Here is a 112,245-nt window from a genome sequence, read left to right as displayed (position 1 = left end):
CCCGCTGCTGGCCGAGCTGCGCCAGGAGTCGCTGCTGCGGCTGCGCGCGCTGCGCGAACGCCCGGCGCCGGGCACCGTGCCCTCGCAGTTCCTGGCCCTGTCGCCGCGCAACAAGCACGCGATCGCCGTCGACGCCTCCAGGTCGCGCCTGTACCTGTTTGAAAACACCGCCACCGGCATCAAGCTGGTGGCCGACTACTACATCTCGGTCGGCAAGTCCGGCATCGAAAAATCCGTCGAAGGCGACCTGCGCACGCCGGTCGGGGTGTACTTCATCACCAGCAACCTGAACCCGAAATCGCTGCGCGACTTCTACGGCTCGGGCGCGCTGCCCATCAACTACCCCAACCAGCTCGACGTCAAGCGCGGGAAAACCGGCGGCGGCATCTGGCTGCACGGCACGCCGCCGGCGCAATTTTCGCGGGCGCCGCTGTCCACCGACGGCTGCGTGGTGCTGGCCAACCCCGACCTGGAGCGCATCATCCGCACCGTCGAGGTGCGCAGCACGCCCGTCGTCATCGCGCACAACCTCAAATGGGTGGCGCCGCAATCGCTCACGGCCGACAGCAAGTCCTTTGAAAGCGTGCTGCAGGGCTGGCACAGCGCCAAGTCCAGCGGCGACATCGCCAGGCTCACCGCCTGGTACACCCCCGACTTCACGAGCTACGGCAAGACCCTGGCCGAATGGACACCGGCCCTGCAGACCGAGATCAAGCAACTGGGCGGGCGCGACATCCAGCTCAAGGACGTGTCTTACCTGCGCTGGACCGACAGCACCGACACGATGGTGGTAACCTTTGGCGAGCTGGTCAAAGGCGCCAAGACAGGCCGCACCAAACGCCAGTACTGGGTCCGCCAGGGCAGCCAGTGGAAAATATTCTTTGAAGGAACCATTTGATGGCAGTTCACCCCGCCTTTTTGCCCCTGCGCCGCGCCTTGCTGGCCGCAACCGCGGCAGGCCTGGCCTTCGCGGCCGGCCCGGCGCTCGCGCAAAATGCGCCCAAGGTCAAGTTCGTCACCAGCGAAGGCGATTTCGTGGTCGAGGTCTACCCCGACAAAGCCCCCAAGACCGTGGAAAATTTCCTGCAATACGTCAAGGACAAGCACTACGACGGCACGATTTTTCACCGCGTGATCAGCAACTTCATGGTGCAGGGTGGCGGCTACGACGACACCTATGCCGAGAAGAAAACCCGCCCGCCGGTACCGCATGAGGGCCGCGAGGCGCTCGCCAAAGGCGGCCCCAAAAACGTCGTCGGCACCCTGGCCATGGCGCGCACCAACGACCCCAATTCGGCCTCGTCGCAGTTCTTCATCAACGTGAAGGACAACGACTTCCTGAACCCCACCGTCATCCCGCCCGGCGACCCGGTGCCCAAATTCGAGTACCAGGGCCGCGTCTACGAAAACACGCCGCGCGCGCAACTCATCAACGCGCCCCAGCTCTACGGCTACACCGTGTTCGGCAAGGTCGTCAGCGGCATGGACGTCGTCAACAAAATCAAGTCGGTGCCGACCGGCGCGGGCGGCCCCTTCCCGACCGACGTTCCCAAAACGCCGGTCCTCATCAAATCAGCAACCCTCGTCAATTAATTCATTCATTGACATTCCCCTACAGGACACCATCATGAGCAAACCCAGAGTCGAACTGCACATCGCCGAATACGGCGTCATCACACTGGAACTGGACGATGCCAAGGCGCCCAAGACCGTCGCCAACTTCCTGAACTACGTCAACAAGGGCCACTACGCCAACACCGTGTTCCACCGCGTGATCCCCGGTTTCATGGTGCAGGGCGGCGGTTTCGAGCCCGGCATGAAACAAAAGCCCACCGACGGCGAAATCGAGAACGAAGCCAACAACGGCCTGAAGAACGACAACTACACCGTCGCCATGGCTCGCACCAATGCGCCGCACTCGGCCAGTTCACAGTTCTTCATCAACGTCGCCGACAACGGCTTCCTGAACCACACCGCACCCAGCGCTTCGGGCTGGGGCTATGCCGTGTTCGGCAAGGTGATTGCCGGCACCGACGTGGTCGACAAGATCAAGGCCGTCAAGACCGGCCGCAAAGGCTTCCATGACGACGTCCCGATGGAAGACGTGATCATCCAGAGAGCCATCTCGCTGGACTGAGTGTCCCAGCCGCCGGTGAACACCCCCCAGGCCGTCCCCCAGGTCGCGGAGCTTTTGGCGCCGCCGTCCTGGCGCACGGTCGACTTCATTTCCGACCTGCACCTGCAGGCCGGCGATGCCGCCACCTTCGAAGCCTGGCGGCACTACCTCGAAAGCACGCCCGCCGACGCGGTCTTCATCCTGGGCGACCTGTTTGAAGTCTGGGTCGGTGACGATGCCGTCGGCGAAGACCTGGCCTCTCCCGCCGCCGCTTTTGATGCGCGCTGCGTGCACGCCATGGGCGAAGCCGCCGGCCGGCTGGCGCTGTTCTTCATGCACGGCAACCGCGACTTCCTGGTCGGCCAGGCCCTGATGGACCTGTGCAACACCACCTTGCTGCACGATCCGACCGTGCTTGAGTTTCCCGCGGGCTCGGGCCGGCGCTGGCTGCTCTCGCACGGTGATGCCCTGTGCCTGGACGACACCGACTACATGGAATTCCGCCGGCAGGTGCGCAGCCCCGAGTGGCAGCGCGCCTTCCTGGCCAAGCCGCTGGCCGAGCGCCAGGACATCGCGCGCGCGCTGCGCCGGCAAAGCGAGGCGCGCAAGCAATCAGGCGCGTCCTATGCCGACGTCGATGCCGCGGCTGCCCGCCAGTGGTTGCGCGCGGCAAAGGCCCCCACGCTGATCCACGGACACACCCACAAGCCGGCCCTGCACGACCTTGGCGAGGGCCTCTCGCGCGTGGTGCTCAGCGACTGGGACCTGGCCGCCCCCATGCCACGCGCCGACGTGCTGCGCCTGGGCGCCGGCGGCTTGCAGCGCATTGCCTTGTGCTGACTTCTTTTCATTTTTTGTTTTTCGCCTTGCCCCTGACCAAGACACCCACCCCATGCTGAACTGGTTACGAACGCTGGGGCGCCAGAGCGCCCCCACCAAGACCATTCCCGACACCCTGTGGATGGACACCTTGCTGCAGTTCCCCTTCCTGGCCCGCCGCCCGGTGACCGAACTGCAGCAGCTGCACGAAATGGCCGGGAAATTCCTCAAACAAAAGGAGTTCACCGGCGCCCACGGCCTGCAGGTCACCGACGAAATGGCCGTGGCGATCGCCGCGCAGGCCTGCCTGCCGGTTCTGCACCTGGGCCTGCGCTGGTATGACGACTTCAAGGGCATCGTGGTGCACCCCGGCGCCATGCTGGCGCGCCGCGAAGTCACCGACCAGGCCGGCGTGGTGCACCGCTACAGCGAAACCCTGCTGGGCGAAGCCATGGACGGCGGCCCCGTCACCTTGAGCTGGCAGGAGGTCGCCGCCGCGGGTGGCGCGGCCGAGCACGGGCACAACGTCGTGATCCACGAATTCATCCACAAGATCGACATGCGCGACGGCGCGGCCGACGGCTGCCCGCCTCTCCCCACCCGCAGCGCCCTGAGCGCATGGCACTCGGTGATGCAGCCGGCCTTTGACGAGTTTTGCGAAAAAGTCGCCATGGCCAAGCGTTTCGGCGCCGCGCCGCCGTGGCTGGACGACTACGGCGCGGGCTCCCCGGCCGAGTTTTTCGCCGTGGCCTGCGAGGCCTACTTCGTCAACCGCGAACGTTTCACCCAGGATTTCGCGCCGATGACGGTGTTGTTCGATAAATTCTTCATTCCCGCCAAATAACGAGAGGAAACGGCACCGAAGCCCCGTTTCCGGGGTTTTCCAAGCGGCTCTTGACACCTTCCCAGCCCTCCTTAACCCCTTTCCCCCGCCTGCTTCGTTTCATGGGGCTCCACCACCTTCCGGAGCCCCCATGAAACCCCATCTCCTCCCCGCTTCCATCCTGCTGGCCTTGTCCGCCTGGGCCCTGCCGGCGCAGGCCGTCGGACGCCTGGCCGACATCACCGTGGTAGACCGCAACACCGGCGCCACGCTGCCGCTGTACTACCACCGCGGCGATTACTGGGTGGCCGGCCAGTACGGTGCCAAATATGCGATCGCCGTGCGCAACAAGCTCGGCGAGCGGGTGCTGGCCGTGACCGCCGTCGACGGCGTCAACGTGTTGAGCGGCGAAACCGCCGCCTGGGACCAGACCGGTTATGTGTTTTCACCTTGGCAGCAATACCAGGTGACGGGCTGGCGCAAAAGCAGCAGCGAAGTCGCGGCCTTCGAGTTTTCCGCGCTCGGGGATTCTTACGCCGGCCGCACCGGCAGGCCGGCCAACGTCGGCGTGATCGGCGTGGCGCTCTTTCGCGAACGGCTGCCCGAACCGGTGGCCCAGGCGCCGGCCTATTCCAGCCGCGACCGCAGCGAACGCGAGGCACCCGCCAGCCTGCGCGGCGCCCCTGCCCCGGCGGCCCCCGCAGCGGAATCACTGGCCGATCGCATCATGGGCGGCGCGGACGCATCCGCCTCTGCCGAGGGCTCGCTCAGGAAGCAGCAGGCTGCCCCGATGCCGGCGCCCAAGCTGGGAACCGGCCACGGCGCCCGCGAAAGCTCGGTGGTGTCGCACACCAGCTTCGCGCGCCTGCAGGCCCAGCCCAACGAGGTGATCCGCATCCGTTACGACAGCCGCGAGAACCTGGTTGCCGCCGGTGTGATCCGTGAATCAGTACCGACGATTCCCAGCCCCAATCCTTTCCCGGAATCCCGCAGCTTCTCGTATGTTCCAGATCCCCATTGACGGCGCAACAAGCCGTACACAGTGGGCGACCGTGAGGGCTGATAAAGTGGCGCATGCCCAGTGCGCCCCCGTCCGAAGACGCAGCCGAAGACAGCGACGAATCGCTGATGCTGCGCTATGCGGCCGGCGACATCGCGGCTTTCGATGCGCTTTATGCGCGCCACGAGCTCGGTGTGTGGCGTTATGTGTTTCGCAGCGTGCGGGTGCAGGCGGTGGCCGACGACCTGCTGCAGGACGTGTGGTTTGCCGTGGCCCGCAGCGCGCCCACCTACAAGGTGTCGGCGCGCTTCAAGACCTGGCTGTTCACCATGGCGCACAACCGGTTGATTGATTACTTTCGCACCGCGCGGCACCATGTGAGCATCGACGGCAACGGCGGTGACGACGGTGAGGGCGGCGAGAGCCCCGGCCTGGGCGACACGCTGGCCGCCGATTCGGGCTTCGGCCCCTTGCGCCGGCTGGAGTCCAGCGAGCAGGCGGCGGCCTTGATTGCCGCGGTCGAGCGCCTGCCCCGCGAACAGCGCGAGGCCTTCCTGCTGCAGGCCGAAGCCGGCCTCAGCGTGGACGAGATCGCCGCCGCCACCGGCGTGAATTTCGAGACCGCCAAAAGCCGCCTGCGCTATGCACGAAACAGCCTGCGCCAGCAGCTACAGGAGTTTGCATGACAGAGCCTGACCGCAGCCCGCCCGGCGATGAGCTGATGCAGCGCTACCGCGAAGCCAGCGCGCGGGATGCACGGCGGCCCGGCGCGCACGTGCGGGATGCGGTGCGCGCCCATGCGCAGATGGTGATCGAGGCCGGCAGGCAAACCCCGGCCGCCGGCAGTGGTGCACCCACGCCCCCCGCCGCCAACCAGTCGCGCTGGAAAATCTCCGCCCTGGCCAGCCTGGCGCTGGCCGGCCTGACCGGCCTGCTGGTGCTGCAATTCGACCGCGGCACGGATGAGGAAAAAGACCTGGCCTTCGGCCAGCCCAGCGCGAGCGCACCACCGGCCGCGGCTACCGCTCCATCCACCCCGGCGGCCCCGGCGGCCGCGGACGCTACAGCGCCGCAAGCACCCGCCCCCCAGGCCGACAACCGTAGCGGCAAAGCCAGGCAGGCTGAGAGCCCTCCAGCAGCACCGAAAGCGCCCCCCGCACCCGTCGCACCCGCGGCGAAAAAATCCACAACCCAGCCGTCCCTCAGCGGCTCGACGGCACCCAAGGCGGAAGCCGAAGCTGCGCGGCCGCCCCCGCCAAGCCCGGCGCCTTCACCGGCGGCCCCGCCGCCACCTGCGCCTGAAATCGCCGCGGCACAGGAAAATCGACAGCTCGAGCGGTCTGCACGCCAGGCCGACTCCGCAGTGGGAGGGCTCACCGCCTCCCCGGCACCTGTACCGCAGGCCGCCCCGGCCCCACCTGCCGTCGCAGCAATTCAGCCCCCTGCTCCCGTGGCTGCACCGGCACCCGCTGCGCCTGCGGCGGCTGCACCCGCCGCAGCCGCGCGTGCCGCTGCGGCGCCGCAAGAGAAACGGGAAAGGCAAGGCCCGCCAGAGGCCCTCTTCCTGAAGGAAGCGCCCGGCATACCCAAACTGGCGGGCGCACTGCAGAAGGCGGCGCGCGCGGGCAATCTGCCGCAAGTGGAGCGCTTGCTCCAACAAGGCGCCGCACTCAATGCAGCCGACTCGGCGGGCCGCACGCCCCTGATACTGGCCGCCATGCAGGGACACACGGCCGTGGTCCAGCGCCTGCTGGCGGCGGGCGCGAACCCAGCGCTGATCGACAACGACGGATTGAATGCGCAGCAGCACGCGCGGCGCCTGGGATTTGACGGGATCGCCCATTTGATCGAAGCGGCGCGCTGACCTCGCGGCCAGGCCTGGCCGGGCGCCGGCGGGCGCGGGGTACCATTGCAGCCCGCTTGCCCGCTAATTCTTTTTCACGAACAGGTTCATCCATGGATATAGATCCCCTTGAAGTTGCCAAGGGCGACGACGCCGACGATGCATCTTTCGCGCAGTACCGCAAGCTCAACCAGTTCGTGGCCATCACGATTGCCCTGCTGGCCACCTTCATGGGCATCTGCAAGGTCAAGGACGACAACATCGTCCAGGCGATGCAGCAGGCGCAGGCCAACAAGCTGGACCACTGGAACTTCTACCAGGCGCGCAATATCCGCGAGGAAGTCGCCAAAGGCACGCTGCTGCAACTGCGGCTGGCCGCCCCGTCACAGCCCGCTTCGGAGCAAGCCAATTACCAGAAGGCGATTGCGCAGTACGAACAGCTGGCTGCCGAGCAAGCCCGAAAAAAAGACGAGCTGAAAACACAAGCCGAGCAGGACCAGAAAGACTATGACGCCGCCAATTTTCGTGATGACCAATTCGACCTGGCCGACGCCCTGCTGGCCATCGCCATTTCGCTGCTGGCCGTCACGGCGCTGACCCATTTCTGGTGGCTCTATTTTCTGGCCCTGGTGCCCACAGGCTTTGGCGTAATGATGGGCCTGGCGGGCCTGGCAGGCTGGGGCATTCACCCCGATACGCTGATCCGGCTGCTGTCCTAGCAGCTCAGGACGGCCTTCAATCCCGGGTAAGGCCAGGCTAGGACGCGTAATACAGCACGGCCACGCAGTGGCAGGCCGTGCCGGCCGCCACGAACAGGTGCCAGATGAAGTGCCCGTAGCGCAGCCTGGAATCGGTGGCGAAGAAACCCACGCCCAGGGTATAGAACAGGCCGCCGGCCACCAGCCAGAACAAGCCCCAGCCCGGGATAAGTTCCAGCATCGGCTTGACGGCGATCACGGCAATCCATCCCATCGCGAGGTAGAGCGCCGTGGACACGCGCGGGTAGCGTATGCCCGCGACGGCCTTCACCGCCACGCCGGCCAGCGCCATGGCCCAGACCAGGCCGAACAGCGTCCAGCCCCAGGGCCCGCGCAGCACGCCCAGCGTGAACGGCGTGTAGGTGCCGGCAATCAGCAGGTAGATCGCGCCATGGTCCAGGACCTGGAACACGCTCTTGGCGCGCGCGGCGCGAACCGTCGGCAGCGCGTGGTACAGCATGGAGGTGAAGTACAGCAGCACCATGGTGGCGGCGAACACCGAGGCGCCCGCAATATCGATGGCATCACCCTGCCGCGCGCTGGCCAGCACCAGGAAAGGCGCGGCCGCCAGCGCGGCGAGCAGCGCCACGCCGTGGCTGACGCTGTTGGCGATTTCCTCGCCCAAGCTCTGCTGTCGCTCCTCCGGCAGCGCCACGGCAGCGGCAACACCGCTCATCGTTTAAGCAGCGCCTTCAGCACGTTCTGCACGCGCCTGGCATTGCCGGCGTCGAAGTCGGCCGCCAGCACCTGGGCCGTGTCTTCGCCCCAGGTCTCGGTCGGCGCGGGCGCGTTGCGTTTGGTCAGCAACTGCAGTTGCAGCATGCGGCGCGCGCTGATGTGCTCGGCCGGCGTGGGCAGGTCGGCGGCGATCTCCAGGCGCAGCAACGCTTCGGAAGCGTCCTTGCCCGAAGGCGTGCTGACGGCCTGCACCCAGCGGCTGCGCACCGCCGGCGGCACGGCCTTGCCGAGTTCCTGCGCGCTGGGCAGTTGTTCCGGGTCGCGTTTTTCCCAGGCGCTGAGCAGGTGCGTCAGCACCTCGCCGTGCGCCTGCATGGCGAGCTTTTTCAGGGCCTGGTTGGCCGCTTCAAAGGCTTCGCGCTGGGCGCGGAAGGCGGCATCGCCCAGGCGCGGGCCGCGCTCTTCAAAGGCCGGCCGGTCGCTGCCACGCGGGCCGCGGTCATCACGGCCCAGGCGGGCGTCGCGGCTGTCGCGGTCGGGGCGGTAGGGTTCGAATTTGTTGTCGGTGCTTTGGCGCGGGCCAGCGGGTTTGCCGCCCGGGCGCGTATCCTTGCGGTCGCCGAACTTGCCGCCGCGCCCCGCAGCCGCGGGCTCGGCCTTTTTCATGCCGGGGCGGTCGTCGCCGCGCCGTGCCACAACAGGCTTGGGCGCGGGCTTGGGTGCGGGTGGCGGCTCGGCGGGCGCGCTGGCCGGTTCGCCGGCTTCGGCGAACTCGGCGGCGGCAGCCGCTTCCGCCTCGGCCGCGGGCTCAGCCAGCGCCTCGGGTGCGGCTTCAGCGGCCTCGCCGGCTGGCGCGACAGGTGCGCTCTCGGATGCGGCCAGCGTGGCCTCCACGGAAGGCGTCGATTCGGCGGGCGCAGCAACAGGCGCCGCAGCCACGGGCACCTGGCCGCGCACGATGGCTTCGAGCGCCTTGGCGGCGGCGTGGATCTTCTGCGCATCGCCGCTGGCGGTGGCGGCTTCCACGGCCTTGGAGGCTTCGAGCACCATGCGGTCGTATTCGCCCAGGGCCGCAGCGGCTTTTTCGCGCTCGGCGGTCTTGCGCTGGAAGGCGTCGTCTATGGGCTTGCGGAACGCATCCCACATCTTCTGTTCCTGCTTGCGCTCGATCGGCACGGCCTGCGCCTCGTGCTGCCAGCGCTGCTGCAGCGACTTGACGGCATCTATGCGCAGCTGCGGCTCGGCGCCCAGCACAGCGGCCTCTTCAATCATGGCCTTGCGGCGCGCGATGCTCTCGGCGCGCGCGGCGGTGAGGCCCGCGTCGGCCTGCTCCATGGCAGCCTTCCACACGGGCTGGATTTCGGCAAAAGCCTTTTCGCCCAGGTGGCCGGCCTCGCGCCATTTCTCGACAAAGCCGTTGAGGCTGCGGATGTGGTGCTTCCAGTCGGTGTTGCCCTTGTTGGCTTCGGCCCAGGCCAGCACTTCGTCGATCAGCAGCTTGCGCTCGGCCTTGACGGCCTCGCTTTGCTCTTTCACTTTCTCGAGCCAGGCCTCGACGACTTTGTGGGCTTCGTTGCAGGCGTCGTCGAAACGCTTCCACAGCGCGTGGTTGGGCGTGCCGCCCTGGTCGCTGGTCTTCCACTGCTCGCGCATGGCGCGCAGGGCTTCCTGCTGTTTGCGCCCGCCCAGCGGCTTGGCCACCAGCGCCTCGGCCTTGACGACCAGTTCCTCGCGGATCTGGTCGGCGCGCCAGCGCTGCCAGCCTTCGAGCTCGCCGGCGGCTGTGAGCGCAGCGTGCGCGGCGGACTCGAGCTTGCTGTCGATGTTGCGGATGTTTTCCTTCAGCGCCTGGCGCAGTTCGGCCGCCACCTTGGGCGTGGACTTGCCGTGGCCTTCGGTGACTTCATGCTCAAGCTTGGCCAGCGCGGCCTGCACGACGGCCGAGGATTTTTCGCGCATCTCCTTGAGCACGGCCGGATCGATCTTGGCCTTGGGCGCGCGCGCGGGAGCCTCGCCTTCGGCGGGAGCCTGGCCGCGGGCGGCGCGCAATTCGTCGGCCCACACGGGCACGGCGGGCAAAGGCGCGGCGGTGTCTTCAGCAGCCTTCTGGGCCTGCGCGAGCGCGCCCTGGAAAGCGTCCCACACGGCGAGCAACTGCGCCCGCGATGCGTCAAGCAGCGGCGGGAATTTGGCGTCCACGCTAGCCCAATTGGCGTCTTGCGTGATTTCACCGGCCTGCGACTGCCAATGCGTGACATCGCCGCGCAAGGATTCGAGGGCGGCTTCGGCATCGCGCCATGGTTTGAGCGACAGCACTTCGGTGCGCTGGGCCAGCAGCACGGCGGCTTCGCGCTGCACCTGGGTGCGGTGCTGCAGGTCTTCAATGGTCTTGACGCGCTCGGCCAGCTGCGCCTTGAGGCCGGCCAGCGGCTCCTTGGACAGGGGCGCGCCGGCCTTGGCGGCATCGCGCTGCCAGGCCAGGGCGTCGGCCAGGTTGAGCTTGGGCGCGGCCAGCAGCGCCTGGGCCTTCTCGGCCCATTCGGCGGCGACCGCTTCCTGGCCCTTGCTGCGCTTGATCTCGTCGAGCTTTTCCTTCAGCGGCTTGGCCGCGCCCTTGTCGCGGTTGGCCAGGTCCTTGTAGACCTCGGCCATCTGCTCGGCCGTGGGCTCGGTCGCCAGCCACGTGCGGATGCGCGCGGCGCGATCGCCGGAGGTGGGCGCGGAAAACGCGCCGCCGGTCAAGCCGTCCAGCGGATGGGCTTCGGCCTGCTTGGTGGTGGGCGTTTTCACGGCGGGGGCTTCGGGTTTGGAGGATTTAAACATGGGAGCGCAAGGTCAAAAAAATAGGTGCCGCCGACCACAAGGCGCCCTTGGTGAACGGGAGCTTCGCGGAGCGGCAGCGGGTGTTGGAGTGGATGGAAGGCCGTGCCGCGCAACCTGTGTTGCACATACCAGCCCGGCCCCATAAAAGCTTTATCAATAAAGCACTGGCGCTATTTTCGCCTTTTTTAGGGCATCGCCAAATTCAGCTCCGCGCGGGGCGTCCATTTGGCCTCCGGCGGGATGGTTTTAGCGGCGCCCAGGAACAGCCTTTCAGGCGGCAGGTCGCGCGAGGCGAGGTAGTCTTTGACCGCCACGCCGCGCTGCACGGCCAGCTCGCGCATGGCGTCGTCATTGACCTTGATGTCGGCCAGCAGCAGTTTTTCCATCTCGGGCACGGACAAATCCTTGGCCAGGCCGATCAGGTTGCGCGGCTTGGGCATGTCGGCGCGTTTGTAGACTTCCTTGAGCAAAGCCGGGTATTCGGCCGGGCTGATGCTGACGGCGGCCGAGGTCGTGCCGCCCTCCTTTACGGTGATACGGCGCTTTTCGGCGCGCACCAGGGCATCCAGCCGTTCGCGCTTGAAGCCCTCGCGCTCGGCCTCGACGCTGCTGGTGCCCACCACGGTGAGCCTGAGCGAGGGCCTGTCGGCCAGCGCCTTGGCAACCTTGTCCAGCCCGGCCTTGGCCTCGGGGCCCAGTTCGGCGCTGCCGGCGGCAAAGCCCACGGTGCTGAGCTCGTCCCCGCCGCCGCCGAAGGCGTTGGCCAGCAGGCTGAACGGCGCGGTGATGGCTTTCACGATCACGTTGACGATGACCTTGACGATCACGGGGCCGAGGCTGAACTGCGGGTCGTTGAGCGAACCGCTGATGGGCAGGTCGATGTCGATCACGCCGTTGCGGTCGGCCAGCAGCGCGACGGCCAGCTTGACCGGCAGGCTGGCGGTGGAGCCCGGCACTTTCTCGCCGAAGCTCAGCTGGTTCAGGATGACCTTGTTGGTGGCGGTAAGTTTGCCGTCGGGCTGCACCAGGTAGCTCACGTCGACGCTGAGCTTGCCGCGCTCTATGCCGTAACCCGAGTACTTGACGGAGTACGGCGACAGCGGCGGCAGCTCCAGGTCGCGCACCTTGCCCTTGATGTCCAGCGCCAGCGGCTTGGCCAGCGGGTTGAGCTTGCCGAGGATTTCGAGCGAAGCCGTGCCTTCGGCGCGCCCGCGCAATTCAAGGTCGGCCATGGCGGGCGCCGCTGCCGGCCCAGCGCCGGCCGGGGCCGCGGGTGGCTGCGACGAAAAAGCGCTGAGCTTGCCGGTCAAATCGCTGAGGTCGGCCGAATAATTGGGTTTGACGAAGCGGTCGGAAAACAGCACCTTGCCGTTGATCAGGCTGATGGGGCCGAAGCTCACGGCGGGCGGCAAAGCCGCCGCGGCCTGCGCGCCTTTTGCATCGGCGGCAACTGTTTTCGCTGAGGCAACAGGGGCGGATGCCGGCGCGGTGGCTGCACTCGCCGTGCCGCCTGCCACCGCCGCCTCCTTCGATTTGACCAGGTCCTGCAAGTTGATCCGGCCGTCGGGCATGACGATCACGCGCGCGAAAAAGTCGCTGAGCACCGTTTCCTTGACCTCCACCCGCGTCGCCTTGGCCGGGTCCAGCGCCACATGGAAGCCGCGCAGGTTCAGTGCTTTCCAGGCCAGCAGGTCTTCGCTGGGGGCCAGCGTGTTGGCGCGAAACTCCTCCAGCGACACGTCGCCCGTCACCTGGGCCTGCGGCCCGGCCGGCAGCTGGCGGTAAGCCACCTTGCCCTTGAAGCTGGCATCGGCGCGCAGCAGCTCGATATTGAGGGTATCGGCGAAATAAGGCTCAAAGGCCTGCACCGGCAGCCGGTCGACCAGCAGGCGCCCCTGGGCCTGCAGAGGGGCCAGCCCCAGGCTGCCGTTGAAATCGACCTTGCCGGGCTCGAAGCGGCCGGCCGCCAGGCGCAGCGAGGCGGTCAGGGGCATGGGTTTCGCTGCCTGTGCCCGGGACGCGGGCCTGTCGTCCAGTATCAGCCCGCCCAGCTGGGCCTTGGCGGCCGTGACCTCGAAGGCCACCGGCCTGGCGCCGGCCTTGTCGGAAAACGACATGGCGCCGCCTTCAAGCTGCACATCGCTGATGGCCACGGCCCAGGAGGGCGCGGAGGCGCGGGTGGCCGCATCGGTGGGCGGCGGGGGCGATGGCGGCAAAGCGGCCTTGCCGGGGCCGACCATCCAGCGCTCGTACATCCAGCGCTTGTCGCTGTCGCGGTCGACCAGGGCTTTGGGCTGGGTCAGCTGCAGCCTGCCGGCCTTGAAGCTCTGGCCGGTCACGTCGATGTCCACCTGTGCCAGGTCCACACGCTTGATCGACACCAGCGAGACCTTGCCCTGGGCCAGTTGCACCTCGCTGACCGCGACCTGCGGCGCCGTGAGCCGCAGCAGCTGGGGCTTGTCGCCGCTCGCCCCCTGCCAGTGAATGCCCAGCTCGGCGTCTAGCTGGCCGTTCAGCGCCGGCAGCAGGAACTGGCCCACGTATTTGGCCGCCATGCCCAGCGGCCAGGCCGTCACCTGGGCGGTGAGTTCGGCGGCCTGGTCGGTGGCGCTGCCCTTGAAAGTCAGCAGCGCCGGGACGGCCGGAGCCTGCGGCGCGGCGGGCCTGGCGCCGGCTTTGGAGGGCGCGGGCACAGGGGCGGCAGGCGGCTCAAGCCCCACCGAGCCGTCGAATTGCAGCGGTGCGCCGGCCGAAAAAGGCATGGCGATGGCCGTGGCGTTGAGCACCAGGCCGCCCATGCGGATGTCGGCCGGCGAGGCCAGGGTTTCGTCCAGCCAGTTCACGCTGCCCGCGCGCACGGCCACACGGGCTACCTGCACCTTCCAGGGGGCGCTTGCCGGCGCTTTGGCCGAAGCGCCCGGATTTGCCGGCTTGCTGGCGTTGCCTGCGGGAACCTTTACGAAACCTTGAGTGTCTGCTTCACTTTTTGTAGCAGTCGTGGCGGCGGGCGGTAACAGGTTGAGCCGCCCCGCCCGGTCGCGGATGACGGACAGCACGGGCGCACTCAATTCGACCGCTTCAAGCTTGACGAATTGCTCCAGCGGGCGCACGTCGGCCATCGTCACCTGCAACCGCTCAAACGCGAGCAGGTCGGGCCGGGACGCCGGTGGAACATCGCCGCCATCACGTTTGCCCGCCGATTTGCGGCCGGGGGCCGGGGCGGGAACAGCGGCCGGCGCCTGCCCCGCCACCTGCAGGCGCACCTTTTCCGCCGTCACCGTGCCGGAGATGCGCACCACCGTGGCCGGCGTCTGCTCGAACGCCACTTTGGCGTCGGCATGCAGCACGGCACTCTGCAATTTGAAGGGCAGGCTCGCCGGCCAGTAGGCCAGGTAGGGGTTCAGGTCAAAGCCGCGCAGAGTCAAGGTGGCGTCGGTTTTATGGGTCTGGGCAAAGGGCGTGCCCTCGGCGGCGGTGTCAAAACTGCTGCCGTTGAGCTTGAAGGCCAGGTGCGGCGAGGTCTTGATCTCGCGCTGGGACTTGAGGTTGCTCAGGAAGGGCACGGAGAGGTTCAGCTCGCGCAGCGCATGGGTCTTGCCGACGGACTGGTCGCTAAAGTCCAGGCGCCCGCCGCTCAGCACGATGTTGTAGACCGCAAAGCGTGGCGGATCCCCGGCCGGCTGGTCCGCCGGCGTCTTCAGGCGCTCCAGGATGTCGTCGATGTCATAGCGGCCCTCGCCTTTGTGGGTCAGAAAAGCCACGGGTTCGTCGACCTGCACGGCGTCGGCCACCGGCGCCAGGCGCAGCAGGGACTCCAGTTCGGCGTCTATATATATGCGCTTGATGGAAAGCTGGGGATTTTCCTGGGGAACTCCGGCAGCGCCGGCCTTGGCGATGGCCAGGTCGCGCAGGGTGAGTTCGAGCGACCAGGGCTTGAAATCGACCGCGCCCACGGTGACCTGCCGGCCCAGTTTTTCAGAGGCGATCTTCTCGAGCTGCGACTTCAGAAGGGTGGGCACGGCCGCATAGGCCAGCGCCCAGAGCAGCAGCAGCGCGCCAAGCGCCCAGGCGGCACGTCGCCGCCACAGGGGCGAGCGGGCCAGGCCGGCAGCCCGTGCCGGCAGGGTTTTTGCGGTGTTCCGCCATTCGATTTCGCGCCATTTATTCTTCAAGTCAGGGATTGCCATAGGCGACGAGTTTTTAACGCCGGCGCCAATCGGTCAATGACTTATTTGAAAAAGACGGTCACCCGAAAGGGCATAGCCCCCCCAAAAGAAAAACCCCGGGCAGTGAGACCGACCGGGGTTGACGGCGGGCGTTTATGCTCATGCCGTCGGGTTTCCGCAAAAGAGAGATGAATCGTCTCCAGTGCGATGAAAGCAAGTGATTGCTTCCAGATTTTCCGGGGTTGGTTACCCGGTTGGATGCGTGAATGAACACGCAATTGCAGGTTAAACCTCCAGCGCCGGGCAGGCAAGACCATCTTTTCAATCACAGGGACCGGAGTGATTGGCGCTGCCTTTGTCCGGCCCGAAAGACGCCTGAATCACCCCAACAGTCCCACATGGACCATCGAAAACCGCCTACAGCCGGACCCGCGATCCGCTGATCCGGTATTTTTCACGCCGAATTTAACTTAGAGCTTGGTCTCAAAAAGAGGCCGTAACTACCTTGATTCAGGCGGATTCTGCCGAGAATCAAGGTTTTTATTTGCTTAATTGATATAAGAAATTAATCTCTTATTATTGACAGGTTATTTAACGACCCCATAGAATCCCGCCAGTCCCACAGAAACCTAGGGACAACCCGAATCTCCGCTGCCCCATTCATCAAAGAAGCCGGCAACGTCAAACAGGGGTCAACACCCACAAGGCATGCCTTGGTTTGATGGCGACCCAATCAAAGCCTGCTTGGCCTCTCAAGGGCCTGCAAGCGTAGAAAGGAGTGCTATGACAGCGCTAGGACAATTCGGCCTTGAGGCGCACTTGAAAAGTGTACAGAGCGGTATTTCAACCATCGCCGATGACATCGCCCAGGGCTTTTTCGAGATCACCCACAACAGCTTCGCCCTCCTGGGCCTGGCGGTCGTGTTCGCGGTGATCACACTGACGGCCCGGCCCGACTTGCGTCAGGCCGGTGAATTCAAGCTCATGACCTGGCTGCAGCAACGCCAGGAAGCGGCCATCGGTTTTACCGAGCCCGCCGCCATTGAGCGTGCCACGGCATCCAATCCCAAAGACCTGCCGGCCCAGCAGGCGGCGGTGGCCTACTGGCTGAGCAAGAAATACGGCGTGGCGCCCGAGCCTTTGAGCGTGCTGGTGGCCGAGGCCTTCGAGATCGGCCAGAAGGCCAAGCTCGACCCCACCCTGATCCTGGCCATCATGGCGATCGAGTCCGGCTTCAACCCGTTCGCGCAAAGCCCCGTGGGCGCCCAGGGCTTGATGCAGGTCATGACCAAGGTGCACCACGACAAATACGACAACTTCGGCGGCAAGCTGGCGGCCTTCGACCCGGTGACCAACCTGCGCGTCGGCGTCAAGGTGCTGCAGGAATGCATCGCCCGCGCCGGATCCGTGGAAGGCGGCCTCAAATACTATGTGGGCGCCGCCAATATGGAAGACGACGGCGGCTACGCCGGCAAGGTGATGGGGGAGCACGCCCGCCTGCTGGCCGTGGTGGCCTCCGCGTCCAAGCGCGGCAAGCCCTCGCCTTTCTTTGCCGAGCCCGGCACTTCGCGCCCGGTCCCGGCCTCCCTGCCCGGCAAGTCCGAGACGCCGGCCTCCGAGGGCAAGACGCCCGAGAAAGTGGCGCTGTTGAGCCAGTCCTGATCCCCGCCGGCGCGGCCTCCAGGCCCGCCGCTTGCACCGCAAAGCCGGGCCGCCGCCAGCGCCCGGCTTTTTGCTTTCCGGGCCACGGGTATGGGACGGGCTGCCACGGATTTCAGGCGCTCTCAGTTACACTAGCCGGGTGCGCAACTGGCGATAGGCTCAAGGTTTTCGCAACCATTGGAGCTGACGTGGGACACCACTGGGAAGCGCACCGCTGACAGCCGTTGGGCCTCAGCGTTCAGCCGTTCGCCTGGGCAGCCCTTGTTTCATTTAGAGCCGCGGCTCATATGAATAGCAGGGACCACGTCTTTAAGGACTGCCATGTACCACCGCAATATCCTGGTCGAACAGACCGATCCCGAAATCTTTGCCGCCATCCAGGCCGAAAACGCCCGGCAAGAGCAGCATATCGAGCTGATCGCCAGCGAAAACTACGCCTCGCCCGCCGTCATGGCCGCGCAGGGATCGCAGCTCACCAACAAATACGCCGAAGGTTATCCCGGCCGCCGCTACTACGGCGGCTGCGAACATGTGGACGTGGCCGAGCAACTGGCCATCGACCGTGTCAAGGCCATCTTCGGCGCCGAAGCCGCCAACGTGCAGGCGCATTGCGGCGCATCGGCCAACGAGGCCGTGTTCCTGGCCTTCCTCAAGCCCGGCGACACCATCATGGGCATGAGCCTAGCCGAAGGCGGCCACCTGACGCACGGCATGGCCCTGAACATGAGCGGCAAGTGGTTCAACGTCGTGTCCTACGGCCTGAACGACAAGGAAGAAATCGACTACGACGCCATGGAGCGCAAGGCCCTTGAGACCAAACCCAAGCTGATCATCGCGGGCGCCTCGGCTTACAGCCTGCGCATCGACTTCGAGCGCTTCGCCAAGGTGGCCAAAGCCGTCGGAGCGATCTTCATGGTCGACATCGCCCATTACGCCGGCCTGGTGGCCGCGGGCGTGTACCCCAACCCGGTGCCGCATGCCGACATCGTCACCTCGACCACGCACAAAAGCCTGCGCGGCCCGCGCGGCGGCATCATCCTGATGAAGGCCGAGCACGAAAAAGCCATCAACAGCGCGATCTTCCCCGGCCTGCAGGGCGGCCCGCTGATGCACGTGATCGCGGCCAAGGCCGTGGCTTTCAAGGAGGCCATGACGCCTGAGTTCAAGGCTTACCAGCAGCAGGTCGTGAAAAACGCGCAGATCGTCGCCGACACCCTGACGCAGCGCGGCCTGCGCATCGTCAGCGGGCGCACCGAAAGCCACGTCATGCTGGTCGACCTGCGCGCCAAGGGCATTACCGGCAAGGAAGCCGAAGCAGTGCTGGGCAGCGCCCACATGACGATCAACAAGAACGCCATCCCGAACGACCCGGAAAAGCCCATGGTCACCAGCGGCGTGCGCATTGGCACCCCGGCCATGACGACCCGCGGCTTCAAGGACGAGGAAGCCCGCGCCACGGCCCACCTGATCGCCGACGTGCTCGACAACCCGCGCGACGCGGCCACCCTGGAAGCAGTCCGCGCCAAGGTTCACGCCCTGACCAGCCGCTTCCCTGTGTACCGTTAACCATGGCGGACGGCGCGGGCACCATGGTTTTCATCGCTGCCCCTTCCGTCCTCAATGGGCCAAAGACCAATCGATGCTTTTAAGTTCAGGTCAACACCCATGAAATGCCCTTTCTGCGGCCACCTCGAAACCCAGGTTGTCGAAACCCGGGTGGCGGAAGACGCCGACTTCATACGCCGGCGCCGCCAGTGCGGCGCATGCGAAAAGCGCTTCACCACCTACGAGCGGCCCGACGTCACCTTCCCGTCCATCGTCAAGAAGGACGGCCGGCGCATCGAGTACAAGCGCAGCAAGATCCTGGGCTCCATGAACCTGGCGCTGCGCAAGCGCCCCGTCAGTACCGAGCAGATCGACTCGGCCATCGAACGCATCGAGGAAAAACTGCTGAGCCTGGGGGTGCGCGAGGTGGCCTCCAACCGCCTGGGCGAGCTGGTCATGCGCGAACTCAAGAAACTCGACAAAGTGGCTTATGTCCGCTTTGCCAGCGTCTACCGCAGCTTTGAGGATATTGACGAGTTCAAGACCCTGGTGGATGAGGTCAGGCGCTAAAGCGCCGGACGCGCTGACCGTTCGTCACGCAGACCTGACCGGGCGTCGAATACAGGAGGCGGGACCGGCGAGGCATGCTCACAATTGCGCATGTTCGAAAATCTATCGATCGCCGGCCCTGCCACCTTCCGCCCCCAACCGCCCTGGCGTGTCATGCGGCGAATCCAGCATGGATTCACCCTGATTGAGGTGCTGGTGGTGATAGCCATCATCGGAATCCTGACGGTCCTCGCAACGCCCTCCTTCATGGGCCTGCTTGCCAACGCCAATATCACCCGCGCCACCAACGGGTTTATCTCGGATACCCGCTACGCCCGCGGTGAAGCCATGCGGCGCGGGAAAAGCGTGACGATCTGCAGGACCGCCAACTACACCGCGGCAAGCCCGACATGCTCCACCGGTAACGGCGCGACCGTCGGCGGCTGGATGCAGGGATGGGTGGTGTTCGTTGACAGCAATGGCAACGGCAGCTTCGATGCCGCGACCGACATCGTGCTACGCGCCCAGGAGCCCATGGCCGGCGTCAGCGATTTTTTCGCGGTCGGCGTCTCCACTCCGACGGCTGTCGCCACGGGCAACGGCATCATCTATGACGGCACCGGCCGCGCCATAGGCCAGTCGGGCCGATGGCTGGTGCATGCCTCGGGCTCGTTCGCCACCAACGCTTACTACACCCGTACCCTGTGCATGAACGCAGTGGGCAGGGTCAAAGTCCAGACGGGGGACGTCGCATGCTAGGCCTCACCAGAAAAGCACCTCCTTCACGCAAGGGGCAGCGAGGCTCCTCGCTGCTGGAGGTCCTGATTTCCATATTGCTCATGTCCTTTGGCATGCTGGCACTCGCCGGCATGCAGGCCTATTCGGTCGCGGCGCAGAAAAACGCGGCCAACCGCGCCATCGCCAGCGCCCTGGCCACGGAACTGGCGGAAGTCATCAGGCTCAACCCGACCGGACTTTCAGGCGGCAACTATGACGTGGCGCTGATGACCACCAGCAGTCCTCCCGCCCTCGCGCCCTGCGCCTTTCCCAACTGCACAACCCCTGCGACACTGGCTGCCGCGGACCTGACGGCCTTCCAGAGCCGGGTTCGTGCGTTGCTGCCCCAGGGCGGCGTCGAGCTGGCCCGGCCCGGTGCCAGCGCAACCCAGGCCAACATCTGGATTCTCTGGGAAGAAGCCGGCGTGCTGGACAACTCCCGCAAGGTCGCCGGCGTCGACCAGTCCGCCGAATCGACGTCCGACAACTGCTCGGCCACCGCCAAAGCCCTGCCAACACTGCCACGCTGCTTTTACATGAAGGTGCAGTTATGACTTCGCCCGCAAAAAGCTGCCCGCGGCAGCGTCCTCGCATGCCCGCGGCAAAGTCCGCAGCAAGGCAGCAGTCAGGCTTCACCCTGATCGAACTGCTGATCTCCATGACACTGGGCATGGTGATCATCGGCGCGCTGGTGGTCATGTATCTCTCCGGCAGCACGGCCACGCGCAACGCGCAGGCCCAGGGCCAGATGAACGAGGACGCCCAGATGGCCCTCGGCGTCTTTACGCAGGAACTGCGCCAGGCGGGGTACAACCCCACGCGCACCGGCGGCGTCAAGAACGACCTGGGCCTGGGCGGCTGGAACCTGTACGCCTGCAACACGGGCTTCACGGATCCCACCGTTGCCGCCATGAGCGCCTTGAGCTGCGCAGGATCCGGTGGTTTTTCCCTGGCCGTGGCCTACGAGGCAGACCTCAACAGCGGGAAAAACACCTCCGGCGGCCTGCCGATGGACTGTATCGGCAACGGCGTGGGCGCCGCGGGCGCTCCTTTCTACATCATGCAGTCGCGCATCGCCATCACGAACAACACGCTGACCTGCCGCGGAAGCGGCAACCTGGCGCAATCGCAGGTGCTGGCCGAAAACATTGAAAGCGCGACGGTGAATTTCGCGGTGGCCGAGCCCGCCGTCCCCAACAGCCAGAATGTGCGCGGTTACCTGAGCGCCTCCGGCATCACCACCCCCACGGATGTGGGCCTGGCGGCCCTGCCCCTGCTGGACCGCTGGAACAAGGTGGTTGCGGCGCAAGTCTGCGTGGTGGTCAAGAGCGAAGACCGCGTGCTGGGGGACCTGGGTACTTCGAGCACAAAGCCCAGCTATCAAAATTGCGCCGGCACCGACGTCGACATCACCGACGGCAAGCTGCGCCGCGCCTATCGCACCACGGTGCTGTTGCGCAACCATGGAGTGGGTTATGTCAATCCCTGAACCACGCCAAACCGCGAAGACGAAGATGCACGGGCAGCAGGGCGTCGTGCTGATTGTGGCCCTCATCATGCTGATGATTCTTTCGGTCCTGGCCAGCATCTCGATTCGCGGCGCCTCGTCGACCGAGCAAGTGGCCAACCAGAGCCGCCAGCAGGCGCTGGCCCGGCAGACCGCCGAAACAGCCCTGCGCTTCTGCGAACAGCAGGTGCAGCTCTACGCCGCCAACCCCGCCACCGGCTTTGCGCCCGAGGCGGCCCCCGTCGGCGCCGGGACGCCCTACTCCTGGGCCACCATGGCCAACTGGGACGCCGCGACACCGGTGGCCAGCCTCAAGACAGTCACGGTCACCTCGTCCGGCGACGCGGGAACCAAGCTGTATTTCACCCGCCAGCCCGAGTGCATGTCGCAGTACCTGACCCCTGCCGACACCAAAGTTTTTGTCACGACGGCCAGAGGCTTCGGCCCTGAAGTCGCCGCGAAAGATGGAAGCACACCCCAAGGCACCGAGGTGTGGCTCCAATCCGTAATCACCATGAAATGATGCTCGACCCGAGCATGAAAGGCCTGGCCATGAAATTTTCCATTTTGCGCGGCGTTGCGTTTTACGCGGCCGCGTTGATCACGGCGGACAGTGCGTTCGCGGTCGTCGCGCAGGAGCCGCTGCTGTCCAGAACCGTGAACGTCCGGCCTAACATCGCGTTGGTGCTCGATACCTCGGGCTCCATGGACTGGGAATGCGTCTATGCCAAACATGTCAGCGCCGCGATGCTGGCTGAGTCCCCGGGCTCCACCAGCATCCCGGGCTTCCACGCGGATTGCATTAGCAGCGCCGACCCCCGTCAAAGCTCCCCTGTCAACAACCTGCTGTTTTACAACCCCAAAAAGGTCTATGGACCAGGTTATGTCGGAGGTGTTCTCCAGGCCAATGCGGCCGTGGGCAACTCCTCGGTCGTGACCATGTTCCTGCCTAAAGCAGGCAAGGATCCCACGACCTACACCACGTCCAATGCCATCAAGAACACGGCGGACTACGACAGCTATGAAGTGACGACCAGCAAGTTCAAGCTGAATGGGTCCAACACCTCCGGCAGCGGCAGCACCAACCCGTTTGGTCCGCACGGCGGCACCCGCACGGACTGCGCTGGTGCAACCTGCACGTTCAACGAGGAACGCCAGAACATCGCGAACTGGCGTGCCTACCACATAGATCGCCTCAGTTCGGCAAAAACAGGGTTGTCCGGGGCATTCGCAAGCCAAGCCGACAATTTTCGACTGGCCTACACAGACATAGACCCCCTAAACAACCTCAGTTCCATGAAGGACTTTGGCCTGGCCAAAAGTGCATTTTATTCGTGGCTTGATGCGCGCGTAGCCACCGGGGGCACGCCGCTGCGCGGCGCGCTTGACAAGGCCGGGAAGTACTACCAGAACAATGCCAACAATGGGCCCTGGGGATCCAAGCCCTGGGCCCCCCCCGCTGGCGAAACCGCAACCAGCCATTTATCCTGCCGTCGTTCATTCACCCTGTTGATCACCGATGGTTTTTACACGGATGCCGCCCCTGCAGGCATAGGTAATGTCGACGCGACCGTGGGACCAGCATATACCCATGCTCTGGATAACAGCAAAACATACCAGTACAAACCGACCGAAAAAACCGACGCACGAACCAAAGGCAAACCAGACAGAGTCAGTGGGACGGGTGGCGTTGCCGACACGCTGGCGGATATTGCCCTGAAGTACTGGGTCACCGATCTCCGTCCCGATTTGCCGAACGACCTTGGGAAAGGCACTTCCTCCGACCCCCCATTCTGGCAAAACATGACCAGCTATATGGTCAGCTTTGGCGCCCCGGGCAAAATGACGGATGCGGAGGTAACCAGTGCCAAGGCCGGCACCCTTGCCTGGGCCGACCCTGTACTCAATACCGTCACGACGATCGACGACATGCGCCACGCGGCCCACAACGGCGGTGGCGATTTCCTCACGGTAACCGACGCGGCCCAATTCACAACGGACCTGGGTAATGTCATTGGCAGTATCGCCAGCCAGCAGTTTTCACAAGCCGGTGTGGCGGCATCCGCCACGGATCTGGTCGCGGGCACCAAGAAATTTATCCCTTACTATACTAGCGGCACATGGTGGGGCAACCTGCAAATGAAAGATTTGACCAGCGGCTCCGTAGTTTGGCAGGTCGTCGCCACCGACGGCAACGGCCAGCCAACAGGCGTTACCACGCTGCCCGTACCAGCATCCCGGAAGATTTTCGTCTGGACCGACGCAACCAAGCAAGGCCTCGACTTCACCTATGCCAACATCACCACGGCGGCCAACAGCCTGAAGGGCACCAATACCAACATGCAGATGAGCAATGCGGTGACCTCCGACATGATCGACTACCTGCGTGGCGTGCGGACCAAGGAAGGTGCCGGCATGAGAAAACGTCCAACGGTTCTCGGTGACCTCGTCAATTCGACACCCGCTTACATCAGGAACAACACCAATCCCCAGTTTGAGCTGCTTCCAGTATCTACCCCAGGCTTGACCACCTATGCCGCCTACATGGCCAGCAAGGCGGCCCGCACCGAAGGTGTGGTGTTTGTGGGGGCCAATGACGGCATGGTGCATGCATTTGGAGAAGGCTACGGCTCAAGCATCGGCGGCCGGGAGGTCTTTGGCTATATTCCACGGTCTGCACTTGGAAAGCTCGAAGCCCTGACCGATAGCGGCTATCCCTATGCCCACACTTACATGGTGGACGGCCCGATGATGGAGGTCGACGCCTATTTAACAACCCCCAATCTGACCGGCGGAGGCACGTCCACAGGATGGCGCAACCTGGTCGTGGGTACCGCTGGCGCTGGCGCCAAGTCGGTCTTCGCGCTGAATGCCACCGACGCTCTCAATATGAATGGCAAGGCGATCTTGTGGGAGGTCAATGCGGACCCAGCATTTCCTGTGATGCCGGGAAACTCCACGACTTCGTTCGCAGAACTGGGCAATGTCCTGACTAAAGCCCAGAGTGGCATCACGGTTAGCGGCGACTGGGTGACCATCTTCGGCAACGGCTACGACAGTAAATCCGGGAAAGCCAGCCTCTTCGTCGTTGAGACCGGCACCGGCAAACTGCTCAAGGAAATCCAGACCGACAACACGACCGGCAACGGGCTGGGAGGTGTGCGCGTGGTTTACAACGACAAACGGCAGATTATCGGCGTCTATGCGGGCGACCTGAAAGGCCGGTTGTGGAAATTCGACCTGAGCGGTGCTACCTCCTCCGCTTGGGGCGTTGGCAACGGCGGTGTTGCGCTGTTCACCGCGCTCAGCGGTGTAACACCTTTGCCCATTACAGCCGCACCGGCTGTCGTTGAGCGGACTGACCAACCTAGTTTCAAGCCCAGCTATATAGTGATCGTGGGTACCGGCAAGTTGTTTGAGGCGGGTGACACTTCCATAACAACGCCGATTCAGCAAGTCTATGGCCTGTGGGACCGGAAGCCATTCGGCTCCACGGGTACCGATTCCATTACTGACTCGCAACTCGAAGGTATTAAACAGACCGACGCTACAGGGGGTACCGATCCAAGCACCGGCGAGACAATCAATGGCGGCGGCGCTACTTCCGTCGGCGGGATCAGTTTTGTCAATCCGGCAGTCACCACCCTTGACTGGTCCACTCGTCGGGGCTGGAAGCTGGCTCAAGATACATTGACCGGTGAACGCGCCATCTCAGAGATCAACATAGTAGACGAAATAGTCAAAATCGATACGGTTGCCCCCCAAAGCAGCGCATCGAGCTGCCTGGCCTCAACAAGCAAAGGAGAGACCTACGCGATCAATCCATTCACTGCGACTTGCCGTGTGGGCGGCACGCTGGACACAAATGGCGATAAACAGATTGACGGGAAGGACGCGAACGTCTGCGTCTTCAGCACACCTGCTGATGGCGTCGACGTTGTCCTCATTATCCGGAACTCGCTGGGCGAAGACACCGGCCTCCGAAGCATTCAGACTGCAAGCGGCTCTATCACGATTCGCACCAAGGGCGCGCCCCCGCCCCAGGACTGCACCAACCCGGCCTATGCGGTAGCCCATGTTGCTGAATGCGGCAGCTGCGCCGACGCGGCTTATGCTGCGGCCCATACAAGCGAATGCACGACGGCCAACTGCAGCAGCGCCGCCTACCGGGCGGCCCACCCCGGCGAATGCCCAGGCGCTGTCCTGAACCGCTCATGGCGCCAGCTCTTCCCGCGCGCCAACTGAAATCAGGCTTGAAAATCGCTGCTTTTACCAAGAGAATCACTCATGATGTCCAAATCGAAAAAAAACGACGGCTCGGCGGGCTTTACGCTGATTGAGCTGATGGTCGTGGTGGCGATCATCGGCGTGCTGGCCGCGATCGCCATACCGTCCTACCAGAGCTATATCGCGCGCGGCAACCGCGCCGCGGCGCGAGCGGCGCTTTCGCAGGCCGCCCAGTACATGCAGCGTTTCTACGCGGCCAACGACCGCTACGACGCCGACCGCACCGGTTCCCAGACCATCTGGGCCACCCTGCCGCCTTCCTTCATGAAGGCGCCCGCCGACGGCACCCAGCTCTATGAAATTTCCAACACCGGCGGCAATTCCAGCAGCGCCACCGCGAGCACGTTCACGCTTATCATGCGTCCTTTGACCACAGCCAGCATGGCGAATGACAAATGCGGCGGATTCACCCTGACGCAGGCGGGTGTCAAAGGCGTCACGGTCGCAGGCGCGACCACCGCTTTGATCGCGGAATGCTGGCGTTAAAACCATAGGCCCGTCCCTGATGTGGCCGCAGCGGGAAACCATGCAGCAGCCCATCCAGACAGCCTCTACCCTCGAATTCATCCAGGCTGCCCTGCAGGCCGCGGCCAACGCGCCCCTCAGCGCAGCGCCCAACCCACGCATTGGCTGTGTCCTGGTCTCCGCCGCCGGGCAAACCATAGGCCTTGGCCACACGCAGCAGGCCGGCGGCCCCCACGCGGAAATCATGGCCCTGCGCGATGCCGCGGCCCGGGGCCAATCCACCGAAGGCGCCGCCGCCTATGTCACGCTGGAGCCCTGTTCCCACCACGGGCGCACAGGCCCCTGCTGCGACGCCCTGATTGCCGCGGGTATCAAAAAAGTCGTCGCCTCTATGGCGGACCCCAATCCCCGGGTTTCCGGCCAGGGCTTTGAGCGCCTGCGCGCGGCCGGCATAGCGGTCGACGTGGGCGCCGGCGCCGCGCAGGCCAAAGAACTCAACATCGGCTTTTTCAGCCGCATGGTCCGCAAGACCCCCTGGGTCCGCATGAAGATCGCCGCATCGCTGGACGGCGCCACCGCCCTGGACAACGGCCGGAGCCAATGGATCACCTCGCCCGAAGCGCGGGCCGACGGCCATGCCTGGCGCGCGCGGGCCGGCGCCGTGCTGACGGGCATAGGCACCGTGCTCCAGGACAACCCCAGGCTGGACGTCAGGCTGGTGGAAACACTTCGGCAACCCTTTCGGGTGATCGTCGACAGCCTGCTCCAGACGCCGGTGGATGCGAAAATTTTCGAGGCCGGCGGCCCGGTGTGGATTTACACCGCCGTCCAGGGCGCCCCTCAGGAGGCCGCCCTGCTCGCCAGAGGCGCCACGGTCACCTGCCTGCCCGGCGCCCGTGGCAAGGTGGATCTGGCGGCCATGCTGAAAGACCTGGCGCTGCGCGAGATCAACGAACTGCATGTCGAAGCTGGCAGCAAGCTCAACGGCTCCCTGGTCCGCGAAGGGCTGGTCGACGAGTTCCTGGTCTACCTCGCGCCCAAGCTGCTCGGCGCCGGCCTGGGCATGGCGTCCTTTGGGCCCCTGGAGCAACTTTCCGACGCGGTGCCCCTGCAATTCCAGTCCGTCGAGAGGATAGGCCCCGACCTGCGCGTGCTGGCCCGCGGCGTTGGCCGGGACCAGTTCTAGACGGTTTTTTACCTGCGCCGGGCCTGGCCTGGGCCGCATTTACAGGGCAATAGTGGCCTTTCCCCACGTCCGGGCCGGATTCCCTGCGAAAATAGCGCATGTTTACCGGAATCATTACCGGCTTGGGGCGCATCGTCGCCATCCAAAGCCTGGGCAGCTCTTCAGACCACGGCAAGCGCCTCACCATCGAGACGCCTGCGGGTTACCTTGACGACGTGGGCCTGGGCGACAGCATCGCCCTCAACGGCGCCTGCATGACGGCCACCTCGCTGGACCTCGCCCTCAACCGCTTCACCATCGACATCTCCGCCGAATCCCTGGCCAAAACCACAGGCCTCGCCGAAACCGGCCCCATCAACCTCGAAAAAGCCCTGCGCGCCCACGATCGCCTGGGCGGCCACATCGTTTCGGGCCACGTCGACGGCATAGGCCGCGTCACGCATTTCGCCGAGGTCGGCGAAAGCTGGGAACTGCGCATACTGGCCCCGCGCGAACTCGGAAAATACCTGGCCTACAAGGGCTCCATCACCGTCAACGGCGTGAGCCTGACCGTCAACCGGGTCACCGACCTGGCGGGCGATGAGGGAGGCACGGAGCTCAGCATCAACCTGATCCCGCACACCGTGCAGAACACCGCCCTGGGCCAACTGGCCGCCGGCTCCCGCGTCAACCTCGAAATCGACCTGATCGCGCGCTACGTCGAGCGCATGCTGGGCGACACCCACAACAACATCCTAAAAAAGCCCTGAACCATGAGCACTGCCATTTCCCCCGTTGCAGACATCGTCGCCGACATGCGCGCCGGCCGCATGGTCATTCTGATCGACGAGGAAGACCGCGAAAACGAGGGCGACCTGGTGCTCGCGGCCGACCACGTCACGCCCGAGGCCATCAACTTCATGGCGCGCTTCGGCCGCGGCCTGATCTGCCTGACCCTGACCCGCGAGCGCTGCGAACTGCTGCAACTGCCGCCCATGGCGACCCGCAACGGCACCAAGCATTCCACGGCCTTCACCGTCTCAATCGAGGCCGCCGAAGGCGTGACCACCGGCATTTCCGCGGCCGACCGCGCCCGCACCGTGCAAGCCGCCGTCGCCAAAGACGCCACCGTCAGCGACCTGGTGCAGCCCGGCCACATCTTTCCGCTGCAGGCGGTGGACGGCGGCGTGCTGATGCGCGCCGGCCATACCGAAGCCGGCTGCGACCTGGCCGGCATGGCCGGCTGCTCGCCGGCCGCCGTGATCTGCGAAATCATGAAGGACGACGGCACCATGGCCCGCCTGCCCGACCTGCTGCTGTTCGCGGCCGAGCACGGCCTGAAGATAGGCACCATCGCCGACCTGATCGAGCACCGCAGCCGCAACGACTCCCTGGTCGAAAAAATCGGCTGCCGCACGCTGAAAACCGCTTTCGGCGAGTTCACCGCCCACGCCTTTCGCGACAAGCCCAGCCAGGGCTTGCACCTGGCCCTCGTCAAAGGCGAATGGTCCGCCGATGACGTTGTGGCCGCGCGTGTCCACGAGCCGCTGTCGGTGCTGGACGTGCTGGAAACCGGCCGCCCCATGCATTCCTGGAGCCTGGACCAGAGCCTCAAGCACATCGCCGACGAAGGCCGCGGCGTGGCCGTGCTGCTCAACTGCGGTGAAAGCGCCGCGCAGTTGCTGGCCCAGTTTGAAGGCACGGCGCGCGCCAGCCAGGCCCCCGAGCGCGGCCGCATGGACCTGCGCACCTACGGCGTGGGCGCGCAGATCCTGCGCGAATGCGGCGTGCACCGCATGAACCTCATGGGCAACCCGCGCCGCATGCCCAGCATGACGGGCTACGGCCTGGAGATCGTCGGCTACATCACCCGGGACTGACGTTTGCGTCACCTCGCCTGAAATTCATAAATCAATCAAAAGGGAATCACCGTGTTTGGAGCAGAAAAAGGGACGGCCGACAAGCTGGACGGCAGAAAACTTTCCATCGGCATCGTGCAGGCGCGCTTCAATGAAAGCATCACCAACGCCCTGGCCGAGGCCTGCAAGCACGAGCTCGCCGCCCTGGGCGTGCTCGAAGACAACATCCGGCACGTCCTGGTGCCCGGCGCGCTCGAGGTGCCCTGCGCCTTGCAGGCGCTGGCCGAAAGCGACAAGTACGACGCGCTGATCGCGCTGGGCTGCATCATCCGCGGCGAAACCTACCACTTCGAGCTGGTGGCCAACGAAAGCGGCTCCGCCGTCACGCGCCTGGCGCTGGACTACCAGCTGCCCATCGCCAACGCCATCCTGACGACCGAGAACCTCGCCCAGGCCCAGGCCCGGCAGGTCGAAAAAGGCCGCGATGCCGCCCGCGTCGCCGTCGAAATGGCCAACCTGATCAATGAAATTGCCTGAGCGCCTGCTCCCACCTTTAACCCTGACTGGCATTTTTCATGGCTGATCCCATCATCAAACCCAAACGCCCGCCGCAGACCCGTACCGGCCTGACCGACACCGGCGTCAAAAAAGCCGCCGACAAATCGGCGCGCACCCGCGCGCGCGAATTCGCCCTGCAGGCCCTTTATCAGCACCTGGTCGGCCGCAACGAGGCCGACTCCATCGATGCCTTCACCCGCGACCTGGTGGGCTTTCACAAAGCCGATTCGGCCCACTACGACGCCCTGCTGCACGGCTGCATCGCGGACGCGAAATCGCTGGACGCCGGCATCACCCCGCTGCTGGACCGGCCCATGGCCGAGATCTCGCCGATCGAGCATGCGGTGCTCTGGATAGGCGCCTACGAGTTCACCCACTGCCTCGATGTGCCCTGGCGCGTCGTCATCAATGAGTGCATCGAACTGGCCAAGGCCTTCGGCGGCACCGACGGCCACAAATACGTCAACGGCGTGCTCAACAAGATGGCGCCCTCCCTTCGCGCCGCGGAAGTCGCCGCCGACAAAGCCAAACAATCCCCCCGGTGAAAGCGCCCGACGTGAGAATCGCCCGGCGGGCTCAACGCATCGAGCCGTTTTATGTCATGGAGGTTGCCAAGGCAGCCTCGGCGCTGGCGCAGGAGTTCGCCCACAGCGACCGGCCCATGATCTTCCTGAACATCGGCGAGCCGGACTTCACCGCGCCGCCCTTGGTGCAGGAGGCCGCGGCCCGCGCGATCTGGCAGGGCAACACACAGTACACCCAGGCCACCGGCCTGCCGGCGCTACGCGAACGCATCAGCGCCTGGTACGCCTCGCGCTTCGGCGCCGACGTTGCGCCCGGCCGCATCATCATCACGGCGGGCGCCTCGGCCGCGCTGCAGCTGGCCTGCCTGGCGCTCATCGAGGCCGGCGATGAAATCCTGATGCCCGACCCCAGCTACCCCTGCAACCGGCATTTCGTCAGCGCCGCCGAAGGCAATGCGGTGCTGGTGCCGACCACCGCGGCCGAACGCTTCCAGCTGACCCGCGAGAAGGTCGAAGCGGCCTGGCAGCCGCAGACGCGCGGCGTGCTGCTGGCCTCGCCTTCCAACCCGACCGGCACCTCGATCGCGCCCGAAGAACTGCAGCGCATCCACGAATTCGTGCACGGCCGCGGCGGCATCACGCTGATCGACGAGATCTACCTGGGCCTGAGCTACGAAGAGCACTTCGGCCACTCCGCCCTGGCCATGCCCGGCGAACTGGGCCAAAGCGTGATCAGCATCAACAGCTTCAGCAAATACTTCAACATGACCGGCTGGCGCCTGGGCTGGCTGGTGGTGCCCGAGGCGCTGGCGCCCGTGATCGAACGCATCGCGCAAAACCTGTTCATCTGCCCCAGCACCGTGGCCCAGCATGCGGCGCTGGCCTGCTTCGAAGCCGAGAGCCTGCAAGAGTACGAGCGCCGACGCGCCGAATTCAAGGCGCGCCGCGACTACTTCATCCCCGAACTGAATCGCCTGGGCCTCACGGTGCCGGTGATGCCCGACGGCGCCTTCTATGCCTATGCCGACTGCACCCAGGCCGCCGCGCGTCTGGGCGTCAGCGGCAGCTGGGACTTCGCTTTCGAACTCATGAAGCGCGCCCATCTGGCCGTCACGCCGGGCCGCGATTTCGGCCATGCCGCGCCCGAGCAGTTCGTGCGCTTTTCCACCGCCAATTCCATGGCGCAATTGCACGAGGCCGTGGCCCGGCTCAAGGCGGTGCTGGCATGAAGCCGGCCGCGCGGGTTTTCAGTTGGCCCCTCAGGGTCTATTGGGAAGACACCGATGCGGGCGGCATTGTTTTTTACGCGAACTACCTGAAATTTTTTGAACGTTCGCGCACCGAATGGCTCAGATCTTTGGGTATTGAACAGCAGCGCCTGCGGGAAAATACCGGCGGCATTTTCGTGGTGGCGGAAACCAGCGTCCGTTACCATCGTTCCGCCCGCCTGGACGATGAACTGATTGTTACGGCAAGCCTGGTCGAAGCCGGCCGCGCGTCCATGATAATCAGCCAGCAGGTGCTATTAAAAACAGAGCAGACGCCGGCACAACCGGCGCCTTTACTTTGCGAAGGCAGCATACGCATTGGGTGGGTTGACGCCGCCAGCCTGCAGCCACGGCGCATTCCGGCTTCCATTCTTGACAGCTTAAAACACGATACGGCCACAACATGAACCAAGACTTGTCCATCGTCAGCCTCATCCTCAATGCCAGCTGGGTCGTTCAGGCCGTCGTGGCGCTGCTGGTCGGCGTGTCCATCGCCAGTTGGGCCGCGATCTTCCGCAAGGTCATCGCGCTCAACAAAGTGCAGACGCTCAACGACGAGTTCGACCGCGAGTTCTGGTCGGGCACCAGCCTGAACGACCTGTTTTCCGGCGCCGCGCAAAACGCCAAGCACTCAGGCCCCATGGAACGGATTTTCGCCAGCGGCATGCGTGAATACCAGAAGCTCCGCGAACGCCACATCACCGACCCCGGCACCCTGCTGGACGGCGCGCGCCGCGCCATGCGCGCCAGTTACCAGCGTGAGCTCGACGCCATCGAGGCCAACCTGTCCTTCCTGGCCACCGTCGGTTCGGTCTCGCCTTACGTCGGCCTGTTCGGCACCGTCTGGGGCATCATGCACGCCTTCACCGGCCTGGCGGCCCTGGAGCAGGTCACGCTGGCCACGGTGGCGCCCGGCATCGCCGAGGCGCTGGTCGCCACCGCCATCGGCCTGTTCGCGGCCATCCCGGCCGTCGTCGCCTATAACCGCTTCTCGCACGACATAGACCGCGTCGCCAACCGGCTGGAAACCTTCATCGAAGAGTTCTCCAACATCCTGCAGCGCAACCTCGGCGCCCAATCACCCTCAGGTCATTGACTGGTAAGGAGACCGCCATGCCAGCAGTCAATTCCCGCCGCGGCCGCAACCGGCGCACCATCAGCGAGATCAACATGGTGCCCTTCATCGACGTCATGCTGGTGCTGCTCATCATCTTCATGGTGACGGCGCCGCTGATCACGCCCAGCATGATCGCGCTGCCCAAGGTCGGCAGGGCACCCAGCCAGCCGCAGAACCCAGTGCAAATCCTGATCAGCAAGGACGAAACCGTGCAGATCAAGATCAAGACCGACAGCGTGCCCAGCAATGTGCGCAATGTCGCGGCCGACATCGCGAAGCTGGAGCCGGCCGTGAAGGCCGAGGGCGCGCAGGCCGTGCCCGTGGTCATCAGCGCCGACAAATCCATCAAGTACGAAACCGTGGTCCAGGTCATGGACAACCTGCAAAAAGCCGGCGTGTCGCGCGTGGGCCTGTCGGTGCAGACCGGCAACAAGTAGCCGCCCGCCCAGCCCCATGCCCAGCGCCGCAGACCGCCTCGACTTTCTTCCGCCCCGGGACGAGGGGTCGGGCCACGCGTTCGCGCTGGCGTTGCTGGTGCACGTCCTGCTGATCGCCGCCCTGACCTGGGGCGTCAACTGGAAGCGCAGTACCCCGGACGTCGCTTTCCAGGCCGAGCTGTGGACCAATATGCCGGCGCAGCAGGCCGCGCCCAAACCAGTTGAAGTGCCGACACCGCCACCGCCTCCCCCGCCGTCACCCACCCCGGAAGTCAGGACGCCCACGCCGCCGCCCGCCCCCAAGGTGGACATCGCGCTGGAGCAGGAGAAGAAGCGCAAGCTGGTGCAGGAACAGAAGGAAGCGGAAGCCCTGAAAGAAAAGCAGAAGGCTGAACTGCAAGCCAAAAAAGACAAAGACGCGGAAAAACAAAAAGCCGCCGAGAAGAAAGCCAAGGAAGACCTGGCCAAACGCAAGGCGGCGGAAGACGCCAAAAAGCTGGAAGCCCAGAAGGACAACAAGGACGCCGCGCAACAGAAAGCCGCCCAGGCCGCCGCGGAGAAAGTGCGCCAGGAAAACCTGCGCCGCATCACCGGCATGGCCGGCGCCACCGGCGATGCGGACTCCAAGGGTACAGCGCAAAAATCCAGCGGCGGGTCCACGACTTACGGCGCGATCGTCAGGGCGGCCATCAAGCCCAACGTGGTGTTCACCGAGGACTTCACCGGCAATCCGATGGCGAAGGTGGAGGTCCGCCTGACGCTGGACGGCACCGTCATCAGCCAGCGGCTGGTTCAATCGAGCGGAAACAAAGCCTGGGATGATGCCGCCATCAACGCCATCATCCGCACCCGCGTCATGCCGCGGGACGTCGACGGGCGCATACCCGACACCACCTTGATCCTGGAAATGCGGCCGCGCAACTAGCGCCGGCCGTCAATTCAAGCCTTGCCCGCGCCCCTGTGAAGCGGCGCCCGGCTCACTCGTAAACGATCTGCACCAGCCCCCTGTCGGCCTGCGCCATCCAGCTGGCCAGCGCCGCATCGGTCGGGAAGAATTTGGCCGCTTCGCCCAGGTGCAGTTCGGCGGTCGCACCGCCCTCGGTGTTTTGCCGCCTGAGGCTCAGGCGCACCGGCAGGCCGCGGCTGATTTCGCCCTGGTCGGACATTTCGCGGCGCGGCGGGAAATCCCGCACCAGCCGTGAGATGTCGGGCGCGCTGCCGTTGACGGCCACGCGCAGGTACTTGCCGAACTTGCAGCGCGCGGTTTCCAGGTCCCACACCTGCGTGACCTTGAAGCGGCGGCCGAAGCGCTCCGAAGCGCCCTGCAGCGTGCCCTGCACGATCACCAGTTCGTCGTCCTTGAGCAGGTTGCGGTTGGTGTTGAAGGTCGCTTCGTCCACCGAGGCCTCGAGCACGTCGGTCTTGTCGTCGAGCTTGAAGATGATCAGCTTGCCGCGGTTGCCGTTGATGATGCGCAGGTCGCTCAAAATCGCGGCCAGCAGCTGCGGCTCGCGCGAATCGATCAGGTCCTCGATCTTGCGTTTGGCGAACTGGCGCACCTCGGTTTCCACCTCGTCGAACAAATGGCCCGAGAGGTAAAAGCCGATCGCGGTTTTTTCCTGCACCAGCCGGGCCTTCACGCCGAAGGGCATGGCCTCGACCAGCGGCGGCTCCTGGGTGCTGGCGGCGTGCGAGTCGCTCATGTCGAACAGCCCGCCCTGGTTGGCATTGGCTTCGGTCGCGGCGGCGAATTCAAAAGCCCGGTCCACCGAGGCCAGCAGCGAGGCGCGGTTGAGCTGCAGGTTGTCGAAGGCGCCGCCCTTGATCAGGGCCTCCACCGTGCGTTTGTTGAGCCGGCTGCGGTCCACGCGCACGCAAAAATCGTAAATCGAGGTGAAGGGGCCGCCTTCCTTGCGCGCCGCGACGATCGCGGCAATCGCCTGCTGGCCCGTTCCCTTGATGGCACCCAGGCCGTAGCGCACCGAAGTCGCGCTGATGGGCTCGAAGCGGTATTCGCCGCGGTTGATGTCGGGTGACTCGAACTGGAGGCCCATCTTCTGCGCGTCGCCGAACAGGATCTTGAGCTTGTCGGTGTCGTCCATTTCCACCGTCATGTTGGCGGCGAAGAATTCGGCGGTGTAGTGCACCTTGAGCCAGGCCGTGTGGTAGGCCAGCAGCGCATAGGCGGCGGAGTGCGACTTGTTGAAGCCGTAGCCCGCGAACTTTTCCATCAGGTCGAAAACCTCGTCGGCTTTCTCTTCGCTGAGGCCGCCCTCGCCCGCGCCCTTGCGGAAGATCTCGCGCTGGGCGTCCATCTCCTCTTTTTTCTTCTTGCCCATGGCGCGGCGCAGCAAGTCGGCGCCGCCCAGCGAGTAGCCACCCAGGATCTGCGCGGTCTGCATCACCTGCTCCTGGTAGACCATGATGCCGTAGGTCTCTTCGAGGATGGCCTTGACGCGCGGGTCCGGATATTCGGGAACTTCCTTGCCCTGCTTGCGCGCGATATAGGTCGGGATCAGCTCCATCGGCCCCGGGCGATACAAGGCGTTCATCGCGATCAGGTCTTCCAGGCGGTCCGGCTTGGCGTCTTTCAGCATGCGCTGCATGCCGATACTTTCAAACTGGAACACGGCTTCGGTCTGCCCCCGGCCGAAGAGCTCATAGACCTTGCGGTCGTTGAGCGGCAAGTCCTCGAACTTGAAGTCCTTTTGCGCCGGGTGGCGCGCAATGATGAATTCCCGGGCGATCTCCAGGATGGTCAGCGTGGCCAGGCCCAAAAAGTCGAACTTGACCAGGCCTATGGCCTCCACGTCGTCCTTGTCGAACTGGCTCACGGCGGAGTCGCTGCCGGGCTGGGCATACAGCGGGCAGAAATCGGTCAGCTTGCTGGGCGCGATCAGCACGCCCCCGGCGTGCATGCCGACGTTGCGCGTCAGTCCTTCGAGCTTTTGCGCGAGCTCCAGCAGCGTGTGCACGTCCTCTTCCTTGCGTTCGCGCTCCGCCAGGACGGGCTCCTGCTCCTTCGCCTGTTCAATCGTGATGTGCTGGCCCGGCTTGTTGGGAATCAGCTTGGAGATGCCGTCGCAAAAGCCGTAGGGAAAGTCCAGCACGCGGCCCACGTCGCGGATGGCGGCGCGCGCCGCCATGGTGCCGAAGGTCACGATCTGGCTCACGGCCTCTTTACCGTATTTGTCCTTCACGTAGTCGATCACGCGGTCGCGGTTGCTCTGGCAGAAGTCGATGTCGAAGTCGGGCATGGACACCCGCTCCGGGTTCAGGAAGCGCTCGAACAGCAGGTTGTACTGCAGCGGGTCCAGGTCGGTGATCTTCAGCGAATAGGCCACCAGCGAGCCCGCGCCCGAACCCCGGCCAGGCCCGACCGGGCAGCCGTTGTTCTTGGCCCAGTTGATGAAGTCGCCGACGATCAGGAAGTAGCCGGGAAAACCCATCTTGAGGATGGTGTTGATCTCGAACTCCAGGCGCTCCACGTAAGACGGCCGCTTCTGGTCGCGCACTGCCGCATCGCGGTACAGGTGGGCCAGGCGCTCTTCCAGGCCTTCAAACGAGGCGTGGCGGAAGTAGGCGTCAATCGGCATGCGCACGCCGTCGACTTCAGGCGTCGGGTAGTCGGGCAGCATGGGCTTGCCGAGTTCCAGCGTCAGGTTGCAGCGCTTGGCAATCTCCAGCGTGTTGGCCAGGGCCGTGGGCACGTCGGCGAACAGCGCCTGCATCTGCTCGGCCGACTTGAAGTACTGCTCGCGCGTGAACTTGCGCACGCGCCGCGTGTTGCCCAGGATCTCGCCTTCCGAGATGCAGACGCGCGCTTCATGCGCCTCGTAGTCGTCGTAGGTCAGGAACTGCACCGGATGCGTGGCCACCACCGGCAGCTTGAGCCGCGCCGCGAGCTGCACCGCCGCCGCCACATGGCGTTCGTCGTCGGGCCGCTGGGCGCGCTGCAGTTCCAGGTAAAAACGATGGGGGAACAGGCCCGCGAAATACAGCGCGCATTCCACGGCGCGGGCGCTGTCGCCCTGCAGCAGGGCCTGGCCCACGGAGCCGCCCTGCGCGCCCGACAGCGCGATCAGTCCTTCATTGAGTTCCTGCAGCCATTCGAGCTTGACCACCGCCTGGTCGCGCACCACGTTTTTAGTCCAGGCCCGCGTGAGGATTTCGGAAAGGTTGAGGTAGCCCTGGCGGTTCTGCACCAGCAGCAGCAGGCGCGCGGCCGGCGTGGCGGCGTCCTTGCCCGGCACCTGCACCCAGATGTCGGCGCCAATCAGGGGCTTGACGCCCGCGCCGCGCCCTTCCTTGTAGAACTTGACGGTGCCGAACAGGTTGCTCAGGTCGGTGATGGCCAGCGCTGGTTGCCGGTCGGCGGCCGCTGCGGCCACGATTTCATCGATGCGGTTGGTGCCGTCGACGACGGAAAATTCGGTGTGAAGGCGCAAATGGACAAACATGAAGGCCATTTTAGGGCCGAGGCTGTCCGCTCAGGGGCCCCAGCCAGGTGCAAGGGCTTGCATGCCTGCCTACAATCAAACGCATCATGCAAATCCTGAACATTGCAGCCTACAAGTTCGTCGCGCTGGCCCAGCCCGCGGCGCTGCAAGCCAGCCTGGCTGACCGGCTGCGGGGCCATGCCATCAGGGGCACGGTGCTGCTGGCCGAAGAAGGCATCAACCTCTTCCTGGCCGGCCCGGCCGGCGATATTCATGATTTTTTGGCATGGTTGAAACAGGATGTGCGTTTTTCCGACCTGCAGGCCAAGGAAAGCTGGTCGGGCGCCCAGCCCTTTCGCAAGCTGCTGGTCAAGGTCAAGCCGGAAATCATCCGCATGAACCACCCGGCCGTGCAGCCCGCCGCGGGCCGCGCGCCGGCGGTGGACGCCGCCACCCTCGAGCACTGGCTGGACACCGGCCATGACGACACGGGCCGCCCCGTGGTGACGCTGGACACCCGCAATGACTTCGAGGCCGACGTCGGCACCTTCCGCCATGCCATCGACTGGCGCATCCGCAAGTTCACCGAATTTCCCGAAGCGCTGCTGGCGCACAAAGAAGAACTGGCCGGCAAGACCGTGGTGAGTTTTTGCACCGGCGGCATCCGCTGCGAGAAAGCCGCCATCCTGATGCGCGAAGCCGGAGTGGAGAACGTCTGGCAGCTCGACGGCGGCATCCTCAAATACTTCGAAGAGAGCGGGCGCGCACATTTCGACGGTGAATGTTTTGTTTTTGACGAACGCCGTGCCGTAGACCCGGAACTCAAACCCCAGGTCAACCCGTCCCCCAAAGCCTTGCAGCCGCCCCCTGCCGCCCGCAGCACCGAAAATTTCGGGCTTTTGTCTGACAGCTGAGCCCCAAGCCCCGTGCGAAGCTTTTGAATCGTTCACATCCCACGTCCGCCCGCCGTCCCCTTTTTAACGGTAGCCACCATGCCCACAGACGCTTCCCCCGCGCGCCACCAGGCCGCCCATGCATTGCCCTCCTCGCTCGCCAGGCGCTTCAGCGCCGTGCGCCAGCAAACCGAGGCGCTGATCCAGCCCCTGAGCCCCGAAGACTGCCAGCTGCAGTCCATGCCGGACGCCAGCCCCGCCAAATGGCACCTGGCCCACCTGACCTGGTTCTTCGAGACCTTCGTCCTCGAACGCTTTGAGCCCGGCTTCACGCCTTTCGACCCGGGCTTTCGGGTGCTGTTCAACAGCTATTACAACGGCGTGGGCGATAAATACCCCAGGCCCAAGCGCGGCCTGATCAGCCGGCCCTCGCTTGACGAGGTGCTGGCCTACCGCGCGCAGGTCAACCAGCGCATGCTGGCGGTGATCGCCGCCGTGGAAGCCGGCACCGACGGCGCGCAAGGTCGGGATCTCACCGAACTGGTAACCCTGGGCCTGCACCACGAACAGCAGCACCAGGAACTGCTGCTGACCGACATCAAACACGCGCTGTCCTTCAACCCCGAACGCCCGGCCTACGCGAGCCGCTGGCCGCTGGCCGGCATACACCCGCAACCGGTGGATTGGCTACGCCATGAGGCCGGCCTGGTGGAACACGGTTATGACGCGGCGCGCGACGGCGAATTCGCCTTCGACAATGAAACGCCGCGCCACAAGGTCTATGTGGCGGCTTTCGAGCTGGCCAGCCGGCCGGTGACCAACGGCGAAATCATGGCCTTCATCGCCGACAAGGGCTACCAGCGCCCCGAGCTGTGGCTCTCCATGGGCTGGGACTGGGTCACCGAGAACAAGGTCAGCCTGCCCTTCTACTGGCAAGGCGATGAAGGCAGCTACCAGCACTTCACGCTGCAAGGCCTCATCGATGTAGACCCGAATACACCGGCCTGCCATCTCAGCTATTTTGAAGCCGACGCCTTTGCGCGCTGGGCCGGCGCGCGATTGCCCACCGAATTTGAATGGGAGCTGGCCGCGCGCAAGGTGCCGGCCGGGCCCGCGCCGCAAGGCAACTTTGTGGAGACATCCGCCTTCCACCCATTGCCGCAGCAAGAGGGCAGCCACGGTCTGCCCGCGCAGATGTTCGGCGACGTGTGGGAGTGGACGCAGTCCAACTACAACCCCTACCCCGGCTACAAGCCCTGGGAGGGCTTGGTGGGCGAGTACAACGGCAAATTCATGTGCAATCAGTTTGTGCTGCGCGGCGGCTCCTGCGCCACGCCGCAAAGCCATATGCGCGCAAGCTACCGCAACTTCTTCCCGCCCGATGCCCGCTGGCAGTTCAGCGGCCTGCGCCTGGCGCGTGACCTGGCGCTTGGCTAGGGCCTCCTAGAGCCTGTCAGCACTGAACGCGAACGCGGTCTCCAGCGATGGCAAGATTTGTCCTGGTACCGGGTGGCTGGCACGGAGGCTGGGCATTTGACGCCGTCAGCCAGGCGCTGGCAAAAGAAGGCCACGAAGTCCAGGCGCTCACACTCTCGGGGCTGGATGACGAGCCCGCGAATGGGACCAATCTCGAGCACCACATCAACGAGGTAGTTCAAGCGCTTCGCGGGCGCGATGCGCCTGCCATCCTTGTCGGTCATTCGTATGGCGGAATGGTCACCACCGGCGCGGCGGACAGGGCGCCATCGCGCATCAAGGCCATCGTTTATGTCGACGCCTATGTGCCGGACAACGGTGCCTCGGTCTGGTCGCTCACCACCCCGAGCTATCGGGAGCGCTTCATCGCCGGCGCGGCCGCCGATGGTCTGGCTTGCGCGCCGGCGGCCCATCTCGACATGCGCTGCCGTCCCCATCCCATGGCCACCTTCCTGCAGGCGATCAACCTGACCGGCGACTGGCGCAAGGTCAGCGGCAAAGCCTACATCGCGGCATTCGGTTGGGAAGGAAGCCCGTTTATCGCGCTGTACGAACGCCTGCGGCTGGACCCCGAATGGGCCACGCATCGCCTGGACTGCGCGCACGATGTGCCCCGGCTGGCTCCCGAAGCGCTCGCGAAAATTCTCTTGACCTGCGTGTAAGCAAGCCGGGCGCGGCAGCCTGGGGCCCCGGCTTCAGCCCGCCGTGAATTTCCGCTCCGGCAGCGGAATGAATTCAGTCTCGCCGGGCACTTGTCCCATGGCCTGCGCCTCCCAGTCCTCGCCGGCCTGCACGATACGCTCCTTGCGGCTGGAGACAAAGTTCCACCACATGAAGCGGTGCGCATCGAGCGCGTCGCCGCCTATCACCACCAAACGAGTCGCCGCACCCGCGCTGAGCTGCACAGCCGCACCGGGCGCGAGCGTCGCCAGGGTGTGCATGGCCAGCGGCTCGCCGTCGACCTGCAGGTCGCCGTCCACCGAATACAGCGCCATCTGCTCGGCCAGCGGCGGCAGCGTGAAAGGCGTGCCGGCGGCCAGGGCCACGTCGAGGTAAAGCGTCCTGGAAAAAGTCTTGACGGGCGAAGTTTCCCCGAAGGCCTCACCGACCAGGACGCGCACCCGGGCGCCGTCCACCGTGGTGGAAGGAATCGTTTCCGCCGGCGTGTGGGAAAACACGGGCGCCGTTTCCTCAAACTCCTTGGGCAATGCCGCCCACAGCTGCAGGCCGTGGTTCACATAGGCGGTGCCGCGCAGGTCTTCGGGCGCGCGCTCGGAATGCACGATGCCGCGGCCGGCGGTCATCCAGTTGATGGCGCCGGGCTCTATGCGCTGGGCCGAGCCCAGGCTGTCGCGGTGCATCATGGCGCCCTCGAACAGGTAGGTGACCGTCGCCAGGCCGATGTGCGGGTGCGGCCGCACGTCATGGTTGGTGCCGGGCAGCTCGGTCACGGGGCCGAAATGGTCAAAAAAGATGAAGGGGCCGACGGACTGCTGCAGCGCCGAAGGCAGCAGCCGGCGCACCATGAAGCCGCCGCCCAGGTCTTTGTGGTGGCCCGTGAGTTTGAGTGCAACGCTCATGGCAGGCGCTCCAGTTCGGTGGTGATTTCGGTCGTGACCGTGGTCATGAGTTTGTGCACGGGACACTTCTGCGCTACGGCATGCAGCTCCTGCAACTGGGCGTCGCTCAGGTCACCCATGATCTGGAGTTTGGCAGCGAGCTTGTACACACCGCTGCGCTCCTGTGAATCATCGCGTTCAATGCGCGTGTGGATGTCCTTGACCGGGATGCCTTTTTTGCGGGCGTACCACATCACGGTCAGGGCCTTGCAGGCGCCCAGCGCCGCATCGTAGAGGTCGTGTGGGCTGGGACCGGTGTCGGCGCCGCCTTCGGCCTCGCTGACGTCGGCGGTAAAGCTGTGGTTGCGGATCTGCACCTGCTGCGCCATCGCAGCGGTGAGATCGCGTTGGAGTTCAATGGTCATGGGGTTCCTGTGCGCTAGGGAAAAAGCCGGGTCACGGCGCGAACTTCGCCGCGACGGTGGCGACACGCGCGCCGAAGCTGCGCGCCGTTTCCAGGTCGCCGGCGGACATCTCGCCGGCGCCGGCATCGGACGGCGACTGCGCGATGGCACCGCTGTAGGAGCCCAGGTAGTTGGCATCGTTGCGCAGCGCGGCCTTGCTGTTGCTGGGCAGCATGCCCTGGCTGACCCAGATGCCGCCATGCTGCATGGCCAGCGTGAACAAGTAATTCAGCGTGGAGAGTTTGTCGCCGTTCATCGCGGCGCTGTTGGTGAAGCCGGCGAAGAGCTTGTCTTTCCAGGCCTGGCTGTACCAGGGCTTGGACGAGGCATCGGCAAATTTCTTGAACTGCCAGCTGACGTTGCCCATGTAGGTGGGCGAGCCCATGATGATGGCGTCGGCGGCATTCAGGGTTTCCCAGCCGCCTTCGGGCAGGTTGCCGTCGGCGTCTATGGCCAGCAGCTCGGCGCCCGCGCCTTCGGCCACCGACTGCGCCATGCGCTGGGTGTGGCCGTAGCCGGAGTGGTAAATCACGACAACTTTGGGCATTCGAATCTTTCGCGGGGAATGGATAAGAGGATAAAAGAAACGAGGCAAACAAAAGGAAAAGGGCTGCAGCCCGGGTGCGAACGCCCTCGCTGCAGCCCTCGTTTTTTCGGATCAGCCTTTGCGCTGGCCGTCCACGCTCCAGGCGCCGCCGCCGAAAGCCGCGATGCTGAACAGGCCGCCGACGATGGCCATATTCTTGAAGAACATCATTTGTTGCGTGGGGTCGGTCCAGAAGGCATGGAAGATGCAGGTGATGACGACCGTGAAAACGCCGATGGCCAGCGCGGCCCAGCGCGTCTGGAAGCCTACGGCCAGAAGGATGCCCAGGCCGAGTTCCACCACGATGGCGATGGCGGCTGCGGCTCCAGGCAGCGGCACGCCTTTGGAGGCAATGTAGCCGACCGTTCCGGTAAAACCTGCGATCTTGCTGAAGCCGGCAGGCACAAACAGCAGGGCCAGCAGCAGGCGGCCGATCAGGGAGAGAGGGTTTTGCAGGGAATTGAGCATGGTGAGTCCTTATTAATGAAGTAAACGGGGGAAATGATGGAGGAAAAAAACACTCTGGGCAAGCGCTATGCGCCGATGCGCATTCAACGCTTGCCCCGGGTGATGGGTTACAGGGTGTTATCGGGCCCTGCAGTCTATGGCGCCAGGTCGAACACCAGCACTTCGGCGTCCCGGCCATGGGCCAGTTGCAGCGTGGCTTCCGATTGCAGCGCCGCGGCGTCGCCCGCCTTCAGCAGCTGGCCGTTGACTTCAAGCTGCCCGCGGACCAGGTGCACATAGGTCTTGCGTGCTGCGCTCAAGGCCAGCGTGGCGCTTTCCGTGCCGTCAAACAGGCCGGCATACAGCCGGGCATCGGCATGGATCAGCACGGAGCCCTTGGCGCCGTCGGGTGAAGCCACCAGGCGCAGGGCGCCGCGCTTTTCGGCATCGGCAAAGGTCTTTTGCTCATAGCTCGGGGGAATGCCGGTCACATTGGGCTCGATCCAGATCTGCAGGAAGTGTGTGGTCTGGCCGTCGGCGTGGTTGAACTCGCTGTGCTGCACGCCGGTGCCGGCGCTCATGCGCTGCACGTCGCCGGGCGGGATGCCCTTGATGTTGCCGATGCTGTCCTTGTGCGCGAGCTCACCGCTCAGCACATAGCTGATGATTTCCATGTTCTGGTGGCCATGGGTGCCGAAGCCGCGGCCGGCCGCGATGCGGTCCTCATTGATGACGCGCAGGTTGCCGAAGCCCATGTGGGCCGGGTCGTAGTAGCCGGCGAACGAAAAGGAGTGGAAGGATTTGAGCCAGCCGTGGTCGGCGTAACCGCGTTCGCTGGAAGTTCTTAAAGTCATCATGAGGTGCTCCTTTCAAGGTGCGTTGAGCTGCGTTGTGATTCGTTTGCGATGACTCCAATGTAGGCGCGGGGGCCCCGCTTTCCATTGCCGCGCTTTGATGGCATCATTCAAATTATTTGAATCATTCTTATGGCAACGATCAACAACCGCGTGCGTGATGCCCTGACGCCGGAAACCCTGGGACTGATAGGCGCCATTCACAGCGCCGGCAGCATGGCGGCGGCGGCGCGCGAGCTGGGCCTGGTCCCCAGCGCCCTGACCTACCGCATCCGCCAGGTCGAAGACGCGCTGGACGTGCTGCTGTTCGACCGCTCTTCACGCCAGGCAAAACTGACCGAAGCCGGCAAGGAACTGCTGCGCGAAGGCAACCGCCTGCTGGCCGAACTCGACGCCGTGGCCAACCGCGTCAAGCGCGTGGCCACGGGCTGGGAACCGCAGCTCACACTGGCGGTCGACAGCGTGATCTCGCGCACCACGGTGATGGAGCTGTGCGAGGCATTTTTCGCGCTGAACCCGCCCACCCGCCTGCGCCTGCGCGAGGAAGCGCTGTCGGGCACGCTGGAGGCCCTCACCTCGGGCCAGGCCGACCTGGCCATAGGCGTGGCCATCGAGCCGGCGGTGAATACCTCGGTGCAGCACAAAACACTGGGCAGCATCCATTTCATTTATGCGGTGGCGCCGCACCACCCGCTGGCGCAGGCCACAGAGCCCGTAACCGACGCCATGCTGATGCCGCACCGCGCCGTGGCGGTCGCCGATTCGGTGCAGCGCGGCAGCGGCATCACGGTGGGCCTGCTGGGCGGGCAGGACATCTTCACCGTGCCCGGCATGCAGGAAAAACTCCAGGCGCAGCTGCGCGGGCTGGGCGGCGGTTTCCTGCCGGAATATTTGGCGCGCCCCCACGTCATCACCGGCCGGCTGGTGGAAAAACGCATGCAGCGTGCCCCGCGCCAGGTGCCCATGAGTTATGCCTGGCTGCGTGCGCCCGACGGCAAGGAGGGCCGCGCGTTGCAGTGGTGGCTCAAGCAATTGGAGAGCACGGCCACGCGAAAAGCGCTGCTGGAGCGGGACCAGTCCCTGTGAAAACCCGTAGTCGGTTCGCAATCTGAGCGCAGGAGCCCGGCCTGCGTGTAGAGTGTGCCTATGGTTTTCGTTTATGGTTGAGATGTGATGACCAACGCCGGGGGGCCGTGAATTGCATGCGAGAGCAGCAAGGCGCCTTATTCGTCAACCCCAAAGAAACATAAAGACCTCAGACATGAAAAAAAATTCTGCCCTCCCCCTTCCTGAATCCGCGGCCCGGCGCCGCATCGCCGTCATCGGTGCCGGCATCGCCGGTATTGCCTGCGCGCGCACGCTGGCGCAGGCCGGGCATGATGTCACGGTGTTCGAGAAAAGCCGTGAAGCCGGTGGACGCATGGCCACCCGCGACAGCGAATTCGGCGGCTTCGACCACGGCACGCAATATTTCACCGCACGTGACCCGCGTTTCGAAAAAGCCCTGGCCACGGCGTCCGGGCTGGTGCGGCCCTGGAGCGCCAACACCGTGCGCATCCTGGACGAGCTGGGCCGCGTCGTCGCCTCGGCGCTGCCGCCCAAGGAGGCGCATTGGGTTGCCACGCCGGGCATGAACGCACTGGTGCGCCAATGGGCGCAGCCCCTGGCGGCCGCCGGCCGCCTGCAACTTGAAACCGAAGTGATCAGGCTGGAGCGCGACAAGCTGCACCCCGAGCAATGGCAGTTGCAGACCGAAGGCCCGGGCGCCGGCAGCCTGGTGCACTCGGGTTTTGACGCCGTGGTACTGGCCCTGCCCTCACCGCAGGCGCATGCCCTGCTGCTGAGCTCGCAACAGGGCAAGCCGCTGATGTCCGAATTGTCCAAAGTCAGCGTGGCGCCTTGCTGGACGCTGATGCTGGCCTTTCCCCAGGCCATGCAGCCCACGATGGTCCACCTGGGCCCGCACTGGAACGCCGCGCGCAGCACCCATCACCGCATCGCCTGGCTGGCGCGCGAGTCGTCCAAGCCCGGGCGCAGCCCCATCGAGCGCTGGACCGTGCAGGCCAGCCCCGACTGGTCGCAGCGCCACCTCGAAGACGACGCCGAGCGCGTCAAGGCCAAGCTGCTCAAAGCCTTCACCGAAGTCACCGGCATACGCGCGGCGCCGCCCCATGCCGTGGTGCATCGCTGGCGCCATGCCCAGACCCTGCAGCCCCTGGGCAAAACCCATGCTTGGGACGCCAAATCGGGCATAGGCGCCTGCGGCGACTGGTGCCTGGGGCATCGCGTGGAAGACGGTTTTGTCTCGGGCCTTGAAATGGCTCTAGAGCTGGCCTGAACGCCAAAGGCGAAATCGGCGTGGGCGCCGAATACCGGGGCCGCTTCGCCCCCTCTCCAACCGGCCCGCTGCACGCCGGCTCACTCGTAGCCGCCCTGGCCAGCTGGCTGGATGCGCGCGCGCACCAGGGCCGCTGGCTGGTGCGCATCGAGGACGTTGACACGCCGCGCTGCGTGCTGGGCGCCGACCTCATCATTCTTGAACAACTGGCTCAATGCGGGCTAGTGCCTGACGAGCCGCCCGTGTACCAGTCAAAGCGCGGCGACTTGTACCAGCAGGCGCTGGATTCATTGATCGCCCGCGGGCTGGCCTACCCCTGTGCCTGCACGCGCCAGGACATCGCCCGCGCGCTGGCGGCTTCAGGGCAGGCACGCGAACGCCACGGCGAACTGGTTTATCCCGGCACCTGCCGCGGCGGCCTGCACGGACGCCCCGCACGCGCCTGGCGGCTGGACACGCAGGCGCATGCACCTGTCAGCTGGCAGGACCGCCTGCTGGGCCCGCAATCGCAGCACGTGGCCCATGAAGTCGGCGACTTCGTGCTCAAGCGCGCCGACGGCCTGTGGGCCTACCAGCTGGCCGTGGTGGTCGACGACGCGGCCCAGGGCATCACGGACATCGTGCGCGGCGAGGACCTGGCCGACAACACGGCGCGGCAAATCCTGCTGCAGCGCGCGCTGGGCCTGCCGCTGCCGCGTTACCTGCACACGCCGCTGGTGCTGGGTGCCAACGGCGAAAAGCTCTCCAAACAGAACGGCGCGCGGGCCCTGGACACCCGCGAGCCGCTCGCCTTGCTGCGGCAGGCGGGTGCCGATCTCGGCCTGCCGTTGCTAGCCAGCGCCGCCTCGCCGCAGGACTGGCTGGGGCAGGCCGTGCCGCCGTGGGCGGAGCGACTTAAAATCAAGCGGTGACAGATACCAACTCCCCCACCCCGCCCGCCACCCTCCCCGACCAGCCCTCCGAGGGCGCGGCCGCCGAACCGGGCGCTCCCCGCAACATCCGCAGCTTTGTGCGGCGCACCGGCCGCACCACCATCGGCCAGGCCAAGGCCTTCGCCGACGTGGGCCCTCAGTTCCTGCTGCCCTACAAAGCTGAACCGGCGGACTTCGAGGCCGTCTTCCAGCGTTCGGCCCCCACCATCCTCGAGATTGGCTTCGGCATGGGCGAAGCGACGGCCCACATCGCCGCCCTGATGCCCGAGAAAAACTTCCTGTGCTGCGAGGTGCACACCCCGGGGGTAGGCGCACTGCTCAAACGCATCAGCGAACAGGGGCTGGCCAACATCCGCATCCTGCAGCACGACGCCGTCGAAGTGATAGACAACATGCTTCCGCCGGCCAGCCTGGACGGCGTGCATATTTTCTTTCCCGACCCCTGGCACAAAAAACGCCACAACAAGCGCCGCCTGATCCAGGCGCCGCTGGTCGCCAAGCTGGCGGCCCGCCTCAAGCCCGGCGGCTACCTGCACTGCGCCACCGACTGGCAACCCTATGCCGAGCAGATCCTCGAGGTGCTGGCTGCCGAGCCGCTGCTGCGCAACACGGCCGACGCTTCCCAAGGTGGTTATGCGCCCAAGCCGGTTTACCGGCCCCTGACCAAATTCGAGAACCGCGGCATCAAGCTGGGGCACGGTGTCTGGGACGTGGTGTTCACCCGTGTGTGATCTCCCGGCTGTGCGGGTGTGAGCAAGACACCCAAGCTCGGGCTGCATGGTTTGGCCACGCGGGCCGGCATCAGCCCCAGTTGCGTCGGCCTGCCGGCTGGCAGCTGGCCCAGCATCACTGACTTCCTGGTGGAGCGCTTCCCGGCCATCTCGCGCGAGGTATGGCTGCAGCGCATGCAGGATGGCCTGGTGGTCGATGAATTCGGCGAAGCCGTTACCGCCGAACGCCCCTACCGCGGCCATATGCGCGTGTACTACTACCGCGCACTGGACGAAGAACCCCGCATCCCGTTTGAAGAGACCGTGCTGTTCCAGGACGAACACCTGGTGGTGGCCGATAAACCGCATTTTTTGCCAGTGACGCCCTCGGGCCACTACCTGCAAGAGACCCTGCTGGTACGCCTGAAAAACCGGCTCGGCATCGACGGCCTGGTACCTATCCACCGCATTGACCGCGAAACTGCGGGCCTGGTGCTATTCTCGGTCAACCCGGCTGAGCGCGACGCCTACCAGTCACTGTTCCGCCGTCATGAAGTCACCAAGCATTACGAAGCGGTGGCGCCATGGCGCGGCGATATGGGCTTTCCCCTCACGCGCGAAAGCCGCATCGTCGAAGACGAGCCTTTTTTCCGGCAACGTGAGGTGCCCGGCGAAGCCAACAGCAAAACGCAGATCGATGTGATCGAAGTGCGCGGCGACCATGCGTTGTATGCCCTGAGCCCCGTGACGGGCAAAAAGCACCAGTTGCGCGTGCACATGAATGCGCTCGGCCTGCCGCTGCGCAATGACCGCATGTACCCGCCGGTGGAGCACACGCCGGACGACGATTACCGCTTTCCGCTGCAGCTGCTGGCCAAATCCATTTCGTTCATGGACCCGGTGACAGGCGAGCAGCGACGCTTTGAAAGCCGGTTGGCGCTGCGGGACCTGCAGCCTTGATCAGGCCTTGGTATATATCGCCCTAAGCCAACCCGAGTCCGGTCATGGCCGGCGGCATCTGCTCAAACCCAGTCGCAGATAGAAGCCTTCTGCGGGGATTAAGGGCTGACATCAGAGGCTCAACCAAATATCTCTCAGCCAATAAAGTCAGCGACGAAAGTACCGGAAAAATATAGAACGAACATCAGGACTGTGAAGCCAGTGAATCCGCGCAAAGACTTTCGGCGCGCGTTCTCGTCACGGTACTTCTGCAAGTAAATCGGGACACCGACTATCGGGAACAAAAACGAGAGCACTAGAAGCCATCTTTCCGGCGAATGCTTCTTCTCAACTGCATCGAGGTGGACCCAAGCAAGACTCAATGCGCAAATAAGAATCACGCCCAGAGTTGGCAACATGGGCAAAATCTTCCCCTTCTGGGCGAGCCAGAAGATCACACCATGAATTAGCGAATAGACGAGCAGTGAGATTTTGAGGGCTTGTGAAGTGGTCATTGATGGTGGCGCCTAACGATTGAAGGGTTAGGCCTCACAGGGGGAGTGAGGGCAACGCAAAAGGCTGAGATCCATTGACACCGCGACTATGAAATTTCTTGCTCGACCAAGCGTTTTATCTTCACCGCTTTTTCGAAGTGATCCAATTGGTGCGTTTGGATCCACCATTTCGCGGCTTCCATCAAGAGTTCCGGATTGTCATTCTTGTTATGGAAGAACGCATAGAAGGACAAGCCGACGCTAGCCCCTTTCTCACTGATCTTGCTTTCGCAGACAGCAACAATTTTTTGCCTCAGAGTTGTCCGCATTTCACTCAACTACTGAAGTTTGGTGGAGCTGCACGCAATGAGGATGCTTAGGCCTTGATCTCTTTTGCAGTAATCTGGTACTTGAAATCATCCGGCGCGTAGGAATCAAAGCGCCCCGCCGCGTTCTCGCCAATGGGATACATAAAGAAGCCCAGCTTCTCGCCGGCCGCCTTCGGCAGGGCCAGGTCGTGCGCCGTGTTGTAGGCCATCCAGTTGCCTTCCCAGCCGCCGAACAGCGCCTTGTTGACGGGCGCGACCACTGGGTTGGTGGTGGTCTTGATCCAGTCTGCCGTTTCCAGGCGCATGACCTTGGCGACGTCGGCCGGGTCCATCGCCACCCAGCCGTGGCCCTTGAGGTAGACCTCGGAGCGGCAATGCTGCGCGCCCTTGAGGCTGGCCGGGTTGCCCGAGAGTTCCTTGTAGCCGAAGGCCGAAGGCACCAGGCGTATGCCGTAGACGTCGCGGGCCGGCAGGCCGACCGAGCGGCACAGGCCGACGAACAGCGCATTCAGGTCGGCGCACTTGCCGCCCAGGTTGCCGGTTTCCAGCATGGTCTTGATGTCGCCTTCGCCGCAGCCGCGCACCTTGGGTTCGCGGTAGGTGTTGGCGACGATCCAGTCATAGAGTTTTTGCGCTTTCTCGACGTCGGTCTTCGCGCCTTGCGTCGCCGCCACCGCGGTCTTACGCACGATGCCGTCGGTCGGGATCAGCATGGTCGGGCGGGTGAAGTAGCGCAGCGTGTCGGCACTTTCGGCCGGCGCGGTTTTCTGCGACCAGTCGATGGCGCGCCCCTGGGTCTGCACGCGGCTGGTCAGTTCCACAAAGGGCCTGGCTTCGGAGGCCGGGAATTCAACGTAGAGCATCTTCGCGCCGTCGCGGCCGTCTTGCGTCAGCTGCGTGCTGCCGTTGCTCGAAAAGCTGTTGCCCAGCGAATACTGGTAGTCGCTGTTGACCGAGGGAATCGGCAGCCAGACTTTGGTCAGGCCCTGCGGCTTGACGATGTCCACGCGCGTGGTCACATCAAACGTGCGCCAGGCGCCGCTTTGCGGCGCGAAGTGGCCGCGGCTGGGCGCGGGCGCCGTCTGGGCGAAGTTGAGGGAAGGCAGGGCGGCGGCCATGGCGGCGGCCGCGGTGTTTTTCAGAAAGGCTCGGCGTACGGTGGTCATCCAGGATCTCCGGGTAGGGTGAGGGCGACGTGCACCGGGGCAGGTAAAGATGCCCCAGGATGTCAGCCTGCGATTATCGCCTTTGCCTTGCCGGCGAGGCCAAACTCAAGGCTTCAGCAGCCCGGCGATCAGTTTTTCAGCCGCGGGCCCGGTCCAGTCGACCTCGCCCTTCACGCGCAGGCGCGGCCGGCCCGCGCTGTCCATCATCAGCGTCGTCGGGAACACCTTCACGCCCCAGCGGCGGGCCGCCTCGCCCTTGAGGTCCAGCAGGACGGGCAAGCTCACGCCGGTGGTTTTGGCGAACTGCAGCGCGCGCGCGGCCGGCTCCTTGAAGTTGACGGCCAGCACCAGCAGCTTGTCGGGCCCGTAAAAGTCGGCGACCTGTTGCAGCGTGGGCATCTCGGCGCGGCAGGGTTCGCACCAGCTGGCCCAGAAATTCAGCAGCACCGCGCGGCCGCGCAGGTCGGCGGGCTGCCAGGTCTTGCCGGTGGTGTCGACCAGCCCCAGCGCGGAAACCGGGCCGGCCCAGGGGCTGACCTCATAGGCCGGGCCCGTCAGGCCCTGGGCCCGGGCTTGAAGCCAGGCGGCGCCGGCGCTTGCGGCGATCGAAGCTTGCAGGAATTGGCGGCGGGAAGAAAGCGCTGGAGGCATGGACAAGGGTTTCGGTGGTGAACGCCCGAGGGTAGCAAAACCCGGCCTCCCCCACCCAGCCATGCCGGCTTCTGCTATTTGGCGAAAAGGTTGTCCAGCGTCGCGAAGGCCTTGAATTCCAGCGCATTGCCGGACGGGTCGAGGAAAAACATGGTGGCCTGTTCGCCGGGTTCGCCCTTGAAGCGGATATGCGGCTCGATCACAAAATCGGTGCCCGCGGCCGTGAGCTTGGCAGCCAGCGCCTCCCATACCGGCATGGGCAGCACCGCGCCGAAGTGGCGCACGGGCACGTCGTGGCCGTCGACCGCGCTGGTCTGCTTGTGGCCGCATTCGTCCGGTGCGAGGTGGGCGACGATCTGGTGGCCGTAGAAATTGAAGTCCACCCATTCGTTGGAGCTGCGGCCTTCGGGGCAACCCAGCACATCGCCGTAAAACCGGCGCGCGGCGGCGATGTCATGGACCGGAAAGGCGAGGTGAAAGGGAATGGCGGCAGTGGCGTGGGGTGTTGTCATGGCTGTTCTTTCAGGAGAGCGTAAGGAAAGTGTGAGGAGAGCGGATGGATAAAACCTGCCCCACTGTAAAACCATCAACTGATCATGAAAAGCGATATATATTGGCTCTGAGAGACAAAATAATCGATGATTGAAAAATGATCACGGAACTCCGCACCTTTATCGCCGTGACCCGCCACGGCACTTTTGCCGCCGCGGGCGAACGGCTGGGCCTGACGCAGTCCGCCGTCAGCAGCCAGATCAAGCGCCTCGAGGAATCGCTGGGTTTCGCCTTGTTCGACCGCACCCGGCGCGCCGCGACACTCAMCGCGGCCGGCGCCACGACACTGTCGCGCGCTGAAGAACTGCTGGCCCTCTTCGCAAAACTCGGCGACCTGCCGGACCAGGGCAGCGACGGCGGCCTGCTGCGCATCGGCGCCATCGCCTCGGTGCAGTCCTCGCTGCTGCCGCGCGCGCTGGTGCCGCTGCGGCGGAAATACCCGACGCTGCGCCTGAGCCTGGTGCCGGGCGTGTCCATGCACCTGATGGACCAGCTTGACGCCGGCGAGATCGACATGGCCATCACCATACGCCCGCCCTTCGGCCTGCTGCCCGAATTGAACTGGCAGCCGCTGGTCCATCAACCTTTCATGCTGCTGGTGCCCGCAACCCTGAAAGGCAAGGACTGGCGCAAGCTGATTCAGGCCCAGCCCTTTCTGCGCTATGAACGGAAGTCTTTCGGAGGACGCCTGGTCGAGCGGTTTTTGCGCGACATGCAGCTCAGCGTGAATGAATCCATCGAGCTCGACGAAATCCAGGGCCTGATCCAGCTGGTGGCCAACGGGCTGGGCGTGGCCCTGGTGCCCATGGTCGAGGGGCCTGATCCGCTGCCCGCCAATGTGCGGGCCATCCCGCTCGGGGAACACACTTTTTACCGTGAAATCGGCATCCTTCAGCGGACCGCCAAAGCCAGCCGGCCCATCGTCGCCCAGCTGGCGCAACACCTGCGCGACGCCGCCCCAAACGCAAGCAAGGCGTCAGGCATTTGACCTTGAGCGCGGCCTTTGCGCGTTTGTAAGAAACAAAGGCATTGGGCGACTAAATGTTGGACGCGGCATAGGCCCGGAAGCCGCGCGCCGCCGCAAACCCTATATAGGGCGGGAAATGGCAAGCACCCTCTTGCCCCCAAAGCGATTCAGTCCTACAAACGTCCTTTCCAAACGGCTTTTAAATCTAACGTCATAACGACATAACCAACTAACCGTAGCCAAGGCGAATCTTGAACCTCCCACTCAACATCTCGGCCCTTTCGCTCCAGCTGCCTCCCGCCTCGCCGCAATTCATCGCCCTCTACCGTCCGGACAGCGACGCGCAGGCGGTGCAGGCGACGACGCAAGAGCTGACGGACGGACTGCTGGCCGCGGCGGCCCATGTGTCGCCCAAATTTTTCTACAACGAACTGGGCTCCAGGCTCTTCGAGGCCATCACCGGCCTGGACGAGTACTACCCCACGCGGACCGAAGCCGGCATCTTCGAGGCGGCGCACGGGCATATCGCCGCGACGCTGGCCGACGCGGGCATACGCCGGCCTTGCCTGATCGACCTCGGCGCGGGCAACTGCGCCAAGGCCGTCACGCTGATCCCCCATCTGCAGCCGCGCCAGTACGTGCCCGTCGACATCTCCGTCGACTTTCTGCGCGACGCCGCCGAGCAGGTACAGAACAGCTTTCCGGCGCTGGACATCGTCGGCCTGGGCATGGACTTCTCGGCCGGGCTGGCGCTGCCCGAGGAAGTCCAGTCGCACGAGCGCGTGTTTTTCTATCCCGGCTCCAGCCTGGGCAACTTCCATCCCGCGCAGGCCCTGCAATTCCTGCGGCACATCGCCGACCCGGCGCAGGGCAAGGCGCGCGGGCTGCTGCTCGGCATAGACCTGGTGAAAGACACGGCGCGCCTGGAGGCCGCTTATGACGATGCGCTGGGCGTGACGGGCGCCTTCAACAAAAACCTGCTGCTCAACATCAACGGCTTGCTGGGCGCGGACTTCGACGTGCGGCAGTGGCGGCATGTGGCGCTGTTCAATGCCGCCGAGTCGCGCATCGAGATGCACCTGGAAGCCGCCTGCGACCTGACGGTGCACTGGCCCGGCCACGAGCGCCGCTTCAAGGCCGGCGAACGCATCCACACCGAATGCTCCTACAAATACACGGTGGACGGCATGACGGCGCTGCTGCGGCAGGCCGGTTTCAAACACGTGAAGTACTGGACCGATCCGAACCACTGGTTCGCGGTGTTCTGGGCTGCGGTTTAGCCCTTTCGCCAGGCAAAGAAAAAGGCCGGCTTCCCTCGGGAAACCGGCCTTGATGTTTTAAGCGCTTGGTAAAGCGGAAGGTCGTCAGGCGCGCTCAGCCACCCAGCCCTGCACCGACTTCAGCGCATCACCCAGCTTGGACGCATCGGTGCCGCCGGCCATGGCCATGTCGGCCTTGCCGCCACCCTTGCCGCCGACTTGCTGGGCCACAAAGTTGACCAGCTCACCGGCCTTCACTTTGCCGACGCTGTCGGCCGTCACGCCAGCGGCGATCTGCACCTTGTCGCCGTCGACCGCGGCCAGCACGATGACGGCCGTCTTGAGTTTGTCCTTGAGCTTGTCCATGGTGTCGCGCAGCGTCTTGGCGTCGGCGCCTTCGAGCTTCGCGGCCAGCACTTTGAGGCCCTTGACGTCCACCGCCTGCGTGAGCAGCTCGTCGCCTTGCGAGGATGCCAGCTTGCCCTTGAGCGCGGCGATTTCTTTCTCGAGCACCTTGACCTGGTCCAGCACCTGGCCGATGCGGCCCTGCAGTTCCGAGGGGCTGGCCTTGAGCGAGCCGGCCGCGGCCTGCACCGTGGATTCGAGCGACTGCAGGTAGGCCAGCGCGTTCTCGCCGGTCACGGCCTCCACGCGCCGCACACCCGCCGCCACGCCGCTTTCGGCGACGATCTTGAAGAGGCCGATGTCACCGGTACGTTTGACGTGAACGCCACCGCAGAGCTCCTTGCTGGAGCCGATCGTCAGCACGCGCACGGTCTCACCGTACTTTTCGCCGAAGAGCATCATCGCGCCGGATTTCTGCGCATCTTCCATGGCCATCACGGTGGCATCGGTTGCCACGTTGGAGAGGATTTCGGCGTTGACGCGCGCTTCGATCTCGCGGATCTGCGCGTCGGTAACTGGCGCGTTGTGCGCGAAGTCGAAGCGCGTGCGCTCGGCATTCACCAGGCTGCCCTTTTGCTGCACGTGGTCGCCCAGCACTTCGCGCAGTGCCTTGTGCATCAAGTGCGTGGCGCTGTGGTTGCGCACGGTAGCGGCGCGCACAGCGGTATTGACCTGCGCCATCACCGCATCGCCGACTTTCAGCGTGCCCTCTTCCTGCACACCGTAGTGGCCGAACACATCAGCCCGGATCTTGAGCGTGTCGTCCACCGCGAAACCGGCGCCGGCCGCGGTGATGCGGCCCTGGTCGCCGACCTGGCCGCCGCTTTCGGCATAGAAAGGCGTGGTGTTGAGCACCACCACACCGCTTTGCCCGGCGTTGAGGGCCTGCACGGCCACGCCGTCGGCGTACAGCGCCACCACCTTGGCGGGCTCTTCGAGCAACTCGTAGCCGGTGAAGGTGTTGCCGCCGCCGGTGTATTCCAGCGCGCGGTCCATCTTGAACTTGCCGGCTGCGCGGCCACGCGCTTTCTCCGCTTCAAGCTCGATTTTGAACTGAACTTCGTCAACACCAATACCAAATTCACGAGAAACGTCTGCCGTCAGATCAATCGGAAACCCGTAAGTACCGTGCAACAGGAATGCTGTCTTTCCATTCAGCAAGATGCTCGAAGTGTTGTCCTTGAACTCGGTCTGCGAAATATCAACAAGAGTATTGATTTCCCGCAATAGCAGTTCCATGCCGTTCTCCAGCGTTTCAAAGAAACGCTCTTCCTCGGCCTTGAGCACGGCGGTGATGCGGGCTTCGTCGGTCCTGAGTTTGGGGTAGGCGTCGCCCATCAGGCGGGCCAGGTCGGCCACCAGCTTGTGGAAGAACGGCGTCTTCTTGCCCAGCTTGTAGCCGTGGCGGATCGCGCGGCGGATGATGCGGCGCTGCACGTAGCCGCGGCCTTCATTGGACGGGTTGACGCCGTCGCTCACCAGGAAGGCGGTGGCGCGGATGTGGTCGGCGATGACGAACAAGCTCTTGTTGCCCAGGTCCTTCTCGCCGGTTTCGCGGCTGGCGGCCTTGATCAGCGCGTCGAAGATGTCGATTTCATAATTGCTGTGCACGTGCTGCAGGATGGCGGCCAGGCGCTCCAGGCCCATGCCGGTATCCACGCAGGGCGCGGGCAGTTTCGTGACGCTGCCGTCGGCCGCCATGTCGAACTGCATGAACACGTTGTTCCAGATCTCGATGAAGCGGTCGCCGTCTTCACCAGGGCTGCCGGGCGGGCCGCCGGGGATGTGGTCGCCGTGGTCGTAAAAGATTTCCGAGCAGGGGCCGCAAGGGCCGGTGTCGGCCATCATCCAGAAGTTGTCGGACTTGTAGCGGCCGCCCTTGTTGTCGCCGATGCGGATGACGCGCTCGGGCGGCAGGCCGATTTCCTTGGTCCAGATGTCGTAGGCCTCGTCGTCTTCCTCGTACACCGTGGCGAGCAGGCGCTCGGGCGGCAGCTTGTAGACCACGGTCAGCAGTTCCCAGGCCCACGTGAGCGACTCGCGCTTGAAGTAGTCGCCGAAGCTCCAGTTGCCCAGCATCTCGAAGAAGGTGTGGTGGCGCGCGGTGTAACCCACGTTTTCCAGGTCGTTGTGCTTGCCGCCGGCGCGCAGGCAGGCCTGGACGGACGCGGCGCGCACATAGGGGCGCTTGTCGGTGCCGAGGAACACGTCCTTGAACTGCACCATGCCGGAGTTGGTGAACATCAGCGTCGGGTCGTTGCCCGGCACCAGTGAGCTGGAAGGCACCACGGTGTGGCCCTTGGACGCGAAGAAATCGAGGAAGGTCTTGCGGATGTCGGCGACGGTAAAGGTGGGCTGGCTCATCTTGGATTTTGTGGTCTGGCAAGGTGGCCGGCCGCCGGCGACCTCAGGTCGTACCCACTGCGTCGAACCCACCTAAGCGCTTGATTTACTTGAACATTCGATTATAGGCTTGGGGCCCGCGACAGCCCCGCCCCGGGGCGATCCCCCGCACAGGGCCGGCGCATCAAGGCGGTGCCCTCGCGCACCGCCCTGGCACGAGAGCGCAACACATGCCGCATTCCGGCGCCGAAATCCTCTTTCCAACCCTCCTTTACCCCCAAAAAAGCTGGCACGCAAGCTGCTTAATACCCTATAAAGATAATTTAAATATCTTCTTAATATATTTACATCCATCCAATCTCAACCCCGCACTTTTAGGAGCACTCCCTTGAACAACCCCCGCTGGCAAGGCATTTTTCCCGCCATCACCACCAAATTCCACGCCGACGAAAGCATCGACGCCGAGGGCACCGCCCGGCACATCGATTTCCAGATCCGCAACGGCATCCACGGCCTGGTGACCTGCGGCTCGCTGGGCGAGGCCAGCACGCTGTCGCTCGAAGAAAAGCTCCAGGTCGCCAAGATCGCCCTGGACGCCAGCAAGGGCCGTGTGCCGGTGCTGGCCAATGTGTCAGAGACCAGCACCCGCGAGGCGCTGCGCTACATCGCCGGCGCCAACCAGCTCGGCGTGGACGGCTTCATGGTCATGCCCTCAGTGATCTACGTGGCCGACGCGCGCGAAGCCATGCTCAACGTGCGCACCATGGCCGAAGCCGCACGCAAGCCGCTGATGATCTACAACAACCCGGTCGCCTACCGGGTTGACCTGAAGCCCGAGCACATGGCCGAGCTGGCCGATTGCGAATGGCTGGTCGCCATCAAGGAGAGCACCGACAACATCCGCCGCATCACCGACCTGCGCAACACCGTGGGTGACCGCTACCAGCTCTTCCTCGGCGTGGACGACCTGGCCTACGAAGGCCTGGCGCTGGGCTGCGACGGCCTGCTGGCCGGCGTGGGCTGCGCCTTCCCGCGCGAAACCGTGGCGCTGTATGACCTCATGAAGGCCGGCAAATTCGCCGAAGCGCTCAAGCTCTACCAATGGATGACGCCCATGCTGCACCTGGACGTGTCCACCAAGCTGGTGCAAAACCTCAAGCTCATCGACGCCCTGGTCGGCGTGGGCACCGAGCACATGCGCCGCCCTCGCCTGCCGCTGATAGGCGCCGAGCGCGAATTCGTCGAAGCCGTCGTCAAAAAAGCCCTGGCCACGCGGCCGGCGCAATACCAGTCCGTCGCGTAAATTTTTCCAACCCCGCAACCCGCATCGAGGAGACAACCATGACACATCGCAACAGCATCGTTTCTTTTGTCGGCATCGCCGCCATCGCACTGGCGTCAACGGCACAGGCCCAGGAACAGGTCGTGGCCATCGGCCATACCGGCCCGCTTTCGGGGCCGAACGCGTTCGCCGGCAAGGACAACGAAAACGGTGTTCGCCTGGCGGTCGAAGAACTCAATGCAAAAAAAATGGTGGTGGGCGGCAAGACACTCAAGTTCGAACTGCAGTCGGAGGACGACCAGTGCGACGCCAAGGCCGGCGTGAACGCAGCCCAAAAACTCGTCGACAGCAAAGTGAAGTACGTCATGGGCCCCTATTGCTCGGGCGTTGCGATTCCCGCATCACGGGTCTACAGCGAAGGCGGCGCCATGCTGTCGACCGTCGGCACCAACCCCAAGGTCACCCAGGGCGGCTACAAAAACCTGTTCCGCATCATCGCCAGCGACACACAGATCGGCTCCAGCATGGCGGTGTACGCAGCCAAGGTCCTGAAGGTCAGCAAGGTCGGCGTGATTGACGACCGCACGGCCTTCGGCCAGGGCGTTGCGGAAGAGTTCGTCAAGGAAGCCAAAAAACAGGGCCTCACCGTGGTCGGGCAGGAGTTCACGACCGACAAGGCCGTGGATTTCCTCTCTATCCTGACCAACCTCAAGGCGCAGAAACCGGAAGCCATCTTCTTCGGCGGCTATGCACCGCAGGCCGCGCCCATGGTGCGCCAGATGAAACAGCTGGGCCTGCCCGCCAAGCTGCTGGGTGGCGACACGCTGTGCAGCCCCGAAATGGGCAAGCTCGGCGGCGACGCGGTCAACGACACGGTTTTTTGCGCGCAAGGCGGCTCCATGCTGGAAAAGGCCGCGGGTGGACCGGCCTTCAAGGCCAAATACAAAAAGCGCTTCAACCTCGATACGGACGCTTACGGCGCTTCCTTCTATGACCAGACGATGCTGATCGGAGAGGCCATGCGCAAGGCTGACTCCATCGACGTGGCCAAGGTCGGCGCCGAGATCTACAAGGGCAGCTACAAGGGCGTTGCGGGCACCTACACCTATGACGACAAGGGCAACATGACCCAGGCGCCCATCACGGTGTTCACGTTCAGGAATGCCCAGCCCACGGCGCTGGCGAGTTACTGAACACCGCCGGCGCCATCAGGACACGAGGGGCAAGGCCATGAGCGACACAGCGCATAGTGAGCACCACCGTGCCTGAAGCATCGAGCCGGCAGGCGGACGTCCTTGTGATCGGCGCCGGAATCGTCGGCGCGGCCTGCGCGCAAGCCCTGGTTGCCTCCGGCCTGAACGTGCGCATGCTCGATGCCCGCCGCCCGGGCGCCACGGCGGCCGGCATGGGCCACCTGGTGGTCATGGACGACAACCCCGCGGAGCTGGCCCTCAGCCAGCGCTCGCTGGCACTGTGGCGCGAACTGGCCCCGCGGATGCCACCCCAGTGCGCGTTCAGCCCGTGCGGAACGCTTTGGCTTGCGGCCGATGCGGCGGAAATGCAGGCCGCCGAAGAAAAACACGCCCGCCTGAGCGCACTCGGCATTGATTGCCATCTGCTGGGCGCCAAGGCGCTGGCACAGGCCGAGCCCGCGCTTCGCCCGGGGCTCGCCGGGGCCCTGAAAGTGACCGGCGACAGCATTGTGTACGCACCAGCAGCGGCGAACTGGCTGATTGCACAAGGCGGCGAACGCATCCAGCTGGAACACGCCGAGGTCGTGCGCATTGAGGGCAACAGGGCGCAGCTTGCCGATGGAGGCCATCGCACCGCGCCCATGATCCTGCTGGCCAACGGTATCCATGCCACCGCGCTATGCCCGGAGCTGCCGATCCGGCCCAAAAAAGGCCACCTGGTGATCACCGACCGTTACCCAGGCAAGGTGCACCACCAGCTGGTGGAACTCGGCTACGTCACCAGCGCGCACCACAGCGAAGGCCCATCGGTCGCGTTCAACCTGCAGCCGCGCCCCACCGGGCAGTTGCTGATCGGCTCGTCGCGGCAATTCGGCACCACCGATCTCGAGGTGGAGGCCGCCATGGTCTCGCGGATGCTGCAACGCGCGCTGGCCTACATTCCCGCGCTTGCCGGCCTGAATGCCATCCGCAACTGGACCGGGCTGCGCGCCGCCACGCCCGACAGCCTGCCCCTGATAGGCCGCCATCCATGGCGTGAAGGCCTGTGGCTGGCCGTCGGCCATGAAGGCCTGGGCGTCACCACGGCCACCGGCACGGCACAACTGCTGGCCGCGCAGATGACCGGCGCCACGCCCGCCTTCGACCCCGCGCCCTATGCCGCCCAGCGTTTTGCGGAGACCGCACACCCATGAAAACACCCGACACCGTGACGCTCCACGTCAACGGCCGGCCGCTGTCGGTCAAGGCCGGTACCTCCGTGGTCGCGGCGCTGCGCATCGCCGACGCCGCGCGCATGGGCATGGCACGCCGCTCCGTGCACGGCGAAGCCCGCGCGCCCTTCTGCGGCATGGGTATCTGCCAGGAATGCCGCGTCGACATCGACGGCCAGCGCCGGCTGGCCTGCCAGACGCACTGCGAAGACGGCATGGTGGTGGAGGCTGCAAGGTGAACGCCAAAAACCCGTCAACAGCCATTGAATATTGCGATGTATTGATCATCGGCGCAGGCCCGGCCGGTATGGCCGCGGCGCTGGCCGCCGCGCCCAGCGGCGCCCGCATCGTGATCATCGATGACAACCCGGCGCCCGGCGGCCAGATCTGGCGCGACGGCCCGGGCGCCCACCTGCCGCCGCAGGCGCTGCGCATGCGCGAGTCGCTGGCGCGCTGCGCCAACGTGCGCCTGCTGTGCGGCACGCGCGTGGTCAGCCCGGTCGGCCCCGGTGCGCTGCTGCTGGAAGACGAAAAACAAGGCTGGGTGCAGCGCTACGGCAAGCTGATCCTGTGCACGGGCGCGCGCGAGCTGCTGCTGCCCTTCCCGGGCTGGACGCTGCCCGGCGTCACAGGGGCCGGCGGTTTGCAGGCGCTGGTCAAGGCCGGCTTGCCGGTCGCCGGCGAACGCATCGTCATCGCCGGCAGCGGTCCCTTGCTGCTGGTGGCCGCCGCCACGGCGCGCCAGGCCGGTGCGCGCGTGCTGCGCATCGCCGAACAGGCCGGCCTGGCATCGGTCGCGGGCTTTGCAGCCCAGTTGCTGCGCTGGCCCGGCAAGGCAACACAGGCCCTGGGCCTGGCCAGCGCGCGCTACCGCACCGGCACCCGTGTTGTGTCGGCGCAAGGCGCGGGCCGCGTCGAGTCGGTGCGGCTTCACCATGCCGGCCGGGAGACGGACATCGCCTGCGACCGCGTGGCCTGCGGCTTCGGCCTGGTGCCCAACACCGAACTGGGCCAGCTGCTGGGCTGCGCGCTCACACCGAACCCCGGCGGCGCGCCGGCGCTGGCGGTGGACGGCCTGCAGGCGACCAGTGTGGCCGGTGTCTACGCGGCCGGTGAATGCACCGGCGTGGGCGGCAGTGAGCGCGCGCTCGCGCAGGGCCGCATCGCCGGCCATGCGGCCGTCGAAAACACCGGTGCCGCGCTCCACCACGGTCCGCAACGCTCGCACTGGCAGGCCTTCGCCGACCAGTTGCAACGCCACTTCACCCTGGCCCCGTCGCTCAAAACCCTGGCACGACCCGACACCCTGGTCTGCCGCTGCGAAGACGTGCCGCAGGCGGCGCTCGCCGCTTGCAAGGGCTGGACCGACGCCAAGCTGCACACGCGCTGCGGCATGGGCGCCTGCCAGGGCCGCGTCTGCGGTGCGGCGGCGCAATTCCTTTTTGGCTGGACGCCGCCCGCGCCCAGGCCGCCGCTGTCGCCGGCGCGCATCGCCACGCTGGCAAGCACACCCACCCTCGACTGAAAGCACGCACCCACCACCATGCCACAGGACATCATTCTCGAAACCCAAGGGCTCAGCAAGGAGTTCCGCGGCTTTATCGCCGTGCGCAACGTCGCCCTGCGCGTCAGGCGCGGCAGCATACACGCGCTGATAGGCCCCAACGGCGCCGGCAAGACCACGGTCTTCAACCTGCTGACCAAGTTCCATACACCGACCGAAGGGAAGATCCTCTTCAACGGCATCGACATCACGCACGAAAAGCCCGCGCAGACCGCGCGCCGCGGCATCGTGCGTTCCTTCCAGATTTCCGCCGTGTTCCCGCAGCTCACGGTGCTGGAGAACGTCAAGATCGCGCTGCAGCGCAAGCTCGGCGTCGAGTACCGCTTCTGGCAATCGATCGCCGCGATGCAGCGGCTCGACGCACCGGCCATGGCCCTGCTCGAGCAGGTCGGCCTGGCGCGCTTTTCCGCGCTTCTGGCCGGCGACCTGCCCTACGGCCGCAAGCGCACGCTGGAAATCGCCACCACGCTGGCGCTGGACCCGGAACTGCTGCTGCTCGACGAGCCCACGCAGGGCATGGGCCACGAGGACGTGGACCGCATCAAGGCGCTGATCAAGCAGGTTTCCGCGCAGCGCACGGTGCTGATGGTGGAACACAACATGAAGGTGGTGGCCGACATCAGCGACACCATCACCGTGCTGCAGCGCGGCGAGGTGCTGGCCGAAGGGCCGTACACGGAAGTTTCCACCAACCCCGCCGTGCGCGAGGCTTACATGGGAGTCGAGGAAGATGCCTGAACACACCCACCACGCGGGCAACGCCATGCTCACCATCCGCGACCTGCACGCCTGGTACGGCGAATCGCATGTGCTGCAGGGCATCAACCTCGACGTCAAGGCCGGTGAATGCATCACCCTGCTGGGCCGCAACGGCGCGGGCCGCACGTCCACCCTGCGCGCCATCCTCGGCCTGGTCGGCAAGCGCACCGGCTCCATCCGGGTGGCCGGCAAGGAGACCATCACCCTGCCGCCGCACCGCATCGCACGCCTGGGCCTGGGCTATTGCCCGGAAGAGCGCGGCATCTATGCCTCGTTGACCGCCGAGGAAAACCTGTTGCTGCTGCCCAAGGTCGGCGAAGGCGGCATGTCGCTCGAACAGATTTACGCCATGTTCCCCAACCTCAAGGAGCGCGCCGGCAGCCCCGGCACGCGGCTGTCCGGGGGCGAGCAGCAGATGCTCGCGATGGCGCGCATCCTGCGCACCGGCGCCCAGCTGCTGCTGCTCGACGAAATCACCGAGGGCCTGGCGCCCGTGATCGTGCAAAAGCTCGGCCAGGTGATACGCGAGCTCAAGGCGCGCGGTTTCACCATCGTGCTGGTGGAGCAGAACTTCCGCTTCGCCAGGCACCTGGCCGACCGCCATTACGTGATCGAGCACGGCCAGGTGGTCGAGGTCATGGAGCAGCGCGAGGTCGAAGCCCGGCAGGACCGGCTCAACGAGCTGCTCGGCATCTGAGTTTTTCAACGCGCCTTTCCATTCCCTTCCTCATTCCCTTCCCCTTCCCCCAACCCCTGGAGCCTTTCATGCCATTCCGCAAACTCTCCGTCTGCCTGGCGGCCTGCGCCGCCCTCTCGTCCTTTTCTGTTCACGCTCAGGTCAGCGACGACGTCGTGAAGATCGGCGTGCTCAACGACCTCTCCGGCATTTACTCCGACCTGTCCGGCCAGGGCTCGGTCACGGCGGCGCGCATGGCCATTGAGGAAATGGGCGGCAAGGTGCTGGGCAAACCCATCGAACTGGTCTTCGCCGACCACCAGAACAAGCCCGACGTGGCGGCCAACCTGGCGCGCGGCTGGTTCGACCAGGGCAAGGTCGACATGGTGACGGACTTCCCCACCACCTCCACCGCGCTGGCGGTGATGGAGATCGCGCGGCAGAAGAACCGCATCGTCATGCCTTCCTCGGGCCTGGCCACCGCCATCCTCGGCGAAAAATGCACGCCGCTGACGGCGCAGTGGACCACCAACACCTATGCGCTGGCGGCCGGCACGGCGCGCGCGCTGGTCAAGGAAGGCAAGAAGACCTGGTACTTCATCACCGCCGACTACACCTTCGGCCATTCGCTGGAAAAAGACGCGACCGAGGTCATCAAGGCCGACGGCGGCAGCGTGGTCGGCAGCTCGCGCCACCCCTTCCCGGGCAACGACTTCTCGTCCTTCCTGCTCAAGGCGCAGGCCTCCAAGGCCGACGTCATCGCGCTGGCCAACGCCGGCAACGACACCGTCAACGCCATCAAGCAGGCCAATGAATACGGCATCACGCGCAAGCAGGTGGTCGCGCCGCTGCTCACCTACATTTCCGACGTCCACAGCATTGGCCTGGACAAGGCGCAAGGCATGTACCTGAGCGAGGCCTTTTACTGGGACTTCGACGAGCGCTCACGCGCCTGGTCGAGGAAGTTCTTTGAAAAACAAAAGCGCATGCCCACCGCCGCCCAGGCCGGCGTCTACTCGGCCACGCTGAGCTACCTCAAGGCCATCCAGGCCGCCGGCACCGACGAGGCCAAGGCCGTGATGGCGCAGCTGCGCAAGATGACCATCGACGACGCGGTGATCCGCAAGGGCAAGCTGCGCGAAGACGGCGCGCTGGTGCACGACATGCTGCTGCTGCAGGTCAAGACGCCGGCCGAATCGAAGGCGCCCTGGGACTACTACAAGGTCAAGTCCGTGCTCCCCCCCCCCCCCCCCCCCCCCCCCCCCCCCCCCCCCCCCGCCACTCACGAAACACACATCATGTTTGACATCCCGATGCAGTCCCTGCTGGCCCAGTTGCTGGTGGGCCTGATCAACGGCTGCTTCTACGCCATGCTGAGCATGGGGCTGGCGATTATTTTCGGCCTGCTCAACATCATCAACTTCGCGCACGGCGCGCAGTTCATGGTGGCCGCCTTCCTGGCCTGGATAGGCTTTTCGCAGCTGCCGCTGCTGCTGGGGCCCGAATTCAAGGTCAACTTCTGGGCCGCGCTGGTGCTGGCGCCGCTGATCGTCGGCGGCCTGGGCGTGCTGCTCGAGAAAACGCTGCTCAAGCGGCTCTACCACCTGGACCACCTCTACGGCCTGCTGCTGACCTTCGGCGTCGCGCTGGTGCTCGAAGGCGCGTTCCGCCACTTCTACGGCATCTCGGGCGCCAGCTACGACCCGCCCGCGCTGCTGCAGGGCGGCGTCGACCTGGGCTTCATGTATCTGCCGCTGTACCGCGGCTTCGTGGTGGTGGCCTCGATCCTGATCTGCGGCTTCACCTGGTTCCTGTTCGAGAAAACCCGGCTGGGCGCCCTGCTGCGCGCCGGCACCGAGAACCCCAAGCTGCTGCAGGCCTTCGGCGTCAACATCCCGCTGATGGTCACCCTGACCTACGGCTTCGGCGTGGGCCTGGCCGGCATCGCCGGCGTGCTGGCCACGCCCATCATGCAGGTCAACCCACTGATGGGCGCCAACCTGCTCAATATCGTGTTCGCCGTGGTGGTGATAGGCGGCCTGGGCTCCATCCTGGGCGCCGTCGTGAGCGGGCTGGCCCTGGGCCTGCTCGAAGGCCTCACCAAGGTCTTCTACCCCGAGGCCTCCACCGTGGTGGTGTTCGTGATCATGGCGGTGGTGCTGCTGATCCGGCCAGCCGGCCTTTTCGGCAAGGAGCACTAGGCCATGAAATCCTTGCTCGCCAACATCCCCACGCCCGTCCGCATCCTGCTGGCACTCCTGCCACTCGCGCTGCTGGTGCCGGCCTTCCCCGAGATCGCCTACCCGGTCTTCATCATGAAGGTGATGTGCTACGCGCTGTTCGCGCTGGCCTTCAACCTGCTGATCGGCTTCACCGGCCTGGTGTCCTTCGGCCATGCGGCCTTCTTCGGCTGGGCCGGCTACACCACCGGCATCCTGATGATCCGCTTCGGCGCCGCCGGGTTTCCCGTCGAGCTCGCCATCCTGGCGGGCGTGGCCGTGGCCACCGCCATCGGCTGGCTGATCGGCACGCTGGCGATACGCCGCACCGGCATCTACTTCGCGATGATCACCCTGGCCCTCTCGCAGGTCGCCTACTTCCTGGCGGTGCAAATTCCCTGGACCGGCGGCGAGGACGGCATGCAGGGCATCCCGCGCGGCAAGCTGCTGGGCCTGGTCGACCTCTCGGTCGACAACCACATGTACTACTTCACGCTGGCGGTGTTCACGGCGGCCTTCCTGGCCATACACCGCATCGTGCATTCGCCCTTCGGCCAGGCCCTCAAGGCGCTGCGCGACAACGCGCCGCGCGCCGTCTCGCTGGGCTACGACACCGACCGCTGCAAGCTCTACGCCTTCATGCTGTCGGCCGCGCTGGCTGGCCTGGCCGGCTCGCTCCGGGCGCTGGTGCTGCAGCTGTCCACGCTCAACGACGTGACGCTGGGCACCTCGACCGAGGTGCTGCTGATGACCCTGCTCGGTGGGCTAGGCACGAGCTGGGGCCCCGTGGTAGGCTCAGCGCTGGTGGTCAGCCTGCAGAACCACCTCGCCGCCCTGGGCGGCGTGGTGACCATCCTTATCGGCCTGACCTTCATTGTCTGCGTATCGTTCTTCCGGCGTGGCCTGGTGGGCGAATGGCAGGCCCTGCTGCAACGCCGAGACACCCGACAACAACATGCCCCTGCCCACGACCGCACCCCCACCGCTGCCAGCCAAACGCCGGGCCGCTGACGTCGCTTACGACGCCATCGAGGCGATGATCGCCACCCTGCAGCTGCAGCCCGGCGCGCCCGTGGTCGAGGCCGACCTGGCCCAGCGCACCCAGCTGGGCCGCACTCCCGTGCGCGAGGCGCTGCTGCGCATGGTCTCCATCGGCCTGATCGTGCAGCAGCCCCGGCGCGGCCTGCTGGTCTCCAACATCGACCTGGCCGACCACCTGGACGTGATCCTCACGCGGCGCGTGCTCGAGGGCGTGATCGCGGCGTGCTCGGCGCGGCGCGCCACGGCGGCCCAGCGCAAGGCCATCGTCGGCTGCGCGGCCAAGATGATCAAGGCCGCCGAGCGCGCCAACCTGGAGGCCTACATGGCGGCCGACCACGAGCTGGACCTCGTCAACCACGAGGCCTGCCGCAACAGCCCGGCCGTCAAGAGCGTGGTGCCGCTGATCGTGCAGTGCCGGCGCTTCTGGTATGCCTACCAGCACGAGGGCGAGATCGCCGAAGGCGCGCGCTTTCACATGGAGCTGGCCCAGGGCATCGCCACCGGCGACGAGGCCGCCGCCGTGCTCGGCGCCAACAAGCTCATGGACTACCTCGAGGGCTTCGCCAGGCGCGTCATCGAGATCTGATGCAGCACGCGCGGGCCGGGCCCTTACTGGGCGGCCTGCTGGCCCAGCTCGATCCGCTGGGCCAAAAAGCGCCAGATGCGCTCGTCGTCGCAGAACGCCACGTTAAAGCGCAGCCAGCCCGTGGGATGCGGTTCCATCAGGAACAGCTGTCCCGGGCCGAGCATGATGCCTTCCGGCGTCGCCTCTTTGGACAGGACGGCGCCATCCGGAAGGTCCGGATGCCGGGCCCACAGGTACATGCCGGCCCCCGGCTCATGGAACAGCTCAAACCCCAGGCTGCTCAGGTTTTTTTCGGTCTTGCGATGCGCCGCGGCCAGCCTTTCCCGAAGCGACTTGAGGTGCTTGCGCCAGCGGCCGTCGGTGACCACCCCGAAGGTCAGCCGCTCGGCGATGTCCGAAGACGTGAGCCCTGAAATCATCTTGAGCTGGGCCAGGTCCTCGATCAGCTCACCCCTGGCCAGCAGGTAGCCCACGCGCAGGTTGGGGGAAATGGTTTTGGAAAAGCTGCCGATGTACACCACGCGCCGCAGCTGGTCCAGGCTGGCCAGCGTGGAGCGCGAGGTCGGGTCCATGTCGGCGTAAATATCGTTTTCCACCAGCGTGAAGTCATGCGCCTCGGCCAGTTGCAGCAGGCGGTGCAGGTGGGCCGCCGAGGCGATGGAGCAGGTCGGGCTTTGCAAACGGGGCTGCGTGAAAAAGGCCTTGGGCTTGTGCACGGCCAGCAAGGCCTCCAGCGCGGCGAGGTCGTAGCCCGTGGGGGTGCGCGGCACACCCACCAGGTTGGCCCCCAGGAAGCGCAGCATGAACATCAGGTTGGGATAGCCGGGGTTGTCCACCAGCACCGTGTCGCCGGGCTTGAGGAGTTGCCGGGCCACCAGGTCCAGCGCCTGGCTGGACCCCTGCGTCAGCAGCACCTGGTCCACCTCGACCGGTATCTGGTTTTCGGCCAGGGCCTCCGCAATGACCATGCGCAGCGCCATATGCCCGTGGGGCAGTCCGTAACCTTCCAGGGACGAGCCGTCCGTCGACAGGTGCCGCATGCTGCGGCGAATCGCGTCCCCGAACAGGAAATCGTGCGGCAGCCAGCCGCAACCGGGTTTCATCGGCAGGTTGCGGTTTTCAAATATTTGCTTGAGGTACCAGCGCGCGTCGAATTTCGGCTGCTGCGGCTGCGCATACGGCGCGCCCGATGCACCTTCATCGCCCCTGCGCTTGACGAAAAACCCGGCATTGGCCCGGGAAACCAGCCATCCCTGGGCCACCAGGCGGTCATAGGCCTCCACCACCGTGAAGACGCTGACGCCGTGCATGGCGGCAAAACCGCGGATGGAGGGCAGCTTGACGCCCGGTTTCAGCGCCTGCCCGGCAATCATGCCCCGCAGGCCGTCGACGATCTGGCTCACCAGGGGAGTCTGCAGTTCCGGGCGGAGTGTGAGCATCAAAAAACCAAAAAAGGCAGATTGTGCATTGCAATCCTCGTGCACCGGGTTGGGGAATCCATGTACAGGATTCTAGACCCGCACAGTGCGCTGAAAACAGCGCAAAGGTGTACATGGACGGGCCCGGCCCGCACTTCTACAGTCCATCCGTCCCTGTCCAGAAAACCGAAACCACCTTCACCATGCAGCCAAACCAGACTACCAGCAACGCCGCCCTGATGGCGCGCCGCCAAGCCGCCGTGACGCGCGGCGTGGGCCAGGCCCACGAAATTTTCGTCAGCCGGGCGAAAAACGCCGAACTGTGGGATGTCGAAGGCCGCCGCTACATCGACTTCGCCGGCGGCATCGCCGTCCTCAACACCGGCCACCTGCACACCGAAGTCATTGCCGCGGTCAAGGCCCAGCTCGAGCTCTACACGCACACCTGCTTCCAGGTGGTCGCCTATGAGCCCTATGTCGAACTGGCGGAAAAGCTCAATGCCCTGGCGCCCGGCAATTTCGCCAAAAAAACCCTGCTGCTGAGCACCGGCGCCGAGGCCGTCGAGAACGCCGTCAAGGTGGCGCGCTCCTACACAAAGCGCCCCGGCATCATCGCCTTCACGGGCGGCTACCACGGCCGTACCAACATGACGCTGGGCATGACCGGCAAGGTGGCGCCCTACAAGCTGGGCTTCGGCCCCTTCCCCGGCGAGGTGTTCCATGCCGAATACCCCAACGCGCTGCACGGCGTCAGCATCGACCAGGCCTTGCATTCGGTCGAGCAGATCCTCAAAAACGACGTCGAGCCCGAGCGCGTGGCGGCCTTCATCATTGAACCGGTGCAGGGCGAGGGAGGCTTTTACATCGCCCCGCCCGAGTTCATCAGCCGCCTGAAGGCGCTGGCCGACCGGCACGGCATCCTGCTGATCGCCGACGAAGTCCAGACCGGCGCCGGCCGCACAGGCACCTGGTATGCCAGCGAACAATGGCCGGTGGCGCCCGACCTGATCGCCATCGCCAAATCGATGGCGGGCGGCTTTCCGATATCAGGCCTGGTCGGCCGTGCCGAGGTCATGGACGCCCCCGGCCCCGGCGGCCTGGGCGGCACCTACGCGGGCAGCCCCATCGGCTGCGCGGCGGCGCTGGCCGTGCTCAAGGTCTTCAAGGACGAAAAACTCCTGGAGCGCAGCAACACCATGGGCAACTACCTGGTCAAGGGTTTGCGCGCCATCGCGGAAAAGGAAGCGGCCATCGGCGACGTCCGCGGCCTGGGCGCCATGGTGGCCATAGAGCTCTTCGAAAACGCGGACCCCGCCCGTCCGGACGCCGCACTGACCAAACGGGTGGTCAGCGAAGCCGCCCGGCGTGGATTGATATTGCTCTCCTGCGGCACCTACGGTAATGTGATCAGGATTCTGGTTCCCCTCACGGCGCCCGACGCCTTGCTGGACGAAGGCCTGCAAATCCTGGCAGACAGCTTCGCCGCATCGCGCTGATCTTCGTGGACAGCTCAGGAAAACCGATGACCGATAACGATGTCCTTGTGCGCTTTTCGGGCGTGCAGAAAACCTACGACGGCGAACAGCTTGTCGTGCAGCAGCTCGACCTTGACATTCATCGCGGGGAATTCCTGAGCCTGCTGGGCCCTTCCGGCTCCGGGAAAACCACCACGCTGATGATGCTGGCCGGCTTCGAGTCGCCTACCGCCGGAGAAATCTTTCTCAATGGTTCGCAGATCACCGGCACACCGCCGCACAAGCGCAACTTCGGCATGGTGTTCCAGAACTACGCCCTCTTCCCGCACCTCACCGTGGGCCAGAACGTGGCCTATCCGCTCACGGTGCGCAAGGTGCCCAAAGCCGACCAGGCCAGCCGCGTGCTGCGCGCGCTCGACATGGTCCGCCTTTCGGGCATGTCCGACCGCCTGCCCGGGCAACTGTCGGGCGGCCAGCAGCAGCGCGTCGCCCTGGCGCGGGCGCTGGTGTTCGAGCCCCAGCTGGTGCTCATGGACGAACCGCTGGGCGCGCTCGACAAGCAGCTGCGCGAGCACATGCAGATTGAGCTGAAGGAGCTGCACAAGCAGCTGGGCGTCACCTTCGTCTATGTCACGCACGACCAGGGCGAGGCACTGACCATGAGCGACCGGGTGGCGGTCTTCAACGATGGCGCGATCCAGCAACTGGCCCCCGTGGAGGCGCTGTATGAGACGCCCTCCAACCGCTTTGTCGCCGGTTTCGTCGGCGACAGCACCGTGCTCAAGGGCAAAGGACGCGCCGCCGGCATCGAATTGCCGGACGGCTGTGTCCTGGGCGGCATCCATGTCAAGCAGGCGGCTGTCGGCACGCAGGTCGAGGCCTATATCCGGCCGGAGCGCATTGTGCTGCATAGCCAGGCGCCGGCTTCAGTAGCCAATGTGCTGCCCGCGCGCGTGGCGCGCATCATCTATTTCGGCGACCACCTGCGGCTGCTGTGCGAGGTCGGCGCCGGCCAGGCGGAAGCCACGGTCAAGCTGCCCCTCACCCTGCTGGACGGCCTGCCGCCGCCGCAACCGGGCGACGCGGTACACCTCGAATTTCCGCCTGCCTTCACGCGGATCTATGCGGTGTAAGCGCTTTCTCCTTTCACGCCCTTCACCTATTTCAAGCGTCCCTTCTGCCTTTATCAACCACCGAGGAATTTGCACCATGAAGAAAAACATCATCGCCCTTGCCATGGCTTCGTGCCTGGCCCTGCCCGCGCTTGCGCAGCAGCAGATCACCGTCGTCAACTTCGGCGGCGCCAATGCCAACGCGCAGAAAAAAGCCTACTACGAGCCCTACGAAAAAGCCGGCACCAAAGTCGTCGCGGTGGAATACAACGGCGAGCAGGCCAAGATCAAGGCCATGGTCGAGACGAAGAAGGTGACCTGGGATGTGGTCGAAGTTGAAGCACCCGATGTGCAGCGCGGTTGCGACGAGGGTCTGTTTGAAAAAATCGACTTCAGCAAAATCGGCTCCAAGGCGGACTTCTTGCCCGCAGCGGTCAAGGAATGCGGCGTGGGCGTTTTTGTCTGGTCCACCGTGATGGCCTGGAACGCCGACAAGGTCAAGACCGCCCCCACCAGCTGGGCCGACTTCTGGGACGTCAAGAAGATCCCCGGCAAACGCGGCATGCGCAAGGGCGCCCGCTACAACCTCGAATTCGCGTTGATGGCCGACGGCGTCAAGCCCGCCGACGTCTACAAGGTCCTGGCTACCAAGGACGGCGCCGACCGCGCATTCCGGAAGCTGACGGAACTCAAGCCCAGCATCCAGTGGTGGGAGGCCGGCGCCCAGCCCGCCCAGTTCCTCGTGGCCGGTGACGTCGCCCTCAGCACGGTCTACAACGGCCGAATCGACGCCGCCAACCGCGAAGGCCGCAACCTGAAGATCTACTGGCCCGGCGGCATCTATGACCTGGACTACTGGGTCATCCCCAAAGGCGCGCCCAACAAGGATGCATCGATGAAGTTCATCGCCTTCGCCAGCCAGCCCGCCACCCAGGCCGTGTACGCGCAGAACATCGCCTACGGCCCGGTCAACAACCAGGCTTTGGCCAAGCTCGACAAGAAGGTGCTGGATGACCTGCCGACCTCGCCGGCCAATGCGAAAGAGGCCATCCAGATGAACGTCGGCTTCTGGGCCGACCAGGGCGAGGCACTGGAGAAACGCTTCGCCGCGTGGGCCACGCAATAAAGCCGGGAGCAAACCAGCATGAACAGTTTCACCCGCAAGGCGGCCCTGACGGGCGAAGACGCCGGCGCGCTGCGCCGGGCGCTGTCGCGGGCCGATGCACGCCGCAAATGGCGCGCCTTCGCCCTGACCCTGCCCTTGCTGGTGTTTCTGCTGGTGACCTTGCTCATCCCCATCGCCGCCCTGCTGCAGCGTGCGGTCGAAAACCCCGAAGTCGTGAACGCGCTGCCGCGCACGGTCCAAAGCCTCAAGGGCTGGGACCCGCAGGCGCCGCCCGCAGCCGCCACGTATGCGGCGCTGGTGCAGGACTTGGGAAGCCTCTCCGACAGCTCGGACGCCGGTGCCCTGGCCCGGCGGCTTAATTCAGAGGTGCCCGGCTCCCGCTCGCTGGTCATGGGGGCGTACCGCGCGCTGCCCATCACCGGGTCGCCGCAGGACATACAGGCCAGGCTGGTCCAGCTGGACCCGCGCTGGGCCGAGCCTGCCTTCTGGCAGGCGATTGCCAAAAACGGCTCCCGCTGGACGCCCGACTACCTGCTGGCATCGGTGGACCTGCGGCGCGACAGCCTCGGCGAGGTGGAGCGCATGCCGCCCGACCAGCGCGCTTTCGGGCCCATCCTGCTTCGCACCTTCCAGATCAGTTTTGTCGTCACCGTGTTCTGCCTGGCGCTGGCTTACCCGCTGGCCTGGTGGCTGGCTTCGCTGCCAGCGCGCAAGGCCAACCTGCTGATGATCCTGGTGCTGGTGCCCTTCTGGACCTCCATCCTGGTGCGCGTCGCCGCATGGATCGTGCTGCTGCAATCCGAAGGCCTGGTGAATCGCGGGCTGATGGGCATCGGCCTGATCGACAGCCCGCTGGCGCTGCTGTTCAACCGCGCGGGCGTGGTGATCGCCATGGTGCACATCCTGCTGCCCTTCATGATCCTGCCGCTTTACAGCGTGATGAAAAACGTGCCCGCAACTTACGTCCGGGCCGCCGTTTCGCTGGGCAGCACGCCGCTGTCCGCCTTCTTTCGGGTGTACGTGCCGCAGACCTATCCCGGCATCAGTGCCGGGGCGCTGCTGGTGTTCATCCTGTCCATTGGTTATTACGTCACCCCGGCCCTGCTCGGCGGCGCCGATGACCAGATGCTGAGCTACTACATCGCGCGGTACACCAACGTCGAAGTCAATTGGGGCATGGCCTGTGCGCTGGGCGCCGTGCTGCTGACCGCCACCATGATTCTTTACAGCGTTTACCGGCGCATCGGCAAGGCCGAACTCAGCATCGGCTGACACCTTTTTTCTTCTACAGACCTACAGACGCAGACGCCGATTCACCATGTTCAAAATCACAGGGCCCGCCTTTCCCCGCTACGCCACCCTGGCAGACAAAGCCGGCTGGTGGCTGGTGCGCGCCGCCTGCGTCGCCATCCTGGTTTTTCTGCTGGCGCCCATCCTGGTCATGGTGCCGCTGTCCTTTTCCGACAGCTCTTTTTTGAGCTACCCGATTCCGGGCTGGTCACTGAAGTGGTACCGCAACCTGCTGGATTCGCCGGAATGGGCCAGGGCCGCGAAAAACAGTTTCATCGTGGCGCCCGCCGCGACCCTGATCGCCACCGCGCTGGGTACTTTGGCGGCGGTCGGCCTTTCCAGAAGCAACTTCCCGTTCAAAAGCCTGCTGATGGGCATCCTCATCGCCCCGATGGTGGTTCCCATCATTGTGGTCGGCGTGGCCACCTACCTGTACTTCGCGCCGCTGGGCCTTGCCGACAGCTACTTCGGGCTGATCGTGGTGCACGCCGCATTGGGCGCGCCCTTTGTGCTGACCACCGTGCTGGCGACGCTCGCGGGCTTTAACCACAACCTGGTGCGCGCGTCGCTCAGCCTGGGCGAAACGCCTTTCAGGACGTTTTTCCGGATCACCCTGCCGGTCATCGCGCCGGGCGTGATCTCCGGCGCGCTGTTCGCCTTCGCCACCTCCTTTGATGAAGTGGTGGTCACGCTGTTCCTGGCGGGTGCGGAACAAGCCACGCTGCCGCGCCAGATGTTTACCGGCATCCGGGAAAACATCTCGCCGACCATCGCGGCCGTCGCCACCTTGCTGATCCTGTTCACCACCTCCCTTTTGCTGCTGCTGGAATGGCTGCGCGGGCGCAGGGCCTGACACGCCGGGACGGCGCCCTCGCGCGGAAACCCTTTCCCGGGGTCGCATACCCACCCGCCGCCCGTATCTCCCTCCGAAAGCTGTCAAAATCACCCGACGGCTCCTCTCTCCGCCCTCTCTCCACGCCTCTTTCACTCACTCCCCCTCCTCCACCCTCTTCAGCCTCCCGCTTTAAGGACTCCCGCCCATGGACATGAAAACCTCCCCCATTTCCCTGCTCAAAGATCCCAGCCTGTTCAAGACCGACGCGCTGGTCAACGGCCAGTGGGTCGCCGGCAAGGCCCGTTTTGACGTGAACGATCCTGCCACCGGCCGCAAGCTGGCCGACGTGGCCAACCTGGGGCCGCAGGACGCCGAGGCCGCCATCGCCGCGGCCAACACCGCCTGGCCCGCCTGGCGCAACAAGACCGGCAAGGAGCGCCACGCCATCCTGCTCAAGTGGTTCCAGCTGCTGATGGCCAACCAGGAAGACCTGGGCCGCATCATGACCGCCGAGCAGGGCAAGCCCTTTGCCGAGGCCAAGGGCGAAATCGCCTACGGCGCGAGTTTTGTCGAGTGGTTCGCAGAAGAAGCCAAACGCGTCAACGGCGAAACCCTGCCGCAGTTCGACAACAACCGCCGCCTGATGGTCCTGCGGCAGCCTATCGGCGTCTGCGCCGCCATCACACCCTGGAACTTCCCGCTGGCCATGATCACCCGCAAGGTTGCCCCGGCCCTGGCCGCCGGCTGCCCGGTGGTCATCAAGCCGGCCGAGCTCACGCCGCTGACGGCCCTGGCCGCCGCCGAGCTGGCCGTGCGCGCCGGCATCCCGGCCGGCGTGCTCAATGTGCTGACGGCCGACAGCGCCAACAGCATCGCCGTCGGCAAGGTGTTCTGCGCCAGCGACGTGGTGCGCCACATCAGCTTCACCGGCTCCACCGAGGTCGGCCGCATCCTGATGGCGCAAAGCGCGCCCAGCGTCAAGAAGCTCGCGCTCGAGCTGGGCGGCAACGCGCCCTTCATCGTGTTCGACGACGCCGACGTGGACTCCGCCGTCGAGGGCGCCATGGCCAGCAAATACCGCAATGCCGGCCAGACCTGCGTCTGCGCCAACCGCATCTACGTGCAGGACGGCGTCTACGACCAGTTCGTCGAAAAATTCGCCGCCAAGGTCAAGGCGCTCAAGGTCGGCAACGGCTTTGAGGACGGCGTGGTGCAGGGCCCGCTGATCGAGGACGCGGCCATCGAGAAGGTACAGCGCCACGTGGCCGACGCCCTCGCCAAAGGCGGCAAGCTGCTGGCCGGCGGCCACAAGCTCGAAGGCCAGTTCTTCGAGCCCACGGTGGTCTCCGAAGCCACCGCCGACATGCTCTGCGCCCGTGAAGAAACCTTCGGCCCCTTCGCGCCGGTGTTCCGCTTCAAGAACGACCAGGAAGCGATTGACGCGGCCAACAACACCGAGTTCGGCCTGGCCAGCTACTTCTACAGCCGCGACATAGGCCGCATCTACCGCGTCGCCGAAGCACTGGAGTACGGCATGGTGGGCATCAACGCCGGCGTGATCGCGACCGAGCACGTGCCCTTCGGCGGCGTCAAGCAGTCGGGCCTGGGCCGCGAGGGTTCGCGCCACGGCATGGACGAATACCTCGAGATGAAGTACCTGTGCCTGGGTGACATCCAGCGCTAAGCCTGCACCCGTTACACCCGCGACCGCCCGACATGCGCCTGCTGCTTGTGGAAGACGAAGCCGAGATGGCTTCGTGGCTGCTGCGCGCTTTCAAGCAGAGCGGCTATGTCTCCGACCACGCGCCGGATGCCGCCACGGCCGAATCACTGCTGGCCGGCAACGACTATGACGCCGTGGTGCTCGACCTGCGGCTGCCCGACAAACACGGGCTCACTGTGCTGGCCGAGCTGCGCAAGGCCGGCAACCGCACCCCGGTGCTGGTGCTGACGGCGCAGGGCTCTCTGCAGGACCGGGTCAAGGGCCTGAACGTCGGGGCCGACGACTTCCTGGCCAAGCCTTTCGCCATCGAGGAGCTCGAAGCCCGCCTGGCCGCGCTGGTGCGGCGCAGCCGGGGCCGCTCCCACGCGCCGCTGCAATGCGGCTCCCTGTCATGCCCGCACGACAGCCGCGCCTTCACGCTGGCCGGTGCGCTGCTGCAGCTCACGCCGCGCGAAAGCGCGGCCCTGTCGGTGCTGCTGGCACGCAGCGGCACGCCGGTGGAAAAATCGCAGCTCTCCGGCAAGGTCTTCCCGGCCGACAGCAATGCCGGCCCCGATGCGATCGAGCTGGTGCTGCACCGGCTGCGCCGCAAGCTCGACGGCGGCGACGTGCGCATCGTCACCGTGCGCGGCCTCGGTTATATGCTGGAAGCGCATGCAGATACTGCGGACTGACCCCGACCGCTTCGGCATACGCGCGCGCCTGCTCACGCTGCTGCTCCCGGCCATCCTGGGCCTGCTGGCCCTGGACAGCTGGAACGATTACCGCGCCCTGCGCGACCAGGTGCAGGACGCCTACGACCAGAGCATGCTCGAGGCCGTGCACGCGCTGCAAAGCAGTGTGGCGCCGGCGCCGGACGGCTCACTGCGCCTGAATGCGCCGGCCGGCGTGCAAGCCCTGTTCGCCGCCGCCGGCCCCCTGCAGAAATACCTGCACGTCGGCCTGACAGACCTGGGGGATGCACAGGCCGGGAAGCCGGCCGCCTCGCGTGAGATCACTTTGCTGGGCGTCACAGACCTGCCCGCGCCCCCGCCGCTCTCATCGCCTTCATCGCCGGACCTCTACTCCCCCGCCGCGGTTTGGCCCGTCTGGTACGACGATTTCTACGCAGGCCATCCGGTGCGCGTGGTGGCGCTTCAAAGCCAGGTGCTGGACGGACGCGGCGGGAACTTCAAGCTGCTGGTCCAGGTTGCGGAAACCACCCTCCCGCGCGACCGGGCGCAGGCCGCCACCCTGCGGCAGGAGCTGATACGCGACGCGCGCATGGTGCTGGTGATGGTCCTGCTGGTCTGGCTGGGCGTGACCTGGTCACTGCAGCCGCTGGAGCGGCTGCGCAAATCCGTGCTGAAAAGCAAGGGCGCCGACCTCCAGCCCCTGGACACCCGCGACGTGCCGCATGAAGTCGCGCCCCTGGTCGACGCCCTGAACCAGCACCTGGCCAGCTACCGCGAGTTGCTGGAGCAGCAGTCGCAATTTCTGGCCGATGCCTCGCACCAGTTGCGCACGCCGCTGGCCATCATGCTGACCCAGGCGGGTGTGGCGCTGCGCGAAAAAGACACCGGGCAGCTTCATGCCACCCTGCGCGCCATGGTCGCCCAGATCGCGCGCAGCCGCCGCCTGTGCGAGCAACTGCTCTCGCTGGCCCACGCCAATGAGGGTGCAATGCCCGCGAACATGTCCGACCTGCCCGGCATCGTCGACCTCAACACCATCGCCAGGGAAGTGGTGCTGCAGTACCTGGCGCTGGCCCACGAGAAGAACCAGGACCTGGGCTGGGTCGATGCCCGCGGTGACTCCACGGAAACAGGCGCACTGCAGGATGCGCCCGTGGTCCCGGTGCGGGCGCACGGCCCCGAGCTGCACGAGGCGCTGTCCAACCTGGTGCACAACGCGATTGCCTACACACCGGCCGGCGGGCACATCACCGTGATGGTGTCCACGCTGGACGGCATGGCCCTGGCCGAGGTCCGAGACGACGGCCCCGGCATTGCCCCAGCGCGGCGCGCGCAGGTCTTCGAACGCTTCCATTCAGCCGACCCGGGTTCCGAAAAAGGCTCGCACGGCGCCGGGCTGGGGATGGCCATTGCGCGCGCTTATGCGCGGCGCAACGGCGGCGACATCGAGCTCGCCGACACGGCCTCCGGCGCCGGCCTGCGCGCCATCCTGCGCCTGCCGCTGGCGCCCCGTATTACTCCCTCTGGAGAGGGCAGGGGCTGAGCGCTGCGGCTCCGGATGCGCCTGCGCGCATCTGGACAGCGCGAAGAAGCCCAGGCTCAGCCTGGGCTGCGGTCTGCAAGACAGGGCTAGCGGCGCCTGAAAACTGGAGGCATTCGAATGCGGGAACCGCCCTCACCCTAACCCTCTCCCAGAGGGAGAGGGAAAGAGAGGGAAGGCTTCTTCGCGACGTCAGACCCGTTAGTGATAACACGTATTTTGGGCACCGCCGCGTAAAACGAAAGCAGATTGGAAGCCTCGCTTCCTAACATCGCCTCCAGCCCGAACGCCCACCGCCTGCGCTGTGCAGGACCGGAGAGCCGGGACATTAGCAGGAGACGCGATGACCCACCTTTCATTCACCGACAAGGCCCCGCCGGCGCGGCCCCGGAGGTGCTTCCCATGAACCTGACCAACCGCAACTTCGTCCGCGGCCTGTGCCTCATGGCGATCGCCCTGGTCTTCGGCGGCGTGTCCTTCAACTACACGCTGGGCGAGCTGAGCCGCTCCGGGCCCGGCCTGTTCCCGCTGATGGTGAGTTCCTTCCTGTTCATCATCGGCGTGCTCACGGTGGTGCGTTCGCACTTCGTCGACCCCGTGCCCCTGGACTACAGCGTCAAGAACATCGCCATCATCCTGCTGAGCCTGGTGGGCTTTTCGGTGCTGTCCCAGTACGTCAACATGATCCTGGGCATCGTCTTCCTGGTGTTCTGCTCCACGCTGGCCGGCACCTCGTATTCCGTAGTGCGCAACATCAAGATCTCCGTCGGCCTGGTCGCCGTGGCCTTTGCCTTCAAACAATTTCTCGGCCTGAGCCTGCCGCTGTACTGATATGGAAGTCTTTCACAACCTCGCGTTCGGTTTCGAACATGCGCTGACGCTGCAAAACCTGCTGTACTGTGCACTGGGCTGCACGGTGGGCACGCTGATCGGGCTGCTGCCCGGGCTCGGCCCCCTGTCCACCATCAGCCTGCTGCTGCCGCTGACCTATTCCATCCCCACCGGCGGCGCGCTCATCATGCTGGCCGGCATCTACTATGGTGCGCAATACGGCGACAGCGTGAGCGCCATCACCATGAAGATCCCGCACGCCAGCAGCATCGTGGCCTGTATTGACGGCTACCAGATGACGCTCAAGGGCAAGACCGGCCTGGCGCTCTTCACCGCCGGTGTCTCCAGTTTCATAGGCGGCACCGTGGCCATCGTGGTGCTGTCGACCATGGCGCCGGCACTCGGCGAGGTCGGCTTCCTGTTCGGCCCGGCCGACTACTGCGCGCTGATGCTGCTCGGATTCTTCTGCGTGAGTTTTGTCAGCAGCGGCAGCCTGCTCAACGGCCTGGCCATGGCCATGGTCGGCGTGCTGCTGGGCATGGTCGGCACCGACGTCAACAGCGGCGTCGCGCGCTACACCATGAACCTGCCCTTCCTGATGGACGGCATAGGGCTGATCAGCATCGCGCTGGGCTGCTTCGGCATTGCCGAGGTCGTGAAAAACCTCGACAACAAAAACGTGCTCACGCCCTTCAACGGCAAGATCAAGCTCATGCCGACCTGGCCCGAGTTCAAGCGCATCATCCCCAGCGCCCTGCGCGGCAGCGTGATCGGCTCCATCCTGGGCATATTGCCCGGCGGCGGCCCCACCATCGCCCAGTTCGCCGCCTACGCCGCCGACAAGAAGTTCAGCAAGTACAAGCACGAGATCGGCACCGGCTGCATCGAAGGCGTGGCCGGCCAGGCGGCCGCCGACGAGGCCGCCGCGCGCACCAGCTTCATCCCGCTGATGGCCATCGGCATTCCCGAGAATGCCGTCATGGCGCTGATGATGGCGGCCTTTGTGGTCAAGGGCATACAGCCCGGCCCCAACATGATCGCCACCCACCCCGACCTGTTCTGGGGCTTGGTGGCCAGCATGTGGATAGGCAACTGCTTCCTGCTGATCCTCAACGTGCCGCTGGTGCGCTACTGGCTGTCGGTGTTCAAGATTCCCTACACCGTGCTGTTCCCGGCCATCCTGTTCTTCTGCTGCATAGGCACCTACAGCATCAACAACAGCCTGGACGACATCTACACCACCGCCGTCTTCGGCCTGGTCGGCTACCTCTTCCTGCGCCTGGACATGGAAGCCGCGCCCTTGCTGCTCGGCTTTATCCTGGGCCCCATGCTCGAAGAGAACTTCCGCCGCGCCATGCTGCTGAGCCGCGGCAGCTTCAACGTCTTCGTCAACCGCCCCATCAGCGGTACCCTGCTGGGCGTCATCGGCATCCTGGTCGTGTGGCAGGTGGTGGTGTTTGTGCGCAAGCTGGTCAAGTCGCCCGACCATCACATCCATTCAGGCGGTGCACCTGCAGTGCCGCTGCCCGCGACCGGCGGTAAATAGTCAAACGGGGTGTTTTGAGGGCCGCTGGCCCCCACCCCCGCCCTCCCCCAGCGGGGGAGGGAGCAAGAGTGGCGCACCTTGATGGACCGGGGTTGCTCCTTCCCCCGTTGGGGGAAGGTTGGGATGGGGGCCCGCGGCGTTTGAAGGAGCCCGAACGATGGAGTGTCTCAGAGCCGGCATTGTGTTGAAATAAGCCTCCCCCTCAGGAGACTCCCCCATGAACCGCAGACTCGTACTCCAGGCCGGCGCCACGGCAGCCCTCGCCACCCTGCTTCTTGGCGTCCATGCCCAGCCCGCAGGCGGCAAACGCCAGGGCATCGTGATCCAGGTCAGCGATAACGACCCGGCCAAATGGAACCTGGTGCTCAACAACGCCAAGAACCTGCAGGACGACGTGGGCGCAGCCAACGTCGAGATCGAGATCGTCGCCTACGGCCCCGGCATCAGCATGCTCAAGCTTGAATCACCCACCGGCTCGCGCATCGCCGACGCCGCCAAAGCCGGCATCAAGGTCACCGCCTGCGAGAACACCATGCGCGGCCAGAAGCTGACCAAGGACGACATGCTGGCCGGCATCAGCTATGTGCCCGCCGGCGTCACCGAGATCATGAAGAAGCAGCACGAAGGCTGGGCTTACCTGCGGCCTTGACTTTTATCAGGACCTTGCCACGGCTTGGTCATGGATTGTTCCGGGTGAGCCGGAGGCCTTGCTACACTGTGGCTGTCGAAAAAGGCAGACTTGGTATGGTCAGTCCAGGTCCTTTCAGAAACGAGAGCTCTGCCTCCGCACATCGCCGGAGGCCCCACGACGAACACCGATGCCGTAGAGGCGTCCCCTGTTCGTCCGTGTGGTTCTCAACGTCGACGAACCGCTCCGGCCGGACATCACTCAGGAGCGGACATGAACAATTCTTCCATCTATGACGTCGTAGTCGTCGGGGCAGGCCCGGTTGGCTTGCTGCTGGCCGGTGAACTGCGGCTGGGCGGCGCATCTGTCCTGGTGCTCGAGCAGGCCGACAACCCGGACTCTCCGCTCAAGAGCCTTCCCTTTGGCATGCGCGGGCTTTCAATTCCCACTGCCGAAGCGCTCTATCGCAGAGGACTCCTGGGAGAAGTTCAAGCCTTGCAGGTGCAAAGAGCCAAGGCCCCCGACGGCAAGCCGGCGCCTGTCGCGCATTGGATGGGGCAGACGCGGCGCCCCGGCGGACACTTCGCAGGTATCCAGTTCTTCCAGGACAACATCGACAGCAAGCGGTGGCCATACTGCCTCCCCAACCCGGCAAGCGCGCCCATGGTTTCGACCATGGCGGACCTCGAAGCCGTGCTGGACGCGCATGCGACTACCCTGGGGGTGGATATCCGGCGAGGTGTTGCCGTCGACGGGTTCAGCACTTCGGACGAACACGTGGATGTTCTCGCGGGCATCCAGACCTTTCGCGCCCGCTGGCTCGTCGGATGTGATGGCGGCCGCAGCACCGTGCGCAAAGCCGGCGGTTTTGATTTCTTGGGTACGCAGCCGGAGTTCACGGGCTACTCGGTTGAAGTCGAGCTGGCCGACCCGGAGAAGCTGACGCCGGGGCGCCAGTACACCCCCACCGGGGTGTACACGTTCCAGCCCCCCGGAACGATTGCCATGGTTGACTTTGACGGGGGTGCGTTTCACCGCAACCAACCCATGACCCTGGAGCATGTGCAGTCGGTCTTGCGCCGTGTCGCCGGCCCCGGGGTCACCGTCACGGCGCTCAGGCTCGCCACCACGTGGACCGACCGGGCTTTTCAGGCCGGCCAATACCGCAAAGGGCGGGTGCTTCTCGCCGGGGATGCCGCCCACATCCATTCGCCGCTCGGCGGGCAAGGCTTGAACCTGGGATTGGGAGACGCCATGAACCTCGGATGGAAGCTTGCCTCCACCATTCGGGGCGAAGCGCCGGGCGAGTTGCTGGATACCTATGCCGCCGAGCGCCACCCCGTGGGTGCGCAAATTCTGGACTGGTCGCGTGCCCAGGTCGCGCTCATGCGGCCGGGCGAAAGTTCCCGCGCTCTCGGAAGCATCATGCGCGACCTCATTGAGACACCGGACGGTGCGACCTATTTCGCCGAGCGGGTATGGGGTGCGACCTTGCGGTATGACCTTGGCAACGCGCATCCGCTTGCCGGTCGAAGTGCGCCGGACTTCGAAGTGTCCGATGGCCGAAAACTTGCTGATTACCTGCGTGCCGGAAAGGGCTTGTTGCTCGAGTTCGGCGCCGACACCTTGAGACCCATCGCCGGCGCCTGGAAAGACCGCCTCGCATACGCGCGTGCAAGCACCGATGCCCGGTTCGGCCTGAGTGCGGTGCTCGTACGCCCGGATGGCGTCGTCGGCTGGGCAAGCGAGTCGACATCCGACGCCAAAGAGTTGCTCATACAAACGACGCGATGGTTTGGCACACCTTGATAACGGTGGGTTGGCCGCCCGCACCGGCCGGTGAAAGCGCTGGTTCAGCTTACGGCGCTAAGGGTTGATGAGGTGGCAGATCAGCCGGAAGCAGACCGTGAAGATCACGATCACCAGCGCGATCAGCAACAGCCTGTCGCCGGCCTTGGGCAGGGTTTCCATGGCGCGCAGCGTGATGGTGGTGGCGTCGACCACGCCCACCGCGGCGCTGAAGGCAGCACGAAGGCTGGGCTTACCTGCGGCCTTGATTCGGTGAGGGCCTTTGCCTGAAGGTTCACCTGGCGCGCTGCTGCGCAGTACCATGACTCTTGTCGCCGCGCGTTCGGCGCCGCACAAACCCCCATGGAAATCGAACTCAAGCTGAGGCTGCCCCCTGACGCACTGGCCGCGCTGCGCGCCGACCCGCTGTGGGCCCATACCCGCGCCACGCGCAAGCAGCTGGACAACATCTACTTTGACACGCCGCAGCGCGCGCTGGCCCAGGCCGGCATAGGCCTGCGCCTGCGCAGCGACGGCAAGCACTGGCTGCAAACCGCCAAGGGCGGCGGCAGCAGCCGCGCGGGCCTGCACCAGCGCGAGGAAATCGAATTCCCCGTCGCCGGCCCGGCGCTCGAATGGGGGCCGCTGGCCGGTACAGCTTTTGAGTCGGTTCTGGCGCCCCTCAAAGACAAATTACAGCCGCAATTCCGCACCCGCTTTGAGCGCGAGATCCGCCAGGTCACAGCCGCCGCGGGCGGCATCATCGAGGTCGCCATCGACCACGGCGAAATCCTGGCCGGGGACCACAGCGAAGCGCTGTGCGAGGTGGAACTGGAACTCAAGGGCGGGCCGGTCGACGCGCTGTTCGCGCTGGCCCTGCTGCTGGTGGAACGCCACCCGCTGGTGCTGGACAACCGCAGCAAGGCCGAACGCGGCGACCGGCTGGCCCGCGGCGCGGCGCTGGAGCCTGCCGTCAAGGCCGCTGAACTGGCAACACCCCCGGGTGAGGACGCCCGCGACGCCGCGCGAGAGGCCGTGCAAGCCTGCCTGGCCCACTGGCAGGCCAATGAAGCCGGCTTCCTCGCCCAGCCCCAGGCCGGGCACTATGACAGCGAATACCTGCACCAGCTGCGCGTCGCGGTGCGGCGCCTGCGTGTGGCCTGCGGCCCGCTGGCCGGCGCGGCCGAATGGCGGCAGGAAGCGCTGGCACCCTTGCAGGACAGCCTGCGCGCACTGGGCCAACGCCTGGGCGCCGCCCGCGACTGGGACGTCTTCATCGAAGAAACCTGGCCCCCGCTGGCGGACAGCCTGCACGACGCGGCGCTGCGCCAGAAGCTGCAGGAGACCATCGCCCTGCAACAGGCCACCGCGCGCCTGCAAGCCCAGGCCGCCCTCGAGGAACGCGACACCCAGCACCTGCTGCTGCAGCTGGGCCGCTGCCTCACCCAGCCCGAGGACGAAGGTCCACCCGTGCCCTTTGACGCGCTCACGGCGCAGCTCGAGAAACTGGACCACAGGCTACGGCAAGCCCTGCCCCGGCTGGAACAGCTAAGCCCCACGCGACTGCACCGCCTGCGCATCACCGCCAAAAAGCTGCGCTACCTCACCGAGTTCATCGCCGGCCGCTATGACGCCAAAGCCATCGAAGACTGGCTGGACTGGCTCAAAAAGGCGCAAACCGTTTTTGGCGTGCACAACGACCGCGTGACGGCCAGGGCTCATATCGAGACCCTTTGCAGTGGCATGGACCAGCCCGGCAAGCTGCAGCACAGCCTGCAGGCGGCGCTGCGCGAGCAGGAGCAGCCTGAGCTTTCGCTGCCTGAGTTGCCTGAGCCTTACTGGCGCTCGTGAAGACCGGAACCGGGGTGTAAAATCGCCGCGAGCCCGCCCCTGGCGCGGCTTCAGCGCAAAAGGTGGTTCGTCAGCAGCCACACAACGCGGGTGTAGTTCAATGGCAGAACGGCAGCTTCCCAAGCTTCATACGAGGGTTCGACTCCCTTCACCCGCTCCATATCCCTGGATCTTGATTCTTTGAAGATTTAGCGGCAATTTCCATTCCCCATCCAGCCCTGCTGTCAAAAAGATATACGCCAAGGGGCCAACTCACTGAGCACGAGCGGATGGCGATGGCATCCGGGCGCAGTTCCAGGTACAGCAGGGTAGGCTAGACTTCCATCGCGGTGAGCAGCCGTAGTACATGGGTCCGGCCCAAGAGCCTGCGGTCATCAGCTGCGGTCAAGGCCGTTGCTCTGCAGGAGTCATTCACATGCGCCACCTCGCTACCGCCGTCGTTTTGATCCTCAATGCGCTTGCCGCGTCCGCCGCGCAGGTGGGTGTACTTCCACCTCTGGACGAAGCAGCCGGGCGCCTGCAACGCCAAACACCGGCGCTGATGGCCAGCGCCAGGGTGCCGGGGCTATCCATGGCACTCGTTACCGACAAAGGATTGGCCTGGCACGGTACGTTCGGCCTGGCGAATGCGCGCACGCGGGAACCGGTGGCGGAGGACACCGTGTTCGAGGCCGCTTCACTGAGTAAAGCGGTTTTCGCCTATGCGGTGCTGCAACTCGTGGACGCCGACCTGCTCGAGCTGGACACTCCGCTCGTGCGCTACCTCCCGGGTGGCTACGAAGTGGGAGAAGACCCGCGCCTTGCGCAGATGACGGCGCGCCATGTGCTGAGCCATCGCACGGGCTTTCCGAACTGGAGGACGGCGGGAGCACCCTTGACGATTCATTTCACGCCGGGTGATCGCTTCAGCTATTCAGGAGAAGGCTTTGTCTACCTTGCCAGTGTGGTGGAACGCATCACCGGGGAAAGCACCGAGCGCACGGTAAAGCGGCTGGTTTTCGACCCCCTGGGCATGACGCACAGCAGCTTCCTCTGGCAAGACAGCCATGCGCAACGCAAGGTTTTCGGCCATGACACACGCGGCGAGCCGCAAGGGCAGCGGCGCTGGGCATCTGCGAACCCTGCCGCCAGCCTGAGCACCACAGCGCCGGATTACGGGCGCTTCCTGGTCGCAGTGTTAAACGGCGAACGATTGAAGCCGGACACCGCAGCGCAGATGCTGCGCAGCCAGGTTCGCGTGGGGCCATTTACGAGCAGCATTGGCCGGCCGGCAACACCGCTTTCGGACGAAGTCACCTGGGGCCTCGGTTGGGGGCTGCAACAACGAAACGGGGACGAAGCGTTTTGGCACTGGGGCGACAACGGAAACACCAAGGCCTTCGCAGTGGTATCGCGCACGCATCGACGTGGCCTCGTGTTCTTTGCAAACGGCGCGAACGGTCTGTCAATCGCAGCAGACCTCGTGGCGTTGGCCATGGGGGAAGGAGGGCAGCCGGGTCTGGAGTGGCTCGACTACCGGCGCTGGCAGAACCTGCCGCCCGGCAGTCGCGGCGACCTCCCGCCTCAGCTATTGCACTAACGTCCTGCGAAGGATGTTCATGGCAAAGGCCGGCTGTCTCTATCGCCGCAGCAAACTTTCAAAATATCGCCCGAGCGCCAGGTTGAACGCCTGGGGTGCTTCCAGTGGAGGCAGATGCGCCATGCCCTGAAGTACCAAGCTTTGGGCCCCGGGTATGCGCTGCGCAACAAGCGCGCACCTTTCCTGCAAGTGCGGGAGGTCAAGATCGCCCCACATCACGAGCGCAGGCGCTTTGATCGCTTCCAGCTGTTCCCATGCTGAAGGTTCTTCGGATGCCGGGCCAGGGTCGGCTGCCCGTAAAGCGCTACCGTTCATCGAAAGGAAGAGCCGGCGAATCTCACCGCCTACCCGATCTGGCGGACTCAAGGGGCCGTCCAGCCAAAGACGTGCCTGAAGCTCATTCTTTGCATCCAGGTCGCCCTGCGCCGCAGCAGCGCTGATTGCATCCATCAGGGCTTTGACCGAATCGCCGTATCGTGGCGCCGGCGCGCCGCTAACGCCGGGAGAAACCAGCACCAGACCGCCCACCCGGTCCGGCCGCGCCAACGCCGCGTCGATGGCTACGCGGCCTCCCATGGAACAGCCCACCAGCACCGCACGGTCATATCCCAAAGAATCCATCACGTCCCTAAGGTCGGCCACATTTGAATACGGCGTTGGCCTCAATGTGCGCGATTCTCCAAAGCCACGGCGGTCGTAACTCACCACAGGATGGATTGTTGCCAGCCAGTCCCATTGGCCTTGCCACATTCTTCGATCCGCGACGTTGGCGTGCAGCAAAACAACCGGCATGCCCACTGCCCCATGGTTTGTCTCGTATTCCACGGCCAGCAACGCGCCAGGAACTTCATGCAGCTTCATTGTTTTCATGGCTATGACGATACTGATTGCAGGCCCTGGATGTCAACTGTGATGGCCGGCCGCTTGCCAGTCGCCCAGCAGTGGCTCACCCGATGCCGTGCTGGCGCAGCAGCGCCTCCTCGTCCCCGGTGATCCAGCCGAACACCCTGGCCGTGGTGCCTTCAAGACGCACTAGATAGACGTTGGTGAAGGGGATGACTTTTTCCTGGCCTTTGGCCTTGTAGGTCGCGCTCCATTCCACGCGGGCCAGTCCGTGAAGCTCGTCAATTACCGAGACATGGAGATTGCGCACCACCATTTGCTGCACGCCTGTTTCACGATAGTGCTTGAAACCCTGCACCGTCACCTTTTTGAATTCTTCATCGTTCTTGCCCGCGAAGAGGCCCGAGGGCGATGCGGCGATAAACGAATCCGCATAGAGTGCCGCGACGGCCGGCAGGTCGACTTCGCCCTTTAAGCCGGCGTTGAAGTGGCCTTCATAACGATCAAACAATTGCCGCACCGCTTGCTCCATCTCGTGGGAACCGGCTTCCTTGTTCATGACATGCACCCCTTTAAATGTCACCCTCTCTCTTTCACAAAATCGAAGATCAGCTCCGCGCACTGCGCCGCGTGCGTCTCGAGCAGAAAATGCGGGCCGTCGAGGACATGCGCCTCCATGTGCGGCAAGTCCCGTAGCCAGGACACGATTTCAGCGCAGTCGAAGAAGCTGTCATGCCGTCCCCAGAGCATGAGCGCCGGCGGCTGGTGCTGGCGCAGGTAACGGCCGATGTCCTTGAACCGGTCGGCATAACGGCCATAGTCCTTGACCAGGGCGCGCTGCAGTTCAAGATGGCCGGGCTGGCTCATGATGCGCCAATCCTCTATCCAGTTGTCGGCGGAGATGCGCGAGGCGATGTCCTCCGGTATGCCGCCGACGTACTGGGCGCGCACCCCTTCGAAGCTCAAATGCGCCGTGGCGGCTTCTTCATTTTCTTTCGACGGCGTATCCCAATAGGCAATCGTGTCCTGCCAGGCCGGGCCAAAGCCGGTGCGATGCGCGTTGGCGTTCTGGATCACCAGGCCCAGCACGCGGCGCGGGTCGCGCATCGCAAGGTCTAGCGCGACGGGTGCACCGTAGTCGTGCACATACAGGTAGGCGCTGGCCACGCCAAGCTTTTTCAGCAGGTCCTCGATCACATCGGTGAAGCGCGCGAAGCTCGGATCGGGAATGAGGCCTGATTGGCCGAAACCCGGAAGATCCGGCGCGATCACAAAACACGTTTCCGACAAGCGCGGGATGATGTTCCTGAAGGTTCGTGACGAGCTCGGAAAACCATGCAGGAGCAGGAAGGCGGGATTGCTCCGGTTTCCGGCGAGCACAGCGGAAATCCTGCAGCCGGCAATATCAAAATCCTCACGGCGCGCTGGGCTGTCCGTCATTTCGGTTCTCCCCGGCGATGGATGGGTGGGTTCAAAGAGTCAGCCTAGCCGCCCCTGCGTGGTGGCGTGTGGGAATATGGTGCGGCGCGGTATCGGACGCTTTCCCGTCGCCTGCCTGGCGCTTCCCGGGGGCAATTCCCCTATGCCAGCGCGTCCCTCCCAATTGTTCTAAAAACAGAACGCAGACATGCGGTTTTGCCCCCTAATGGGGCGTCTTTTTTCCCCCATCTGCCCTGTGTTGGCCCGGTTCTTGCCGGCCTCACCACAGGAAACAGGAGAAACACGCGATGAAAAAGATTCTGGGCATTTACAGCAACCCCCATGGCCACTGGGTCGGTGACGGTTTCCCCGTGCGCTCGCTGTTCACCTATGACACGCTGGGCTCGCATGTGAGCCCCTTCCTGTTGCTGGACTATGCCGGCCCGGCGCAGTTTGAGCCCACCGACACGCCGCGCGGCGTGGGCCAGCACCCGCACCGTGGTTTTGAGACCGTGACCATCGTCTACAAGGGCGAGGTCGAGCATCGCGACTCCACCGGCAACGGCGGCGTGATCGGCCCGGGCGACGTGCAGTGGATGACGGCGGCATCCGGCATCCTGCATGAGGAATTCCACTCGCGCGAATTCACGCGCACGGGCGGGCCGTTTGAGATGGTGCAACTGTGGGTCAACCTGCCGGCCAAAGACAAGATGGCGGCGCCGGGCTACCAGGGCATCCTGGACAAGGACATCCCGCGGGTGGACCTGCCGGACGGCGCGGGCACGGTGCGCGTGATCGCGGGCGACTATGAGGGCCACAAGGGGCCGGCGCGCACCTTCACGCCGATCGACGTCTGGGACATGCGGCTGCGCGAAGGCAAGACGGTGGTGCTGACCATTCCCGAAGGCCGCACGGCGGCGCTGGTCGTGCTGCGCGGCACGGTGCAGCTCAACGGCCAGGAAGTGGTGCGCGAAGCGCAGATGGCGCTGCTGGAGCGCGAGGGCGAAGCGCTGCAGATTGAAGCCAACGGCGACGCCACCCTGCTGCTGCTCAGCGGCGAGCCGATCGACGAGCCCATCGTGGGCCATGGGCCGTTTGTGATGAACACCCGTGAGGAAATCCTGCAGGCGATGAAGGATTTCAACGCGGGGCGTTTTGGGCGGATGGCGGGCTGAACCCCGCACAGCCCCACGGGCTGTGCGATGGCTTTAGCCGAGCTTCAGGTTCACGTTCTTGGTATACGTGAACTCCATGAGCTCGGCAAAACATTCCTCGCGCCCAATGCCCGATTGCTTGACGCCGCCGAAAGGCGCGCCCATGAAGTGCTGGCTGGAGTTGTTGATCCACACATAACCGGTGTGTATGCGTTTGGCGGCGCGGTGCGCGGTGTTGATGTTCTGCGTCCAGATGGAGCCGGTGAGGCCGAAGTCGACGCCGTTGACCTGCTCGAACAGGCTGTCTTCGTCAGTCCATTTAAAGACCGACATGATGGGGCCGAAGACTTCTTCCTGCGCCAGACGCATGTGCGGTTTCATGTCGGCGAACACGGTGGCTTCGTAGAAGAAGCCGTCTTTCAGCGCCTCGTCCGTAGGCTGCTTGCCGCCGCAGACCAGACGGCCGCCGTCTTCCAGGCCCTTGGCAACGTAGCCCTGCACTTTCTCGAGCTGCGCGCGGCTGACCAGCGAGCCCATGGTGGTCCTGGGGTCGGTCGGAATGCCGGGCTTGTGGCGCTCGGGCAGCAGCTTGACGACTTTCTCCAGAACCTGGTCATGGATGGACTCGTGCAGGAAGACGCGGCTGGTGGAGCCGCAGCTCTGGCCCGACCAGGTGAAGTTCATGCCGCCGATGATGCCGTTGACGAGTTTGTCGATATCGGCATCGGGGTAGGCGATGAGCGCGTTTTTGCCGCCCAGCTCCAGCAGCACGGGCTTCAGGTTGTCGGAGGCCGTCTTCATGACGGCCTTGCCCGTGGGCACGCCGCCTATCAGCGTGATCTTGCGCACCAGCGGATGCTTGCCCATGGCGTCGCCGCACTCGCGGCCGCCGCATAAAAAGTTGGCGACGCCGGGCGGGAAGACGTCGCCCACGAGTTCAGCCAGCCGCAGGATGGACAGGGGTGCCTGGTCGGGCGACTTCACCACCACGGTGTTGCCGGCGGCCAGCGGTGCGGCCAGGCGGGCGGCGGCGAACATGAAGGGGTGGTTGTAGGCGACGATGCGGGCGATCACGCCCAGCGGCTCCTGCAGCGTGTAGTTGAAGTTGCCGTCGCCCATGGGGATGGTTTCGCCCTTGATCTCGGTGGCCAGGCCCGCGAAGTAATCCAGGCAGTCGGCGGCAAAACCCGCGTCCATGGCCAGGGCCGACACCGGGTTGCCGTTGTTGAGCGAGTCCAGCAACGCCAGCGGCACCGCATGCTCGCGCAGCACGGCAGCAGCCTTTCGCAGGTAGCGGCCGCGCTCCACGGGCGGCGTGGCGGCCCAGGCCGGAAACGCCGCGTGGGCGGCCTGCACGGCGGCATCCACATCGGCCGCATCGGCGATGGGGGCCGAGGTGATGGCTTCGTTGTAGGTCGGGTTAAAGGTGTCGGCATAGCCGCCGGCCTTGGGCGCATGCCAAGCGCCGCCGTAGTACAGGCCGCGTTGGGTCGGCAGGATGCCGACGGGGATTTCGTGTGCGCGCATGTGTTTGCTTCCTTTGATGCTCTTGTGTTACTCCCTCTCCCTCTGGGAGAGGGCGGGGGTGAGGGCTCCCTGCATTCGGATGCTGTGACGGCTCCACGGCCGCTGGCCCTCACCCTAACCCTCTCCCAGAGGGAGAGGGGAAAAACGGCTCAGTCCTTGGACCGCGTGAGCCCCGCCGTCATGGCCGCGCTGTAGCCGGTCTGCACCACCACGTCGACCACCACGGTTTCACCGCGCTTCACGGCGGCGATGGCGTCCACCAGGATCTTCTCGAGTTCGCCGGCGTCCTCGACCGGGCCAATCCCCGTCAGCCCCTGGCCGCGCGCCATCATGGCGAGGTCGGGCGGCGGGTCGCTGATGCGCTGGCCTATCCAGCGGTTCTCGATCGGGCGCTTGCGCTGGCGTGCCACGCGCTCCTGGTGCACCTCGTCGTTGAAGAAGGAGCGGTTGTTACAGACCACCACCAGCATGGGGATGCGCGCGTTGGCGGCCGTCCACAGCGCGTTGACGCCCATCATGTAGTCGCCGTCGCCTATCACCGCGACGGGCAGGCGGTCAGTGCCCTTGAGGCCCAGCGCCGAGCCTATGGACATGCCGGGGCCGGAACCGATGCCGCCGCCGCCGTCATAACCGAGGAAGTCCAGCGGATGCCTGAAGTCCCACATCTCGCCGCTCCAGCTCAGCGGCAGGCGCATCAGGCAGACCTTCTGGTCACCGACCGCGCGCTTGAGTGTGGCCGCGAGTGTGGACACCATCATGTTGCTGGCGCCCGAGGCGCCCGGCACGGGCTGCACCGGCGGGTATACCGGCAGCGGCCGCTTGGCGGGTGCGGGTGTCTTGCGCGCCCTGACCTGCTGGTTCAGCAAGGTTACTGCCGGCTCGGGCTCGCACAGCATGAAGACGTCGACCGGCGGCAGGCCCTGGTGGTCCATGCTCCAGCCGTTGTGGCTGTAGTGGTCGACCGAGACCTGGATGATCTTGCTGCCCACGGGCTTGTCGCCCCAGGCCTGCTTGAGCGTGCCGGAGAGGTCCAGCCAGTCCAGGCTCAGCACCACGTCGGCTTCGCGCAGCACTTGCTGCGCATTGGGGGTGAGGAAAGCGCCACTGGGCGCGGCGTGCAGCGGGTGGTCGGTCGGGAAGGCCGCGCCCACGCGCAGGTCGGTCAACACCTCGGCGTTCAGGGTTTCGGCCAGTTTGATGCGCTCGGCCCAGGCGGCTTCGCTGCGGGTGACGCGGCCCATCAGGATCACCGGGCGGCTGGCCTTGGACAGCAAGGCCGCGGCCTGCGCGACGATGTCGTCCGAAGGCCTGGCCTGCGGCGGCGCGAGGTAGCGCGCCGGGTCGGGGATCGTGGGGCGCTCAGTAAGCTTGGATTCCTGCAGGGCCGCATCAAAGCAGACATAGACGGGGCCCTGCGGCGCGGTGGTGGCAATCTGCCGCGCGCGCAGCAGGGCCTCTTGCGCGGAAGGGATGGATGCGGGCTGGCAGTCCCACTTGGTGAAGTGGCGCACCAGGGCGGCCTGGTCCTGCGCCGTGTGGATCCAGTCGATCCAGGGGCGGCGCTTGTGGGCGTCGACCGGGCCGGTGGCGCCCAGCACGATGACGGGCACGCGGTCCACCCAGGCGTCGAAGATCGCCATGGAGCCGTGCATCAGGCCGACGTTGCTGTGCAGGATGGCGATCAGCGGCTTGCCTGTGACCTTGGTGTAGCCGTGGGCGATGGCCACCGCGTGCTCTTCATGCAGCACCACCATCATCTGCGGCTTTTCATTGCCGAGGTGGTTGACGATGCTGTCGTGCAGACCGCGAAAGCTCGCGCCCGGGTTCAGCAGCACATAGGGAATGTCCATCGCGCGCAGCATGTCGGCAATGGCATCGCTGGCCCAGACGGTCTCTTCCGGTTCGGAAGGCTGGGGAATGTCGCGGCGCACGGCGGAGCCGGAAGGAAGAGTCATGAAATCTCCTGATGAAAAAAGAGGCCGCTTACTCTGGTTTGATATTGGCTGTCTTGATGACGGCTGCCCAGCGCTTCTGGTCGTCGGCGATCAGTTTGGTGAATTCAGCGGGCGTGCTGGTCTCGGCATAAATGCCCTGCTCGGCCAGCTTGGCCTGCACGTCGGGCAGCGCCAGCGAACGGCGCAGTTCGGCATTGAGCTTGTGGATGATGGCGGCCGGCGTTTTGGCCGGGGCTACCATGCCTATCCAGATGTCGCTTTCATAGCTGGGCACGGTTTCGGCGATGGTCGGCACGTTGGGCAGCAGCTCGACGCGTTTGGTACCTGTGGTGCCCAGCGCGCGCAGCTTGCCGCTGCGGATGTGCGGCAGCGCCGAGTTCATGGGGCAGAACATCACGTCCACTTGGCCGCCCAGCACATCGACCAAGGCGGGCGCGGAGCCCTTGTAGGGAATCTGCGTGAGCTTGGTTCCGGTCATGGATTTAAAAACCTCGGCCGCCATGTGCTGCGGGCTGCCGGAACCAGCGGAGGCATAGGTCAGCTTGTCGGGGTTGGCCTTGGCCAGGGCGATCAGTTCAGCCACGCTGGTGGCCTGCACCTTGGCCGGCGAGACCACCAGCACCATGGGCACGCGGCCCATCAGGGTGATGCCGGTCAGGTCGCGGTTCACGTCGAAGGGCAGCTTGGGATACAGCACCGGGTTGACGGCAACGGTCTGGTTGGGCGCGACCGCGATGTTGTAGCCGTCGGCCTCGGTCTTGGCCATGAAGTCGGTGGCGATGTTGCCGGCCGCGCCGGGCTTGTTGTCGACGATGACGGGCTGGCCGAAGGACTCGGACATCTTCTGGCCCAGGATACGGGCCAGAACGTCGTTGGAGCCGCCGGGCGGCAGCGGCACGACGATGTGGATGGGCTTGACCGGGTAGTCCTGTGCCCAGCCCAGCGAGCCGGCGAAGGCGGCGAAAGCGCCGGAAAAGCAGAGGGCGAGCACCCCGGTGCGGCGATTGAATGGCATGTCTTGTCTCCAGTTTTTATGGCGCGAATTTGCAGGCGCCAGTCATCCTAGTGAAGACCCAAGATTGATTCAATCTTGAACATTGAATCAATGTGAACGGGCCTCCACCTTTTCAACAATGCGCTCGCCCTGAGCGACCGAAGACCCGTGCATCACGAAGAAGGGCGGGGTGTTTTGAGGCCGCTGGCCCCCACCCCTGCCCTCCCCCAGAGGGGGAGGGAGCAAGAGCGGCACGCTGCGATGACGCTAGGACCGGATTTGCTCCTTCCCCCGCTGGGGGAAGGTTGGGATGGGGGCTGGCGGCTTTACAAACTTCGCACGCGGCCGCAGCAGCGTTCCTGCCGCGCGCTGCTCCTGCACATGCGCAACCCAGCCCGCAAGCCGTCCCAGCACAAACAGCGCGGCCGTGGCCTGACGCGGCAGTCCCATGGCGCGGGCCATCACGACCAGCGCCAGTTCCTGCCGGGGCAACAGGCCGGCACCGTCGCGCATCTCGTTGATGAAACGCGAGACCGCGCGCAGTTCGCGGCCGGGGTTCTCACGGTTGAGCACCATGGCCAGCAGCTGCGCGGCGCGCGGGTCGCCCTTGGGATACAGCGGGTGGTCGAAGCCGGGCACGCTCTGGCCCTGGGCATGGAGCTTGTGGGCGCGCTTGACGAGTGCGGCTGTGGTGGGGGCCTGGCCCAGGAAGTCTTCCACGCGCTCGTACATGCGGCCCACGGCCACGCCTGAGGTCGCGCACAGCGCGGCGGCCAGGCAGCTGTGCAGGGTGCCGCCGGCGGAAGCCACGACGCGGGCGGCCAGGGTGCCGGGCGGCAGTTCATGATCGGCCATCAGGATCAGCATGGCGCGCAGGGCTTCGCTGTTCTCCGCGGTCGGCGGCGCGGCCAGTGCGTGCAGCAGGCCGGTGACCATGGACTCGCCGCGCTGCAGGGGCCGATAGCTTTGCGCCGCCCCGACAAAACCGCAGCAGGCCACCACGGTCTGCATGATCTCGCGCGCGGCCGGCAGGGTCTTGCCCTGCGACAGGCGTTCGGCCACGGAGCCGCGCCGCATGCCGAGCAGCAGCACCACGAGCGCGAAGGACTCGAGCACGTTGCCCTGCACCTGCAGCGAGGTCAAGGTCTGGGTGAGCTTGACGAGTTCGGCGGAGGGCTTGCGCACAAGCCAGGCTTTCGCGCGGGTGGCCAGCTCGCCGGTCCAGAGCAGTTCGGCCACCGCTTCGAAGGAAGCGCCGGATCGCACCAGGTCGGCGGCCAGGTGGCCGCGGTAGCGCGGGCCCTGTTCGGTGATCTCGGTGATGGAGGTCGGGAAGATCGGTTCGCCCCAGTTCATGGCCGAGGCCGCCACCGCGCCGTGGCCGGAGCGCGCCAGCGAGCGCATGCCGACGCGCGTGAGGTCGTCGCGCAGGTAGAGCTTTCCCTTCTGGCCCTGCTGGGCCACGCTGCGTATCCAGCCCCGGCTCACGTAGGCGTACAAGGTCTGCGGCCTGACATTGAGGATCATCATGGCCTCGGCCGCCGTGGCGTAGTCGCGGTGCAGCGTTTTGTCCGGGGTGTCCATGGGCTTGCCTTGTCTCCTGGCGAAATGTTGCCGGCCTGCGGTGGGCCGGCGGCTCAGCGCATCACGATGATGGCGATTCCAAGCAATGTCAAGCCGCTGCCGGCCAGCGTGGTGGCCTTGATGGCGTCCCTGTCCTTGAACAGCAGGTGGCTCAGCGGAAACACCAGGATGGGCGTGCACAGGGTCACCAGCGTGGCGATGGACAGCGGTATGTAGCGCATGGCGGCGATCACGCAGATCTGCGCGGAGATCGTCGACACGCCGATCAGTGCAAAAAGCGCCATGCCGCCGCGGTCGGCCGCGCGCATGCGCGAGGCGATCTCGCGCTTGCCGGCGCTGAACAGCAGGTGAAACGCCAGGCCACTGACCGCTCCGACCAGTGCGCCCAGCACGGGCTCGTTCCAGCCACGCACCGCCGAGCCCCTGAGTACATTGCCGATCGCGTAGGCCATGGAACTGCCCACGCCCAGCAGGAACACCGACTGCAGCACGCGCTGCATCGCGGTCGATGCAGGGGCCACAGGCGCGGGGCCACCGTCGGGCGCCATCACGGCGGCCGCGCCTCGGCGCGAGAAGAACCCGGGCTTGTAGCTGACCAGCATCAGGCCGGCGATGGTCATCACCATGCCCAGCGCCACCAGCACGCTCAGGCGCTCACCCAGCCACAGCCAGGCCATCAGCGCGGTGAACAGCGGGCTGCTGATCTGGAAGATGCTGGCCTTGGCCGGGCCGAAGCGCACGACGGATTCATAAAAGAAGAAACGCCCCAGGTAGGTGGCGAAGGCGCCCGCCGCGGCGAACAGCCAGAAGGCCTGCGAATTCCACTGCAGCACGTCGCCACGCAGGCCCATCTGCACGCCGAAAGCCAGGGCCGAAAAAGCAACGTTGGCGGAGGTGGCAACCAGGAAACCCAGGCCGAGGTCCAGGCGATGGGACGCCACCTTGGTGACCAGGATGGACGCGGTGAAAAGCAGCAAGGCAGCGCTTGCCAGCAGATAGCCCAGAAAGGTGTCAGACATCCAGTCTCATCTTGTCATCTTGATCTTGTTGTGCGCCGGCTGTGTGCCGGTGGGCTCCCTATATTTTGAAGGCTTCGAGCGATTCGGGCGCGAACAGCTCCTCGGGTTTAAGCAGCCGCTTCGACAGGCCCTGCTCAAACGAATAGCGCAAAAAGGTCTGCAGCGTGGCCTGGTTCTTCTCGAAGCCGTAGGGCCAGAAGTCCTCGCCCATCTCGCGCCTGACCTGCTCTACGTGCGAGGTCAGCCAGGGCAGCATGGCCTTGAGGGCCGCGGTTTCATAGAGGTCCTCATAGGTGCGGCGCTGCGACTCTTCGAGTGCCTTCATCATCGAACGCGCGACCCAGCGGTTGGCCTCGTAAACGTCGCGGCGTATCGCGACCGTGTGCATGATGGGGAAGATGCCCGTCTCTTTGAAGTAGTTGCGCTCGACCTGCTCATAGTCGTCAAACAGGCGCAGCACCTTGCCGCCGCCCTTGAGGAAGCTGGACGGCATGCGTGCGGTGTAGAGCGCGTCGATCTCGCCGTCGAGCAGCATCTGCGCCAGGGTCTGGTCGGGCCCTATGCGCTCGACCTTGATGTTGGGCGGTAAATCAAGCTTGATTTTTTCGGAGCGGCCGGGCTCTTCCTCGCCACCGGTGAAGTAGGTCACGCTGTCGACGGGCACGCCGTAGTGGTCGGACAAAATGCCGCGTATCCACACCGGGGCCGTCATCTGGTACTCGGGGTTGCCGACGCGTTTGCCGATCAGGTCCTTGGCTTCGCGGATGCCTGAGTTGGCGTTCACATAGATGCAGGAGTGGCGGAAAAAGCGCGAGGGGAACACCGGGATCGCCACAAAGGGCCTCGACTCGTTGAACATGGAGACGGTGTACGACGACAGCGACATTTCCGCGACGTCGAACTCCTTGTGCCGCAGCATGCGGAAGAAGGTTTCTTCCACCGGCATGTTGAGGTAATTCAGGTCTATGCCGTCGGGCTGCACGCTGCCGTCCATCAGGGCGCGGGTGCGGTCGTAGTTCCAGCAGCCGAAGCTCAGTTTCAGTTTTGACATGTCGCGGTGTGTTCCTTGAGAGGAGGTTTCAGTAAATGGTTTATTCAGGTTTGATACCGGAGGTGGCTATAGCTTTGGCCAGCCGCTCGTTCTCGCCGAGGATGGCTTTGCCGTAGTCGGCCGGGCTGCTGCCTATCGGCTCGATGCCGGCATTGCTCAGCGTGGCGATGACGTCGGGCATCCTGGCAATCTGCGCCATCTCGGCGCTGATGCGGTCGATGGCGCTGGCCGGAGTGCCGGTGGCGGCCAGCACGCCGACGATGGGCGCGAAGTCAAAACCCGGAATGATTTCGGCGATGGCCGGCACATTGGGTTCCTGGGCCGAACGTCGGGCCGAGTTGGTGGCCAGCAGCTTGACCTGGCCGCCCTTCACGAAACCCACCAGCGAAGGCAGCGCCGAGAACAGCACTTCGACCTGCCCGCCGATCAGCGCGGGCACCGACTGGCCGGTGCCCTTGAAGGGAACGTGCGTGATCTGCAGGCCCAGGGCGGCCTTCATGGCTTCCATGGTCAGGTGGTGGGTGCTGCCTATGCCCGAGGAGCCGTAGTTCAGCGTGCCGGGCTTGGCCTTGGCCAGGGCGATGAATTCCTGCAGCGTGTTGGCCGGCACCTTGGGGTGCACCGCGAGGTACAGCGGCGCGCGCGCCGCGAGCGAGACCGGCATGAAGTCGCGCTTGTAGTCATAGCCCAGGTTTTTGTAGATGGCGGGGTTGATGGAGAACATCGAACCGTCGGTCACGAGAAAGGTGTAGCCGTCCTTGGGGGCCGTGGCCAGCGCCTGCGCGGCAACCACGCCGTTGGCGCCGGGCCGGTTGTCGACCACCACAGCCTGGCCCAGTTTATCGCCCAGGCGCTGCGCGTAGATGCGCGCCACGGTGTCGGGCAAGCCGCCGGCCGCATAGGGCACGACAAATTTGATCGGATGGTTCGGGTAAGCGCCCTGGGCACTCGCGAAGCGGGGCAGCAGGCCGGCCAGCAGCATTGCGCTGGCCAGCAAGAGGAAGCGGCGTGGGGATTTCATGGACTTGTCTCCTGATAATTTTTTAGCTGACGATGCGGAACGGGAAGCAAACGGAAAAGCAATACCAATACGGCTAGGTGGAGTAGGACGGCTCCAGCTCGGGTTCGCGCGTATCCCAGACATAGGACGCCCGGTAGGCGCGCCAGTCGGTGGTCTTGGGCACGATGGCCTGGAAGGCAACCACGCTGGACGGGATACGCGCCGCGCCTGTGCCTATGGCCGTGCCGCCGGCCTGGAAGTCGCGCACCGCCTCCAGCATCTGCTTGCGGAACTCGACCACGGCCATGTCGCTGGCGCCCAGGCGCTCGTGCGTGCGGTCAGCGATCGGCCCCATGGTCACCCACATCGCGATGTCCTGGTTGGGGAAACCGGTGATGCCGGTGAAGTTGCCTGCCTTCATGGCCTCGCGGTCCTGCCAGAAATGGTTGCCGCGGTTGCGCAGCGGCGCGTAGTTGGCATCGAGGTCGGCACCCAATTGCTGGCCCAGGAATTTACGCCAGCTGTCGGTGTCGGGTGTCTGCGAAGGATGGCCCCAGGCGATGAAATAAAAGGCCGTGTTGGTGTCGTCCATCGGCACGTTGATGTTGGCGACGTTGTAGAGGTTGTTGGGCGGGATCAGCGCGGTGGCCGGCGCGACGAACACCGTCGAGCGGATGTAGTCGTTGGCGGCCGCGTTCTTGATCGGGCGGCGGATGGCCGCATACCGGAAGCCGTAGCTGCCGCGCTCCACCTGCATGCGCGGCGCCTTGTCGGTCGAGGGACGCAGCCAGTTGGTATCGGTGGCTTCGGCGCCTTCGACGCGCGCCGGCACCATGTCGGAGGAATGCAGGCTGGAGCTGTGCGCCGAGTCGATCGCGCCTTCAAGGATTTGCGCCCAGTTGCAGGGGATTAGCGCCTTGGCGATGGTGACCTTGGCATCGGCCGTGGGCGCCCAGGCCGGCGGCTCGAACTCGGGCTGGCTTTCTTTCGGGCCCATATAGGCCCAGACAAAACCGCCCCACTCTTTCACCGGGTAGGCCAGGTGCTTGACCTTTTGCGCCATGCCGCTGGCGGTGGGCTCGGAAACCATCTCCAGCACATTGCCTTCCACGTCCATCTTCCAGCCGTGATAGAGGCAGCGCAAGCCGCAGTCTTCATTGCGGCCGAACACCAGCGAGACGCGGCGGTGCGGGCAGTATTCATCCATCACGCCGACGCGGCCCTTGGTGTCGCGGAACACCACCAGGTCTTCGCCGAACACGCGCGCCTTGACGGGCGTGCCGTCGGGTTCGCTGACCTCTTCGATCAGGCAGACGGGCGTCCAGTGGCGGCGCATCAGCTGGCCCATGGGGGCCTGGCCCTCAACGCGGCACAAGAGTTCATTTTCCTCAGCGGTCAACATCGCGAATGTCCTTCTCATCAGGGCGGGCCACAGGTGGGGCCCTTGCTTCAAAACGGGTTTAAAAACGGCTTGCAAATCCAGGGCAAGACGATTATTCTTAGATGACTAAGATTATCGTTATTTTGTTTTTTGTCAAGAAAATTTTGGAGACAAGAATGAGCGTTAACCCCAAGGCCAATGACGCCGCCACGCACGCCGCGGCGGCGGAGCCCGATTTCTTTTCCTTGAAGGTTGCGCGCAAAGGGGAAGTCGCACAAGGCATTTACCTGTTCGAGCTGCACCGCCCCGACGGCGCCCCCTTGCCCGCCTTTACCGCCGGCTCGCACCTGACGGTGGAAGTGCCCAGCGGCGTGCGCCGCAACTATTCGCTGTGCAGCGACCCGGCCGACACCGGCGCCTGGCAGATCGCCGTCAAGCGCGACGGGCGCGGCCGCGGCGGCTCCATCAGCATGGCCGACGAGGTGCAGGCCGGCCAACTGCTGTCGGTGAGCGCGCCGCGCAACAACTTCGAGCTGGCCGCGCACGCCAGCGACTTCATCTTTGTCGCGGGCGGCATAGGCATCACGCCCATCCTGTCCATGATGCGGCAGCTCAAGCGCACCCAGGCCGGCGGCTTCAAGCTCTACTACTGCACACGCGACGCCGCAGGCACCGCCTTCATCAACGAGCTGCAATCCGAATTCCCCGGCCAGGTGCAAATCCACCACGACAACGGCGACATCGACCAGGCGCTGGACCTTTGGCCGGTGTTTGAAAAGCCCGCCGCGGCGCACGTCTACTGCTGCGGCCCCAAAGGCCTGATGGACAGCGTGGCCGACATGTCGGGCCACTGGCCCTCCGGCGCCGTGCATTTCGAAAGCTTTGGTGTCGATGCCACGGTCTATGCGGAGAACACGCCCTTCAGCGTGCGCCTGGCGAAAAGCGGAAAGACCGTGGAGGTCGGCGCCGAGCAGACCCTCCTGGAAGCCCTGCGCGGCAGCGGCCTGCGCGTGGCCAGCTCCTGCGAAAGCGGCACCTGCGGCACCTGCAAGACCGGCCTGCTGGCCGGCGAGGCCGAGCACCGCGACATGGTGCTGACGGACGAGGAAAAATCAGACCACATCATGGTCTGCGTCTCGCGTGCAAAATCGCCCGAACTGGTACTGGACTTATGACACAGCGCAGACTGAAACTCGGCGTGGTCGGGCTGGGGCGGGCCTTCACGCTGATGCTGCCCACCTTTGTGCATGACGGCCGCGTGAAGCTGGTGGGCGCGACAGACCCCATCGCCGCCGCCCGCGCCCAGTTTGAAAAAGACTTCGGCGCGCCCAGCTACGAATCCATCGAGGCCCTCTGCGCCAACCCGGCGGTGGAAGCCCTTTACATCGCCTCGCCGCACCAGCTCCATGCCGAACACGTGCGCCTGGCCGCCTCCTTCGGTAAACACGTCATGGTGGAAAAACCCATGGCCCTGACGGTGGACGAATGCACCAGCATGATTGAGGCGGCCCGCGGCGCGGGCGTCCACCTGATCGTCGGCCACAGCCACAGCTTCAACACCCCGATACGCCGCACGCGCGAACTCATCGACAGCGGCCGCTATGGCGCGGTGAAGATGATCCACGCGCTGAATTTCACCGACTTCCTCTACCGCCCACGCCGGCCCGAAGAGCTGGACACGGCCGCCGGCGGCGGCGTGATCCACAGCCAGGCCACCCACCAGATGGACATCGTGCGCCTGCTGGGCGGCGGGCTGGTGCGCAGCGTGCGCGCCCACACCGGCGCCTGGGACGCGAGCCGCCCCACCGAGGGTGCCTACAGCGCGCTGCTGCGTTTTGAAGGCGGTGCCTTCGCCTCGGCCACCTACAGCGGCTACGGCCATTACGACTCGGACGAGTTGCTGGGAAATATTGGCGAGATGGGCCAGGCCAAAAACCCGGCCGACTATGGCGCGGCCCGCAAGCGGCTGCAAGGCGCGGCCAGCTCGGCGGAAGAAAGCGCGCTCAAAGCCGCCCGCAACTACGGCGGCAGCCTGTACACGGCCGGCAGCGCCCTGCCCCTTGGCCTGCGGCACCAGCATTTCGGCCAGGTCATCGTGAGCTGCGAAAAGGCCGACCTGCGCCCCGGGCCGTCGGAGATCACCATCTATGCCGACAGCGAAAAAACCGTGGAGCCCCTGCCTGCCCCGGCTATCCCGCGCCAGGAAGTGATTGACGAGCTGTATGCCGCCGTGGCCGAGGGCAAGCCGGCCGTGCACAGCGGCGAATGGGCCCGCGCCACCACGGCGGTCTGCCTGGCGCTGCTTGAATCCGCCCGCAGCGGCCGGGATTGCATCCCCCCGCACCAAGTCGGTCACAATGTTGGTTCATGAGCAACGACACCCAAAACATCATCCGCCACTGGCGTGAAGCCGTGCCCAATGACCGCCTCGCGCACCTGATCCGCGATGCCTCACGCGCCTTTCACCGCGCGCTGCAGGTGCGGCTGGCGCAGCATGGGGTGCCCTTCGGCCACTGGACTTTCCTGCGCATCCTCTGGGAATCCGACGGTCTGACGCAAAAAGAACTCAGCGAACGCGCCGGCGTGATGGAGCCCACCACCTTCACCGCCATGAAGGCCATGGAGTCGCTGGGCTACATCGAGCGCAAGCAGCTACCCACCAACAAGAAGAATATGTATGTGCACCTGAGCGACAAGGGCCGCGCGCTCAAGAAGCTGCTGGTGCCCCTGGCCGAAGAGACCAACAACGTGAGCATCGAAGGCATAGAGCCTGAACACATCAAGATGACACGCACGGTGCTGCTGGCCATGATCGAAAACCTGGCCCGCGACGAGTTGCTGCAGGACAAGGCCACGCCGGCCAGGCGCAGGGCCGCGGCGGCCACCGAAGGCGAGCGGCATGGGAAGGCCGGGCAGGCCGAAAAGGCCGGGCAGACGAAAAGCCCCGAAAGAACGAGATCCGCAAAAAAATAAGCCCCAGGGAAAACCCCGGGGCACCAAAGCCGCTGCCTAAAAAGGCCGGCGGCTTTTTTGTTTTCGGCCTTAGCCTTAGATCAAGGTCACGCCGGTCTTGGCCTGCAGCGCTTCACGCGTCACGCCGGGCGCCAGTTCCACCACTTTGAGGCCTTCGGGTGTCACGTCCATCACGGCCAGGTCGGTGATGATGCGGTCCACCACGCCCACACCCGTGAGCGGCAAGGTGCACTGGGGCAGAATTTTCATGTCCTCGGTGCCGTCCTTCTTTTTGGCGACGTGTTCCATCAGGATGATGACGCGCTTGACGCCCGCCACCAGGTCCATCGCGCCGCCCATGCCCTTGACCATCTTGCCCGGGATCATCCAGTTGGCCAGGTCGCCTTTTTCGCTGACCTGCATCGCGCCCAGGATGGACAGGTTGACCTTGCCGCCGCGGATCATCGCGAAGCTGTCATGGCTGCCGAAGATGGACGAGCCCTTGATGGTGGTGACGGTCTGCTTGCCGGCGTTGATCAGGTCGGCGTCGACCTGGTCCGCGGTCGGGAACGGGCCTATGCCCAGCATGCCGTTTTCCGACTGCAGCCACACTTCCTTGTCGCCGGTGAAATTGGCCACCAGCGTCGGGATGCCGATGCCGAGGTTCACGTAAAAACCGTCTTCGAGTTCCTGGGCGGCGCGCGCCGCCATCTGGTCTTGGGTCCAAGGCATGTCAGGCTCCTGCTTTCTCGGTGATGGTGCGCTTCTCGATGCGTTTTTCAGGATTCGCATTGAGCACGATGCGGTGCACATAGATGCCCGGCAGGTGGATGTCGTCGGGCGCCAGCTCGCCGACTTCGACGATCTTCTCCACCTCGACGATGCAGACCTTGCCGGCCATCGCTGCGGCCGGGTTGAAATTGCGGGCCGTGAGGTTGAAGCGAAGGTTGCCCGACTTGTCGGCCACATGCGCCTTGACCAGGGCCACGTCGGGCACCAGCGAACGCTCCATCACATAGGTCTCGCCGTCGAATTCGCGCAGTTCCTTGCCCTCGGCAACCTGCGTGCCCACGCCGGTCTTGGTGAAAAAGGCCGGGATGCCGGCACCACCGGCGCGCAGCTTTTCAGCCAGCGTGCCCTGGGGCGTGAATTCGAGTTCGAGTTCACCGGCCAGGTACTGGCGCTCGAACTCCTTGTTCTCGCCCACGTAGCTGGAGATCATTTTTTTGATCTGCCGGGTCTCCAGCAGCTTGCCCAGGCCGAAGCCGTCGACGCCCGCGTTGTTGGAGATCACCGTCAGGTTCTTGGCCTGGCTGTCACGCAGCGCGTCGATCAGCGCCTCGGGAATGCCGCACAGGCCGAAGCCGCCCACGGCCAGCAACTGGCCGTCTTTGACGACGCCCTTGAGGGCCTCGGCGGCTGAGGGAAAAAGTTTCTTCACAAATCGTCTCCTTGAGTCGTTCGATGTCCAGGCAATCCATTACGATACTACTTATTAAGTTACGTAGTTTTCCGTAAAGGTAAGTACTGTGGAAGTGGATTACCAGCTCGCATTCGATCTGGCGCCGGTGGGACTGGTGCTGTCCCGCAACCGCTCGATTGTGGACTGCAACCAGCATTTATGCGAGATGTTCGGCGCCACGCGCGAGCAGCTCGCGGGCCAGTCCTTCCAGATCCTCTACCCGAGCGCGGACGAGTATGAGCGCATAGGCGCGCGCATGCTTCCCATCCTGAACGCCAAGGGCCTGTACGCCGACGACCGCATCATGAAACGCGTGGACGGCCGCAACAAGGGCGAGACCTTCTGGTGCCACGTCACCGGCCGGGCCCTCAACCGCAGCGCGCCGCACGAGGCCGGCATCTGGACTTTCGAAGACCTCAGCTCGCGCCGCCCGGTCACCGCCGAACTCACAGCGCGCGAGCGCGAAGTGGCCGCCCACCTGATGGACGGCATGACCTCCAAGGAGATTGGCCGCGCGCTGGTCATCAGCCACCGCACCGTCGAAATCTACCGCGCCCGCCTGATGCGCAAGTACAAGGCTTCCACTACCGCAGACCTGGTGCACAAGCTCATGGCCGGCTCCTGAAAGCCTAGCCCTCTTCCCCCGCCAGCCGGTCGAACGGCAGCACCTGCTTGACCAGGATCACCGTGCAGGGCGCCGCCATGGCGACCTTGATCGGCACGGTCGCCAGCAGGCGCTGCATCTGCAGGCCGTGCGTCGCCGCCCCCATGACGATGATGCCGGCCTGGTTGCCGCGGGCATAGTGAAGAAGCGCCTGCGCGACGTCGCTCGACTCGATGACGTGGAAGGACAGCGTCCGGCTGTCCAGGCCCAAGGGCTGGGCCCACTGCCTGAGCATGCCCAGGTAGCGCCGGTGCACCGTGGTTTCGCTGGTCCGGGTGTCGTGGCCGTCCGCTTCCCCGGGGTCTATCACGGTCACGCAGGCCAGCCGCGCGCCGGGCGCCGTGCCCAGCACCCGCATCACGGCACGCCGCAGCGAATACAGCGTGGCGTCGCTCACGTCCCGATGCGGCACGGCCGCCATGATGATGGGCGCGGCGTCAATCTGCCGCGAAGGCAGCGCGCTGGGCCGGTAATCCTTGCCCACCGCGCGCAGCCAGCGCTTGAAGTGGGCCCAGAAGCCGGTGGCCTTCAGGCGTAACCCCAGCTCCGTCACCGCGATCTGCGCCGGGTCCGACAGGTCCAGCGCCAGGTGCGCGGCCGATGCATAACGCCGGCCGGCTTCGCTCTGCAAGCAATGCAGGATCACCTCCTGCAGCCACTCGGGCAGCTCCGGCCGCAGGACGCGCGGCGGCACCGGGTCCATCCACAGGCGTTGCCGCAAGCCGCCCCGGGTTTGCGGGTTGCCGAACGGCAGTTCGCGCGTGGCCAGCTCGTACAGCATCACACCGACGGCAAAAATGTCGCTGCGCGGGTCGCCCCGCACACCCACCACCTGTTCAGGCGCCATCCAGACGGACGAACCGACGGCGGGACGCAGTTCTTCGGCCAGCAGGTCCGGGTAATGCGCGTGGCAGGACAAGCCGAAATCCAGCAGCACCGCGCTGCCGTCGGGGCGCATCAGCACGTTGGCCGGTTTCAGGTCCAGGTGGCAGGCATCCTGCAGGTGCAGGCTGTGCACCGCCTGGGCCACGGCCACACCCAGCCGGGCGATTTCCTGCGCGGGCAGCGGCCCCGTGGTGTCGTCCAGCAGTTGTTGCAGGGTTCGGCCGGGCACGTATTCCATCACCAGGTAGGGCAGCTTTTCCAGGTCTCCCGCCGCCACCAGCCGCGGCACATGCGGCCCCGTCAATGCCGACAGCAGTTGCAGCTCGACCTCGAAGCCCACGATGTTTTCGGCGCCGTCGCCGGCTGTCATGCGCGGCACCTTCATCGCCATGGGAAAAGGCGCGGCCCGCGACGGATCGGCATACCCCACCTGGTAGATGTGGGCCATGCCGCCGGCATGCAGGCATTCACCGACGACAAACCCGTCGATCACGGTGCCGGGCGGCATCAGCTTCACAGGCCCGCCTCCAGCCGCTCGGCGAAATAGCCGGGCAAACCCGCCGCGCGTATATCGGCCGCCGCGGCCAGATGGTCGTACGCCACACGATGAAAAGTCAGCTCGGCCCGGTCGGCGTCGAACAACGCATACATGGCCCGGGTGTTGCCGTCGCGCGGCTGGCCCACCGAGCCCACGGTGGCGATCCAGCGCCGGTGCGGCGGCACCGGGATGGGCACACCCGGCGTAGGATCAAAGCGCATCAGCCCCTGCCCCGCGCCACGGAAATAAAGCGTCTGCGCGTGCACATGGCCGCAGAACACATAACGCACCGCCGGGTTGAGGCACGCCGCATCAAGGCTGGCTTCGGCGCGGCGTTCGTTGTCGACATAGTGCCAGCGCCCGGGTGCGTCGGCGCTGGCATGCACCAGCAGCGCAGCATCGACGGTGGCCGTCAAAGGCAGCGCCGCCAGAAAATCCAGCGCATCCTGGTCCAGTTGTTCATGGGTCCAGGCGGCGCCGCTCTGGTCCAGCGAACGGGCCTGCGCGGGCGGCGCCACGGCGCACTCGTCATGGTTGCCCTTGAGCACGATGGCGCCCTCGCCCGCCAGGCCGCGAATGCGCCGCACCACCTCGGCCGGTTGCGCACCGTAGCCCACCAGGTCGCCCAGCACGGCCAGCCGGCCGGCACCCTGCGCGGCGGCATGGGCCAGACAAGCCTCCAGCGCGCGCAGGTTGGCGTGTACATCCGACAGCAAGGCGATTTTCATGGGATCAAGCAGCAGTTTTTAATTCAGCGTGAAACACGGCTTTCCGGCAAGTTTGCACCATGCCAGCAAAATTTCCGCAACGGGAACAAAATCAGGGCCGGCATTTCCGCCACGGCCATCCCGCCGAAACCAACCCTCGAGAATTCCCATGGCACTGACGCTTTACCAGGCTTCCATTCCCGTCTTTATCCGCGGCTTCGCCAACCTGTCGGCCGTGCTTGAAAAGGCCAAGGCTCACGCCGAAGCCAACAAGGTGGACCTTTCCACTTACGTCAACGCCCGCCTGGCGCCCGACATGTACCCGCTGTCGGGCCAGGTCCAGGGCGCGAGCGACGCCGCCAAGTTCGGCGCGGCGCGCCTGGCCGCCGTCACACCGCCCAGCTTTGCCGACACCGAAACCACGTTTGAGGAACTGCAGGCCCGCATCACCAAGACGCTGGATTTCCTCAAGACCGTGGACGAGGCGCAAATCAATGCGCGCGCCGGCGGCACCGTGACGCTCAAGGTACGCGGCAAGGAATTGAATTTCGAGTGCGAGCCCTACCTGCTGAACTTCGTGCTGCCCAATCTTTTCTTCCACCTCACCACCGCGTACGGCATCCTGCGCCACCAGGGTGTGCCGCTGGGCAAGATGGATTACCTGGGGAGCTTCTGAATTCCGGGTACGGCATGGTAAAACCAGCGCTCCCGGCCGCGGTGGCCGGACCGGCGGAATGACATCCCGCCTTACAACAGGAATTCCATGACTCCTCAACAACTCGTTGGCCTGGGTGTTCGTTTGTTCGCCGTCTGGCTTGGCATCGCCAGCGTGGCCTACTGGGTGAGCATCCCCGCCGCGCTTGCCGCAAACAATTTAGGCAAAACCCCCAGCATCGTTTCCTACGCCATCGGGGTGGCTTACGTTGCCGCGGCATTGCTGTTCTGGCTTTTCCCCATGGCAATCGCCCACAAGCTGCTGCCCCGCACGCACTACCAGAATCGCTTGTCCGCCGAGCCCCACGAACTTGCCAAGGTCGGCTCCGCGCTGTTGGGCCTGTGGCTGATCACCAAGGCCGCGCCGACCCTGGTGTGGCTTATTTTCCGCAGCTTTCTGTTCATGGAATCCAGTGCCGCCTTCTCATCGATCACACCGGACGCCAAGCTGGACATCTCCATCGCCCTGTTTGAGTTGCTGCTGGCGGTGGTGCTGATTGTCAAGGCAGGTGCATTTGCCCACCTCGTGGTTCCGGTGGCTGAGGCGCCGCGCGAAGACCCTGAAGACCAGGAGCCGTCCGAGGTTCCTCGCTGAAATGCACATCCGGCCTTACATAAACGCAGACCTGGCCGCCGTTGCCCAGCTTTACACCGATGCAGTGCACGGCCTCGCGGGCAGCCACTACGACGAAGCCCAACGCAAGGCCTGGGCGCCGCAGCCGCCCGACCTGGGCATCTGGGAGGCGCGGCTGAAACCTTTGAAGGTATTGCTCGCGCAGGAGGCTGAAAACAGCGACGCGCTGCTGGGTTTCGTCGCCTACGAAGACGACGGCCACATCGACTTGATGTTCAGCTCACCGCTGGCGGCGCGCCGCGGTGTAGCCTCGCAACTGCTGGCCCGCGCCGAGGCCGCGCTGCGCGCCATCGGCGTGGCACAGCTCTACACCGAAGCCAGCCTGGTAGGCCAGCCGTTTTTCGCGCGCCAGGGCTTTATGGTCACGGGAGAGCAACTCGTCGAGCGGCGCGGCGCCCAACTGCGCCGCTTTGCCATGGTCAAGGCCCTGGAAAAATCCTAGCGCGGGCTAAGGCGTCCCGGGTTCGGGTGCGGGTTCGTGCCGTATGGTTTCGCGGTCGCGGTGATGGTCGCGCAGCTTGCCCAGCGTGTGGTCCAGCATGCGCTTGAGTTTGTCGCTCGCGCCGCGGAAAGCCAGGTCCTGGTTGGGCGCGTTGTGGTTGACGGCCAGCGGCTCGTGGCGCGCCAGCCGCGCCTCCATCACGCAGCGCTTCTGGTCGGGGCTGGTTTTGTCACTGTTCTCGTCGCTCATGTGTACTTCGATGCGTGTGATGTCGCCTTTGAAGCGGCCCAGCGACTGATGAAGTTCGCCGCTGGCCCAGCGCTCGAAAGATTCGCCGGTGTGCAGGCTGTGGTTGGAATTGACCTGGATTTGCATGCGCGTTTTTCCTTTCAGGAGTTGCAGCGCGCGGGCCTGCGGGCCGGGCTGCCTGATGATCCGATCCGCCAAGATGGCGGCTGGAAAATTCATTGTGCGCGCGATGGGCTCCCAGGTCTGTAGTCCTGAACGCAACCCTCAAGTCAGGGCGGGTTTGGCGCTTGTGCTTGCCAAGGCGGGCGCCCGGCTGCACACTAGTTCTTGGTCAGCGCCGCACAGCGCTGCTCAATAAACTCGCGGAGCAAACGCAGGCCCGGCGTCAGTTGTCGCCGCCCCGGTAACACCATGTATATCGGCGAGGCCTCGGTTTGCCAATCGGTGCACAGCGCGACCAGCCGGGCCGCGGCCAGGTCGGCCACCACGTCCAGCCGCGATTTGTAGATGATGCCGCGCCCGGCCAGCGCCCACAACCGCACCACGTCGCCGTCATTGGCGATGTTGCCGCCGCCGGCGCGCACGGTGAGCTCTTCGCCATCACGCCAGAACCTCCAGCGGTCATACACCTCTTCACCAAGCATGAAGCACAGGCAGCTGTGTTGCGCCAGGGCTTGCGGCGTCGCGGGCGTGCCATGCGCCTGCAGGTAGGCGGGCGAGGCGCACAGCACGCGGCGGTTGGTCAGGTGTACCGGCAGCGCCAGCATGCTGGAGTCGGGCGGCTCACCCTGGCGAAAGGCGGCATCGACAAGGTCGCTGTAGACATTGGTGACGCGGTCCGACAGATGCAGGCGGTAACGGATGCCGGGGTGCTGCTGCTGAAACGCCTCCAGCCAGGGCAGCAGCAGGTTGCGGCCGAAGTCGGAAGGCGCGGCCAGCTGCAGCATGCCACTCACCTGCTGCCGGCCGCTGGCCAGTTCCAGCTGCGCATCGCGCAAGGCGGCCAGCGCGGGCCGGCAATGCGCGAGGAAGACCTCGCCCTCGCGCGTGAGGCGCAGGCTGCGCGTGGAACGCACAAACAGCGGTGCCTGCAATTCCGCCTCAAGCCGCTTGAGCGCGGCGCTGGCGGCAGCCGGCGTCAGGTCGAGGCCGCGTGCGGTGGCCGACAGGCTGCCCGAATCCACGGTGCGGACAAAGATTTCCAGGTCTTGCAGGGCTTTCATTTACAAATTTTATTTGCAAATAGCTTCAACTGCTACGTTGTTTATCCCGACTTTCAAAAATCATACAGTTAAAACATCGCTTTTCGTCCAACTTGAACCACAAAGGAAACACCATGAAAGCCATTGGCTACATCCAGGCACACGCCCTCAACGCTGCAGGCGAGGCCGGCCTTACCGACATCACCCTGCCCGATCCGACGCCCAGCGGCCACGATGTACTGGTTGAGGTCAAGGCGGTGTCGGTGAATCCGGTGGACACCAAAGTGCGCGCCAGCGCGGCCCGCAGCGCCGGCCCGGATTACAAGGTGCTGGGTTATGACGCCAGCGGAGTTGTGCGCGCCGTCGGTCCCGAGGTCACGCTGTTCAAGGCCGGTGACAAGGTCTGGTACGCGGGCTCCATCGCCCGGCCCGGCACCAACAGCGAACTCCACCTGGTCGATGAACGCATCGTCGGCCGCATGCCGAAAACGCTGGGCTTTGCCGAAGCCGCCGCCCTGCCCTTGACCAGCATTACCGCCTGGGAAATGCTGTTCGACCGCCTGGGTATAGCCCCGGGCAAAACACCGAACAACAAAACACTGTTGATCATCGGTGCCTCGGGCGGTGTCGGCTCGATCATGACGCAGCTGGCCACGCGCCTGACCTCGCTGACCGTCATCGGCACGGCCTCACGGCCTGAAACCCAGGCCTGGGTGAAAGAGCTCGGCGCCCATCACGTCATCGATCACAGCCGGCCGATTGCCGAAGAACTCAAGCGCATCGGCATTCCCGCGGTGGACTACATCGTGAGCCTCACACAAACCGACAGCCACCTCGCGCAAATCGCCGAAGCCATCGCACCACAAGGAAAGTTCGGCCTGATCGACGACCCGGTGAATTTCGACATCACGCTGTTCAAACGCAAGAGCGCATCCATCCACTGGGAACTGATGTTCACCCGCCCCCTCTTCGGCACGCCCGACATGGTGGCGCAGCATCGCTTGCTCAACGAGGTCGCCCAACTCGTCGATTCGGGTTTGATCCGCACGACCTTGACGGAGAGCTTCGGTTCGATCAGTGCGGCGAATTTGCGGCGAGCGCATGAGTTGATTGAGTCCGGCAAGGCGCGGGGGAAGGTTGTGTTGGAAAGCTGGGTTTAGGTTCTTTTGTCCTTGCGGACGGGCTGGTTCTTGTTCCGGCGGCGCAGCCTCTGCTGAGGGTAGCTGGCCGGGGGTAGCCCGGCGGCTACTCACTTTTCTTTTGCTTCGCCAAAAGAAAAGTAAGCAAAAGAAAAGGCGACCCTGGTTGCTGCGTCCCTCCGCTTCGCTACGGGCAACCTGCGGTGCTCGGTCCAGACGGGGTCTCGCTAAACT

Annotated in this window: 105 protein-coding genes, 1 tRNA gene, 1 pseudogene and 1 riboswitch (1 of these 108 only partly in view); of the genes and pseudogenes, 73 read left to right on the top strand and 34 right to left on the bottom strand. The window is 65.1% G+C overall.

The features are described from left to right. The 9 genes from AC1D1F_RS00535 to AC1D1F_RS00495 all read left to right on the top strand — a co-directional run. Window positions 1-898, top strand: partial view of a L,D-transpeptidase family protein gene (locus tag AC1D1F_RS00535; protein ID WP_477676949.1) — the 3' portion only. Its footprint begins 341 nt before the window's first position; the window shows 898 of its 1,239 coding nt (coding positions 342-1,239); its start codon lies beyond the left edge, outside the window; the stop codon is at window positions 896-898. After that, window positions 898-1,593 (top strand): peptidylprolyl isomerase, encoded by a 696-nt coding sequence (locus AC1D1F_RS00530; protein ID WP_477676950.1) that lies wholly within the window; start codon window positions 898-900, stop codon window positions 1,591-1,593. The genes AC1D1F_RS00535 and AC1D1F_RS00530 overlap by 1 nt, the downstream gene beginning before the upstream one ends. 34 nt (window positions 1,594-1,627) lie before the next feature. Continuing rightward, window positions 1,628-2,137, top strand: coding sequence for a peptidylprolyl isomerase (locus tag AC1D1F_RS00525; protein WP_436153974.1), 510 nt, complete (start codon window positions 1,628-1,630; stop codon window positions 2,135-2,137). 15 nt (window positions 2,138-2,152) lie between these two features. After that, the gene (locus tag AC1D1F_RS00520) at window positions 2,153-2,956 is read left to right on the top strand and encodes a UDP-2,3-diacylglucosamine diphosphatase (protein ID WP_477676951.1); all 804 of its coding nucleotides are present in this window, start codon (window positions 2,153-2,155) and stop codon (window positions 2,954-2,956) included. Between the two features lie 52 nt (window positions 2,957-3,008). After that, on the top strand, window positions 3,009-3,779 hold the full coding sequence (locus AC1D1F_RS00515; protein ID WP_477676952.1) for a M90 family metallopeptidase: 771 nt from the start codon (window positions 3,009-3,011) through the stop codon (window positions 3,777-3,779). A 130-nt stretch (window positions 3,780-3,909) separates the two neighbouring features. After that, on the top strand, window positions 3,910-4,779 hold the full coding sequence (locus AC1D1F_RS00510) for a hypothetical protein (RefSeq protein WP_477676953.1): 870 nt from the start codon (window positions 3,910-3,912) through the stop codon (window positions 4,777-4,779). A 53-nt stretch (window positions 4,780-4,832) separates the two neighbouring features. Continuing rightward, a complete protein-coding gene (locus AC1D1F_RS00505) occupies window positions 4,833-5,444 on the top strand; it encodes a sigma-70 family RNA polymerase sigma factor (protein WP_477676954.1) in 612 nt (203 codons plus the stop codon). After that, window positions 5,441-6,622 carry an ankyrin repeat domain-containing protein gene (locus AC1D1F_RS00500; protein WP_477696320.1) on the top strand — a complete coding sequence of 394 codons (1,182 nt, stop codon included), beginning with the start codon at window positions 5,441-5,443 and terminating at the stop codon, window positions 6,620-6,622. The genes AC1D1F_RS00505 and AC1D1F_RS00500 overlap by 4 nt, the downstream gene beginning before the upstream one ends. A gap of 92 nt (window positions 6,623-6,714) precedes the next feature. Next, window positions 6,715-7,320 carry a DUF4337 domain-containing protein gene (locus tag AC1D1F_RS00495; RefSeq protein WP_477696319.1) on the top strand — a complete coding sequence of 202 codons (606 nt, stop codon included), beginning with the start codon at window positions 6,715-6,717 and terminating at the stop codon, window positions 7,318-7,320. A gap of 37 nt (window positions 7,321-7,357) precedes the next feature. Here AC1D1F_RS00495 and trhA read toward each other — a convergent pair whose 3' ends face one another. The 3 genes from trhA to AC1D1F_RS00480 form a co-directional block, all read right to left on the bottom strand. Then, window positions 7,358-8,035 (bottom strand): PAQR family membrane homeostasis protein TrhA, encoded by a 678-nt coding sequence (gene trhA, locus AC1D1F_RS00490; RefSeq protein WP_477676957.1) that lies wholly within the window; start codon window positions 8,033-8,035, stop codon window positions 7,358-7,360. Continuing rightward, entirely contained in the window at window positions 8,032-10,860 is a 2,829-nt protein-coding gene (locus AC1D1F_RS00485) for a DUF349 domain-containing protein (protein WP_477696318.1), read from the bottom strand. Before AC1D1F_RS00485 ends, trhA begins: the two co-directional genes overlap by 4 nt. Before the next feature lie 185 nt (window positions 10,861-11,045). Further along, window positions 11,046-15,047 carry a DUF748 domain-containing protein gene (locus AC1D1F_RS00480; protein WP_477696317.1) on the bottom strand — a complete coding sequence of 1,334 codons (4,002 nt, stop codon included), beginning with the start codon at window positions 15,045-15,047 and terminating at the stop codon, window positions 11,046-11,048. A 762-nt stretch (window positions 15,048-15,809) separates the two neighbouring features. On the opposite strand from AC1D1F_RS00480, the gene AC1D1F_RS00475 reads away from it, so the two are divergent. The 19 genes from AC1D1F_RS00475 (at window position 15,810) to tolA (ending at window position 33,671) form a co-directional block, all read left to right on the top strand. Continuing rightward, window positions 15,810-16,688: a lytic transglycosylase domain-containing protein gene (locus AC1D1F_RS00475; RefSeq protein WP_477681123.1), complete on the top strand. Its 879-nt coding sequence runs from the start codon at window positions 15,810-15,812 to the stop codon at window positions 16,686-16,688. 133 nt (window positions 16,689-16,821) lie between these two features. Next, a riboswitch (ZMP/ZTP riboswitch) is annotated at window positions 16,822-16,951 on the top strand. Between the two features lie 58 nt (window positions 16,952-17,009). Further along, a complete protein-coding gene (glyA, locus tag AC1D1F_RS00470; RefSeq protein ID WP_477677281.1) occupies window positions 17,010-18,254 on the top strand; it encodes a serine hydroxymethyltransferase in 1,245 nt (414 codons plus the stop codon). Window positions 18,255-18,353: 99 nt separating this feature from the next. Continuing rightward, a complete protein-coding gene (nrdR, locus tag AC1D1F_RS00465; RefSeq protein WP_007872661.1) occupies window positions 18,354-18,803 on the top strand; it encodes a transcriptional regulator NrdR in 450 nt (149 codons plus the stop codon). Between the two features lie 90 nt (window positions 18,804-18,893). Then, the gene (locus AC1D1F_RS00460; RefSeq protein ID WP_477677279.1) at window positions 18,894-19,541 is read left to right on the top strand and encodes a GspH/FimT family pseudopilin; all 648 of its coding nucleotides are present in this window, start codon (window positions 18,894-18,896) and stop codon (window positions 19,539-19,541) included. After that, a complete protein-coding gene (gene pilV, locus AC1D1F_RS00455) occupies window positions 19,430-20,113 on the top strand; it encodes a type IV pilus modification protein PilV (protein WP_477696316.1) in 684 nt (227 codons plus the stop codon). The genes AC1D1F_RS00460 and pilV overlap by 112 nt, the downstream gene beginning before the upstream one ends. After that, window positions 20,110-21,048: a PilW family protein gene (locus tag AC1D1F_RS00450; protein ID WP_477677277.1), complete on the top strand. Its 939-nt coding sequence runs from the start codon at window positions 20,110-20,112 to the stop codon at window positions 21,046-21,048. The genes pilV and AC1D1F_RS00450 overlap by 4 nt, the downstream gene beginning before the upstream one ends. Further along, window positions 21,035-21,589 carry a pilus assembly PilX family protein gene (locus AC1D1F_RS00445; protein ID WP_477696315.1) on the top strand — a complete coding sequence of 185 codons (555 nt, stop codon included), beginning with the start codon at window positions 21,035-21,037 and terminating at the stop codon, window positions 21,587-21,589. The genes AC1D1F_RS00450 and AC1D1F_RS00445 overlap by 14 nt, the downstream gene beginning before the upstream one ends. Then, window positions 21,586-25,311 carry a pilus assembly protein gene (locus AC1D1F_RS00440; protein WP_477700619.1) on the top strand — a complete coding sequence of 1,242 codons (3,726 nt, stop codon included), beginning with the start codon at window positions 21,586-21,588 and terminating at the stop codon, window positions 25,309-25,311. The genes AC1D1F_RS00445 and AC1D1F_RS00440 overlap by 4 nt, the downstream gene beginning before the upstream one ends. A gap of 42 nt (window positions 25,312-25,353) precedes the next feature. Further along, the gene (locus AC1D1F_RS00435) at window positions 25,354-25,839 is read left to right on the top strand and encodes a type IV pilin protein (RefSeq protein ID WP_477678422.1); all 486 of its coding nucleotides are present in this window, start codon (window positions 25,354-25,356) and stop codon (window positions 25,837-25,839) included. Window positions 25,840-25,879: 40 nt separating this feature from the next. Then, window positions 25,880-27,004 (top strand): bifunctional diaminohydroxyphosphoribosylaminopyrimidine deaminase/5-amino-6-(5-phosphoribosylamino)uracil reductase RibD, encoded by a 1,125-nt coding sequence (gene ribD / locus AC1D1F_RS00430; protein WP_477678421.1) that lies wholly within the window; start codon window positions 25,880-25,882, stop codon window positions 27,002-27,004. Window positions 27,005-27,102: 98 nt separating this feature from the next. Next, window positions 27,103-27,753: a riboflavin synthase gene (locus AC1D1F_RS00425; protein WP_477696313.1), complete on the top strand. Its 651-nt coding sequence runs from the start codon at window positions 27,103-27,105 to the stop codon at window positions 27,751-27,753. Window positions 27,754-27,756: 3 nt separating this feature from the next. Then, entirely contained in the window at window positions 27,757-28,863 is a 1,107-nt protein-coding gene (gene ribBA, locus AC1D1F_RS00420) for a bifunctional 3,4-dihydroxy-2-butanone-4-phosphate synthase/GTP cyclohydrolase II (protein WP_477696312.1), read from the top strand. Window positions 28,864-28,914: 51 nt separating this feature from the next. Next, window positions 28,915-29,379 carry a 6,7-dimethyl-8-ribityllumazine synthase gene (gene ribH, locus AC1D1F_RS00415; RefSeq protein WP_477678717.1) on the top strand — a complete coding sequence of 155 codons (465 nt, stop codon included), beginning with the start codon at window positions 28,915-28,917 and terminating at the stop codon, window positions 29,377-29,379. Between the two features lie 38 nt (window positions 29,380-29,417). Continuing rightward, complete coding sequence (gene nusB / locus AC1D1F_RS00410) at window positions 29,418-29,945, top strand: transcription antitermination factor NusB (protein ID WP_477696311.1); 528 nt, start codon at window positions 29,418-29,420, stop codon at window positions 29,943-29,945. A gap of 11 nt (window positions 29,946-29,956) precedes the next feature. After that, window positions 29,957-31,153, top strand: a complete 1,197-nt coding sequence (locus AC1D1F_RS00405; RefSeq protein ID WP_477678719.1) for a pyridoxal phosphate-dependent aminotransferase — start codon at window positions 29,957-29,959, stop codon at window positions 31,151-31,153. Beyond that, window positions 31,150-31,599, top strand: coding sequence for a tol-pal system-associated acyl-CoA thioesterase (gene ybgC / locus AC1D1F_RS00400; RefSeq protein WP_477678720.1), 450 nt, complete (start codon window positions 31,150-31,152; stop codon window positions 31,597-31,599). Before AC1D1F_RS00405 ends, ybgC begins: the two co-directional genes overlap by 4 nt. Continuing rightward, window positions 31,596-32,288, top strand: a complete 693-nt coding sequence (tolQ, locus tag AC1D1F_RS00395; RefSeq protein WP_477655681.1) for a protein TolQ — start codon at window positions 31,596-31,598, stop codon at window positions 32,286-32,288. Before ybgC ends, tolQ begins: the two co-directional genes overlap by 4 nt. A 17-nt stretch (window positions 32,289-32,305) precedes the next feature. Further along, a complete protein-coding gene (locus AC1D1F_RS00390; protein ID WP_477678722.1) occupies window positions 32,306-32,746 on the top strand; it encodes a biopolymer transporter ExbD in 441 nt (146 codons plus the stop codon). 16 nt (window positions 32,747-32,762) lie between these two features. Further along, on the top strand, window positions 32,763-33,671 hold the full coding sequence (tolA, locus tag AC1D1F_RS00385; protein ID WP_477696310.1) for a cell envelope integrity protein TolA: 909 nt from the start codon (window positions 32,763-32,765) through the stop codon (window positions 33,669-33,671). A gap of 52 nt (window positions 33,672-33,723) precedes the next feature. Here tolA and dnaE read toward each other — a convergent pair whose 3' ends face one another. Beyond that, entirely contained in the window at window positions 33,724-37,206 is a 3,483-nt protein-coding gene (gene dnaE, locus AC1D1F_RS00380; protein WP_477696309.1) for a DNA polymerase III subunit alpha, read from the bottom strand. Window positions 37,207-37,289: 83 nt separating this feature from the next. On the opposite strand from dnaE, the gene AC1D1F_RS00375 reads away from it, so the two are divergent. The 3 genes from AC1D1F_RS00375 to AC1D1F_RS00365 all read left to right on the top strand — a co-directional run bounded on the left by AC1D1F_RS00375 (window position 37,290) and on the right by AC1D1F_RS00365 (window position 40,216). Beyond that, complete coding sequence (locus tag AC1D1F_RS00375) at window positions 37,290-38,099, top strand: sulfurtransferase (RefSeq protein WP_477678412.1); 810 nt, start codon at window positions 37,290-37,292, stop codon at window positions 38,097-38,099. Window positions 38,100-38,177: 78 nt separating this feature from the next. Further along, window positions 38,178-39,515, top strand: coding sequence for an ergothioneine biosynthesis protein EgtB (gene egtB, locus AC1D1F_RS00370; RefSeq protein WP_477678409.1), 1,338 nt, complete (start codon window positions 38,178-38,180; stop codon window positions 39,513-39,515). Between the two features lie 47 nt (window positions 39,516-39,562). Then, entirely contained in the window at window positions 39,563-40,216 is a 654-nt protein-coding gene (locus AC1D1F_RS00365; RefSeq protein WP_477678410.1) for an alpha/beta fold hydrolase, read from the top strand. A gap of 33 nt (window positions 40,217-40,249) precedes the next feature. Here the strand turns inward: AC1D1F_RS00365 and AC1D1F_RS00360 are convergent, their stop codons facing one another. The 5 genes from AC1D1F_RS00360 to AC1D1F_RS00340 all read right to left on the bottom strand — a co-directional run bounded on the left by AC1D1F_RS00360 (window position 40,250) and on the right by AC1D1F_RS00340 (window position 43,467). Next, window positions 40,250-41,134 carry a pirin family protein gene (locus tag AC1D1F_RS00360; RefSeq protein WP_477696308.1) on the bottom strand — a complete coding sequence of 295 codons (885 nt, stop codon included), beginning with the start codon at window positions 41,132-41,134 and terminating at the stop codon, window positions 40,250-40,252. Next, a complete protein-coding gene (locus tag AC1D1F_RS00355; RefSeq protein ID WP_477676693.1) occupies window positions 41,131-41,538 on the bottom strand; it encodes an OsmC family protein in 408 nt (135 codons plus the stop codon). Before AC1D1F_RS00355 ends, AC1D1F_RS00360 begins: the two co-directional genes overlap by 4 nt. Window positions 41,539-41,569: 31 nt before the next feature. Then, the gene (locus AC1D1F_RS00350) at window positions 41,570-42,124 is read right to left on the bottom strand and encodes a flavodoxin family protein (protein ID WP_477676694.1); all 555 of its coding nucleotides are present in this window, start codon (window positions 42,122-42,124) and stop codon (window positions 41,570-41,572) included. 111 nt (window positions 42,125-42,235) lie between these two features. After that, window positions 42,236-42,631 (bottom strand): DoxX family protein, encoded by a 396-nt coding sequence (locus AC1D1F_RS00345; protein ID WP_477696307.1) that lies wholly within the window; start codon window positions 42,629-42,631, stop codon window positions 42,236-42,238. Between the two features lie 134 nt (window positions 42,632-42,765). After that, entirely contained in the window at window positions 42,766-43,467 is a 702-nt protein-coding gene (locus tag AC1D1F_RS00340) for a pirin family protein (protein WP_477655671.1), read from the bottom strand. A 129-nt stretch (window positions 43,468-43,596) separates the two neighbouring features. Between AC1D1F_RS00340 and AC1D1F_RS00335 the strand changes: the two genes are divergently transcribed. The 5 genes from AC1D1F_RS00335 to AC1D1F_RS00315 all read left to right on the top strand — a co-directional run bounded on the left by AC1D1F_RS00335 (window position 43,597) and on the right by AC1D1F_RS00315 (window position 48,404). Beyond that, entirely contained in the window at window positions 43,597-44,550 is a 954-nt protein-coding gene (locus tag AC1D1F_RS00335; protein ID WP_477676696.1) for a LysR family transcriptional regulator, read from the top strand. Window positions 44,551-44,725: 175 nt separating this feature from the next. Beyond that, on the top strand, window positions 44,726-45,802 hold the full coding sequence (locus tag AC1D1F_RS00330; RefSeq protein WP_477676697.1) for an NAD(P)/FAD-dependent oxidoreductase: 1,077 nt from the start codon (window positions 44,726-44,728) through the stop codon (window positions 45,800-45,802). 20 nt (window positions 45,803-45,822) lie between these two features. Continuing rightward, the gene (gene gluQRS / locus AC1D1F_RS00325; RefSeq protein ID WP_477676698.1) at window positions 45,823-46,713 is read left to right on the top strand and encodes a tRNA glutamyl-Q(34) synthetase GluQRS; all 891 of its coding nucleotides are present in this window, start codon (window positions 45,823-45,825) and stop codon (window positions 46,711-46,713) included. Continuing rightward, the gene (trmB, locus tag AC1D1F_RS00320) at window positions 46,710-47,465 is read left to right on the top strand and encodes a tRNA (guanosine(46)-N7)-methyltransferase TrmB (protein ID WP_477676699.1); all 756 of its coding nucleotides are present in this window, start codon (window positions 46,710-46,712) and stop codon (window positions 47,463-47,465) included. Before gluQRS ends, trmB begins: the two co-directional genes overlap by 4 nt. 18 nt (window positions 47,466-47,483) lie before the next feature. Continuing rightward, window positions 47,484-48,404 (top strand): RluA family pseudouridine synthase, encoded by a 921-nt coding sequence (locus AC1D1F_RS00315; protein ID WP_477676700.1) that lies wholly within the window; start codon window positions 47,484-47,486, stop codon window positions 48,402-48,404. A gap of 134 nt (window positions 48,405-48,538) precedes the next feature. Here the strand turns inward: AC1D1F_RS00315 and AC1D1F_RS00310 are convergent, their stop codons facing one another. The 5 genes from AC1D1F_RS00310 to AC1D1F_RS00290 form a co-directional block, all read right to left on the bottom strand. Continuing rightward, the gene (locus AC1D1F_RS00310; RefSeq protein ID WP_477676701.1) at window positions 48,539-48,898 is read right to left on the bottom strand and encodes a hypothetical protein; all 360 of its coding nucleotides are present in this window, start codon (window positions 48,896-48,898) and stop codon (window positions 48,539-48,541) included. A gap of 86 nt (window positions 48,899-48,984) precedes the next feature. Continuing rightward, complete coding sequence (locus tag AC1D1F_RS00305; protein WP_477676702.1) at window positions 48,985-49,206, bottom strand: DUF6500 family protein; 222 nt, start codon at window positions 49,204-49,206, stop codon at window positions 48,985-48,987. 47 nt (window positions 49,207-49,253) lie between these two features. Next, window positions 49,254-50,372, bottom strand: a complete 1,119-nt coding sequence (locus tag AC1D1F_RS00300) for a transglutaminase-like domain-containing protein (RefSeq protein WP_477676703.1) — start codon at window positions 50,370-50,372, stop codon at window positions 49,254-49,256. 105 nt (window positions 50,373-50,477) lie between these two features. Continuing rightward, window positions 50,478-51,023, bottom strand: a complete 546-nt coding sequence (locus AC1D1F_RS00295) for a TlpA family protein disulfide reductase (RefSeq protein WP_477676704.1) — start codon at window positions 51,021-51,023, stop codon at window positions 50,478-50,480. Between the two features lie 74 nt (window positions 51,024-51,097). Then, window positions 51,098-51,535 carry a VOC family protein gene (locus AC1D1F_RS00290; RefSeq protein WP_477676705.1) on the bottom strand — a complete coding sequence of 146 codons (438 nt, stop codon included), beginning with the start codon at window positions 51,533-51,535 and terminating at the stop codon, window positions 51,098-51,100. 137 nt (window positions 51,536-51,672) lie between these two features. Between AC1D1F_RS00290 and AC1D1F_RS00285 the strand changes: the two genes are divergently transcribed. Together AC1D1F_RS00285 and egtD are read left to right on the top strand one after the other, a co-directional pair. After that, a complete protein-coding gene (locus AC1D1F_RS00285; protein ID WP_477700618.1) occupies window positions 51,673-52,563 on the top strand; it encodes a LysR family transcriptional regulator in 891 nt (296 codons plus the stop codon). A 230-nt stretch (window positions 52,564-52,793) separates the two neighbouring features. Next, window positions 52,794-53,822: an L-histidine N(alpha)-methyltransferase gene (gene egtD, locus AC1D1F_RS00280; RefSeq protein WP_477676707.1), complete on the top strand. Its 1,029-nt coding sequence runs from the start codon at window positions 52,794-52,796 to the stop codon at window positions 53,820-53,822. Window positions 53,823-53,906: 84 nt separating this feature from the next. On the opposite strand, the gene alaS is transcribed toward egtD, so the two are convergent. Beyond that, the gene (alaS, locus tag AC1D1F_RS00275; protein ID WP_477696907.1) at window positions 53,907-56,570 is read right to left on the bottom strand and encodes an alanine--tRNA ligase; all 2,664 of its coding nucleotides are present in this window, start codon (window positions 56,568-56,570) and stop codon (window positions 53,907-53,909) included. Between the two features lie 367 nt (window positions 56,571-56,937). Here alaS and AC1D1F_RS00270 point away from each other — a divergent pair, with 367 nt between their 5' ends. The 11 genes and pseudogenes from AC1D1F_RS00270 to AC1D1F_RS00220 all read left to right on the top strand — a co-directional run bounded on the left by AC1D1F_RS00270 (window position 56,938) and on the right by AC1D1F_RS00220 (window position 67,080). Continuing rightward, the gene (locus AC1D1F_RS00270; protein ID WP_477676941.1) at window positions 56,938-57,852 is read left to right on the top strand and encodes a dihydrodipicolinate synthase family protein; all 915 of its coding nucleotides are present in this window, start codon (window positions 56,938-56,940) and stop codon (window positions 57,850-57,852) included. A 38-nt stretch (window positions 57,853-57,890) separates the two neighbouring features. After that, window positions 57,891-59,024 carry a branched-chain amino acid ABC transporter substrate-binding protein gene (locus AC1D1F_RS00265; protein WP_477655655.1) on the top strand — a complete coding sequence of 378 codons (1,134 nt, stop codon included), beginning with the start codon at window positions 57,891-57,893 and terminating at the stop codon, window positions 59,022-59,024. 68 nt (window positions 59,025-59,092) lie between these two features. Continuing rightward, window positions 59,093-60,217, top strand: a complete 1,125-nt coding sequence (locus AC1D1F_RS00260) for an NAD(P)/FAD-dependent oxidoreductase (protein WP_477676940.1) — start codon at window positions 59,093-59,095, stop codon at window positions 60,215-60,217. Next, the gene (locus tag AC1D1F_RS00255; RefSeq protein WP_477676939.1) at window positions 60,214-60,474 is read left to right on the top strand and encodes a (2Fe-2S)-binding protein; all 261 of its coding nucleotides are present in this window, start codon (window positions 60,214-60,216) and stop codon (window positions 60,472-60,474) included. Before AC1D1F_RS00260 ends, AC1D1F_RS00255 begins: the two co-directional genes overlap by 4 nt. Next, window positions 60,471-61,760, top strand: coding sequence for an FAD-dependent oxidoreductase (locus AC1D1F_RS00250; protein ID WP_477696908.1), 1,290 nt, complete (start codon window positions 60,471-60,473; stop codon window positions 61,758-61,760). The genes AC1D1F_RS00255 and AC1D1F_RS00250 overlap by 4 nt, the downstream gene beginning before the upstream one ends. Before the next feature lie 18 nt (window positions 61,761-61,778). After that, window positions 61,779-62,537: an ABC transporter ATP-binding protein gene (locus AC1D1F_RS00245; RefSeq protein ID WP_477676937.1), complete on the top strand. Its 759-nt coding sequence runs from the start codon at window positions 61,779-61,781 to the stop codon at window positions 62,535-62,537. Next, window positions 62,530-63,255, top strand: a complete 726-nt coding sequence (locus tag AC1D1F_RS00240) for an ABC transporter ATP-binding protein (protein WP_477676936.1) — start codon at window positions 62,530-62,532, stop codon at window positions 63,253-63,255. Before AC1D1F_RS00245 ends, AC1D1F_RS00240 begins: the two co-directional genes overlap by 8 nt. Window positions 63,256-63,323: 68 nt before the next feature. Next, a pseudogene (locus AC1D1F_RS00235) lies at window positions 63,324-64,499 on the top strand (ABC transporter substrate-binding protein); the annotation flags it as partial. A 33-nt stretch (window positions 64,500-64,532) separates the two neighbouring features. Beyond that, window positions 64,533-65,435 carry a branched-chain amino acid ABC transporter permease gene (locus tag AC1D1F_RS00230; protein WP_477676934.1) on the top strand — a complete coding sequence of 301 codons (903 nt, stop codon included), beginning with the start codon at window positions 64,533-64,535 and terminating at the stop codon, window positions 65,433-65,435. A gap of 3 nt (window positions 65,436-65,438) precedes the next feature. Further along, window positions 65,439-66,464 carry a branched-chain amino acid ABC transporter permease gene (locus AC1D1F_RS00225; RefSeq protein WP_477676933.1) on the top strand — a complete coding sequence of 342 codons (1,026 nt, stop codon included), beginning with the start codon at window positions 65,439-65,441 and terminating at the stop codon, window positions 66,462-66,464. Continuing rightward, window positions 66,409-67,080 (top strand): GntR family transcriptional regulator, encoded by a 672-nt coding sequence (locus AC1D1F_RS00220; RefSeq protein WP_477696910.1) that lies wholly within the window; start codon window positions 66,409-66,411, stop codon window positions 67,078-67,080. Before AC1D1F_RS00225 ends, AC1D1F_RS00220 begins: the two co-directional genes overlap by 56 nt. A 23-nt stretch (window positions 67,081-67,103) precedes the next feature. Here AC1D1F_RS00220 and AC1D1F_RS00215 read toward each other — a convergent pair whose 3' ends face one another. Next, window positions 67,104-68,519 (bottom strand): aminotransferase-like domain-containing protein, encoded by a 1,416-nt coding sequence (locus AC1D1F_RS00215; RefSeq protein WP_477676932.1) that lies wholly within the window; start codon window positions 68,517-68,519, stop codon window positions 67,104-67,106. 182 nt (window positions 68,520-68,701) lie between these two features. Here AC1D1F_RS00215 and gabT point away from each other — a divergent pair, with 182 nt between their 5' ends. From gabT to AC1D1F_RS00155, 12 genes are all read left to right on the top strand, one after another. Next, window positions 68,702-69,994, top strand: a complete 1,293-nt coding sequence (gene gabT, locus AC1D1F_RS00210) for a 4-aminobutyrate--2-oxoglutarate transaminase (RefSeq protein WP_477696911.1) — start codon at window positions 68,702-68,704, stop codon at window positions 69,992-69,994. Window positions 69,995-70,020: 26 nt separating this feature from the next. Beyond that, window positions 70,021-71,106, top strand: coding sequence for an ABC transporter ATP-binding protein (locus tag AC1D1F_RS00205; protein ID WP_477676930.1), 1,086 nt, complete (start codon window positions 70,021-70,023; stop codon window positions 71,104-71,106). Between the two features lie 76 nt (window positions 71,107-71,182). Then, window positions 71,183-72,211 (top strand): ABC transporter substrate-binding protein, encoded by a 1,029-nt coding sequence (locus AC1D1F_RS00200; RefSeq protein WP_477676929.1) that lies wholly within the window; start codon window positions 71,183-71,185, stop codon window positions 72,209-72,211. A gap of 18 nt (window positions 72,212-72,229) precedes the next feature. Further along, window positions 72,230-73,483, top strand: a complete 1,254-nt coding sequence (locus AC1D1F_RS00195) for an ABC transporter permease (protein WP_477696912.1) — start codon at window positions 72,230-72,232, stop codon at window positions 73,481-73,483. A gap of 46 nt (window positions 73,484-73,529) precedes the next feature. Further along, window positions 73,530-74,354: an ABC transporter permease gene (locus tag AC1D1F_RS00190; RefSeq protein ID WP_477676927.1), complete on the top strand. Its 825-nt coding sequence runs from the start codon at window positions 73,530-73,532 to the stop codon at window positions 74,352-74,354. 187 nt (window positions 74,355-74,541) lie between these two features. Next, on the top strand, window positions 74,542-76,020 hold the full coding sequence (locus AC1D1F_RS00185; RefSeq protein ID WP_477676926.1) for an NAD-dependent succinate-semialdehyde dehydrogenase: 1,479 nt from the start codon (window positions 74,542-74,544) through the stop codon (window positions 76,018-76,020). A gap of 32 nt (window positions 76,021-76,052) precedes the next feature. Continuing rightward, window positions 76,053-76,733, top strand: coding sequence for a response regulator (locus AC1D1F_RS00180; RefSeq protein ID WP_477676925.1), 681 nt, complete (start codon window positions 76,053-76,055; stop codon window positions 76,731-76,733). After that, window positions 76,714-78,276 carry a sensor histidine kinase gene (locus AC1D1F_RS00175; RefSeq protein ID WP_477676924.1) on the top strand — a complete coding sequence of 521 codons (1,563 nt, stop codon included), beginning with the start codon at window positions 76,714-76,716 and terminating at the stop codon, window positions 78,274-78,276. The genes AC1D1F_RS00180 and AC1D1F_RS00175 overlap by 20 nt, the downstream gene beginning before the upstream one ends. A gap of 399 nt (window positions 78,277-78,675) precedes the next feature. Then, a complete protein-coding gene (locus AC1D1F_RS00170) occupies window positions 78,676-79,104 on the top strand; it encodes a tripartite tricarboxylate transporter TctB family protein (protein WP_477676923.1) in 429 nt (142 codons plus the stop codon). A 1-nt stretch (window position 79,105) separates the two neighbouring features. Then, window positions 79,106-80,650: a tripartite tricarboxylate transporter permease gene (locus AC1D1F_RS00165; RefSeq protein WP_477696913.1), complete on the top strand. Its 1,545-nt coding sequence runs from the start codon at window positions 79,106-79,108 to the stop codon at window positions 80,648-80,650. Window positions 80,651-80,867: 217 nt separating this feature from the next. Beyond that, window positions 80,868-81,299 (top strand): DsrE family protein, encoded by a 432-nt coding sequence (locus tag AC1D1F_RS00160; protein WP_477677461.1) that lies wholly within the window; start codon window positions 80,868-80,870, stop codon window positions 81,297-81,299. 252 nt (window positions 81,300-81,551) lie between these two features. Further along, the gene (locus AC1D1F_RS00155; RefSeq protein ID WP_477700617.1) at window positions 81,552-83,087 is read left to right on the top strand and encodes an FAD-dependent monooxygenase; all 1,536 of its coding nucleotides are present in this window, start codon (window positions 81,552-81,554) and stop codon (window positions 83,085-83,087) included. A 57-nt stretch (window positions 83,088-83,144) separates the two neighbouring features. On the opposite strand, the gene AC1D1F_RS00150 is transcribed toward AC1D1F_RS00155, so the two are convergent. Then, window positions 83,145-83,390, bottom strand: coding sequence for a hypothetical protein (locus AC1D1F_RS00150; RefSeq protein ID WP_477697392.1), 246 nt, complete (start codon window positions 83,388-83,390; stop codon window positions 83,145-83,147). Between the two features lie 39 nt (window positions 83,391-83,429). Between AC1D1F_RS00150 and AC1D1F_RS00145 the strand changes: the two genes are divergently transcribed. From AC1D1F_RS00145 to AC1D1F_RS00135, 3 genes are all read left to right on the top strand, one after another. Further along, window positions 83,430-84,917 carry a CYTH and CHAD domain-containing protein gene (locus tag AC1D1F_RS00145; RefSeq protein ID WP_477677458.1) on the top strand — a complete coding sequence of 496 codons (1,488 nt, stop codon included), beginning with the start codon at window positions 83,430-83,432 and terminating at the stop codon, window positions 84,915-84,917. An 86-nt stretch (window positions 84,918-85,003) separates the two neighbouring features. Then, window positions 85,004-85,077 (top strand) — tRNA-Gly (locus AC1D1F_RS00140). A gap of 255 nt (window positions 85,078-85,332) precedes the next feature. Then, a complete protein-coding gene (locus AC1D1F_RS00135; protein WP_477677457.1) occupies window positions 85,333-86,496 on the top strand; it encodes a serine hydrolase domain-containing protein in 1,164 nt (387 codons plus the stop codon). Window positions 86,497-86,535: 39 nt separating this feature from the next. Here AC1D1F_RS00135 and AC1D1F_RS00130 read toward each other — a convergent pair whose 3' ends face one another. From AC1D1F_RS00130 to AC1D1F_RS00120, 3 genes are all read right to left on the bottom strand, one after another. Continuing rightward, window positions 86,536-87,357: an alpha/beta fold hydrolase gene (locus tag AC1D1F_RS00130; protein ID WP_477700616.1), complete on the bottom strand. Its 822-nt coding sequence runs from the start codon at window positions 87,355-87,357 to the stop codon at window positions 86,536-86,538. An 85-nt stretch (window positions 87,358-87,442) separates the two neighbouring features. Further along, window positions 87,443-87,898: a nuclear transport factor 2 family protein gene (locus tag AC1D1F_RS00125; protein ID WP_477697393.1), complete on the bottom strand. Its 456-nt coding sequence runs from the start codon at window positions 87,896-87,898 to the stop codon at window positions 87,443-87,445. 20 nt (window positions 87,899-87,918) lie between these two features. Next, window positions 87,919-88,779, bottom strand: coding sequence for an alpha/beta fold hydrolase (locus AC1D1F_RS00120; protein WP_477697394.1), 861 nt, complete (start codon window positions 88,777-88,779; stop codon window positions 87,919-87,921). 287 nt (window positions 88,780-89,066) lie between these two features. Here AC1D1F_RS00120 and AC1D1F_RS00115 point away from each other — a divergent pair, with 287 nt between their 5' ends. Further along, window positions 89,067-89,933, top strand: a complete 867-nt coding sequence (locus AC1D1F_RS00115; RefSeq protein ID WP_477677453.1) for a pirin family protein — start codon at window positions 89,067-89,069, stop codon at window positions 89,931-89,933. 33 nt (window positions 89,934-89,966) lie between these two features. Here AC1D1F_RS00115 and AC1D1F_RS00110 read toward each other — a convergent pair whose 3' ends face one another. From AC1D1F_RS00110 to AC1D1F_RS00075, 8 genes are all read right to left on the bottom strand, one after another. After that, window positions 89,967-91,439 carry an aldehyde dehydrogenase family protein gene (locus AC1D1F_RS00110; RefSeq protein ID WP_477677452.1) on the bottom strand — a complete coding sequence of 491 codons (1,473 nt, stop codon included), beginning with the start codon at window positions 91,437-91,439 and terminating at the stop codon, window positions 89,967-89,969. Window positions 91,440-91,588: 149 nt separating this feature from the next. Continuing rightward, window positions 91,589-93,394: a thiamine pyrophosphate-binding protein gene (locus tag AC1D1F_RS00105; protein ID WP_477700615.1), complete on the bottom strand. Its 1,806-nt coding sequence runs from the start codon at window positions 93,392-93,394 to the stop codon at window positions 91,589-91,591. 28 nt (window positions 93,395-93,422) lie between these two features. Further along, window positions 93,423-94,409, bottom strand: a complete 987-nt coding sequence (locus AC1D1F_RS00100; RefSeq protein ID WP_477676120.1) for a Bug family tripartite tricarboxylate transporter substrate binding protein — start codon at window positions 94,407-94,409, stop codon at window positions 93,423-93,425. Between the two features lie 246 nt (window positions 94,410-94,655). Further along, window positions 94,656-95,972 carry a citrate synthase gene (locus tag AC1D1F_RS00095; RefSeq protein ID WP_477676121.1) on the bottom strand — a complete coding sequence of 439 codons (1,317 nt, stop codon included), beginning with the start codon at window positions 95,970-95,972 and terminating at the stop codon, window positions 94,656-94,658. Between the two features lie 53 nt (window positions 95,973-96,025). Continuing rightward, window positions 96,026-96,991: a DMT family transporter gene (locus AC1D1F_RS00090; protein ID WP_477676122.1), complete on the bottom strand. Its 966-nt coding sequence runs from the start codon at window positions 96,989-96,991 to the stop codon at window positions 96,026-96,028. A 58-nt stretch (window positions 96,992-97,049) separates the two neighbouring features. Further along, window positions 97,050-98,042, bottom strand: coding sequence for a substrate-binding domain-containing protein (locus AC1D1F_RS00085; protein ID WP_477697518.1), 993 nt, complete (start codon window positions 98,040-98,042; stop codon window positions 97,050-97,052). A gap of 40 nt (window positions 98,043-98,082) precedes the next feature. After that, the gene (locus tag AC1D1F_RS00080) at window positions 98,083-99,063 is read right to left on the bottom strand and encodes a Bug family tripartite tricarboxylate transporter substrate binding protein (RefSeq protein WP_477676124.1); all 981 of its coding nucleotides are present in this window, start codon (window positions 99,061-99,063) and stop codon (window positions 98,083-98,085) included. Window positions 99,064-99,136: 73 nt separating this feature from the next. Next, complete coding sequence (locus AC1D1F_RS00075) at window positions 99,137-100,444, bottom strand: Rieske 2Fe-2S domain-containing protein (RefSeq protein WP_477676125.1); 1,308 nt, start codon at window positions 100,442-100,444, stop codon at window positions 99,137-99,139. A 155-nt stretch (window positions 100,445-100,599) separates the two neighbouring features. Between AC1D1F_RS00075 and AC1D1F_RS00070 the strand changes: the two genes are divergently transcribed. The 3 genes from AC1D1F_RS00070 to AC1D1F_RS00060 are packed head-to-tail and all read left to right on the top strand — an operon-like array spanning window position 100,600 to window position 103,396. Next, on the top strand, window positions 100,600-101,598 hold the full coding sequence (locus tag AC1D1F_RS00070; protein WP_477676126.1) for a PDR/VanB family oxidoreductase: 999 nt from the start codon (window positions 100,600-100,602) through the stop codon (window positions 101,596-101,598). Then, on the top strand, window positions 101,595-102,794 hold the full coding sequence (locus AC1D1F_RS00065; protein WP_477697070.1) for a Gfo/Idh/MocA family protein: 1,200 nt from the start codon (window positions 101,595-101,597) through the stop codon (window positions 102,792-102,794). The genes AC1D1F_RS00070 and AC1D1F_RS00065 overlap by 4 nt, the downstream gene beginning before the upstream one ends. Next, the gene (locus AC1D1F_RS00060) at window positions 102,791-103,396 is read left to right on the top strand and encodes a MarR family winged helix-turn-helix transcriptional regulator (RefSeq protein WP_477676128.1); all 606 of its coding nucleotides are present in this window, start codon (window positions 102,791-102,793) and stop codon (window positions 103,394-103,396) included. Before AC1D1F_RS00065 ends, AC1D1F_RS00060 begins: the two co-directional genes overlap by 4 nt. Window positions 103,397-103,471: 75 nt before the next feature. On the opposite strand, the gene AC1D1F_RS00055 is transcribed toward AC1D1F_RS00060, so the two are convergent. Together AC1D1F_RS00055 and AC1D1F_RS00050 are read right to left on the bottom strand one after the other, a co-directional pair. Beyond that, the gene (locus tag AC1D1F_RS00055) at window positions 103,472-104,107 is read right to left on the bottom strand and encodes a 3-oxoacid CoA-transferase subunit B (protein WP_477676129.1); all 636 of its coding nucleotides are present in this window, start codon (window positions 104,105-104,107) and stop codon (window positions 103,472-103,474) included. A gap of 1 nt (window position 104,108) precedes the next feature. Further along, complete coding sequence (locus AC1D1F_RS00050) at window positions 104,109-104,816, bottom strand: CoA transferase subunit A (protein ID WP_477676130.1); 708 nt, start codon at window positions 104,814-104,816, stop codon at window positions 104,109-104,111. An 88-nt stretch (window positions 104,817-104,904) separates the two neighbouring features. Here AC1D1F_RS00050 and AC1D1F_RS00045 point away from each other — a divergent pair, with 88 nt between their 5' ends. Further along, complete coding sequence (locus tag AC1D1F_RS00045) at window positions 104,905-105,462, top strand: helix-turn-helix transcriptional regulator (protein ID WP_436153885.1); 558 nt, start codon at window positions 104,905-104,907, stop codon at window positions 105,460-105,462. A 4-nt stretch (window positions 105,463-105,466) separates the two neighbouring features. On the opposite strand, the gene AC1D1F_RS00040 is transcribed toward AC1D1F_RS00045, so the two are convergent. Next, a complete protein-coding gene (locus tag AC1D1F_RS00040; protein WP_477697069.1) occupies window positions 105,467-106,903 on the bottom strand; it encodes a serine/threonine protein kinase in 1,437 nt (478 codons plus the stop codon). After that, window positions 106,900-107,652, bottom strand: a complete 753-nt coding sequence (locus tag AC1D1F_RS00035; protein WP_477676132.1) for a metallophosphoesterase family protein — start codon at window positions 107,650-107,652, stop codon at window positions 106,900-106,902. The genes AC1D1F_RS00040 and AC1D1F_RS00035 overlap by 4 nt, the downstream gene beginning before the upstream one ends. Before the next feature lie 148 nt (window positions 107,653-107,800). Here AC1D1F_RS00035 and AC1D1F_RS00030 point away from each other — a divergent pair, with 148 nt between their 5' ends. The 3 genes from AC1D1F_RS00030 (at window position 107,801) to AC1D1F_RS00020 (ending at window position 109,421) form a co-directional block, all read left to right on the top strand. Then, a complete protein-coding gene (locus AC1D1F_RS00030; protein ID WP_477676133.1) occupies window positions 107,801-108,307 on the top strand; it encodes a DUF1993 domain-containing protein in 507 nt (168 codons plus the stop codon). A gap of 87 nt (window positions 108,308-108,394) precedes the next feature. Then, a complete protein-coding gene (locus AC1D1F_RS00025) occupies window positions 108,395-108,940 on the top strand; it encodes a hypothetical protein (protein ID WP_477700614.1) in 546 nt (181 codons plus the stop codon). 1 nt (window position 108,941) lies between these two features. Next, window positions 108,942-109,421 carry a GNAT family N-acetyltransferase gene (locus AC1D1F_RS00020; protein WP_477676135.1) on the top strand — a complete coding sequence of 160 codons (480 nt, stop codon included), beginning with the start codon at window positions 108,942-108,944 and terminating at the stop codon, window positions 109,419-109,421. Window positions 109,422-109,427: 6 nt separating this feature from the next. Here the strand turns inward: AC1D1F_RS00020 and AC1D1F_RS00015 are convergent, their stop codons facing one another. Both AC1D1F_RS00015 and AC1D1F_RS00010 read right to left on the bottom strand, forming a co-directional pair. Further along, window positions 109,428-109,796 carry an HPF/RaiA family ribosome-associated protein gene (locus AC1D1F_RS00015; RefSeq protein WP_477683621.1) on the bottom strand — a complete coding sequence of 123 codons (369 nt, stop codon included), beginning with the start codon at window positions 109,794-109,796 and terminating at the stop codon, window positions 109,428-109,430. Between the two features lie 194 nt (window positions 109,797-109,990). Further along, window positions 109,991-110,893: a LysR family transcriptional regulator gene (locus tag AC1D1F_RS00010; RefSeq protein WP_477679131.1), complete on the bottom strand. Its 903-nt coding sequence runs from the start codon at window positions 110,891-110,893 to the stop codon at window positions 109,991-109,993. A gap of 113 nt (window positions 110,894-111,006) precedes the next feature. On the opposite strand from AC1D1F_RS00010, the gene AC1D1F_RS00005 reads away from it, so the two are divergent. Then, complete coding sequence (locus AC1D1F_RS00005) at window positions 111,007-112,032, top strand: zinc-binding alcohol dehydrogenase family protein (RefSeq protein WP_477679130.1); 1,026 nt, start codon at window positions 111,007-111,009, stop codon at window positions 112,030-112,032. The last annotated feature ends 213 nt before the right edge of the window (window positions 112,033-112,245 follow it).

Source organism: Polaromonas sp. P1_H6, assembly GCF_056405195.1.
This window is presented reverse-complemented; position numbering and strand designations above follow the sequence as displayed.

Excerpts from the sequence above, each read along its gene's own strand:
- AC1D1F_RS00310 (WP_477676701.1), bottom strand. The coding sequence starts at position 48,898 with ATGACCACTTCACAAGCCCTCAAAATCTCACTGCTCGTCTATTCGCTA.
- dnaE (WP_477696309.1), bottom strand. The coding sequence starts at position 37,206 with ATGTTTGTCCATTTGCGCCTTCACACCGAATTTTCCGTCGTCGACGGC.
- AC1D1F_RS00020 (WP_477676135.1), top strand. The coding sequence starts at position 108,942 with ATGCACATCCGGCCTTACATAAACGCAGACCTGGCCGCCGTTGCCCAG.
- AC1D1F_RS00035 (WP_477676132.1), bottom strand. The coding sequence starts at position 107,652 with ATGAAAATCGCCTTGCTGTCGGATGTACACGCCAACCTGCGCGCGCTG.
- glyA (WP_477677281.1), top strand. The coding sequence starts at position 17,010 with ATGTACCACCGCAATATCCTGGTCGAACAGACCGATCCCGAAATCTTT.
- AC1D1F_RS00440 (WP_477700619.1), top strand. The coding sequence starts at position 21,586 with ATGATGCTCGACCCGAGCATGAAAGGCCTGGCCATGAAATTTTCCATT.
- AC1D1F_RS00480 (WP_477696317.1), bottom strand. The coding sequence starts at position 15,047 with ATGGCAATCCCTGACTTGAAGAATAAATGGCGCGAAATCGAATGGCGG.
- AC1D1F_RS00095 (WP_477676121.1), bottom strand. The coding sequence starts at position 95,972 with ATGGACACCCCGGACAAAACGCTGCACCGCGACTACGCCACGGCGGCC.
- AC1D1F_RS00435 (WP_477678422.1), top strand. The coding sequence starts at position 25,354 with ATGATGTCCAAATCGAAAAAAAACGACGGCTCGGCGGGCTTTACGCTG.
- AC1D1F_RS00510 (WP_477676953.1), top strand. The coding sequence starts at position 3,910 with ATGAAACCCCATCTCCTCCCCGCTTCCATCCTGCTGGCCTTGTCCGCC.
- AC1D1F_RS00255 (WP_477676939.1), top strand. The coding sequence starts at position 60,214 with ATGAAAACACCCGACACCGTGACGCTCCACGTCAACGGCCGGCCGCTG.
- AC1D1F_RS00090 (WP_477676122.1), bottom strand. The coding sequence starts at position 96,991 with ATGTCTGACACCTTTCTGGGCTATCTGCTGGCAAGCGCTGCCTTGCTG.
- AC1D1F_RS00005 (WP_477679130.1), top strand. The coding sequence starts at position 111,007 with ATGAAAGCCATTGGCTACATCCAGGCACACGCCCTCAACGCTGCAGGC.
- AC1D1F_RS00130 (WP_477700616.1), bottom strand. The coding sequence starts at position 87,357 with ATGAAGCTGCATGAAGTTCCTGGCGCGTTGCTGGCCGTGGAATACGAG.
- AC1D1F_RS00195 (WP_477696912.1), top strand. The coding sequence starts at position 72,230 with ATGAACAGTTTCACCCGCAAGGCGGCCCTGACGGGCGAAGACGCCGGC.
- alaS (WP_477696907.1), bottom strand. The coding sequence starts at position 56,570 with ATGAGCCAGCCCACCTTTACCGTCGCCGACATCCGCAAGACCTTCCTC.
- AC1D1F_RS00030 (WP_477676133.1), top strand. The coding sequence starts at position 107,801 with ATGGCACTGACGCTTTACCAGGCTTCCATTCCCGTCTTTATCCGCGGC.
- gabT (WP_477696911.1), top strand. The coding sequence starts at position 68,702 with ATGCAGCCAAACCAGACTACCAGCAACGCCGCCCTGATGGCGCGCCGC.
- AC1D1F_RS00295 (WP_477676704.1), bottom strand. The coding sequence starts at position 51,023 with ATGCCTCCAGCGCTTTCTTCCCGCCGCCAATTCCTGCAAGCTTCGATC.
- ribBA (WP_477696312.1), top strand. The coding sequence starts at position 27,757 with ATGAGCACTGCCATTTCCCCCGTTGCAGACATCGTCGCCGACATGCGC.
- AC1D1F_RS00055 (WP_477676129.1), bottom strand. The coding sequence starts at position 104,107 with ATGCCTTGGACCCAAGACCAGATGGCGGCGCGCGCCGCCCAGGAACTC.
- AC1D1F_RS00135 (WP_477677457.1), top strand. The coding sequence starts at position 85,333 with ATGCGCCACCTCGCTACCGCCGTCGTTTTGATCCTCAATGCGCTTGCC.
- AC1D1F_RS00085 (WP_477697518.1), bottom strand. The coding sequence starts at position 98,042 with ATGTCAAAACTGAAACTGAGCTTCGGCTGCTGGAACTACGACCGCACC.
- ribD (WP_477678421.1), top strand. The coding sequence starts at position 25,880 with ATGCAGCAGCCCATCCAGACAGCCTCTACCCTCGAATTCATCCAGGCT.
- AC1D1F_RS00450 (WP_477677277.1), top strand. The coding sequence starts at position 20,110 with ATGACTTCGCCCGCAAAAAGCTGCCCGCGGCAGCGTCCTCGCATGCCC.
- tolQ (WP_477655681.1), top strand. The coding sequence starts at position 31,596 with ATGAACCAAGACTTGTCCATCGTCAGCCTCATCCTCAATGCCAGCTGG.
- AC1D1F_RS00340 (WP_477655671.1), bottom strand. The coding sequence starts at position 43,467 with ATGATGACTTTAAGAACTTCCAGCGAACGCGGTTACGCCGACCACGGC.
- AC1D1F_RS00160 (WP_477677461.1), top strand. The coding sequence starts at position 80,868 with ATGAACCGCAGACTCGTACTCCAGGCCGGCGCCACGGCAGCCCTCGCC.
- AC1D1F_RS00495 (WP_477696319.1), top strand. The coding sequence starts at position 6,715 with ATGGATATAGATCCCCTTGAAGTTGCCAAGGGCGACGACGCCGACGAT.
- AC1D1F_RS00065 (WP_477697070.1), top strand. The coding sequence starts at position 101,595 with ATGACACAGCGCAGACTGAAACTCGGCGTGGTCGGGCTGGGGCGGGCC.
- AC1D1F_RS00025 (WP_477700614.1), top strand. The coding sequence starts at position 108,395 with ATGACTCCTCAACAACTCGTTGGCCTGGGTGTTCGTTTGTTCGCCGTC.
- AC1D1F_RS00530 (WP_477676950.1), top strand. The coding sequence starts at position 898 with ATGGCAGTTCACCCCGCCTTTTTGCCCCTGCGCCGCGCCTTGCTGGCC.
- AC1D1F_RS00230 (WP_477676934.1), top strand. The coding sequence starts at position 64,533 with ATGTTTGACATCCCGATGCAGTCCCTGCTGGCCCAGTTGCTGGTGGGC.
- AC1D1F_RS00240 (WP_477676936.1), top strand. The coding sequence starts at position 62,530 with ATGCCTGAACACACCCACCACGCGGGCAACGCCATGCTCACCATCCGC.
- AC1D1F_RS00525 (WP_436153974.1), top strand. The coding sequence starts at position 1,628 with ATGAGCAAACCCAGAGTCGAACTGCACATCGCCGAATACGGCGTCATC.
- AC1D1F_RS00205 (WP_477676930.1), top strand. The coding sequence starts at position 70,021 with ATGACCGATAACGATGTCCTTGTGCGCTTTTCGGGCGTGCAGAAAACC.
- AC1D1F_RS00015 (WP_477683621.1), bottom strand. The coding sequence starts at position 109,796 with ATGCAAATCCAGGTCAATTCCAACCACAGCCTGCACACCGGCGAATCT.
- trhA (WP_477676957.1), bottom strand. The coding sequence starts at position 8,035 with ATGAGCGGTGTTGCCGCTGCCGTGGCGCTGCCGGAGGAGCGACAGCAG.
- AC1D1F_RS00110 (WP_477677452.1), bottom strand. The coding sequence starts at position 91,439 with ATGCGCGCACACGAAATCCCCGTCGGCATCCTGCCGACCCAACGCGGC.
- pilV (WP_477696316.1), top strand. The coding sequence starts at position 19,430 with ATGGCTGGTGCATGCCTCGGGCTCGTTCGCCACCAACGCTTACTACAC.
- AC1D1F_RS00355 (WP_477676693.1), bottom strand. The coding sequence starts at position 41,538 with ATGACCATTGAACTCCAACGCGATCTCACCGCTGCGATGGCGCAGCAG.
- AC1D1F_RS00350 (WP_477676694.1), bottom strand. The coding sequence starts at position 42,124 with ATGCCCAAAGTTGTCGTGATTTACCACTCCGGCTACGGCCACACCCAG.
- AC1D1F_RS00475 (WP_477681123.1), top strand. The coding sequence starts at position 15,810 with ATGACAGCGCTAGGACAATTCGGCCTTGAGGCGCACTTGAAAAGTGTA.
- AC1D1F_RS00175 (WP_477676924.1), top strand. The coding sequence starts at position 76,714 with ATGCAGATACTGCGGACTGACCCCGACCGCTTCGGCATACGCGCGCGC.
- AC1D1F_RS00460 (WP_477677279.1), top strand. The coding sequence starts at position 18,894 with ATGTTCGAAAATCTATCGATCGCCGGCCCTGCCACCTTCCGCCCCCAA.
- AC1D1F_RS00080 (WP_477676124.1), bottom strand. The coding sequence starts at position 99,063 with ATGAAATCCCCACGCCGCTTCCTCTTGCTGGCCAGCGCAATGCTGCTG.
- AC1D1F_RS00425 (WP_477696313.1), top strand. The coding sequence starts at position 27,103 with ATGTTTACCGGAATCATTACCGGCTTGGGGCGCATCGTCGCCATCCAA.
- AC1D1F_RS00330 (WP_477676697.1), top strand. The coding sequence starts at position 44,726 with ATGAAAAAAAATTCTGCCCTCCCCCTTCCTGAATCCGCGGCCCGGCGC.
- AC1D1F_RS00060 (WP_477676128.1), top strand. The coding sequence starts at position 102,791 with ATGAGCAACGACACCCAAAACATCATCCGCCACTGGCGTGAAGCCGTG.
- AC1D1F_RS00305 (WP_477676702.1), bottom strand. The coding sequence starts at position 49,206 with ATGCGGACAACTCTGAGGCAAAAAATTGTTGCTGTCTGCGAAAGCAAG.
- AC1D1F_RS00345 (WP_477696307.1), bottom strand. The coding sequence starts at position 42,631 with ATGCTCAATTCCCTGCAAAACCCTCTCTCCCTGATCGGCCGCCTGCTG.
- tolA (WP_477696310.1), top strand. The coding sequence starts at position 32,763 with ATGCCCAGCGCCGCAGACCGCCTCGACTTTCTTCCGCCCCGGGACGAG.
- nusB (WP_477696311.1), top strand. The coding sequence starts at position 29,418 with ATGGCTGATCCCATCATCAAACCCAAACGCCCGCCGCAGACCCGTACC.
- ybgC (WP_477678720.1), top strand. The coding sequence starts at position 31,150 with ATGAAGCCGGCCGCGCGGGTTTTCAGTTGGCCCCTCAGGGTCTATTGG.
- AC1D1F_RS00170 (WP_477676923.1), top strand. The coding sequence starts at position 78,676 with ATGAACCTGACCAACCGCAACTTCGTCCGCGGCCTGTGCCTCATGGCG.
- AC1D1F_RS00180 (WP_477676925.1), top strand. The coding sequence starts at position 76,053 with ATGCGCCTGCTGCTTGTGGAAGACGAAGCCGAGATGGCTTCGTGGCTG.
- AC1D1F_RS00500 (WP_477696320.1), top strand. The coding sequence starts at position 5,441 with ATGACAGAGCCTGACCGCAGCCCGCCCGGCGATGAGCTGATGCAGCGC.
- nrdR (WP_007872661.1), top strand. The coding sequence starts at position 18,354 with ATGAAATGCCCTTTCTGCGGCCACCTCGAAACCCAGGTTGTCGAAACC.
- AC1D1F_RS00220 (WP_477696910.1), top strand. The coding sequence starts at position 66,409 with ATGCCCCTGCCCACGACCGCACCCCCACCGCTGCCAGCCAAACGCCGG.
- AC1D1F_RS00105 (WP_477700615.1), bottom strand. The coding sequence starts at position 93,394 with ATGACTCTTCCTTCCGGCTCCGCCGTGCGCCGCGACATTCCCCAGCCT.
- AC1D1F_RS00145 (WP_477677458.1), top strand. The coding sequence starts at position 83,430 with ATGGAAATCGAACTCAAGCTGAGGCTGCCCCCTGACGCACTGGCCGCG.
- AC1D1F_RS00245 (WP_477676937.1), top strand. The coding sequence starts at position 61,779 with ATGCCACAGGACATCATTCTCGAAACCCAAGGGCTCAGCAAGGAGTTC.
- AC1D1F_RS00200 (WP_477676929.1), top strand. The coding sequence starts at position 71,183 with ATGAAGAAAAACATCATCGCCCTTGCCATGGCTTCGTGCCTGGCCCTG.
- AC1D1F_RS00390 (WP_477678722.1), top strand. The coding sequence starts at position 32,306 with ATGCCAGCAGTCAATTCCCGCCGCGGCCGCAACCGGCGCACCATCAGC.
- AC1D1F_RS00165 (WP_477696913.1), top strand. The coding sequence starts at position 79,106 with ATGGAAGTCTTTCACAACCTCGCGTTCGGTTTCGAACATGCGCTGACG.
- AC1D1F_RS00100 (WP_477676120.1), bottom strand. The coding sequence starts at position 94,409 with ATGCCATTCAATCGCCGCACCGGGGTGCTCGCCCTCTGCTTTTCCGGC.
- AC1D1F_RS00215 (WP_477676932.1), bottom strand. The coding sequence starts at position 68,519 with ATGCTCACACTCCGCCCGGAACTGCAGACTCCCCTGGTGAGCCAGATC.
- AC1D1F_RS00185 (WP_477676926.1), top strand. The coding sequence starts at position 74,542 with ATGGACATGAAAACCTCCCCCATTTCCCTGCTCAAAGATCCCAGCCTG.
- AC1D1F_RS00125 (WP_477697393.1), bottom strand. The coding sequence starts at position 87,898 with ATGAACAAGGAAGCCGGTTCCCACGAGATGGAGCAAGCGGTGCGGCAA.
- AC1D1F_RS00335 (WP_477676696.1), top strand. The coding sequence starts at position 43,597 with ATGGCAACGATCAACAACCGCGTGCGTGATGCCCTGACGCCGGAAACC.
- AC1D1F_RS00225 (WP_477676933.1), top strand. The coding sequence starts at position 65,439 with ATGAAATCCTTGCTCGCCAACATCCCCACGCCCGTCCGCATCCTGCTG.
- AC1D1F_RS00120 (WP_477697394.1), bottom strand. The coding sequence starts at position 88,779 with ATGACGGACAGCCCAGCGCGCCGTGAGGATTTTGATATTGCCGGCTGC.
- AC1D1F_RS00515 (WP_477676952.1), top strand. The coding sequence starts at position 3,009 with ATGCTGAACTGGTTACGAACGCTGGGGCGCCAGAGCGCCCCCACCAAG.
- egtB (WP_477678409.1), top strand. The coding sequence starts at position 38,178 with ATGCCCACAGACGCTTCCCCCGCGCGCCACCAGGCCGCCCATGCATTG.
- AC1D1F_RS00155 (WP_477700617.1), top strand. The coding sequence starts at position 81,552 with ATGAACAATTCTTCCATCTATGACGTCGTAGTCGTCGGGGCAGGCCCG.
- AC1D1F_RS00300 (WP_477676703.1), bottom strand. The coding sequence starts at position 50,372 with ATGACCACCGTACGCCGAGCCTTTCTGAAAAACACCGCGGCCGCCGCC.
- AC1D1F_RS00190 (WP_477676927.1), top strand. The coding sequence starts at position 73,530 with ATGTTCAAAATCACAGGGCCCGCCTTTCCCCGCTACGCCACCCTGGCA.
- AC1D1F_RS00075 (WP_477676125.1), bottom strand. The coding sequence starts at position 100,444 with ATGTTGACCGCTGAGGAAAATGAACTCTTGTGCCGCGTTGAGGGCCAG.
- AC1D1F_RS00485 (WP_477696318.1), bottom strand. The coding sequence starts at position 10,860 with ATGTTTAAATCCTCCAAACCCGAAGCCCCCGCCGTGAAAACGCCCACC.
- AC1D1F_RS00360 (WP_477696308.1), bottom strand. The coding sequence starts at position 41,134 with ATGAGCGTTGCACTCAAACTCACGGGCCACCACAAAGACCTGGGCGGC.
- AC1D1F_RS00445 (WP_477696315.1), top strand. The coding sequence starts at position 21,035 with ATGTCAATCCCTGAACCACGCCAAACCGCGAAGACGAAGATGCACGGG.
- AC1D1F_RS00365 (WP_477678410.1), top strand. The coding sequence starts at position 39,563 with ATGGCAAGATTTGTCCTGGTACCGGGTGGCTGGCACGGAGGCTGGGCA.
- AC1D1F_RS00265 (WP_477655655.1), top strand. The coding sequence starts at position 57,891 with ATGACACATCGCAACAGCATCGTTTCTTTTGTCGGCATCGCCGCCATC.
- AC1D1F_RS00505 (WP_477676954.1), top strand. The coding sequence starts at position 4,833 with ATGCCCAGTGCGCCCCCGTCCGAAGACGCAGCCGAAGACAGCGACGAA.
- AC1D1F_RS00010 (WP_477679131.1), bottom strand. The coding sequence starts at position 110,893 with ATGAAAGCCCTGCAAGACCTGGAAATCTTTGTCCGCACCGTGGATTCG.
- AC1D1F_RS00290 (WP_477676705.1), bottom strand. The coding sequence starts at position 51,535 with ATGACAACACCCCACGCCACTGCCGCCATTCCCTTTCACCTCGCCTTT.
- AC1D1F_RS00070 (WP_477676126.1), top strand. The coding sequence starts at position 100,600 with ATGAGCGTTAACCCCAAGGCCAATGACGCCGCCACGCACGCCGCGGCG.
- AC1D1F_RS00150 (WP_477697392.1), bottom strand. The coding sequence starts at position 83,390 with ATGGTACTGCGCAGCAGCGCGCCAGGTGAACCTTCAGGCAAAGGCCCT.
- AC1D1F_RS00115 (WP_477677453.1), top strand. The coding sequence starts at position 89,067 with ATGAAAAAGATTCTGGGCATTTACAGCAACCCCCATGGCCACTGGGTC.